Source organism: Commensalibacter sp. M0133 (genome assembly GCF_016101485.1).
Classification (GTDB): domain Bacteria; phylum Pseudomonadota; class Alphaproteobacteria; order Acetobacterales; family Acetobacteraceae; genus Commensalibacter; species Commensalibacter melissae.
Genome location: NZ_JACFQI010000001.1, coordinates 173015 through 288357, shown reverse-complemented (window position 1 = coordinate 288357; position 115343 = coordinate 173015). Strand labels below are relative to the sequence as shown.

The following is a 115343-nucleotide window of genomic DNA, read 5'->3' as shown; positions in this document are numbered from 1 at the left end:
TTGCAATTCCTGCTGAATCATATCCCCGATATTCCAGACGACGCAAAGCTTCCATAATCAGAGGAGTAACAGATTGGTTCCCTAGTATTCCAACAATCCCACACATAAACTTCCCTTTAATATCAGTTTTTTAATGTAACCTTGCTATTTTTATTTATCTGCCTGGCCCTACCAAATGCTTTGGCATTATCAGGAACATCATCCGTTATCACGCTTCCTGCCGCAATTAAACTTTTATTACCAATTTCTACAGGAGCAACAAGAATGGCATCAGAACCGACAAATACCTCATCTCCAATGACCGTCTTATGTTTTCTCGACCCATCATAATTACAGGTTATCGTTCCTGCACCAATATTTGTCTTTTTACCAACAATGCTGTCACCAAGATAGGAAAGATGATTTGCTTTCGCCCCGTCACCTAAAGCTGTAGCTTTCAATTCCACAAAATTACCGACATGCGCATCCTGACCCACCACCGTATCAGGTCTGATACGAGCATATGGGCCAATTATGGCATTTTGTTTAATTTCGCACCCTTCAAGATGACTAAATGATTTGATTTCAACCCCTGAACGAATAATCACATTTTTGCCAAAAACAATATTGGGATGAAGAATTACATCATTTTCAATCTTGGTATCATAAGACATAAAAACAGTTTCCGGTGAAATCATTGTCACCCCGTTATCCATCGCCTGTTTTCTCAATCTTTTTTGGATTATGGATTCAGCAAAAGCCAATTCAGATTGCGAATTGATCCCTGTAAGTTCCGTTTCTGAAGCCCTTAGGGCCTTTACCACATTATGTTCCCTAACTGCTAAAGAAACAATATCTATAATATAATATTCTTTTTTTGCATTATGATTTTCAATTTCTTTCAGCCATTTGGAAAAATACAGTGCGTCCGCACATATTACCCCAGAATTGCACAATTTTATTTTTTTTTCCGCGTCAGAGGCATCAAGTGTTTCCACAATCTTTATTACATGACCATTATTTTCAATCACACGTCCATAGGCCTTGGGATCATTACATTCCATTGCTAATAAAACCAAATCAGTTTTTGGTTTTTTTTTCTCATCAATAAGTCGCTGTAATGTATTTTCCCGTATCAGGGGATTGTCAGCATTTAGAACAGTGACAATACCCTTTCCAAAATAGGCCTCTGCCTGCAATGCAGCATGGGCGGTTCCCAATCTGTGCTTCTGGATTACAACCTGATGCGGTTTTACCAGATCGGCAAGAGTCTCCATATGCGGACCGAGAACCACAATAATTCGATCAAAAACCTTTTCGACCTGATTTAATAATAAACGTATCATTGGAAGCCCTGCAATGGGGTGCATTGCCTTTGGTTTTGAAGATTTCATACGGGTTCCCATTCCTGCAGCCAGAATAACTGCAACGGTTTCCGTGGTGGAATTTGATAATTTATGCATTGTCTGTCATGATATTTGTAAAAAATTTATGTCATACTATCAAAATATTTACACTTTTTATATCTCAAATGAGGCTTAAAACAAAAATTATGAATATAAAACCTTATCCCTTGATCGTATTTGATATGGATGGAACCTTAATTGACAGTCTTCCAGATATAGATCGCAGTTGTCAGACTTTGCTGAAATCCTATGGATTGCCTCCTATCAGTATACAATCAGTGCGTTCTACATTGGGTGACGGAATTAAGGTGACAGTTGAAAAAATTCTAGATAATGCAGGAAAAGAGGCAAGTTTTATTGACAGAAATGAGGCTATTGAAAGATTTGTCAAGGATTATGTCCCACATGCGGCCGATCTTTCCAAACCCTTTGAAGGGGCGGAAGAAGTTCTAATAAAATTTAAAAAAAATGGTTGGAAAATAGCTTTATGTTCCAATAAAATTACGCAAGCAGCCAAGAATATTTTGGAAAAACTCAATCTGCAATCATATTTTGATTTTATCGCTGGAGGTGATTGTTTTGCAGATAAAAAACCTTATCCAGTTCATCTTTTAGGAATAATCAACTATCTTCAAGTTTCACCAACTAAAACTGTAATGGTAGGTGATCACCTAAACGATATTCTTGTCGCCAGGAACGCACACATTACGGGAAGCATATTTGCTGAATGGGGCTATGGTGATTTGTGTATTGGAAAAGAAGCAACCATGCGTGCCCGCTCCATAAAGGATGTACCGATAATTGCTGAGAAAATGATTGATAAAAAACCTTGATCATTTTGTAGCCTGTCTCAGAATTACTATTACATTTCCCATTTTTGGATTGTTAAATTCAAAACGGACAGGTAACATTCCTATATTGTCAATCTCTTTAAACCATAAATATCCAGGTTGGGGTTGTGCTGATAGAGCGCGGTGACGTGAACGTTTGAGACCAGCCGTTTGTTGAGCCACCGCCTTACAAAATAATGCTTCTCCTTTATAGGGGCTTGTCCACGAAGATGGTATAGGCATTGTACCAGCCGCCTTACTTTGAAACGTGAATATACGAGAGCCATCAAAAATCTTGAATTGGTCGTTACAGTTTTTATTCGCTCTGACCCGCTGAACCAATTGCAACATTGCACTTAAGATATCTATACTGTTATTCCTTTGACTTTCAGTCACAACATCACGATTATCTTCAATTGCAGGATCAAGTTTTTCTATCTTTACATTTTGTTTATGGTTAAAATCTATATTAGCAACGAATTTCTTACCTTTGGATTTTCCAGATGATTGGTATTCATTTGGTAACAAATTACTATTATTGATTTCCCCTTGAACTGATGACATCATATCCAGATTTATGAAAAGACTTATAACACCTGCAGAATTAAAATGAGCTTTTGCAAAATAATTGTCCGATGTTAATACGTACGATGCCTTTATAACAATAACATGTAAATTCTTGTTATACACATCGAATATCAAGTTAACCGGTTTAGGAAAATTTAAATTATTTTGTGCTTTTACAAGCGAATTATCAAAAAATATCCATGACAAAATACACAATATTAACATTTTATAATATTTTACCATGACTACTCTCTTTCAAAAGGTGTCTTCTATAGACAGAGTATAGAATATTCTAAAAAAAGTATATAAATATCATGGTAAAACATTTAATTGATTAAATGCTAAAAGCTCCTGTTCCAAAAGCCTCAACATGAATTTTTTCAGGTGGAATACCTTTTTCCTTCAATTTTTTACCCTCATCTTTCATGAATTCAACAGGTCCACAAAGATAATAATCAGCATCTTTATCAAAAATTGACTGATCTATCCTATTGATATCCATACGCCCTTGATAGTCATAATCTATTCCCTGTCTATCTTCACCATCAGGTTTTGAATAAAAAATAAAGCGATTAAAAGTTGGACTTTTTTCAACAATTTCATTTACTTTTTCACGTAAGGCATGTTGTTTACCATTATGTGTTCCGTGAATGAAATGGACAGAACGATTACTTTGTTTTTCATGCAGAAAAGACAGCATGGAATACATGGGAGTAATTCCAACCCCGGCACTCATAAGAATAATCGGATTTTTCCCTTGCTGATTTAGATAGAATTCTCCTGCTGGTGCAGACAGATCTATGATATCCCCAACATCATAACTCTTATGAAGTAGATTGGAAACCTTACCTGCCGGAGTTTTCCCCTTACCATCTTCACGTTTAACCGTAATACGCAACGTATCTTTTCCAGGAGAATCAGATAATGTATATTGACGCGGCTGAATTAAATTCCATTCCGGGACATAAATTCGAACTGAAACATATTGTCCAGGATAAAATTCCGGAAGCTTGCCACCATCAACCGGTTGTAGATAAAACGACGTGATTTGTTCGCTTTCAGGAATTTTCTTGACTATTTTAAATCCTCTCCAACCTGTCCATGCATGTTCCCTGATCTGTTCTTTGTATATGCCCAATTCAATATCAATTAACAGTTGAGCCAATTGTTGATAGGCAGCTCCCCAAGCTTCGATCAAATCATCTGTAGCGGCTTCACCCAATACCTCACTAATAGATGCCAGAAGATGTTCCCCAACAATAGGATAATGTTCCGCCCGAATATTCAGGCTTACATGTTTATTGGCAATATGAATGAAAGCATTTTCTAGTATGGTTGGATTATCGATATTTTCTGCATATGCCAGGACAGCCGTAGCAAGTGCATGTTGTTGCTTTCCGGCTTCTTGATGTCCACGGTTAAAAATCTGTTTAAGTTCAGCATTATTATTCAACATCCGTTTATAGAAATAGGAAGTTAGTTCAATGCCATGCTCTCTTAAAACTGGCACTGTATTTTTAACAAGCGTTTTTTGAGCTTCGGTTAGCATTTATAGTGACCCTTAATTTTAATTAAATAATATATTTAAAATACATCTTTAATAAAAATCTTAACAAACCCTGTTACAACTAAGATAAATCATTAAAGATGTATTAAATATACTCTTTTTAAGAAAAAATAAAAGTAAATTATTAATAAAATTTTATAATTTTAATTTTAACTTTGCTTGATTAATGATCTCATCTGTATCATCAATTGAAGTGACACGCCATGTTTCAAGTTTCCCCTCAAACATCCTGATTCGTTTTTCATTAATCATTGAATTGATGAAGGAAGAAATTCTTTTTGATTTACCGGGCAATGGCAAGATCATTACTGGTACAGAAGTGGCAATAGCCTCAGAAACCATTGAAACACTATCAATTGTAACCAATATATAATCAGCACATGCCAGTAATCCTAAATAGGGATTTTCTCCCTCACCATTCCAAATATATACACTAAATGGTGATAATATTTCTTTCAATCTTTTTAAAGCTGAAGGATTCGTTCTTCTTGAAGGAGTCACCGCAAGTGAAATATTGTTTTTAGTAATAACCCTTTTTAATTGATAAGCAATCTGTTCAGCTTCTTTTAAACCAAATTTGAATCTGCCATTATTTCCGCCCAGCAAAACACTTACCAATGGTTTTACCGGATCATGAAGAATGGAATTCCAATAATGCAAATTTTCAGACAGCAATGAGGGAGTTATATGATGCAATGCATTACGCGATACAAGAACATTATCCGCTTTAATATTATCATGAGGATTGGCAATGATAAGATCGAATTTATTTAATGCGATACGCGGATTCTGTATATGTATGGCTATATGATTTTTCTTGCGTAAGTCGGCATTTACAACACCCCCCACACTTCCTACGCTTACAATTACAGAATTATCTTTTGGTTGAAAAGGAAATACCGCTTTCAAAGGATTGGGCCAAAAGGGTGCTGAAATAAATTTCCAGGGAAATCTAGGTTTTAACTGATGAAAACTGTAATCAAATTGTGCCCTTTTAACAAAACCTAGGGCTTGCGTTTTCATTCCAGCAAAATTTTCTGTCAAAATTGAAACTTCTGTCATCAAGTATCTAACTTTAAATGAAAATTGAATTTCTCGTTTATTTGCGAAATTAAATCCTTTGCCATTTTTTTCCATTCATGTGACGTATCCATATGTTCTCTTTTTAACGGAAAAGGCAACTCCAGAATTTTCTCAATATTTTTGGCTATATCTTCAGGATTGGGATTGCATAAAAAAACAAGGTCTTTATGATTGCATTGCTCCATTAATCCTCCTACCCTTGTTATTAAAACGGGTTTTGAAAATGCCAGGGCAATGGCCAAAACACCACTTTGACTGGCCTCCTCATACGGCAAGATTATAGCATCCGCCCATTCAAAAATGGATGCAATTTCATTTTCCGGAACCCATCTATTTTCGACATATACATTTTTTCTACGATTTAACAGTTTTAAAACCTTGCTTTTTGGACCCTGCCCTACTATACGAACTATATAAGACCTATCCGATTTGACTAGTTTTAAAGCGTCATTTAACAGATCAAACCCTTTATAAGGCAAAAGACGACCAAAATTCAAAAGATGTATTTCATTTTTGTTTTTTGAAACAGAAATATTTTCATAATCATATTTTAAAGGGGGATGCCATACCCTTATAAATTTTGATTTTGATAAAAAATTCCTTTTATTTAATTGATTGTAGACGTATTGAGTAAAAGTTACGATCAAATCTGAATTTTTAATCAACTGTCTTTGCAAAAAATGTTGAAAAAGATATCCATCCCCCGGATGAGGATAAGCATCGTGAATAATTACAACACATGGGATTTTCAATATTTTCAAGGCCGAAATCATAATCATATCTAATAATCCCGGCATTGTGCATATGGCCAAGTCTACCTTATTTTTTTTAAGATGATATATCAAATACAATATCCAATAAGGAGACTCTATCCATCGTATTAAATATCCCAATATTGATGAATATGTTTTAAACTTTATACCAATTTGACATTCCGGATTATAATCAATAATTTCAGCCCGATCGGATAAGGATAGTAGAATGTTTAAATTTTTAATAGATCTTAAAGCATTTGACAATTCAACAGCAATTTTTGGTCCCGCTCCCTTTCTACCCCATTGCCATACTAAAATATTAAATGATTTATCCATTATTTCTTACCAAATAATTATTAAATCTTTTTTTTAAAAATTTTGAATTAAATATCGTTTTAATTTTATTTTTAGATAAAACACCTAAATTATTACGATAGTTTTCATTGTAAAACAATTCATTAATTTTTTTAGCGGCGAATTCAATATCAGGTTCAGCCCACAAGGCATTCGACAATTCATATACTTTTCGTGGGTCTTTTACAGGTATCAGTTTGTAATTAACAGGAACACCACAGTTTTCATCAATATACTCACTAGTTGCAGACCAATTAGTGGAAATAACAGCTTTTCCGTATTGCATAGCTTCTGCTGGCACCAACCCAAAACCTTCACTGCGATGAAGTGACAAAATAATATCAGAATGAAATATAAGCGCCCTATTTTCCTCTGTTGTCAATAAATTAGTATAAAGAATGATATTTTTTTGTCCATCTATTGCTTTCTTTAATTCATTAAAATCCTGACGGAAATCATTAATATAGGAAACCTTGAGAATAAGGCTAATTTTATCATGAGCTATTGTTTCACACGCTTTTCTAAAAGCCCTGATTGCGGCTATAGGATTTTTTCTAACAAAAGATGAAGAAAGATTAAAAGATGTTAATATATTTAAAGTTGTTTGGGGTAAACCAAGACTTTCACGAGTTAGACCTGACGCAATTGCTACAGGATATGCTGCAATAGGATGAGGAACAACCGTAATCTTTTTTTGATATTTATTAGCCCAATGTTTAACGGCTTTTGCGACAAAACGAGAGGGTACCCATATTTCATGAACAAATCTGAAACCCACCTCCCATTCTTTTGGCAAAATTTCAAGCTCCCATGCCCAATAACCTATTATTTTTCTGTTTTTCAATAAAAAACGAGGTAAATTCAATAATGCAAATGCCAATTGTGGGGCATTGATATGAAAAATCAATGATGCGTATGGATAAACTGATAAAATTCTACGCGCTTCCTTATATTTTGTATAAGAAAAACCATAGGGGTCGATATCGATTTTCTGAACGGTAACATTTTCGTTTTTAAGTACATTATACATTATACGCGCACCTTCACCCAAACCAGAAGCTTTTGAAAACTCACCAATTATAATTACGCTTTGGTCACAAAAGGGTTCTGATGATATAGAAGGTGCTAATATCCCCCCCACTTTGCTTAGATAAAATCTTCGCTGATATGGGGGCAATAAACGCCATAATTTATGAAATGGCTGAATCTGCAATACCCTTGAAATAATTACTGTTTATATATGGGAAAGCGTTTACATAAAGCCATGACTTTATCGCGAACAGCTTTTTCCGCAAAACTGTTATCATTATCTTTGGCATTTGCCAATGGGGTTAGAACTTCATTTATCAAGAGACCAATTTCACGAAATTCTGCTTCACCAAACCCTCTAGTTGTCCCTGCTGGACTACCTAGACGAATACCGGAAGTAATGGCCGGTTTTTCCGGATCAAAAGGAACCGCATTTTTATTTGCGGTTATTCCCGCTCTTTCCAAACTTTCTTCCGCCTGTTTTCCCGTTACTTTCTTGGGACGTAAATCAACAAGTAACAAATGGCTGTCCGTACCATTTGTAACAATATCAAATCCACATTCAATCAAGGTGTCTGCCAATACACGAGCATTGTTTGCCACCGCTTTTTGATAGGTCTTGAATTCCGGACGCATTGCTTCAGCAAAGGCCACCGCTTTTGCAGCAATGACATGCATCAATGGACCACCCTGTAATCCGGGAAATACTGCTGAATTGATTTTTTTAGCCAAATCGGGACTGTTTGTTAAAACAATTCCTCCACGAGGTCCACGTAAAGTTTTATGCGTTGTACTGGTGACAATATCAGCGTAATCCATTGGGTTTGGGAAAAGGCCTGCTGCAACCAATCCTGCAAAATGAGCCATGTCAACCATCAGAAAAGCACCAACTTCATCGGCAATTTTTCTGAAACGGGCGAAATCAATAATTCTGGGATATGCAGATCCACCTGCAATAATCAAACGTGGTTTTTCATTTCTTGCAGTCGCCTCGAGCTCGTCATAATCAATCAAGCCATCATCTTTTCGAATTCCATAGTGCAATGCATGGAACCATTTTCCAGAAAAATTAGGTGCCGCACCATGGGTTAAATGTCCACCCGCTGCCAAATTCATTCCCAATACTTTTTCACCAGGTTTGACAGTAGCCATAAATGCAGCCAGATTGGCATTCGCACCAGAATGTGGTTGAACATTGGCAAATTGCGCGTTGAAAATTTTCTTAACACGTTCAATTGCCAGAACTTCTACCTTATCAACTTCACCACATCCGCCATAATAACGACGTCCGGGATATCCTTCAGCATATTTATTCGTCAATACGCTACCCTGAGCCTCTAAAACTGCCTTGGAAACAATATTTTCACTTGCTATTAACTCAATACCGTCCTGTTGACGGGTAAGTTCGCTTTGTAAAGCTGCGTAAACCTCAGGATCTGTTTGAGAAACATCAGATTGAAAAAATTGATGATATAAATTATTTTCGGACATTCATGGATTCCTAGAAAACTACATATTTAAGAGACTCTCTATTAAATATTCAATTTTGTGATTTTCTGCAATTAAATATGTAAGATAATACGCTATTACTGAAAAAATAAATTCCAAAAAAATATGATTTATTTTAAGAACTTTACACGATATTGTGATAAATTTTAAAAAAGGGCTATTCTATGGATCTATCCAAGAGAAAATCACTATTTAGAAAAAAATCCATAGAAAATAACCAGCATGAAAACGGTTTGGCGCGCGTAATCGGCATGCCTAGTCTGATTTTTTTTGGCGTTGGTGGAATTGTTGGAACCGGACTCTTTACAGTTACAGGTATTGCTGCATCAGAACATGCTGGTCCCGCCGTACTTCTTTCTTTCCTAATAGGAGCATTGGCATGTTCATTCATAGGATTATGTTACAGTGAACTTGCTGGAATGATTACAGAATCGGGCAGTTCTTACAGTTATATCTATATCGCTATGGGAGAATTTATAGCCTGGATTGTTGGATGGAATTTGGTGCTTGAATATTCTGTCGGAGCAGCAGCGGTAGCGGTAAGTTGGTCACAATATTTAAAGTCAATTCTGATAAGTTTTCACTTACACCTACCCTATCAATTTTTCGCTTCACCACTAGAGAAAATAAATATAAACGGCCAGAATATTTCTGGGATATTGAACCTTCCATCCACATTTGTCATCATATTTCTGTCTCTTTATCTGATACAAGGGATTAAACAATCCTTTCGAATGAACAATATGATTGTTTTGATCAAGTTGTTTGTTGTATTTGCTGTTATCGCTTTTGGATTTTCCTATGTTGATTTTGACAATTTCAAGCCTTTTATCCCAGAAAATACAGGTCAATTTGGTCATTTTGGCATTTCAGGAATCTTTCAAGCTGCCGGCATGATCTTTTTTGCCTATATAGGTTTTGATAGCGTAGCTTCTACTGCACAGGAAGTTAAAAATCCATCAAGGGATATCCCGAAAGCTATTTTAATAATCATTACAATTACAGCACTCATTTATGTCACGTTTGCCTTTGTTATTGTTGGGCTTGTCAATTTTCATCAATTGCTTGGCAATGGCGCACCTGTGGCAACAGCCATTGATCAGACCCCTTATAAATGGTTACAGCCCGTAATCAAATTCAGTATCATCATTGGTTATTTTCCTGTTCTTGTATTACTTCTTGTAGGTCAAACACGTATCTTTTTTACCCTTTCTAAAGACGGTTTGATTCCCAAATTCTTTTCTGTTATTCATCCCAACCATAAAACTCCTCATCTATCACACATGTTTTTTATGATTTTTATCTGTATTCTATCTGCCTTTATTCCTATTTCAATTTTAAGTGAAATGTGCTCTATAGGTGCATTATCCGCCTTTTTTTTCGTATGTATATCAGTAATGATTTTACGTCGAACCCATAAAGATTTCCCCCGGCGTTTTAAGGTGCCAGGTGGCGATATCATACCGATACTTGGCACTTTGGTTTGTTGTGTGCTGATGTATTCCCTAAGCAATATAACATGGTTAACCATTGGGGGATGGATGTTCATAGGTATAATTATTTATTGGCTTTATGGTCATAAACACAGTAAATTACAACAGAAATTTCATAATTAATTAAGGATTGATACCATGATTGGAAGCTTTCCTCTGACTCGTATGCGACGCAATCGAATTGATTCTGCAACGCGTCGTCTGGTAGCTGAAAATAAATTGAGTAAAGATGATTTGATTTGGCCAATTTTTATTATTGAGGGCAACAATATTGAAACAGAAGTTTCTTCAATGCCTGGAATTAAACGGGTTACTGTTGATCGTCTGGCTGCATATATAGAACCTGCTGCAAATCTGGATATCCCCGCGCTTGCATTATTTCCTGTGACCACCAACGATAAACGTGATCCAGAGGGAAAGGAAGCCTATAATCCCGATAATCTAATTTGCCGTGCATCAAGAGAACTTAAAAAAAGATTTCCAGAAATATTATTAATCGGGGATGTAGCTCTTGATCCTTATACCAGCCATGGCCATGACGGAATAATAAAAAATGGTTATGTTGCCAATGATGAAACCATAGAGATACTAGTCAGACAATCGATTAATCAAGCCCGAGCAGGTATGGATTTTATCGCGCCTTCTGACATGATGGATGGTAGGGTCGCGGCAATCCGAAAGGCATTGGACAATGATAATTTTGTTAATACACGAATCATGTCATATGCCGCAAAATATGCCAGTGTTTATTATGGACCTTTCAGAGATGCGCTGGAATCAGGAAAACTTTTAAAAGGCGATAAAAAAACTTATCAGATGGATCCTGCCAATAGTCGAGAGGCTCTTTCTGAAGTCGAACTGGATATTCAAGAAGGTGCTGATTCAGTTATCATCAAACCGGGATTGCCCTATCTAGACATAATCCGAATGGTAAGAGATAGATTCAATATTCCAATTGTCAGTTACCAGGTTTCTGGTGAATATGCCATGTTGAAAAACGCGATTAACCATGATTATCTTGATAATAATCAGGCTATTCTTGAAACGCTTCTCTGTTTCAAGAGAGCTGGAGCAAATGCGATTATGACTTATTTTGCTCCAGAAGCGGCAAAATTATTAAAACAGTTATAATTTTCATCTATAAAGGGGTATTTTAAATATTAATTAATTAATTAATTAATTAATTATTTTATAAATATCCTTTGGACTAAAATAAGACTAAATTCTCAACCAATTAGGAGATTTATGTCCAACAGATGCACGATTACCTATATAATTTTCCAATATTTCAAAATTTCTGACTTTTGTTTGACCAGGCATTGTAAAACCAATCTCAGAATCAAAAACTATAACCAGTTTCAGTTTTCCTTTACCCAATTTCTGTAATAGAACACCACTACCCTTTTTTAATTCAGGAATTTGTTCTAGTGGAAATATCAGAAATTTACTGGATGAATTCGCAATGGCAATATAATTTCCATTACCTTCAAGACAAGCGAATGTTTTTTCATTATTTTTTAAAGTTAGAACTTGTTTACCCGTTTTCCGTTCAGTAACTAGATTTTCCCCAGAAATGACAAATCCCTTTGCTGAGGTTGAAACAAGAACATATTTCTTTTTTTCATCTAAAATAAAAAATTCAATAACCTTAGCATCATTTGCTATGTCAGCAAGAAGACGTATGGGTTGACCATCACCTCGGCCTCTTGGTAAATCTAATGCCTTTATATTGAATGATTTACCTTCACTACCGATAATGCAAATTCGATCATTACTATGACATTCCAATATTTTAAATAAATGATCCCCTTCTTTGAATTTCAGCTTATCACTGTCAAGATTATGTCCTTTCAAAGCACGTATCCAACCTTTGGAGGATAAAATAATTGTCAGAGGTTCACGTTCCACCTCTTCCAGAATATCGATAACATCTATTGTTTTAGGCGCTTCAGAAATTTCCGTTTTTCTCAAACCATCATCGGACTGACCGAACGTTTTCAAACCCTCTTTCAATTCTTTGTTGATTTCTTTCCAGCAAAGAGATTCACTTGCCAGCAACGTTTTTAAATTAGATTTTTCATTGGTGAGTTGTGCATATTCATTTTTTATTGCATTTTCTTCCAATCTTCTCAAACTTCTCAAACGGATATTGAGAATGGCTTCAGCCTGAACATCCGACAGATTGAAAGTTTGCATCAAAAAAGTTTTAACTTCATCTTCATCTCGAATTATACGAATAACTTCATCGAGATTTAGATATACCGCTAATAAACCCTCCAGAATTTCCAATCGCTGTTCAATAACATTTAACCGATATTGACTTCGACGTTTGAGAACTTCATAACGATGATCCAACCATGATTTCAAAATGGCTTTCAATCCCATCAATTTAGGAACGGCATTGCGATCAAGCACATTCATGTTGTAAGCAAACCGGTTTTCCAAAGCAGTCAGTTTAAACATGGATTCCATTAAAATTTCAGGCTGCACCGTTTTAACTTTAGGCTCTAATATAAGCCGTATTTCATCAGTACTTTCATCTCTTATATCTGCCAATAATGGAAGTTTCTTCTGTTCCATCAAAGTGGCTATCTGTTCAATCAATTTGGATTTCTGCACTTGGTAGGGTATTTCCTTAACAACGATAACCCAAGTTCCAAATCGACCATGTTCAATTTCCCATTTTGCCCTGAGCCTTAATGAGCCTCGACCAGTTTCGTAAGTTTGTTGAATAACATTTTGATTTTCAACAACTTTCCCTCCTGTTGGAAAATCTGGACCTTTTACAAAATGCAACAAATCCTGTGTAGAGGCATCAGGATTTTTAATAAGGGTCATAGCGGCCTGATAAATTTCACCCACATTATGTGGGGGAATATTTGTTGCCATTCCAACAGCAATTCCGCTTGCACCGTTTGCCAAAAGATTTGGGAATGCACCTGGTAAAACAACGGGTTCTTTTTCCTCTCCATCATAAGTATCACGAAAATCAACACAATCTTCATCGATACCTTGCAATAAAGACTGGGCAATTCTTGTCATACGGGATTCTGTATAACGCATAGCCGCAGCATTATCACCATCAATGGATCCAAAATTCCCCTGTCCCTCAATCAAGGGATACCGTACAGCAAAATCCTGTGCGAGACGAACGAGCGCTTCATAGACAGCGGCATCCCCATGGGGATGAAATTTACCAATAACATCCCCAACAATACGGGCGCATTTCTTGAATCCTGATTTTGGATCAAGTTTCAATTGACGCATGGCATATATCAAACGACGATGAACAGGTTTCAATCCATCCCTTACATCTGGTAATGAACGCGACATTATTGTTGACAGGGCATAGGCCAGATAGCGTTCACTTAATGCCCTTGCAAAGGGAGCGTCCTTAATTAAACCGTCAGATGCAGCAGTCATATTATACTCTTGTATGTTTTAATTTATTATTTGTATGATTACGAAGAATAGAGAATTAGTCCATCATAGGCAACTTCGATGTCCGGCGGCAAATTTGCCTTTAGCCAATTCCAATCCATATCAGGTCCCATATGCGTTAAAATCGTTCTTTTTGGCTTGATAATTTTTTTCCATTCCAGAACCTTGCCAATCCATGCATGGGCAGGATGTTCATTCCGTTGAAAACATCCCACAATAAACAGATCAAGATTGGATAAAATTTTCAACCCTTGTTCCGGAATCCGAACCACATCGGTACAATATGCCACATCACCACATCGTATGCCCATGGATTTACAAAAACCATGTATCTGTTCACATGTTTGAATAGATTGATTTTCAATCATGAAATTATCATAATAATCAATCTGATGAACATCCAAAACTGGACGAAAAAAATATGGTTGGGTTTTCCATGGCTTAAATGCGTAGGCAAATCTTGATTTCAATTCAGATAATGTATCTTTCGTTGCATATATTGGTAAGGCTTTACCCAAAACTCTGTTGATTGAACGCAATTCATCCAGACCAGCAATATGATCTGCATGTGCATGAGAATAAATGACAGCGTCAACCCTGCCAATTTTTTCTCTCAATAACTGAGTTCGTATATCAGGACCTGAATCAATTAGAATTCTTTTGCCATTATTCAACTCAATAACGATAGAGGATCGAGTTCGTTGATTCTTTTGTTCCAGGGGATCACATATTCCCCAATTCCCCTGACCATCATCACCTCCTACCAATGGGACACCACCCGAACCTCCGCATCCCAGAATAGTAATTTTCATTAAACAATTTACCTTTTAAAAGACGCCTTTTTAAAAAGACGATGAAAATTATCTGTTGTTTGTTTTTTAAACGTTTCAAAATCGACCGCCAACAATTTGGCCATAAATTCTGCTGTTTGATAAACATATGCAGGTTCATTTCGTTTGCCCCGAAATGGTACGGGAGCCAGATAAGGAGAATCAGTTTCAACAAGAATTTTATCTTGAGGTAAATGGAGAACGATATCGCGTAAATCCTGGGCTTTTTTAAAAGTGATTATACCTGAAATACTAATATATCCACCCAAATCTAGAACTGTTTCGGCCAGTTTCATACTAGATGTAAAACAATGAATTAAAAATGGAAATCCTCCCCCTTTTTCTGTCTCTCTCTTTAAGATTTTGGCAATATCATCATCTGCATCCCGGGCATGAATACATACAGGCAATCCAGTTTGTTGTGAGGCACGGATATGATTTTCAAAAGATTCTTTCTGTCGTTCAAAAGCCTCTTGTTTACCGTAAAAATAATCAAGTCCGGTTTCACCTATACCTATAACTTTGGGATGATTGGTTAATTCAACAATTCTGTCAACAGAACAAAAAAGTTCATCCATCACATATTCAGGATGAGTTCCAATCGTGCACCATACACTCAAATGATCAGTTGTATAATCGGTTATTCCTATTTGCTGCCGCGCATTTGATAAACGCGTTCCTATTGTTACAACTTCACCCAAACCTGCATGTGTTGCACGATCAATAATGGCTTTTTTTTCATCATCATCAAAAAAATCAAGATGGCAGTGTGAATCAACCAGATGCATCAGATTTGTTCAGCTTCCGTATAACGAGGAAAAATAGGAGAAGGTAAAGGTAATTTTATTCCTGTATGAATTTCTTTTTCAAGATCTGAAAAATTACGTTCATTTTTACCAACCCCAAGCTGGGTCAATAATTTATCCATACTATTAGGCATGAATGGCTGTAAACAAGTGGCAATTTCGCGCAACACATCAACCAAGGTTCTTAAAACAGTCTTCATACGCTCGAAATCAGTTTTTTTCAATTTCCATGGCGCCTGATGATCGATATATGCATTTGAAGCGCGTATAACCTTCCAAATATCCTCTAAAGATTCATTAAAAGCCTGACGGTCCATTTGTTCCCTTAATAAAATCGGCAACAGTTTAGCTTTTGCTATCAACTGTATATCCACATCCAATCTTTTTCCAGTATCTGGTAAAATACCGTCACAATTTCTGGTAATTTGAGTCAAAGTTCTCTGTGCAAGATTACCCAGATCATTGGCCAATTCATTATTCATGCGATTGATCAGGGATTGTCTGCTATAGTCTCCGTCTCCACCGAAAGGAACTTCACGCAAAAGAAAAAATCGGACAGGATCCAGTCCGAAATCATTGATCAATTCAATAGGCTCAACAACATTTCCTACTGATTTACTCATTTTTTCACCTTCAACAGTCCACCAGCCATGCGAAAATATTCGTCTGGGAACTTCCAAACCCGCCGCCATTAAAAAAGCTGGCCAATACAACGCATGGAAACGTGCAATTTCCTTCCCCACCAAATGCAAATCTGCTGGCCAAAAACACCACCGATCTGATAATTCCGTATCAGGATAGCCCAATGCGGAAATATAATTTGTCAACGCATCGAACCATACATACATGACATGATCCTTATCGCCTGGAACTGGAATACCCCACTTGAAACTCGTACGACTGATGGATAAATCACGCAAACCAGATTTTACAAAACTTAACAGTTCATTCTTACGACTTTCTGGGCCGATAAATTCTGGATGCAATTCATAAAATTCCAACAACTTGTCTTGCCAGGCAGACAATCTAAAAAAATAGGATGGTTCTTTTAACCATTTGACCTGTGCCCCTGTGGGCGCAATCTTTTGTCCATCTGCTGTAGTAGTTAGTTCATCTTCACTATAATAACACTCATCCCTGAGTGAATACCACCCTTCATAAGCGCCAAGATAAATGTGACCAGCATCAGCGATTTTTTTCCATAAAGTCTGGCAGCTTCTTTTATGACGTTCCTCGGTCGTTCGTATAAAATCATTATATGATATGTTTAACTGATCAGCCATATTTCTGAATTTTGCAGAAATTTCATTTACAAATACTTCCGATGTCTGTTCATTATTGTGAGCAGCCTGCTCAACCTTTTGTCCATGCTCGTCAGTACCCGTCAAAAAGAATACATCATATCCATCCAATCGTTTGAATCGGGCCAAAACATCCGCAGCGATTGAGGTATAGGCATGACCAATATGGGGGAACCCGTTTACATAATAAATCGGGGTGGTTATCATATAATGGTTTTTCATAATTCACTTACTAGTTCGAAATCGGAAATTAGGGTTTGTCTTTTATCCAAATTAAAAGATTCTGTATCTTTATGCCATTTTAAAATTTTCTGCCAAATGTCAATCCATTCCATTACTGTTCGAGATGGATTGCCAAATCGTTCCTGCCTTGATTTTATAGCCTCACCGATCAGCATATTGAATTTATCTGTCAATAAGCTAAAAAAAACAGAAAATCCATCTTCTTTTTGTAAAATATACTTAACTTTTTCATTCAGCTCACTTCCTTTGAAAGGCTTCTCGAAAAAGGCATCAACAATATTTTGCAAATTTGAGGCGTCAGAATTCAATAATGATAATGCTTTACCGATCGATCCCTGAGACAGGGTAATTATTTTTTGATATTCTGCCTCAGAATATTCGGGGGCTAATTTAATCAAGGCTTCTAATAAAACAGTATTTGATAAAGGGTGAAGCATTAATTTACGACAACGACTTGAAATCGTTGGCAACAAACGGTTTGGATGTGCAGTGATCAAAAAAATTAAAGCAGCATCTGGAGGCTCTTCCAAAATTTTTAATAAACTATTGGCCGCATTCTGATTCATCAAATCCGCCTCTTCGATAATGACAATGCGCCACCCGTCATTTGCAGATGTCAATCGTAAAAACGTTCCAACCGCTTTTATATCATCCATCAAAATTTCCGAACGAAGACGGTTTTTCTTTTCATCTATTCTTCGACTAACCGTTAATAAATCAGGATGACTACCCGCCTTTATCTTAGCCAACACTTTTTCAGAGCTACCAAGAATCAAACGAATGACATGATTGACAAAAGTTTTTTTGCCTACCCCGACCTCACCACATATCAACCATGCATGATGAAGCTTATTCTTGAAAATGGCTTGTTTGAAACAATCATATTCCTTTTCATGTCCCCATAAAGAGTCATCTAGTTTTGCTGTCATTGTTTTTAATATATCTTGATTCAGATAGTTTATGCGTGACGAGATTGTAAACTTCCCGAGTTACCTCATGCAATAATTTATGAGCTTTGATAACTTTACATCGATTTTTATTATTTTTAGCTATCAGTTGAAAACCATTCAGAACACGATAATGAAAATCATACCCGAGTTGTTCATAAGCATCAATTTTTGTTTGACGTTTTAGACAACGCTCAATAAGCGTTTCATAAGGAGCATCAAATATCAATGTTAAATTGGGAATTAAATCTATCAAATTGGATAATTTTTGAATAAAATTCAAAATATCCGGATTTTCCTTACCTAATCCATATCCTTGATATGCCAAGGTTGAATCAATAAAACGATCACACAGCACTATTTTACCCTGTTGCAGCGCTGGTTTTATGACCTGATCTACATGATCGCACCTTGCGGTAAAATGAGCCAGGATTTCAGCTTTAAGCGAAAAATCGCAATTCCCAAATAATAATAATTTCCTAATGGCCTCGGCACCCGTTGTTCCACCTGGCTCACGGGTTAAGAGCACATCAATATTATCTTTTTGCAGCTTTTCTTTCAATAATTGAGCTTGTGTAGATTTTCCAGCACCTTCACCGCCCTCAAAAGTAATAAAATATCCTGACATAAATAATAAAATAATGTTGATTAATTTTTATTCGTTAAACGATAGCTTACATTTTTCATCATACGTGAAATAATATTAGCTTTTTCAACTGTCTCACCAGCTATTATGGGAACTTGTACAGTAATTCCACCATTTTTTACAGACAGAGAGGCCTCAACATTTTGTCCTTTCATAACAGGTGCGGACAAAGGGGCGTTATAATCAAGGGTTACCTTCAATTTATCACGCATCCCGACAGGCAAGGTTAAAACAAGATTTTCACCTGCAACCAGTGGAATTGTTTCTTGTGCTCCCATCCAAACTGGTGCCTGTTCAACAATATCCCCTTTATTGAATAACTTAACATTTTCAAATTGATTGAAAGACCATTCTATCAAACGTTCACTCTCATGGGCCCGCATATTCATCGAGGTTAATCCGTTGACCACCATTATGACCCGACGACCATTCCGTTCAGAACTGGCACATAATCCATAACCGCCAGCATCTGTATGTCCTGTTTTCAAACCGTCCGCAAGCCCTTTGTCTACCAAAACATTTCGATTGCCCTGGGTGATTTTATTGAAAGTGAATTCTTTTTCGGAAAAAAAATGATAGTATTCGGGATAATCATGAATAAGATGATAGGCTATCAGAGCAATATCACGGGCAGACATCAGATGATTGCTATCCGGCCATCCGGTACAGTTCATAAAATGAGAATTCCGCAATCCCATCTTGGGCGCCATTTCATTCATCATGGATACAAACTGCTGTTCAGATCCGGCAATTCCTTCGGCAAGTACAATACAGGCATCATTCCCGGATTGTATAACAACACCCTGGATCAAATCCTGGACAGAAACTTGTCCATTCAGGGGAACAAACATTTTTGATCCCTGCATTTTCCAGGCTTTCTCACTTACGGGAAGCAACTGATCAAGCTTTAAACGCCCGGTTCGCAGCATGGCAAAAACAATATAACAGGTCATGATTTTTGTCAAAGACGACGGATGCATAGGTTGGTCTGCCAATTTATCCATCAAAACGGTACCTGTATTATAGTCCATGATAAAGGCGTATTGTGCCAACGTGTCAAAAGGACCTATTGGTGTTACGGCTGGTGGACCATTCGAAACCGCCTCTTGAGTTGCTGACGAGAATTTCCTGCTTGCCGCTTTACGAATGGCTCTTCGGGCATTTGCTGAATTTGAATCTATCAGAGCCAGAGATGCAGCTACGCCACTAATTCCAGTCAATATTGATCTACGAGTATGCACGCTTGTTCCTATTCAACTATAATTTTGGCACCCTTAATGCCAGATTTTAACAAATAATCAAGATTTTGATCTGCACTTTCGACTGATTGATAGGGACCAGAACGAACATGCAATATTCTGCGCCCTCCTTCAAAACTATAGGTCACTCTCCCACCAATACGTGCCGCCAATTTATTAGCGTAAACTCGCAAGGTGAAAGAGCCACAATCAATCCATATTTGCCCCCCTGTAATTTGACCCTGCGTAAAAGTGATGGGCATATCTTTTAATATTAATGAAGAATTTAATGCTTTTTGGAAAATGGGATCTGATTTTTTTTTCGCATTATTTTCGCTTGATTTGACATTCAGATTTTCAACCATGATTGTATCCAAAGGCGCAGTGTTAACTTTCATTTCCGTTTGCGGACCATTGGGCATTTCAAAAGCAAGATTTTGGCTTTGATCTTCTTCCTCAACAATTTCGATTTTCGCTGTTTGACCGTTTGAAATTCCCAATAATTCACCAGCTTTTGGCGTCAATTCCAACAATCTGGAAGGATAAGATGATGGACGATCATTCAAACGAATTGAAATTTCCCTACCATTGTCAACATTGCGAACTTTTATAATACTTGGTAATTGCAATGTGGGATGTGCACCCGTCATACGTTGCGGATCATAATATTCCCCATCAGCAGTCAGTTTATCTTTCTGAATTTTGGATATAACTGCCAAACCTGTTGCATGATAGGCAAAATTTTCCTCTGGATAATACCATTGTTCGCCAACCTGATAAGGTTGACCAACCACGTAGTGAATCTGAGCTGGTTGCAATGGTTTTTCTTCCTTGGTACAACAGGCTATACTTATCAACAATAGAGAAAATAAATATTTTTTCACGATATAATTCAAATTCACGAAATTAATATTTTGTTATTTTATATTTATATTACAAAAAAACAATCATTTTATGCAACTATCGCATCTCCCAGCAATCCGACTGCAAGTGCATAATAATCCGAAGGGTTGTAGCGGCGTATTACATTAAAATTATGATAAATCATAAAACCATTATTATTTTTCTCATCCGGTTTCAAAATACTGCCATAAATATCCAGACGGGAAAAATCCGAACCATCTGATCGCTTAACGCCCATTGATTTCCACTCATCAAGTGTTTTTGAAACATGATGTCCGATATATGAACCATTGAAATCAATTGGCAATAAAATTTTTTGTCCCCAGGGTTCAGATCCATGCCAACCATTTTTCTTCAGGTAATTGGCAATTGAAGCCAGTACATCTTTTTCATTTGTCCAAATATTTGGATGACCGTTTCCTGAAAAATCAACCGCATACCGTAAATATGCACTGGGCATAAATTGGGGCTGTCCCATTGCACCAGCATAACTGCCCATCATATTTTCAGGATTGATATTTCTATGATTAAGAATTCTTAATGCATTCATGAGCTCAATTTTGAAAAATTTAGCTCTTCTACCTTCATAAGCCAAAGTTGCCAAAGCATCAATAACATTAAATTTTCCGAGAAATTTGCCATAAAAGGATTCTATTCCCCATATTCCAACAAGTATAGAAGGATCAACTTCATAACTCCGCCAAAGAGCGGTCAAAAACGTTTGAAGTTCCTGAAATTTATTGCGACCTTGTTCTTTTTTTTCTACTGTTATGACTTTTTTATAATATTGTTGCCATGTCATGACAAATTCTGGCTGTTTATGATCAAGTTCAATCACTTTTTTATTCGGTAAAGAATAATTCAAAGCATGCCTCATAATAGAGGCATTCAATCCTAGCTGAACAGCCTGTTGATATATATTGAAAAGAAAGGATTTATATTCGGATGATGATCTCGCAAAAGCGGGTATATTCGAAAAAACAAATTTTCCACTTCCAACTGCCATAACTGCTGTGCCAATAGAATTTGCCAAAAATTGTCTTCGCCTCATCGCTATTACCCTTTTATGTCGATTAAAATATATTGGCTTACCAAATAATTTTAATTAAAATCATGTAATTATTTCACTTTTACTATAGCAATTTCATTTTCCTGCAAAAAGAGTGATATTTGATCCCCAGATTTCAGTTTACCTACACCCTTTGGCGTACCAGTGAAAATCACATCTGATTTTTTTAATGGAACAAACTGGCTAATATAGGATATAATCTTGCTGAAATTAAAAATCATGTTATTGCTATTTTCTCTCTGACGCTCTTCTCCATTTAATTTCATTGAAAAGCAAATAGGAAGAGATAACAGTTCCTTTTTTACAAAAGAGGAAAGGTAACAGGAATCTTTAAAACCCTTTGCTAAAAACCAGGGCAATTTTTTCTCTTTCAATGCTGTTTGCAGGTCTCTAGCCGTCAAATCAAGGCCTAGAGCGATTTCATCATAATAATTCTCGGCTTTGTTCTCCGAAATTTTAAAACCATCCTGGGAAATCTTTAATACCATTTCTGTTTCATAATGAATATCGTGTGAAAAATCAGGTAGGATAATTGTATCTCCCTCAACCAAGGAGGTGTTGGGTTTACTAAAAATTACGGGGACAGATTCGATTTGATTTCCCAATTCTTTTACATGTTCAGCAAAATTTCTGCCAACACAATAAATATTATTAATCATCATTTCATCCAATACACAAACAGGGAATTTTAAATATTTTTTTTATTATACAGGTAAATTATGATGATTATATGTACAAACGAAAGACAATATTTTTTGAATTATGATTAGTTTTTTCACGGTTAGGATAAGATGGTGGGCGCAACAGGGATTGAACCTGTGACCCCTACCATGTCAAGGTAGTGCTCTCCCGCTGAGCTATGCGCCCATCTTAACGTTTGATAAACTGCTTGATACACATCTTAGTTTAAAAGCGCAAGTGGTCAAATGCAAAAAAATAAAATATTTTATATAAAATCATTCTTTTTTTTCCGTTAGCAAGGTTATTTTGTGCCAACTTATAAAACAAAAATATATCATTTACAGAAACCTGATAATAATGTTTTACCGTTTTTAGTCAGCTCGCCTCATTCTGGACAATTCTATCCACAAAATTTGATTGAACTAACAAGATTACCCTTGGATGAATTACGCAAGAGTGAAGACAGTTTTGTCCATGAACTTTTTCATCATGTACCTAATTATGGTGGCAGTTTGTTAAATGCAGAATTATCCCGTATTTTCTGTGATCTCAATCGATGGGCATGGGAACTTGATCCAAAAATGTTCAGGGAAACACTTCCCTCATGGTGTGATACAGAATCCGCTCGGGTAAAAAACGGAATTGGAACAGTTCATAAAATCAGTAATTCAGGAAAAGTTATTTTCAAATATTATCTTTCATTTACTCATATTGAAAAACTAATTCAAAATTATTGGTTTTCCTATCATCAACAAATTCAAAATTTCATTCATAACTGTAAAAATCATTTTAATGGAGGCATCATCCTCGATGTACATTCAATGCCATCCCCACGCATCCAAACCACTGCCCTTGCAGATATAATATTAGGAGACAATTTTTCAAAAAGCTGTTGCCCGCTGTTAATAAACCAGACTGCTAGATATTTTCAATCAAAAGGCTTAACAGTGAAAAAAAATATACCTTATGCAGGAGGGTATATTACCAGTCATTATGGAAATCCTTTTAAAAATATTCATGTTTTACAAATTGAAATAAATAAAAAATTATATTTGAATGAAGAATGTTTCCAACTCAATGAAAATTTTTTTAGAATTCAAAAAATTATGACTGAATTTCTGATTATGATTACCAGTCAGTGGAAAGAAATTTTAAAAATTTAATTGTTACCAAAAAAAATTATTAATTGTCTTCGTTAATTTCCAGTTTATTTTGTTATATAATTAATTCAAATTTAATTTTAACCCATAAATATGATAAAGGCTTACAAGTGAAAATGAGTGATGCAACATCTACGCATGCTGAAGAACAACACAATTTTAGTGCAGAAGTTGAACGCCTTATGGATCTGGTTGTTCATGCACTTTATTCAGAGAGAGAAATTTTTTTAAGAGAATTAATTGCCAACTCTGCAGATGCATTGGATAGAAGACGTTTTGAATCGCTTACCAATCAAACAGTTGCCTTGCCCGATAAACCCCAAATATTTTTAACCGTTGATAAAAAGGGAAATTTATTAACGATCAGTGATGATGGTCTCGGTATGAGTAAGGATGAGATGATCCAAAATCTCGGAACCATTGCAAAATCAGGAACAAGAGCGTTTGAAAAACAGCTTAAGGATGCCAAACCCGAAGATCGTGTTAATCTCATCGGTCAATTTGGTGTTGGATTTTATTCAGCCTTCATGGTGGCGGATAAAGTTGAGGTGGTTTCACGACGTGCCGGATCGGATGAAGCCTGGGCATGGAACTCTGAAGGTAAAGGCAAGTATAGTATCGCTTCCTCAACAAGAAATACACCTGGTACAGATGTTATTCTTCATATTAAAAAAGATGCTGAAGAATATTTGGAAAGCATGCGACTGGAGAATATTATCCGTAAATGGGCAGATCATATTGCCTGGCCCATTACGATTAAACAGGATGACAAAGAAACATCCGCCAATGAAGGTCAAGCAATCTGGACAAAACCACGTGGCGATATATCCGATGAACAACTAGATGAATTCTATCGTCATGTAACCCATTTATTTGACAAACCATTGGCTACGCTTTTTTGGCATGCTGAAGGCGTGATTGAATTTACTTCTTTGTTATTTATTCCCGGAATGGTTTCTCCATTCGCACCAGTCGATCAAGAAAGAAAAAGCAAGGTACGATTGCATGTACGCCGTATGTTTATTACGGATGAAGCGGACATGCTTCCACCTTGGTTACGTTTCATTCAGGGGATTGTGGATACTGAAGATCTTCCCCTAAATGTATCCAGGGAAATGCTACAAAACACACCCGTTCTTGCACGTATTCGTAAGAACCTTGTTAACCGTGTGATAAGTGAATTAAAAAAACTTTCGGAAGATAAAGAAAAATATACAAAGTTTTGGGAACTTTTCGGGGCAGTTCTTAAAGAAGGACTTTGGGAACCCAATGAAAATAATGATACAATAGCCAAAATCTCAAGATTCTATTCATCTACCGTTGATGGTTTGACAAGTCTTTCCGACTATGTGGAACGTATGAAAGAAAATCAGGAGGCCATCTATTTCTTGGCTGGAGATTCCCTTGAAGTCTTAAAAACCTCACCTCATCTTGAAGGTTTCAAAGCACAAGGAATCGAGGTCCTATTATTCACTGATCCCGTGGATGCTTTCTGGCCTGATCGTTTTGGAAAATTTGAGGAAAAACCTTTACGCAGCATTACCCGTGCCAAGGAAGATCTCGATAAACTTATGGGAAAGGAGGAAAGATCCAACAGCGAGGAAGAAGAAAAACTTTTAAAAACTTTGATGGAAAGTTTGAAAGACAAAATTACGGATGCTCGCATGACGACACGCCTTGTTGACAGTCCTGTAATTTTGGCTGCAAAAGAGGACGGACCCGATTTACAAATGCAACGTTTAATGCGTCGTAACGATCGCTCAATTCCTTCAGCCCCACCTGTTCTGGAAATTAATCCAAATCATAATTTAATCAAATCTTTAATCAAGAAAGTAAATTCAGGCGAGAATATAGATGAAGCTGCATTTATACTGCTTGATATTGCAAAAATACAGGATGGGGAAATGCCATCTGATCCAACATTATTTGCAAAACGTATTGCAGCCGCATTAGCATAATCCTAGATATATTAAAAATGGCGATGCATCAATGAATGCTCGCCTTTTTCAAAACCTTAAACAAGAAATATTTGGTCTATTTTTCAAAACAGAATTCAGCGCTTGGAAACGTTCTGGATCTGACTTCCATGGCATATGATTTGACTGCCTCTTCCATTGTTTGACCAATTTGGGCATACCGTTTAACAAATTTTGGTTTAAATCCTTGAAAAACACCAAAAATATCATCACATACCAAGACTTGACCATCACAGGCTGGAGAAGCACCTATTCCAATTGTAGGAATTGATAATTGTTCAGTAATTGTTTTTGCCACTGATTCAACCACTCCCTCCAAAACAATTGCAAAAGCACCCGCTTTGGCAATAGCATTACTATCCCGCATGACTTTTTCAATTTGTTTGGTGTTTCTTCCTGCAATTTTAAACCCACCCATGGTTTGAACAGCTTGCGGCATCAATCCAACATGTCCACAAACAGGTATACCTCTTTTGACAAGAAATTCAACGGTTTCAGCCATTTCCTCCCCACCTTCGAGTTTCACTGCTGCTGCACCCGTTTCCTGCAATATGCGTGCTGCGTTCCTAAAGGCCTGCTGCGGATTTTCCTGATAGGAGGCGAAAGGTAAATCAACCATCACACACGCATTTTTTGATCCACGCATAACAGCCTTGCCATGTTCGATCATCATTTCAACTGTCACAGCCAAAGTCGTGTCAAATCCGTAAATGACCATCCCGAGTGAATCACCCACAAGTATCAAATCAACATGAGGATCCACAATTTGTGCAACTGAAGCAGTATAGGCGGTCAAGGAAACAATTGGTTCCTTATTTTTTTTCGCCGATATCTGGGGAACAGTAATTCTTTTGATCTTATTCTCTATCATTCAAATCTCTATGATTTATAACCGATTAAATTTATTGTAAAATATTAATAACTATTTATTATTCATGATATTTAATCAGCTCGGTTAATAAATTATTTCAAAAAACTTTATTATAATTTTTTATTTTTTAAAATTGATCTACTTTTTCAACGCCATTGATCACTTTGATATGCTGTGCGAGAACGGGTGATACATTATAGTATCCTGGTAATAAAATTTCCACTTCTTGTTGCTGAACAAGATTGGGAATTAAAATGATTTTACCATTGCCTTTCTGCGTATTTTCCAACAATTTTGAAATTGTTTCTACAGCTTGGACGTCATCAATCCATATTTTGAGTTCCTTGACCAAACCGGATATCGATGTTTCAAGATCTTCCACGTGATTTGCCGTTATACGCAAATTTTCTGCATCCAACCTTAAATCAACCGTTACGATAACCATTTTACCAGCTACAAGCAAATCACGATAACGGGTCAAACTTTCAGAAAAAAAAGTTATCTCACAGGCTCCAGTTTTATCCGATAATCCAACCCAAGCCATTTTGGTACCTTTACGGGTAGGACGTTCCTTACAATTTAATATACAGCCAGCAAGTTTAATTCTTCCCTCACCGGAACGAGCAATTGTTTCGAGATTATTTATCGGTTGTATTCCCAATTTGATCAGTAAAGCCCTAAACGAATCTAGTGGGTGGGCTGTCATATGATAGCCTATTGCCTCAGCTTCCAAAGTTAACCGTTCAATTTCGGGCCATTCAGCCACACTGTTAATTTTTAACGGTTCTGCCATTTGTGCCGTGGCATTTTGAAATAATCCAATTTGGCCACTTGCTTTTTCCTCTTTTCGTGCATGGGCTCTCCGTAAAATCACTTCGGCTGATGCAAAAACCTTATGTCTGTTATTTTCGATTGAATCAAAAACACCCGCCTTGGCAAGATTTTCAAGTTGGCCCTTATTTAAATTCTGATAATCAATGCGTTCGGCAAAATCTGCAAGATTTTTGAAATCTCGACCATCCCGATCATGAACCAAGGCTTCCATGGCGCTAAAACCCGCTCTTTTAACCGCAGCTAATGCATAGCGTATAGCCAAACTGCCATCAGGTTGTTTCTCAATTTCAAAATCAGCACCGGATTTGTTGATATCAGGAGGCAAGACAGAAATACCAATTCTTTTCGCCTCTTGTCGAAGAATGGCTAATTTATCCGTCTTTTCTCGTGCCAGTGACATACACGCGGCAAAAAAAGCCACTGGATAATTCGCTTTCATCCATGCTGTCTGATAAGAAACCAGAGCATAAGCAGCAGCGTGGGATTTATTGAACCCATAATCAGCAAACCGCGACATCAAATCAAATATCTCTATCGCTTTTTGCCGATCAATACCATTTTTAGTTGCACCTTCAGTAAAAATCTCACGCTGCTTATCCATTTCGGAACGAATTTTCTTACCCATTGCTCGACGTAAGAGATCCGCCCCCCCAAGACTATAATTAGCCAATCTCTGGGCAATTTGCATGACCTGTTCTTGATAGACCATGATGCCATAAGTCTCTTCAAGAATATCCCTTATTTTTTCATGCGGTGATTGCCATTCTTCTCCATGCTTACGTCGACAATAATCGGGAATATTGGCCATCGGGCCTGGTCGGTACAAAGCGACAGCGGCAATCAGATCCTCTATACGACTGGGCTGCATTTGACGCAAAACATCACGCATCCCGGCGCCTTCAAATTGAAAAACGCCTCCGGATTCACCTCGACTCAACATTTCATAAGTCAGGGTATCATCAAGCGGAATTTTCGAAAGATCAATATGTTGTCCCAACTTTTCCAGCATTTTAACGGCTCGCTGCAAAATCGTCAGGGTGGTTAATCCTAAAAAGTCAAATTTAACCAACCCAACCTGTTCGACAAATTTCATATTATATTGCGTAACAAGCATATCACTTTTCGGATCACGATAAAGCGGCACAAGTTCAACCAGCGGACGGTCCCCTATGACCACACCCGCTGCATGCGTACCTGCATGTCGGTATAATCCCTCCAACTGCAAAGCCACTTGTAAAAGACGATGTATATTTTCATCTGTTGCCTGCATTTCCTGCAATCTAGGTTCAGTTTCAATGGCCTGTTTCAAGGTAACTGGATGGGCGGGATTGTTTGGTATGAGTTCAGCAACCTTATTGACCATTCCGAAAGGAAATCCAAGAACACGACCAACATCACGAACAGCAGCACGCGCAGCCAATTTTCCAAAAGTTATAATCTGTGCCACCTGGTTGGTTCCATAGGCTTGTCTTACATATTCAATGACTTCATCTCGCCGGTCTTGACAAAAATCGATATCAAAATCCGGCATTGAAACACGTTCAGGATTCAAAAAGCGCTCAAACAGCAAATTAAAGCGCAAAGGATCCAAATCAGTAATCGTCAATGCCCAGGCCACCAAGGATCCTGCCCCAGATCCCCTTCCCGGTCCGACAGGAATATCATGTTCCTTGGCCCATTGAATAAAATCAGCAACTATAAGAAAATAACCTGAAAAGCCCATATTCTTGATAATATTTATTTCGTAATCAAGACGATCTACATATTTCTGGCGATGATCTTGTGTAAGATCGCAAATAGATATCAAACGTTTTTCCAGACCTGATTTTGCCATTTGTTCAAGCGTATCCTCGGCCGTTATCCCCGCCTTTATTTTTCTACTATGTGGCAGCATAGGTTTTCTGGTTTCAATTTTAACTGCACACCGTTTTGCGATTTCAATCGTGTTACTGCATGCTTCAGGAAGATCCGAAAACAGATTACACATCATTTCCGGAGGCTTGAACCAGTGTTCAGGTGTAACTCTCCAACGATCCTGTATATCAACAGTACATCCCTGCGCAATACAAATTAGCGCATCGTGCGCCTCGTACAATTCAGGAGTCGGAAAAAAACATTCATTTGTTGCTACAAGGGGTAAGCCATACCGGTCTGCCAGATCGATTAAACCTGGCTCAACCGATTTTTCCTCAGCCAGATTATGACGTTGCAATTCAACAGCCAAACGCCCTGGAAAAGCTTTTGCAAACTGTTCAAGCAACATAGATGCATGCTTTTCCTGACCCTCAGATAATAATTGAAATATAGGCCCCCGTGTTCCACCAGTCAAAAGAATCAAACCCTCTGAATGTTCACATATTGTATCTACATTGACAAAGGGATCCGATGGATCTCCATTTAGAAAACCTTCTGATGAAAGAAATTGTAAATTCAACAATCCAATATCATTTTGAGCCAACAAAACAATTGGCCAATTTGTAATATGACGCGGTTGCTCACCTAAAACGGGAATACCGATCTGAGATCCAATAATCGGCTGTATGCCTGCTTCAACACTGGTTTTTGAAAATTCTAATGCCCCAAACAAATTTCCTGTATCCGTAATTGCGATAGCTGGCATGTTCATTGTCTTGGCCAGCTTAACCATTTGAGGTATGCGAATAGCCCCCTGACTTAGTGAATATGCAGAATGGCTACGAAGATGGATAAAAGAGGCAAGAGACATCTATTTTTATACCTTATTATAAATGACAAGGAATTATTTTGCCCTCATGCAAGGTAACAACCCGATCCATTTTGGTGGCTAGGCAATGATTATGAGTAACGATCAAAGCTGTCAAACCTTCACTACGTACAACCTGTAACAGCAAATTAAAAACATGCTCGGAATTCTTTTCATCTAAATTTCCCGTTGGTTCATCCGCCAATAGAATTTTTGGTGAATTTACCAAAGCCCGTGCAATTGCAACTCGCTGTTTCTCTCCACCAGACAACTTTCCTGGGTAATGATCGACACGATGACCAAGACCAAATTTCTTTAACCAGTCCCTACCTATATTTACCGCTTTCGTTTTAGATCCCTTTGCTATCAATTGTGGTATCAAAACATTTTCCAAGGCAGTAAATTCAGCAAGCAAATGATGAAACTGATAAACAAATCCTATTGAATTTAATCTTAATTGCGTTCTTTCCCGATCATTCAATCTGGAAGATTTTCGACCTTGAATAATAATTTCGCCCTTTTGGGGTTTTTCAAGCAATCCAGCAATATGCAACAAGGTTGATTTACCCGTACCAGAAGGAGCAATCAGGGCAACAATTTCACCATGGTTGAGCGTAAAATCAGCATTGTGCAAAATTTGAAGGTTCTCATCACCATTTTTATAGGCATGTGAAATTTTATCTAACTGGAGGACAACTTGATTATTCATTTCTCAATGCCTCAACTGGATCCGTTTTTGCTGCTTTCCAAGATGGGTATAATGTCGCCAGTAAAGAAAGAAACAGAGCCATTGACACAACCTGTATCACATCTGACCAATCTAACTTAGCCGGCAAATGTTCAAGATAATAAACCTCAGGATTAAATAGATTTGTTCCCGTGATTTTTTGCAAACCCTGACGTATATGTTCTATATTTTTACAAAATAAAATTCCCAATACAGTTCCTATCAGTGTTCCTGTTACCCCAACAGATGCCCCGCACATCAGGAATATCCGCATTATCGCACCACGTGATGCCCCCATGGTTCTAAGTATGGCAATATCACGTGTTTTATCCTTAACCATCATAATCAAAGAGGATATGACATTAAAAGCAGCAACCAAGATAATTAACGCCAGAATAAGAAACATCACATTCTGTTCAACTTGCACTGCTCCAAAAAAAGCATTGTTGCTCTGAGTCCAATCGACAAATTTCAGATTATCATTTCTAAACGAATTCTCAAGTTGATGCGTAACAGCTTGAATATGGGTTGAATCATTCGAGAATATCTGGATCCCTGTTACCTCATCATCAAGCTGAAAATATTTCTGTGCTGCCCGCATCGGTAAAAAAACATAACTGGAATTATATTCATGCATACCAGAATCAAAAATACCAATAATTCTATAGGATTTGATTCTGGGAATATTACCCATTACTGTTGCGGACCCTTTAGGTGAAATTAAAGTTAACCTTGAACCAACTCCCAGATTTGCTTGCTCAGCAAGAGTTTCACCAATAATGATGACATCATCGCCTTGAAATTGTTTCAAAACTGTTGGATCGAGAGTTTTACTAATGACCTTGAGTTTTTCCAAACCAGAAGCTGTCATTCCCCTAACCATTCCACCAGAGTTGAAATTTCCAGCACTTATCAACACTTGTCCTTCAATAAAGGGAATGGCAGATGTAATATGAGGCATTTGTTCAATTCTGTTGGATAAATTATTATATCCCCTTAAAGAGGTTGGCCCATCATAAGATTGACTGTATACACTCAAATCTCCATTCAAGCCTAGTATACGTCCCAATAAATCAGCCTTGAAACCATTCATGACAGCCATGACGACTATTAATGTTCCAACACCCAAGGCTATTCCTATTAATGAAAAAATAGCTATTATTGAAACAAAACGCTCGCCTTTTCTAGCACGAAGATATCGTTTTGCAACCATTCTTTCAAAAGAGCCAAACATAAATACATTACCTTTGATAAGAGGAAATATAATTCATCACCTGTTCTATAGATACTTCCGTTCTTTCGCCGGTTTCACGACGTTTAATTTCGACAACATTATTACCTATCCCTCTTGGACCGATAATAATTTGCCAAGGGTGCCCCATCAAATCAGCATCTGCAAATTTCACTCCAGCCCGTTCATCACGATCATCATATAAAAACTGTTCTTGATCCATTTTATACAATGCTTCACAAGCATCCTTACAAGCTTGATTCTTCAATCCCAAATTAATAATCACGGCTTTGAAAGGAGCAATAGCATCTGGCCATATTATCCCCTGATCATCATGTGATGATTCAATTATTGCCCCGACAAGACGGGAAACCCCAATACCGTAAGAACCCATATGAGGATTTATTTTGTAACTATCAGGTCCTATCACAGAAACATTCATTGCTTCTGTATATTTTGTACCAAAATAGAAGATTTGACCTACCTCAATTCCACGCCCTTCACAGCGTCTGGATTCTGGAACTTTTTGCCATTCATTCTGATCATGTTTTTCATCAGTGGCGGCATAAAATCGTGTCATACGTTGGAAGAAAGCGGCCAAGGATTCCTTATCATTTATATCAACCGGCATTTCAAGCCAGTTCTGTTCCGTGAAATCAGAATCAAAATAGATCCCGCTTTCACCCGTAGGTGCCAGAATAATAAATTCATGGCTTAAGTCCCCGCCTATCGGACCTGTATCAGCCAACATTGGAATTGCTTTTACACCAATTCTTTGAAATGTTCTGAGATAAGAAAGCATCATTTTATGATAGGTTACAACAGCATCTTCATAATTAAGATCAAAACTGTATCCATCTTTCATATAGAATTCCCGCCCGCGCATCACGCCGAAACGTGGACGAATTTCATCCCTGAATTTCCACTGAATTTGGTATAAAAGCTGTGGAAGCTCTTTATATGACTTTATAAATTGTCCAAATATATCGGTTATCATTTCTTCATTCGTGGGACCATATAAAAGATCACGTTTGTGACGATCAACAATACGAAGCATTTCCGGTCCATAAGCATCATAACGCCCAGAACGTTTCCATAAATCCGCCGATTGCAAAGTTGGCATCAAAACTTCCTGTGCATTGATAGCATTTTGTTCTTCCCTCACAATTCTCGATATATTGTCAAGAACTCTCAAGCCCAAGGGCAGCCATGCATAAATGCCAGAAGACATTTGCCGAACCATCCCTGTTCTTAACATGAGACGATGAGAGATAATTTGAGCTTCAGCTGGATCTTCTTTTAAAGTTGGAAGAAAACTGGACGATAGACGCATATTTATCCTATTAAAACCATATTTTTATGAAACATTACAATCGATCAATATTACTCAATATCAATAGAATATCACAACCGTATGACGTGAACCTCGATAAGCGGTTTTTTACCAAGCTTACGCCCCAGAATACGTCTTAGTATTGTTTTCGATTTGTCAATTAATTCTTCGTCATTCAACCGAACTGTTCTTGGTAACTGTTCAATTTCATCGGCAAAATTATCAATAATCAGATCACAATCATCATACTGATCCAGTAAACCGGGCGCGCTTATATTTGGATCACTCAACAACATACCCTCATCATCCACTGCAAAACTTGCAACAATAACACCGTTATAAAGCATGCGTCGACGTGCCGCCAATACGTTCCCATCTATGGATAAAAGCCTGTTGCCATCAACCGTCAAGCGACCATAAGGTACACTATTTACAATTTTGGTTGGTCCTGGTGCCAATTGAATGATATCTCCATCCTCCAGCAGGATAGGTTCAGAGTTACAAGATTTTGCAATTTCCGCCTGTGCATTCAAATGAACCCACTCACCATGAACAGGAATGCCGTATTTTGGTTTTACCAGTTTATATAATTCTGTAACTTCATCATGACTGGCATGTCCTGAAACATGAACCAAATGATCTACGGATGTTATTACCCTGACCCCGCGGCGCACCAGATTATCCTGTACACGCATGATTGCCAATTCATTACCGGGAATTGTACGACTGCTGTAAATAACAGTATCTCCAACACCAAAAGATATATGTTGATGTGTATCATAGGAAATACGGGTTAAGGCTGATCTTTCCTCCCCTTGACTTCCCGTAATAATGAATACAACATTTTCCTGATCAATTTCATTCATATTATGTTCCGTATAAAACGGAGGAATATCCCGAAAATATCCATTTTCACGTGCTGCAATTTCAATATTCTGCAAAGAGCGGCCAATAATTACCACAGGGCGATTGGCCTGTTTTGCTGCATAAGCAATTGTCTCGATCCTTGAGACATTACTTGCGAAACAAGTTACTGCAACTCTTCCCCTGATATTGGCAATAAGATCAACCATGCTTTTTCTGACGGCACCCTCTGATTCAGGCGCACGTTTAACAATCGCATTCGTACTATCACAAATCATTGCCAAAACACCTTCATCACCTATCTCGGCAAATTTTGAAAGATTTGTTGGATGACCTATCACAGGATCAGGATCGAATTTCCAGTCACCTGTATGTAATACTGTTCCATAAGGAGTGCGAATTACAACACTTTGCGCTTCAGGTATAGAATGCGTTACAGGTATAAATTCCAGATCAAATTCCCCAATTCTGATACGGGCTCCAATATCAATCAGATGAATTGTGACATCATTCAGTAAGTTAGCCTCTCTCAATTTTCTTCTAATAATTGAAGCGGCAAACGACGTTGCATAGATTGGACACTCCAATGCTTCCCAAAGATATGTTATCGCACCGATATGATCTTCATGTGCGTGAGTGATAACCAATCCTAACAAACTATCTTTATATCGAATGATGAACTCAGGATCAGGCACCAAAATATCGGCTTCCGGCATGTCGTTACCACTAAAACCAATGCCACAATCAAATGCAAGCCATGACCCATTAAGACGATATAAATTAAAATTCATACCAATTTCACCTGTTCCTCCTAAGGGAAGAAAGGCAAAATCGTTTGCAGTTTCATTCATGTTTATCCTTTTTATTATTTTTACTATGATGTTTTATTACGATTTGCAAGCAATCTTAAACCTTCTAAAGTTAATTCCAGACTAATTTTTTCAAAAATATCGGTACCTTCTGCCAATAAGGATGCCAATCCGCCTGTTCCTATAACGCGATAGGAACAATTAGCTTCGGCTCCAATCCTTTTTATGATACCCTCAATAAGACCTATATATCCCCAATATATACCTGATCGCATTGCGTTAACTGTTTCTTTACCTATCACGGAAATAGGTTTCGTTATACCGATCTTTGGTAGTCGAGCTGCGGCTTTATGTAGAGATTCCAAAGATAAAGTAAGACCGGGAGAAATAATTCCTCCGCAATAATTTCCTTTTTCATCAATAACATCAAATGTTGTGGCTGTCCCTAGATCCACAACAATTAAAGGACCCCCAAATAGAGTATGAGCTGCTAGGCCATTTAGCAAACGATCAACACCCACTTCATGAGGGTTATCAATTAAAATTTTGAATCCCCAATCCAGATCAGATGAAGCGATAAGAGGTTCGACGCCAAACCATTGTCGACACAATAATCTCAATTGATATAAAATCGGGGGAACAACAGTACCAATGATAATGTTGTCAATCTGATCAGTTTTTATCCCACATGCTTGCAGTAAAATAAATAATGTCGCGGCGTATTCATCTGATGTATGGTTGGGAATTGTACTCATTCGCCATGAACCCACCCATTTTTCACCATTATGTATAGCAAATACAACATTAGTATTGCCCGCATCAATGACCATTAACACGCTTTAACAATCCTGAGAATTATCTAACCAAAAAACTTCACCCGTAGAGAAACTTCGCATTTCCTTTACAGTTTGTAATAATAGTAACCCATGTTCATCAATACCACAATAAATTCCTTCCCAACTATTTTGCTGTAAATTTACAGTTAATTTTGAATTTAAAGGTATTGATTTCTTTATCCATGCCTCACGTATAATTTTTTCTTGGTCATTTGTTAAAAAATTTATCCAGTAATCAAAATAATATATAATTTTCTTTGATAACTCTTTTGCTAAGGGTGGTTTAGTTACAAAATCTTTTAAACAACCCAATTTTCTATTCAAATCAGGATAACTATTGATATTGACACCAAAACCCATAACCAACCATTCTAATTGACTGGTCTTGGAAATATTGCTTTCAATTAGAATTCCACCAATTTTCCTGTTTTTATACAATAGATCATTAGGCCATTTAATAAATAATTCATGATCGACTTTGCTGTAAAATCTTACAGCATCATAAAGAGATAATGCTGCAACAAACGGAATCCAATTCAATTTTATATTTGATGATCTTGGCCAATATAATAAAGAAAAGGCTAAATTACCCTGATGTTCGATCCATTTGCGCCCACGGCTTCCCCGTGGTGATGACTGAGAGTCAGCCAAAACAGCCAGATTTGTTTTATGTCCTGATCTGGCCATCTCAATGCAGTGATCATTGGTAGACGATAACGTGGAATAATGTTCAAATTTCCAGAACCTTCTTTTTTCCACGTTTAGACACTTGAATGATTAATTAAACAAAGATTTAGCTGCAATGCGTCCAACATGCATCATTGGACCCATAAATATGATAAAAATTACCGTTAACGCGCTCATACCAAAGGACATAAAAGAAATTGATAATGAACGATGATCAAGTTGTCCATGAGATTTATCCATGAAGATGATCTTGACAATCCTAAGATAGAAAAAAGCGCTTAAAACGCTGGCAACAATTCCAACTATTGCAAGTACATATAAATGTACCTGAATAGCTGCCCAAAAAACCATAAATTTACCAAAGAATCCTGCAAGTGGCGGAACACCTGCCATACTAAACATGAAAATTGCCATAGCAACCGCTATGCCCGGATCACTTTTACCAAGTCCGGCCAAATCATTAATGTTTTCTACAACCTTACCTTTTCGCGTCATAGATGTAATCACGGCAAAAGTTCCGACATTCATGAAAAGATAAGTTGTCAAGTAAATGATAGTTCCCAAAACACCATTTGAATTTCCTGCGGCTAATCCAACCATTGCATATCCCATATGTGCAACTGAAGAATAAGCCATCATTCTTTTAATATTTAATTGAGATATAGCACCAATACTTCCAATAATTATGGATAACAATGATATAACTTCAATCAAAAACTGCCATTGATAGGATAGGGTTCCAAAAGGCCCCGACATCAACCGTAAAAATAATGCAAAAGCTGCAAATTTTGGCGACGTCGAAAGAAAGGTTGTAACAGGCGTTGGAGCACCTTGGTAAACATCCGGTGTCCACATATGAAAAGGCACTGCAGAAATTTTAAAGCATATTCCGATTAAAACAAAAACCAGTCCCACGACAAAACCCATATTATTATAATTTACCGCTGCGATGGCTTTATGAACATTGTTATATTCCATACTTCCAGCTGCGCCATAAAGCATTGAAATACCATAAAGTAAAATTGCAGACGCGACTGATCCCAAAATGAAATATTTTATCCCAGATTCAGCTGATAACGGATTGTTACGATCAATTGCACATAAAATATATAAAGATAACGAAGATAACTCCAGTCCAAGATACAAGCTCATAAGATTATTGGAGGAGACCATAACCATTGCACCGACCGTGGAAAAAATGATCAACGCTATAAATTCAAAATATGTTGTTTTATTTTTTTTATTAAAATCCAAGGACAAAATAATTGTTAATAAACCTGCAATAAGAACCAGCAATTTCATGTAACGGGAAAATTCATCATTTACAAATAACCCGTAATATGCCAACCCATTTGCATTGGTTAACGTTAAAAATCCCGCGGCAATAAATATTGCCGTGGAAAAAATGGCAGAGGGAAAAAAGGAATTTTCCTTTTTTTGCAGCGCCCCGAATAACAATATAATAAGACCACCAATTGTTAATACAATTTCTGGAATAGCAAGCGTCCAATTCATCGGATTTATCCTGACTTAACTTAATATCATTGATAGATCAGGAAAGTGGCGACGATAACCACCAACCCAATTGCCATGGTAAAAGCATATAAAGCAAAAGAACCATTTTGAATCCAGGATATCCCTTTGGCAGAACGATTTGTAAATTGCGCCAGTATGACAGGAAATTCCTGGATAATATCTTTTTCACCAATTTTCCATAATGCCTTAGACAAAGCTGCATAAGGACGGATAATTATTACATCGTAAAGTTTATCAAAATACCATGCATTTAATAGAAAACGGTAAAACCCCTTCATTGACTGAGCTAATGATATAGGGATATTCGGATTAACAATATAACATAAATAAGCGATTAAAATACCCAGTATACCAAGTATAAGTGGCATTGATGCAATAATTGCAGGTGTATGTTGTTCAATAATCATATGCAAATTATCTGAAACATTAACAATTGACCCATCCCAAAATATAACTTGTTGAGAACCTATATAATAAGGATATAGGATAATGCCTCCAATAATTGATGAAACACCAAGTATGATCATGGGTAAAGTCATAGAGAAAGGAGATTCTTTTGCATGATCATAATTTTCCTTATGTTTTGGTTTTCCATGGAACACAAGAAACAACATCCGCCAGCTATATAGGCTTGTAAGAAACGCAGTCAATAACAATACAACCCAAGCCGCATATCCCAAGGAAGATTGGGTTGCCCAAACAGCTTCCAGAATGGCATCTTTTGACCAGTAACCTGCAAATGGATATATTCCACCCAATGCTAGACAGCCTATCCACATCAATATGCAAGTTAAAGGTAATTTTTTATACAATCCACCCATCTTGAACATATCCTGTTCATCATGAAGCGCGATAATCACTGATCCCGCACCAAGAAACAACAATGCCTTGAAAAAAGCGTGTGTCGTTAAATGGAATACTGCAATTTGATAGGCTCCCACACCAACTGCGACAAACATATATCCAAGCTGAGAACAAGTTGAATAAGCAATGGATTTCTTAATATCTGATTGTACTAAAGCAACAGAACCGGCAAATAATGCTGTTAATGATCCTATAACAATAATGAATATCTTAACATGTGGAGCCAATTCAACCAGGGGTGACATTCTTGCCATCAAGAATACACCTGCTGTCACCATAGTTGCGGCATGAATAAGTGCGGAAACTGGCGTTGGTCCTTCCATTGCATCCGGTAACCATACATGAAAAAACAATTGGGCAGACTTTCCCATGGCCCCGACAAATAGCAGGAATGCAATAAATTCATATATCTGGAAATCAAAACCCAATAAATGATAATGCAGTTGAACTAAATCAGGTAATTTTTGAAATATTTCATTATAAAAAACCGAACCGGTCGTGATAAAAAGCAAACTAATGCCTACGAGAAAAAATAGATCCGCAACACGATTTACAACAAAAGCCTTGATTGCGGCTGATATAGCTGCTGGACGCATATACCAGTATCCAATAAGTAAATAGCTGCATAAACCTACCCCTTCCCAGCCAAAAAACAATTGAACCAGATTGTTAGAGGTAATCAAGGCAATCATACTGAATGTAAATAAAGATAAATATGCAAAAAAACGATAAGTTGGCATCGTGTCATGCGACATATATCCCATACTATAGATATGGATTAACAAGGATATGCTTGATACCATCGTCAACATGGCAACAGACAAACTGTCCAGTTTCAAATACCAGTTAATATGAAAATTACCGGCATTGATCCACTCCATAAAATGAACAACTTGACTATCCATATGATTGGCAAAAAATTGCCAAGTTACAAGCCATGCACATGTAACCGATATGGACATTCCAAGAATAGAAATAAACTTCGCAAATGAATCACCGATTATCCGCCCCATTAACCCTGCGCATAAAAAACCAGCCAAGGGTGAGATAACAGCTGTAATAAATAATGATGATGTCATTTCTTTACCCCTTCATCATCATCGTATCTTGCACTTCCACCGACCGACGATTACGATAAAATACCATAATAATGGCAAGTCCGATGGCAGATTCTGCAGCGGCGACTGTAAGGCTAAACATAACCATAATCTGCCCTGTTAAATTGCTATATAAAGAAGAGAATGCAATTAAATTAAGATTTGCAGATAAAAGCATCAATTCAATAGACATCAATATAACAATTAAATTCTTCCGATTAGCAAAAATACCAAACAGACCAATTGAAAATAAAATACCACTGACAATCATATAGGGAGCAAGCCCCACAGAATTTAAAATATTCATTTCATTTGCTCCCTTTGTTGTCTTTTTTCAGTAATATCGGTTTTATCACCAGGTTTTGGACCGAAGGAATCCTCTTGTGCAACACCATAATAAGTCTCTTTGGGACGAAGGAAACCGCCAATATCCTGAATGCTTTTATTCAAGGGCACATCACGAATTTCCAGAGTTTGGCTTGGTTCGCGCATATGTTGGCGCATAATGTTCTGTCTACGGTTTTTAAGATTTTTATGCAGGGTCAAGACAATTGCACCGATCATTGCAACAAGCAGGATTAATCCACAAATCTGGAATAACAAAACATAATGCGTATATAAAATATCCCCCAATGCTTTGGTATTCGAAATATCATGCAACGCAGAATTTTGACCCCTGCTTATCAATTCAGGATCAACATGCCAATGGATGGCAATCATAATAAATTCAACGACAAGAATAAAAACAATGATACAACCCACAGGCATGTAACGTTGCATTCCTTCCTTTAACTGGACCAGCTCTATTTGCATTGTCATTACAATAAACATAAACAGAACCATGACTGCACCAGCATATATGGCTATCAAAAGTATAGCCAAAAATTCGGCACCGGCCAGCATAAACAATCCAGCGGCATTACAGAATGCAAGAATTAGAAATAGGGCTGCATGAACTGAATTTCGAACAAAAACAACCATCGATGCTGATAGTAGCAAAATTATTGCGAAAATATAGAAAAGAATAATCGGTGTCATTATCCTAATTCCTGATCAAAGATCTTTATAAGACCCGATATATAAATTAATTTATTCATTTTAAATGTTTCCTGCCTCACCGATATGGAGCATCCTGCTCCAGTCTTAATGCCAAGGCACTTTCCCATTGATCCCCATTAGACAATAATTTGCTTTTGTCGTACATCAACTCTTCCCGAGTTTCAGTGGCGAATTCGTAATTGGGTCCCTGAACAATCGCGTCAACAGGACATGCTTCCTGACATAACCCGCAATAGATGCATTTTGTCATATCTATATCATACCGGGTAGTTCTTCTCGAACCATCATTCCGCTCTTCAGCCTCAATGGTAATTGCTTCAGCCGGACACGTTGCCTCACACAATTTGCACGCAATGCAACGCTCTTCTCCATTGGCATAACGACGCAAGGCATGCTCCCCTCTAAACCGTGGTGAGAGAGGACTTTTTTCATAAGGATAATTGATTGTTGCCTTCGGTTTGAAGAAATAACGTAGTGTTATTCCCAGTCCAGTCAACAATTCTGATAATAAAAAAGACCGTGCGGTTCTATCAATAAAACCCATTAACCAGCTCCTCCATATATCCCTACGCCGGTTACCATTACAAACGCAGCGGTAAGCACAACCCATATTAATGAAAAGGGTAAGAATATTTTCCAGCCTAATCGCATTAACTGATCATAACGGTATCTTGGAAACGCGCTTCTTACCCATATAAAACAGAATAGACAAAATAAAACTTTAATTATCATCCAGAAAGGTGCAGGTATCCAGGTAAACGGCACACAATCAAAGGGTGGCAACCATCCACCTAAAAATATGATGCTGGTAATTGCAGACATCAAAATCATATTACCATATTCAGCCAGAAAAAATAATCCGAAGGCCATTGAGGAATATTCCACAAAAAAACCTGCCACCAGTTCACTTTCACCAACTGAAAAATCAAAAGGTGGACGATTGGTTTCAGCTAAACATGAAATAAAGAAAATAATGAACATGGGAAACATTGGCAGGAAAAACCAGACATGTTTTTGTGCCAGGACAATATCGTTCATATTTGCACTACCAACAAGCAACAGTACGGAAACGATAACAAGTCCAATTGAGACTTCATATGATATCATCTGTGCCGTGGCACGCATGGCCCCCAATAAAGAGTATTTCGAATTCGAAGCCCAGCCGGCCAACAAAGTTCCGTAAACACCCAAGGAGGAAATCGCCAATAGGTAAAGGATACCAATATTAAGATTTGCAACAGCCCAACCATCATTCACGGGAATTACCGCCCATGCGAATAGGGACAATGTAAAGACTAGAATTGGCGCGACAAAAAACAAGACCCTATTTGCCTTGGCAGGAATGATCGTTTCCTTAAAAATCATTTTAACCGCATCGGCAAAGGGTTGCAGCAAACCGAAAGGACCAACAACATTCGGACCTTTACGAAGCATAATTGCAGCCAAAACTTTACGTTCCAACCAAGTCAGATAAGCGACACCGACAAGCATTGGAACCAATAGTGCCAGTGTTTTTAATATAATCAGGATAACTGATCCGAGTAATGTATGAATAAAGAAATGTTCCATGACATCACTCCGCAGCTTTTGCCGATGAATTGGCACCACGTGTTTTTGAACATTCATGCATTGTGAGGCTGGCTCTACTGATTGAATTCGTTAAGAAATAATCTGAAATAATCGCCCTAAAAGATTGTTTTTCAATGTTTTTTTCTGAAATATTTATGGAAGAACACATCTGGTTTCTAACTACTCCCTTTTCCTTAAATACAGGATAGGACTGTGCCAGGCAAGTTCTTAACTCATATAAATTGGAATAAGGAAGATCAATATTCATTGATTGGGCAATTTCTGAAATAATTTTCCAATCTTCCTTGGCATTTCCAGGAGGTAAAATCGCCCTGTTACCCTGCTGAATTCTGCCTTCCGTATTAACATAAGTACCTGATTTTTCTGTATAAGCGGCTCCAGGTAAAATAATATCAGCACGTTTGGCAGACTGATCTCCATGATGTCCCTGATAAATCACAAAGCAATCGGCAGCCAATTTTGAAAGATCAATTTCATCTGCATCAAGCAACCACAAAAGATCTGTGCCACCCGTAACCATCGAGCGTGCATCTTGTGAATCCGATTTAGGATAAAATTCCATATCCAGACCCGCAACACGAGCGGCTGCATGATGAAGGACATTGAATCCATTCCAATTTTCTGTTACCACACCAATTTTATGAGCCAAAGCCAAGGTTTTTTCAAATATTAATTTTGCATCTTCACGAACCAATGCCCCATGTCCAATAATAATCATTGGGCGTTTCGCATTATTCAGAGTTTTGTTAAAGGCAAGCTCATTTCGTAACAATGAATCAATTAAAGTTGGATCCTCTCCTAAATTCTCAATTTTATACGTAGGATCATCAATAAGTTCACCTATAAATGCAATTGGGAATTGTTCGGTAAGAGACAACCATCTTTTACGAATACGGGCATTCAACACAGGTGCCTCTTGACGTGGAAAAGCACCTATCATCAATAAAGCATCAGCCTGCTCAATTCCTGCAATCGTACTATTGAAAACATAATGCCCACGATAAGAGGTATCGTAATATGCCCCATCTTGACGACAATCTAAATTGCTGACTCCAAGATCGTTCATCAAATTTTTTAATGCGAACATGCTTTCTGCATCACATAAATCCCCTGCAATGACGCCTATACGCTCTTTTTTCGTAGATTTTAATTTTTGGGAAACAACCTGGACTACCTCATTCCATGAAGTTTCGACAAGTTTGCCTTCTTTCCTTATCCATGGTCGATCCAGACGCCGCCGTTTCAAACCATCCAGAGAGAAACGACCCTTATCAGCAAGCCAACTTTCATTAACATCATCATTTTGACGGGGGAGAATTCTCAAAACCTCACTTCCTCGCACTTGTAAAGTTATATTCGTTCCCACAGAATCCATCACATCTATTGAATCAGTATTTTTCAGTTCCCACGAACGGTAACGGAACGCGGTTGGTTTGGCCGTTAAAGCCCCAACAGGGCAAACATCAATAAGATTTCCGGAAAGTTCTGTATTGATACCCTCTTCAAGAAAGGGGGTGATTTCTAGATTGGTACCCCGGTTGATTCCGCCAAGTTCTGCCGTACCAGCGATTTCATTCATAAAACGAATACAACGTGTACATTGAATGCAACGTGTCATGACAGTGCGAACCAACGGTCCGAGATACTTATCAGTAACTGCCCTTTTTTCATCCCTGAATCGCGAACATTCACGTCCATAACCCACTGCCTGGTCCTGTAAATCACATTCACCACCTTGGTCGCAAATAGGACAATCCAAGGGATGATTGATTAATAACAGTTCCATCGTACTGCGACGCGCTGCCCTGACCATTTCTGTGTCAGTCAAAACCTGCATTCCATTCATTACTGGCTGTGAGCATGATGAAACCAGAGGTTTACGAGAACCGGTTATCTCAACCATACACATTCTGCAGTTTCCAGCCACAGAAAGTTTTTCATGATAACAAAAACGAGGGATTTCCTTTCCTGCTGCCTCACAGGCCTGTAATACTGAAGAACCATTGGGAACATCCACAGGAATACCATCAACGATAACTTTTACCATAATTCCTTCCTATCCCAATACCGGCGTTCCAACAGGCACCTGGACCTGAACAGCACCACCATGGGTTTTCTTATAATCCATAATTCTTTGTTCCATCATTGGACGGAAATTACGAATTAATGCTTGCACAGGCCAGGCAACAGACATACCCATTGCACAGATTGTTGTGTTTTCAATCTGTTTCGTTACATCCATCAACATATCAATTTCTTCTATTTCTGCACGTCCCTCTGTCATTCTCTTCATGACCTTCAGCACCCAATTGGATCCTTCCCGACATGGAGTGCACTGACCACAGCTTTCATGTTTATAGAACTGAGAAATACGTGTAATCGCCCTAATAAGATCCGTTGATTTATCCATCACAACTATGCCAGCCGTTCCCAACCCGGATCCAACTTCACGCATACCGTCAAAATCCATTATAACGGTATCACACACTTCCTTGTTCAGCATGGGCATTGACGTACCACCCGGAATAACAGCTAAAAGGTTATCCCATCCACCACGTACACCCCCGCCATGACGTTCAATAATTTCCTTCAAGGGCAATCCCAATGCCTCTTCAAATACACAGGGGGTTTGAATATGACCCGAAATCGCCATTAGTTTTGGACCAGTATTGTTTTTACGCCCTATACTTGAAAACCAAGCGGCTCCTCTACGCATTATTGTAGGGGTTACCGAAATGCTTTCAACATTATTGATCGTGGTCGGACAACCATATAATCCCTTACCCGCTGGGAAAGGTGGCTTCAGACGCGGCTGCCCCTTTTTGCCTTCAAGACTTTCAAGCTGGGCTGTTTCCTCACCACAAATATATGCGCCTGCACCGCGATGAATATAAAAATCAAAATCCCAACCACTACCACAGGCATTTTTACCGATCAATCCCGCTTCATATGCCTCGTCAATGGCAACTTGCAGTCTGTTGGCTTCATTGTAATATTCACCACGAATATATATGTAGGCAACATGCGCGCCTATCGCAAAAGAGGCAAGCAATGCACCTTCAACAATTTTATGAGGCTCATGACGTAAAACTTCCCTGTCCTTGCAAGTGCCAGGCTCTGATTCATCCCCATTAATTACCAGATAATGAGGTAAGGGACCATCCCCTTTGGGCATAAACGACCATTTTAGACCTGTAGAGAAACCTGCGCCACCACGTCCCCTTAACCCTGAATCAATTACCTCTTTGACGATTTTTTCACGTCCCAAAGATAAAATAGCCTTTGTATTATCCCAATCTCCCCGTTTACGAGCACCTGCCAATTTCCAGTCATCCTGACCATGCAAATTGACATAAATACGGTCTTTAGATTCTAGCATCGTTTTTTGGCCTTTGAATTATCTGATAAGGAATGATCTTGACGCAAAGGAGCCGAATTCAAACGATTTAATGCAGATCCTGGAGGCGGTTTTTCCCCTCTTCTCAATGCATTAATTAACTCAATGGTTTTTGGACCATTCATGTCTTCGTAATAATCATGATCAACCTGTAGAATAGGCGCATTTGCACAGGCACCCAAACATTCAACCTCGGAAAGCGTGAACAATCCATCTTCACTGGTTTGACCAAATTCCCTGATGCCTGTCGCTTTTTTACAGGCTTCAACCACTTCATCCGATCCCCTCAACCAGCATGGTGTTGTTCCACAAACTTGCAAATGATATTGCCCTATGGGTTCGAGGTTAAACATTGTATAAAATGTGGCAATTTCAAATACCCTCACAGGAGAAATTTCCAGACGTTTTGCAACAGCAGCCATGGCCGCCTTTGGCACCCAAGCACTTTTGGTCAAACGTTTCATCTGATCTTGAACGATATATAATAAAGGTATAACAGCACTTGCTTTTCTCCCTGTCGGATATTTTGCAAGCACCTTCTCTATCTGCATTTCACTTTCTTTATCAAAAGTGAAGTCAGATGGCTCAATATTCATTTTACTTTCTGACATTACACCCTATCTATCCACTTCACCAAAAACCAAATCCAACGAACCAATAATTGCAACCATGTCAGCCAACATATATCGATGGGATAATTCATCTAATGCTTGAAGATGCGAAAAACCTGTCGGACGTATTTTACAACGATAAGGTTTGCTTCCGCCATCCGCCACAAGATATACCCCAAATTCACCTTTTGGACTTTCAACAGCAGTATAGGTTGTGCCTGCAGGAACATGAAATCCTTCACTATAAAGTTTGAAATGATGAATCAATGCCTCCATTGAATGTTTCATATCTTTGCGTTTTGGAGGTGAGATTTTATTATCTTCAGTCTTAATTGGACCAGGTTTTATCTTGCTTAGGCATTGCTCAATTATTTTGGCGCTCTCGCGCATTTCAGCAACACGAATCAAATACCGATCATAACAATCCCCTTGCCGAGCAACAGGAATTTTAAAATCAACTTTATCATAATTATCATAGGGTTGGGATCGCCGCAAATCCCATGCAACTCCCGATGCTCGCAAACATGGACCAGAAAATCCCCATGACAATGCATCTTCAGTTGTACAGATTCCAATTCCAACAGTTCGCTGTTTCCAGATACGGTTTTCTGTTAACAATCCTTCAATATCATCAATTAATTTTGGAAAATCTCTAACCCATTTTCCAATTTTCTCTTCCATACCTGCGGGCATATCCTTAGCCACACCCCCATGCCTAAAATAATTCGCATGAAAGCGGGCGCCAGATACACCTTCATAAAATTCCATTAATTTTTCGCGCTCTTCATAAGCCCACAATGCAGGTGTCATCGCCCCACAATCGAGACCCATGGCAGTCACGTTCAGTAAATGATTTAATATACGGGTTATTTCGGCAAACAGAACTCTTATCCATTTTGCACGATCGGGAACATCAATCCCCAGCAATTTTTCTGTAGCAAGAACATAGGCATGTTCTTCGCTCATTGGAGAGGCATAATCCAAACGGTCAAAATAAGGCAGTCCCTTATGATAAGCCTTGTGCTCCAGTAATTTTTCTGTTCCACGATGTAATAAACCAATATGCGGAGTTGCCCTTTTAACAACTTCACCCTCTAACTCCATTACAACACGCAACACACCATGAGCAGAAGGATGTTGTGGTCCAAAATTAATCGTGTGCGTATCACCTGATAAAACATGAGATATATTCTGAGAAATTTCAGATTTCACCTGTGATGTTTTATCGGTTACCCCTTCTTGTATAATTTCACTCATCAAATATCCTTTTACCGTTTAATCCTATATAGAATACGGTTTAATATTTTGACGCTTCTCATGAATCTTTTCGTCACCAGGAAGTGTTACAATACCTTCCCAGGGTGAGTCAAAATCAAAGTCCCGCATCTCCTGTGTCAAATGGACCGGTTCATAAATTACTTTATTTTGATCAGCATCATATCTAACTTCTACATATCCTGTAACAGGGAAATCCTTTCGCAAAGGATGTCCATCAAATCCGTAATCCGTCAAAATGCGCCTCAAATCAGGCTGTCCGGAAAATAATACACCGAACATGTCATAACATTCACGTTCCCACCACGTTGCATTTTTCCATAAATGATGAACGGAGGGAACCGGTTCTTTTTCATCTGTATGAACAATGATACGAATACGCTGATTCAATGTTACAGATAAAAGATTATAGACAACATCAAATCTTTTTTGACGGTAGGGATAATCAACACCGCACAAATCCATCAATTGTTCGAATTTGCAAATGGTATGATTTTTAAGCAGAATTAACACATCAAGCAAACAGTTGAGTTTAACCAATATGATTAGTTCATCGTGATCAAACTCAGCCTTGGCAACGCCATTTGACGAAGACATGAGCATCATGCCAATCGCCTGCAAATTTGCTTTTTGACTTAAAGTTCTTTTTTTTGAATTTTCTGTAAAATTAACCACGAAGAATTGTCCCTGTACGCTTGATTTTCTTTTTCAACAACATAATACCATAAATCAATGCCTCAGCGGTTGGCGGACACCCGGGTACATAAACATCTACAGGGACAATACGATCACATCCCCTTACGACTGAATAGGAATAATGATAATATCCCCCACCATTTGCGCAGGATCCCATTGAAAGAACCCATCTTGGTTCTGACATCTGGTCATATAATCGACGTAAAGCAGGTGCCATTTTATTCGTTACCGTACCAGCCACAAGCATGACATCTGCCTGTCTGGGCGATCCCATTGGTACAACCCCCATACGATCCAAGTCATAACGTGGCATATAGGCATGAATCATTTCAACAGCACAACAAGCCAATCCAAAAGTCATTGGCCAAAGACTGCCAGTTCTTCCCCAATTGATTAATTGGTCAAGCTTGGCAACAACAAAACCTTTATTTGAAATTGCCCCCGTTATTCCTTTAATAACTGCATCCTGTTCAGATCCAGGAGGTAACGTTTCTTGATTCCAGTAAATCTGATCAGGATCAGATTTATTTGTTATTTTTATATTCATTATCTACTCGTTTTAACCGACAATGGACTTATTTTTACTTAATCCCATTCCAGTGCACCTTTGCACCATTCATACGCGAAACCTATGGTCAGGACTAAAAGAAATACAACCATAGAGAAAAAACCGAACATGCCAGTTTTAGACAGGGTCAAAGCCCATGGAAACAGAAACACCATTTCCAGATCAAATATCGTGAATAATATTCCCACCAAATAATAGCGCACGTCAAACATATGACGTGCATTTTCAAATGCCGGAAATCCGCACTCATAAGGCGTTATCTTTTCAGCATATGGTTTTTGTTTTGCACAAAATAATGCCGCACCCAACATTGCAACCGCAATTATTAAAGAAATAATCCCAAATATTAACACGGGTAAATAACTGTTTAAAATTGCCTGCATGGCTAATACTCTTTAATTTTTTATAGAAAATTAAATCATTTATCAAAAATGAACTCAATTCTTTATATCAAAGAAAAAAAAGAATTACACTGTTAATATTAAATATATTGATTTTTATTGATTATTTTAATAAATTTGATGGAACAAATTATTTTGATGAAAATTTTAGTGATTTTCTATTATTGTGCCATTATACTATAAATTAAATGGCGCGAGTGACGGGGCTCGAACCCGCGACCTCCGGCGTGACAGGCCGGCGCTCTAACCAAACTGAGCTACACCCGCGCATTATATGAAGCTTTTCTAAAAGCTCTTTAATATTTTGTCAATATTAATATTTAATAAAACATTAATTTATGGTGGGCGATGACAGGCTCGAACTGCCGACCCTCTCGGTGTAAACGAGATGCTCTACCAACTGAGCTAATCGCCCGCTCCGTTTACCGGAACAACGACTTCTTAACACTGAAGCCGTTGTGTTGTCCAGTCATTTTTTCAAAAAAAATGAACTTTTTTTTAAAATTATTTACTAACAGCTTCTTTTAACAATTTACCAGGTTTAAAACGTACTGAAGTAGATGCTGGAATCTTGATTTCTTCACCTGTACGTGGGTTACGCCCTTTGGCTGCTTTACGATGAGCAGTGACGAAACTGCCAAAACCTACAAGGCGAACCTCTTGTTTTTTTGCAAGTGTTTCTTCAATAGTACTCAATACTGCATCGATAACCTCACCTGATTTGGCTTTTGACAATTCTGTTTTTTCAGCAACAGCGGCAACAAGTTCTTGTTTATTTAGAGGTTTTTCCATTCTTTTTTCTTTCTATAATAATCACAGACTAAATTTAACTGCTAATGGATATTACATCCATATCTTAAACTATTGAAGCACTTTTCAAGAACGTCAACCGTTCAAGGACTTCAATAGTTATTTTAATACATTTATTCTATTTTTGGTTGCAATATCACCACATTATTTAATGTGCCAGCTGTTTTTTTGATGAAACATTACTTTTTTTCGCAATTACTGGTGTAGAGGTTTCCTCTAACTCAATAGATTCGTAGGGTTTAATCAATGCTTGATGAATAACATCATCTACCATTTTAACCGGAACAATTGTCAGATTTGATTTGACATTATCGGGTATTTCCACCAAATCCCTTTCATTTTCTTGAGGAATGAAAACTTTCTTAACTCCTGCACGCAATGCAGCAAGTAATTTTTCCTTAAGACCGCCTATAGGTAAAACCCTGCCCCGCAAAGTGATTTCCCCTGTCATGGCTATATCCTTACGAACAGGAATACCTGTCATAATGCTGACAATACTGGTTGCCATCGCAACACCAGCAGATGGTCCATCCTTTGGGGTTGCACCCTCAGGAACATGAACATGTATATCATGCTTTTCAAACAAGTCAGGATGTATTCCAAATTGTAAAGCTCGACTTTTTACATAAGATAAGGCTGCAGATACGCTTTCCTGCATTACCTCGCCAAGCTTCCCGGTTATCTTTATATGCCCCTTGCCTGGAACCATGACACTTTCTATATGAAGAATGTCACCACCTACTTCTGTCCACGCAAGTCCAGTTACGACACCTATAATATCACGTTCTTCACTTTCACCATAAAAATACCGTTTAACCCCGACATAATCCTCCAGATTATCCAACGTGATCTTTACATGGTCACATTCTCCAGAAACGATCTTCTTGACAATTTTACGAGCAATTTTCGCTATCTCTCGTTCAAGATTACGTACACCTGCCTCACGGGTATATGTGCGGACAAGTTCACGCAATACCTCATCATCAATCGACCATTCTGTTGGTTTAAGACTGTGAGATTCCCCCTCTTTCTTGATCAAATGCTGACGGGCGATCTGAACCTTCTCATCTTCTGTGTAACCGGCAATACGGATAATTTCCATACGATCCAATAAAGGTTGTGGCATATTGAAACTATTTGCCGTTGTAATGAACATTACATCAGAAAGATCATAATCGACTTCTAGATAATGATCTACAAACGTGGAATTCTGTTCAGGATCAAGAACTTCCAAAAGAGCGGAAGCTGGATCTCCGCGCCAGTCTGCTCCAAGTTTATCAATTTCATCCAGTAAAAATAAAGGATTAGAAGTCCCAGCCTTTTTCATTCCCTGAATAATTTTACCGGGCATTGCACCAATATATGTTCGACGATGCCCACGAATCTCGGCTTCATCACGTACACCCCCCAAGGACATGCGAACATATTCACGTCCCGTTGCCTTGGCTATAGAACGGGCAAGGGATGTTTTACCAACACCTGGCGGTCCAACAAGGCATAAAATTGGACCTTTAAGTTTGGAAGAGCGGATTTGAACAGCAAGATATTCAAGAATTCTTTCCTTTACCTTTTCCAGTCCATAATGATCGTGGTTTAAAATTTCCTCCGCTTTTTTTAGATTCTTGGAAATTTTGGAACGTTTTTTCCAAGGCAGACCTACAATCCAGTCTAAATAATTACGCACAACGGTTGCCTCTGCAGACATCGGACTCATCCCGCGTAATTTTTTAAGATCAGATAATGCCTTGTCACGAGCTTCCTTGGTTAAGCGAAGTTTTTTTATCTTGTCTTCTAGTTCTGTCAACTCATCTTTACCGTCTTCACCCTCGCCCAATTCTTTTTGAATAGCCTTTAACTGCTCATTCAAATAATATTCGCGCTGTGTCTTCTCCATCTGTTTTTTAACACGGTTTCGTATACGCTTTTCAACTTGCAATACTCCAACTTCTGTTTCCAAATGTTCAAGAAGTTTTTCCAAGCGTTTTTTCAAATTAACCGTTTCAAGTATTTCCTGTTTTTCAGAAACTTTAAGATTGAGATGGCTTGTAATTGTATCTATAGCCTTGGAAGAATTTTCAATTTGATTGACAGCTACCAGAACTTCAGGCGCGATTGACTTGTTCAGTTTAACATATTGCTCAAATTGATTAGTCATTGTTCTTTTTAAGACATTAATCTCCTTGTCATCATTCTCCGTTTCTTCAATAAGCTCAACCTCTGCCTCAAAAAAAGCTTCATGATCAATAAATTTCTTGACCTTGGCACGTTGAATACCCTCTACCAATACCTTGACTGTTCCATCAGGTAATTTTAACAACTGTAAAATAGTTGCAATTGTTCCAAATGAATAAACATCCTTTTCCGTAGGATCTTCAACTGAAGCATCTTTTTGGGAAACAAGCAATATTTTTGAATGATTTTTCGTAACTTCCTCTAAAGCGCAGACCGATTTTTCTCGCCCTACAAATAAAGGTACAATCATATATGGAAATACAACAATATCCCTTAACGGTAGAACAGCCATAATATTGGGCTGTCTTATTTCTTGGTCTTTATTGGCATCCTTCTCTTTTTCTTCAGAGATTTCGGATTCAATTTTCTTTTCTGTCATAAATTTATGACCTCCTTATATGGACGATCCTGTAAGAATGCCCAGGATGGCACATTCTATAAGATTACAATCTTAATATTATATATGCAGTGTATTAATTTTTTTTAAAGTAATAAACAGAATTAATTATCCTGAACCTTTATGAGTAAAAAATAATCCTAAATATCAAGATTTATTACAGATAATAAATTAATATAAAAAAAAATTACATCAAAAATAAGGTATTTCTCAACCTTTTTTGATAATAATAAAAAAGACCCTTTTAAAAGAGTCTTTTCCATAAAACAATAAGTGTTTATGCTGTTTGTTCTTTATGAGGAGATATCTCCTCATAAACGTAAACCGGTTCCTCTTTATGGTTAATCACCTCTTTATTAATGACAACTTTGCTTACCCCTTTAAGATCTGGCAATTCATACATTGTTGATAAAAGAATATCTTCCAGAATTGAACGCAACCCACGCGCACCTGTCTGTCGTTCAATGGCCTTATTAGCAATTTCCTGAATAGCTTCTTCTGTAAATTGCAATTGCACGTTCTCCATTTCAAACAGTTTTTGATATTGTTTTACTAGAGCATTTTTTGGCTCAGTCAGTATCTTCATCAAGGCTTTTTGATCAAGATCATCAAGTGTAGCGATTACGGGCAATCTTCCAATAAATTCAGGAATTAAACCGAATTTCATCAAATCTTCAGGTTCCATCTGTCGAAACAATTTCCCAACTTCTTTATGATCTTGGGAATTTACTTCTGCACCAAATCCAATCGTGTACCCTACACTCCTATCACTAATGATTTTATCCAAACCTGCAAATGCACCACCACAAATAAAGAGAATATTCGTAGTATCCACTTGCAGAAATTCCTGTTGCGGATGTTTCCGTCCTCCTTGAGGAGGAACAGATGCAACAGTACCTTCCATAATCTTAAGAAGAGCTTGCTGAACTCCTTCACCACTCACATCCCTTGTAATTGAAGGATTATCGGATTTACGTGAAATTTTATCAATTTCATCAATGTAAACGATACCCCGCTGCACCCGTTCCACGTTATAATCTGCAGCCTGTAACAATTTCAATAATATGTTTTCGACATCTTCACCAACATATCCTGCCTCGGTCAGGGTTGTTGCATCTGCCATTGTAAAAGGAACATCCAGAATTCTTGCAAGGGTTTGGGCCAACAAGGTTTTACCGGTTCCAGTTGGTCCAATAAGCAGGATATTGGATTTAGCTATCTCCACATCACCAGCTTTATCAATCTGGTTTAACCGTTTATAATGATTATGAACAGCAACGGACAAAACCTTTTTTGCGTCTGTCTGTCCTATAACATAATCATCCAAAATTTTACAAATTTCTTTAGGAGTGGGTAGATTGCCTTGTTTTTTTGCTATTTGCGTTTTATTCTCTTCACGCACAATATCCATACATAATTCGACACATTCATCGCAAATAAATACGGTTGGACCTGCGATTAATTTACGCACCTCATGCTGTGATTTCCCGCAAAAGGAGCAATATAATGCATTTTTTGAATCTTTTTTATTATCAGTCATTTTAACCTTCACCCCCAATTAAAGTCAGGGTCAGAAATACCAACCAGTAAATATCATTATATAAATTATTTAGTTAAATAAGATAATTTTTAAAGAAATCTTATAATAATATTATGACTATTTGTCACTTTCTTTTAACAAATCTGCATTACGATTTTGAACTACCTTATCAATTATACCAAAATCCCTAGCCTCTTCAGGTGACATATAACTGTCTCTTTCAAGACGTTGTTCAATTTCCTCTAGTGTTCTTCCGGTATGCAATTTATAAATCTCGTTAAGCTTTTTACGTATTTCCAATATTTCTTTGGCCTGAATTTCTATATCGCTTGCCTGACCTTGCGCACCACCAGAAGGCTGATGAACCATGATTCTCGCATTGGGCAAGGCAAATCGATTATTGGGTTCACCTCCACATAAAAGTAATGACCCCATTGAGGCTGCCTGACCAATGCAGACAGTACTCACAGGACAACGTATATATTGCATCGTATCATAAATTGCCAAACCAGCCGATACTACACCACCAGGACTGTTGATATAGAAAGAAATTTCTTTTTTTGGATTTACACTTTCTAAATATAATAACTGAGCAGAAATCAAAGATGCAACTTGATCATATACAGGACCCGTGAGAAAAATGATTCTTTCCTTAAGCAGACGAGAATAAATATCAAAAGCACGTTCCCCTCTGGACGTTTGTTCAACAACCATTGGAACAAGTGTATTATCATATATTTCCAGAGACTTGAAATCTCTCATTAATTTTCTTCCCAAATTTATGTTTGATTAAATAATAGTATATTTATTCAATTTAAGAAAATAAATACAACAAAAATAAGATAGAATTCAATTTTCCAAAAAAAGAATGTCTGGAAAAATTTCCAGACATTCCCAATACCAAAATCTATGAAATTCCTAAATTTTAACAGTGGGCATCTTAGAGAGCTCTTCCGGACTCACCTCTTTATCCTCTACCGTGGCAAGCTCTGTAATGTAATCAAGAACTTTATTCTCGTAAAGTGGACCGCGAATAGATTCGACAGCCTGCGGATTTTTCTGGAAAAATTCCATAACTTCTTTTTCTTGCCCCGGATAACGCATCGCCTCGGCCCGCATCGCCTGAACAAGTTCATCTTCATTAATTGTTATCGAATTGACTCTTCCAATTTCAACAACCAGCAATCCAAGGCGAACACGTCTTTCTGCAATTTTGCGATAATCTGCCTTTAAAGTTTCCTCGTCTTTGTTCTTGTCTTCTTCATCAAGAAGATCATTTTTACGGTCATTTTCAATACGCTGCCAAATTTGCTTAAATTCTGTATCAACCAGTCCTTCAGGCAATTCAAAATTAACTTTCTCAGCCAACACATCCAAAATATCACGTTTCAATCTCAAACGGGACATCTGATCATATTCAGCAACAATTTGCTTTTCAACAGCTTCTTTTAGTTTATCTAAATTTTCAAATCCGAGTTTGGTTGCAAATTCATCGTTCACTTCAGGAACAATAGCCTCTTTTAAGGTTTTTGCCTTGATATCGAATGTTGCCTCCTTGCCAGCCAAATTGGCAGCCTGATAGTTTTCAGGGAAAGTAACCGTTATTACTTTTTCCTCTCCTGGTGTCATTCCTTCAATCTGTTCTGCAAATCCCGGAATAAACCCCTTACCACCAATTTCAACATCAACATTCTCTGCGGTGCCACCCTCAAAAGCTACGCCTTCAACCTTACCCACAAAATCAACAGACAGAACATCACCGGATTTAGCAGGCCGCTTTTCATCAATAGCCTTAAATTCACGTTGCCGTTGGGCAATTGTGTCAAAAGCAGATTTAAGCGATTTTTCATCTGGCTTGGCTTTTAAGCGAGTTAAATGAATATCTTTAAGATCTGGAATTTCAAAGTCTGGAATCAATTCAACTTCAAAAGTGAATTCCAGATCATCCCCCTTTTTATAACCCTCTTTGAGATTGACCGATGGTTGACGGGCAGGTCGCAGACCTCTTTCACTCAATGTATCTCTGACTGCATTTAAAATCGCCTCATTGACAACCTCATTCTGAACAGATTCTCCATAACGTTGCTCAACAATCGTTAATGGCACTTTTCCCGGCCTGAAACCAGGGATATTCATCTCGTGTCCAAGTTTTGTTAATCGTTGATTTCTCGTTTCAGCGAGTTGTTTTTCTTCAATAATGATTTTGAAGCCGCGTTTTAAGCTTTCAGAAAGCGTTTCAGTAACCTGCATCAGCCAGGCCATCCTCTCGGTCTAAATTAAATTTTACCCTAATATTATAGAGCGTTTCAGAATTAACATTAATTTATATCACTTTAACAGCCAGATCACAAAAATCATATGGAATTAACATCATACGTTTTTGGTGCGGATGGAGGGACTTGAACCCCCACGACTTGCGCCACTAGATTCTAAGTCTAGCGTGTCTACCAATTTCACCACATCCGCACGTCTGTGCATTGAAGTTTTTCTATTTAACGCACTATCTATCGCAGGGCAACAATTTTTTTAACAAAACTCAATTTTTCTTATTTTCATTTTTCCACGTGATATCGACCATTATCTCTCGCCTTGCCAAGATTGTGAATTAAGTCCATTGCATTAGGCCAAGAATTGTTATGTAAAAAAGCTGCCTCTCCATGAATCCAGACCGCGGCACAAGACGCTTCCCATACCTCCATACCACATGCAAGCAAAGTCGCGATGACTCCCGTTAGTACATCCCCAGATCCTGCTGTCGCCAATCGTGCATTTGCATGACAATTGACCGCTACCCTGCCATCGGGAGAAGCTATTAATGTATCCGGACCTTTGAGAATGACCACTGTATTCAGAATACTAGCTGCCTTTTTAACCGCTTCAATCCGGCAATCTTTAAAATCTCCAAATATCCGTTTAAATTCACCTATGTGAGGCGTAATAACGGCACATTGTTTCAACAAATCAAAATTTTCTTTTGTCAAAGCGCTTGCATCGGCAACAATCGTTTTATTTGTCTTGATTAAATTTGTTAGGGATATTTTAACCTCATCTTCTGTCAGACCAGGCCCGCATACCCAGACTTTTCTTCGTTTATCCTGTAAGGTATCAGTGAAGTCACCCTCATCAACCATAAAACAGGGTGAAGTTAACAAATATAAATCACGGCTACCAAAGGCAAAGATATGCACCAATCCAGCCCCGCAGGAAGAAGCTGCTAATGCTGATAAACGAGCGGCTCCTGTTACCGTTTTCCCTCCCACAACATTTACAATGCCACGATGATATTTATAATCTTCAACGTCTGCAATTGGAAGTTCCCATAATCCCGGTTCGTTCAACCAGGTATTTATTGATAGCTCTGACAATATATTTTCTGGTATACCTATATTTGCAATAACAAGTTTACCTATATATTCTCGTCCAGGTAAAAGATAATGTCCCGCTTTGGCTCTACAAAACGTTACGGTCAATTCAGCGTGGGGAGCATAACCTCTGATTATGCCTGTCTTGCCATCAACACCAGAGGGCATGTCTATGGCAACAAGATGATCTGCAGTTTTTAACACCGAACTTATATGATCATCAATGTCACGAGATAATCCCGCACCAAAAACAGCATCCACAACTAAATCTGCATCCTTAACAGATTGAATATTAAAATCAGTTTTATCCCCACTCCATTGAACAAAAGCCTTGTAAGCATCAGTTCCCTTTTCTGGAGGTTTCAAAGAGGCAACCTTAACTGGCCATCCCTCATTGGCAAGTATGTGTGCCACGACATATCCATCACCTCCATTATTTCCAGGACCGCATAAAACAAGTATTTTACAAGGTTTATAAAATTGCATAATTGCCCGTGCAACGGCTAATCCAGCATTTTCCATCAAAGTTAAAACAGGCAAATATTGCGTTGCGATCTTGTCAACCTGATTCATTTCTTCTGGATTTATCAGAAGCAAATTAGTTTTTTCATTTTTTAATTGCATAATGATATATCTTTCAATGTGATGAATTAAGTATATCACTTATAATTATAACTACGAATGATTATAATATGACAAACTATAAAGAAAAATTGCTTTTTTTGCCTTTATTTGACATGAATGATTTTAACAATCATCACGCCAATGATAAGACGGATTTAATCTATCGAAACCACAATATCTAGGGAATTAGTATGGCTCATATGAATTTTTACTGGGGAATTATCACTTCAATTAACTCTATTGCTCTTTCCTTATGGATCGGAAGTCTGTTTTTTTATTGTCTGAGTGTTCGATCATCAGTTGGATTACTTGATAAAACACTCAAATCTTCCGTATTATTGCAAAACCTGAAAAGAATTTATCAACTTAATGGTTTTAACGCTTTTGCCATCCTGATTTGTCAATTGATTCTTTTTATTCACCACTATTTTGACAAAACTGTAAACTGGTCTGGTTATGCAGCCATAATTACCACTATTCTAATGATAATTTTCCATCTATACAGTTTTACGTCAGCCTATCAAAAAGCAAACCGATCTATACGACCAAAGACTGATCTTTATAATAAAATTTGTAATATTTTCAAATTAATTATATTTTTGGGAATAATAGACATTTTATTATTAAATTTTTAATGAAATTATTATTAGTTATTCTATTTCACAACAAAATAAGTATATTGATTAATTACAATATTCTTATTATATAAATGAATAAGCTATTTTTATTATTTTAAGTGTTAATGGTAAGTTTTATTTTGCCTTCTCATATACAAAAAAACAAATTAATTGACAACAATACATCTACAAATCTTGAGATTGAAAAAATTGAGACTTTTGAACAACTCAAATTGTCTCCCTCAATTTTGTTAGCCATTGATAAAATAGGATTTAACAAGCCTACGGAAATTCAGGCAGCTGTCATTCCCATGGCTTTGCAAAAAAAAGATATCGTTGGGATAGCCAGAACTGGTACCGGTAAAACCGTCTCTTTCACATTACCAATTCTCGAAATGCTTTCCCAGTCCAAGGGACGGGCAAGAATGCCACGCGCTTTAATTCTAGAACCCACTCGTGAATTGGCACTTCAGGTTGCAGATAATCTGAAACTATATAATAAATATGTAAAATTTTCCCATAGTTTACTCGTTGGTGGCGAAAGTCAGTCTGAACAGAAAGAAAATCTTCGACGTGGAACCGATATTATTATTGCAACACCGGGTCGATTGATTGATTTGTTTAGTCAGGGAGCAATTTTACTCAATCAGATTCAGATACTCGTCATTGATGAGGCAGATCGTATGCTCGATATGGGTTTCGTCCCAGACATTGAAAAAATTGTTTCCTATTTACCCCAACAAAAACAAACCCTGCTTTTATCAGCTACGATGCCCCCAGAAATCAAAAGATTGACAAATTCTTTCCTTGTAGATCCAATTGAAATATCTATTTCACCACCTTCATCAGTAGCCTCAACTATTGAATCGAAAGTTATCATCGTTCCTAATAACAAAAAAAGAAAAATTTTACGCACTCTTTTACAGCAGGAAAATGTAAAAAATGCGATAATATTCTGCAATAGAAAAAAAGATGTTGACATTTTAACTCGTTCCCTGAAGAAACATGATTTCAAAAGCGCCTCTCTTCATGGTGATATCGCACAACATCATCGTACCCAAACGATGGAAGATTTTAAAAATGGAAAAATTCGGTTCCTCGTTTGTTCTGATATTGCCGCACGAGGGATAGATGTTGAAAATCTAACGCACGTTTTCAACTTTGATATACCTCTTCAACCCGAAGATTACGTGCATCGCATTGGAAGAACAGGAAGAGCGGAAAAAACGGGTTATGCTTATAGCCTTGCAACACTTGAGGAAAAAGAGTTAATTGTAAATATCGAAAAACTTATAAATGAAACCATTCCCGTTCTTGATATTAACGATTTTATGAATACCTCTAAAGATACAGATAAAAAATTGGTTAAAAATAAAAATTCTCGTCAACAAAAAACCAAATCTAGAAAGGCGGATAATAAGAATTTGATTGAAGTTGCTCCACGTATTCCCCTAACACATGCATTAATTGATAACGATACACCTGTTATTGGATTTGGACAATTTGTACCTGCCTTTATGCTATCGCCGTTTCGTAAGCTTTAAAAAAAGAAACTGAAGATAAATAACATTATTATTTATCTTCAGTTAAAATTTAAACCGATATGAATTTCAGAACATATTCAGGGTTAGTCGAGCTTCATCGCTCATTCTTGAAGGATCCCAGGGAGGGTCCCAGACAATTTCCACCTTTACTTCGGTCACCCCTTTAACTTTTTCAATAGCTTGCTGAACCATGACGGGTAATTCTTGCGCACTTGGGCAATTAGGCGCTGTTAAAGTCATTTCAACTTGCACCTTTCCATCATCATGTAAATCGATAGCGTAAATTAATCCCAAGTCATATACATTAACTGGAATTTCTGGATCATAAATTGTTGAAACAGCATCAATAATTGCATTTTCATCAATTTCTTCCTTAGGATTGTTAATCTGTGGGTTTGAATTATCCTCAGGTTTCCAAGCCTCGATATTTTCTTGATTAACATCAGATTCAGATGTAGATACTGCTTTTCCAATATTATCTGACCTTTTTTGATCAACATTATCCATAAAAAACTCTGCCATTCATATAATTATGGGTAAAAAATCTTTATCAATGATTAGATCTTTGAAAAAAATCAATAATCATATTCAATCCATCCACAAATTTATCGATCTCATCAAAAGTTGTATAAACTGCAAAACTAGCCCGCGATACGCTTGTATAACCAAATTTTTTCACTAACGGTTCAGCACAATGCTGACCTGCACGAATGGCGATACCATTTTGATCCAACAGGGTTGCAATATCATAAGCATGAATATCCTTTATCGAAAAAGAGATTACTCCTCCCCTTACAGATGGTGATCCCAATATAGATAAACCAGGAATATTCCTCATTTTAATCAGCGCATATTCAACCAGATTTTTATCATGCTGCATTAAAATATCATATCCGATAGATAAAACATAATCTATTGCAGCCCCCAAACCGATCACCTCAAGTATGGGTTGTGTACCGGCTTCAAATTTAGTAGGAATTTTTGCCCAGGTTGACCGTTCAAAAGTCACATTCTCAATCATGTCCCCTCCTCCCATAAAGGGAGGCATTTGATCCAGACATTCTTTTTTTCCCCATAAAATGCCAATACCCGTAGGACCGTAAAGTTTGTGTCCTGTAAAAGTGTAAAAATCTATATCAAGATCCTGAACATTAACCGATTGATGAACAATTCCTTGACTGCCATCAACAAGAATTTTGGCACCATTCTTGTGTGCCATCTCAGCCAGCATTTTGATTGGATTAATCGTTCCCAACACATTGGACATATGGGTTACAGCAACCAATGCAATATCATTTTCAATTAAAATTTGTTCAAATGCCAATATATCGATATCACCATTTTCCAATATCGGTGCAATGTATAAATGGATCCCTAATCTATCACGCAACATTTGCCAGGGAACAAGATTGGCATGATGCTCCATTTCAGTTATTAAAACACCCTGCCCCTTTTTTATCAGACCTCCATAGGAAAAAGCTACAAGATTGATCGCTTCAGTACTATTTTTAGTAAAAATCACTTCATCGGACGTAAATGCATTTAAAAAACCGGCAATTTTTTTTCGGACTGATTCATATTGATCTGTAATAGCCTCACTCATGGCATAAATGCCTCGATGCACATTTGCATATTGCGTATATGCGGCGTTTTGCATCGCTTCAATAACCTGTATTGGTTTTTGGGCTGATGCGCCACTATCCAAAAATACAAAATCTTTACCGTGAATTTTTTGTTTTAAAATTGGAAAATCATTTCTAATTTGCTCAATATTAAAAGAATAGACAGGGTTAGACATCGCAATCACTTTTCAAGTTGAGGCGGTTACGTAATAATATAATAAATTCTGCAATAGGGTATCTTCGATCTTTTCAATAGACTCGTTAACAAATGCATTAATCAACATTTCTCTGGCCAATTCATAAGAAATTCCACGAGACATTAAAAAAAACAATTGTTCTTGGTCCAATGCCCCTATTGCTGCACCATGAGAACATTTAACATCATCTGCATAGATTTCAAGCTCAGGTTTAGTATCTATTTCCGCTTTATCTGACAATAATAGGGCCTGGTTTTGCTGCTGTGCATCCGTTTTCTGGGCTAAACGATTGACTAGCACCTTGCCCTGATAAACCCCATGACTATTATCAGACAGGATATTTTTAACATTCTGATTGGATTGACAATGTGGAACACTATGAACCACTTTTGATGCAATATCGGCATGCTGTTGACCTGACAAAATCTGGACAGCATCAAAATCTGCCTTACTCCATTCCCCGGCCAAATCAATATTCAGTTCATAACGTGAAAATCTGGAACCTTTATTCAACAAAAATTGCTGATAACATGCATGATCAGACAATTTAACATAATTACTAGAACAATCATAGCTTTCTGGTAATGTATGGTTGATAATGGTATAATTTAGTTTAGACTTTCTTCCCAGTTCTATTTCATGAACGGAATTTGCAAAATAAACACCTTTTCCATAATTTATTTCAATTACAGAACATTTATTTTCTTTCTCAATATAAAATGAATACTTTGGTGAAAAAAACAGTTTTTCAGTTGTTTCAGCTTTCCCTAGATTAATACATAAAATTGTCTGATCATTGAAATTTTTATTACAATTAAATTGTAAAACGGGATTTTCAACAACTTTGTTCAATGCCGTCAAAAAATCATCGTTCAGAATTGACCAACCACTTTTGAAATTCTTATTTAAAGAAAATTCGTTTGAATGAAGACTAATTGTTGAAAAAGTCTCTAGATATTGACCATTATAGGTGATTATTCTAGGTAAATTTAGCAAATCTACGGTTAATATTTCTTCTAAGGCCCTATGAACAAACGCTTCATCAATAACAAAATCACGCGAAAAATCTGTTTTTTGCAACCATTTCAAATCGCTGTATTTCCAAGCTTCAGTTTTACGTGTCGGGAATTGAAGAGTCAGCAATTTATCAACAATATTTCTCTTGTCTTGTAAATATTCAGATAAAGACAACCTATTTAATATTTCCAACCAATTTTCACGCTTGTTCATCGCGGTGACATTATTCATCAATTTCATCCAAAAACCGTCCGTAACCTTCTTTTTCAAGCTGAAGTGATAAATCAGCTCCTCCAGTATGGATAATGCGACCCCTTGCTAAAATATGGATATAATCAGGCTTGATATAATCCAATAAACGCTGATGATGAGTGATAATTAAAGAGGAAAATTCTGGAGATTGAAGAGTATTAACTCCTTCTGCGACAATACGCAGCGCGTCAATATCTAACCCACTGTCAGTTTCATCCAATATTGCAAAAGATGGTTGCAATAAGGACATTTGCAGAACCTCATTTCGTTTTTTCTCACCTCCAGAAAAACCGACATTTACATTGCGTTTAAACAAGTCTGTTGGAAATGAAAGCTTTTTTGCCAACTGACGGGCCAGTTTAAGAAATGACACCGCGTCAAGTTCTTCCTGTCCTCGCGCCTTACGAACGGAATTGGTTGCTGTACGTAAAAAATTGGCATTATTGACCCCAGGCAGCTCCACGGGAGACTGAAAGGCAAGAAACAATCCCGCCACGGCTCTGTCATCAGGAGACATTTCCAGAAGATTCTCCCCTTTAAACCATACCTGACCAGATGTCACTTTATAACTGGGATGACCAGACAAGACATAGGAAAGCGTTGACTTACCAGAACCGTTAGGTCCCATAATAACATGAGTTTCACCAGCGGGAATTGATAAATTGACACCTTTTAAAATTTGCTTTGATCCATTTTCAACAGTGTCATCAATAACGGATGCATGTAAATTTTTTATTTCTAATAACATATTCATAGTTTAAACTAACCCACACTTCCTTCAAGACTTATCTGTAAAAGCTGTTGCGCTTCTACAGCGAATTCCATTGGAAGCTCTTTTAAAACATCTTTACAAAACCCGTTCACAATTAATCCGATTGCCGCTTCCTTGGTTAATCCACGCTGTTGACAGTAAAATAACTGTTCTTCGGAAATCTTCGAAGTTGTTGCTTCATGTTCAATTTTGGCGGAACTATTTTTACTTTCAATATAGGGAACTGTATGTGCACCGCAATTATTTCCGATCAGTAAACTGTCACATTCAGTAAAATTGCGACTGTTTCGGGCTTTTGGCATCATTCTAACCAATCCACGATATGTACTGTCAGATTTTCCTGCACTAATGGTTTTTGCCAAAATGGTGGAACGTGAATTGGCTCCTATATGAATCATTTTTGTACCGGTATCAGCCTGCTGATATCCATTTGTTACCGCTACAGAATAAAATTCCCCGATTGATCCTTCCCCTTGTAAAATGCAGGAAGGATATTTCCAGGTAATTGCCGATCCAGTTTCAACCTGTGTCCATGAGATACGTGATCGTACACCACGGCAAGCACCACGCTTGGTTACAAAATTGTAAATTCCCCCCTTACCATTTTTATCACCCGGATACCAGTTTTGGACTGTGGAATATTTTATAAAAGCCTCACTCATGGCCACAAGTTCTACAACAGCAGCATGCAATTGATTTTCATCCCGTTGAGGAGCTGTGCATCCCTCCAAATATGATACGGTAGAAGCATCATCAGCAATAATGAGCGTACGTTCAAATTGTCCGGTATTTTTTGCATTTATACGAAAATAGGTTGAAAGTTCCATAGGGCATTTCACACCTTTCGGAACATATACAAATGAACCATCCGTAAAAACAGCGGAATTCAAGGCTGAATAAAAATTATCTCCCTGTGGCACCACACTACCAAGGTATTTTTTAACCAAATCTGGATAAGATTGTATAGCTTCTGAAATTGGACAAAAAATCACTCCCGCCTTTGCAAGAGTTTCTTTAAACGTCGTTGCAACAGAGACACTATCAAAAACTGCATCAATGGCAACAGATACAATTTTTCCATTTTCCGGTTTTTCAACCCCTGCCAAAATTTCCTGTTCTTTTAAGGGTATACCCAATTTAGCATATGTTTTTAATAATTCGGGATCGACCTCATCCAAAGATTTTGGTCCTTTTTTCTTTTTTGGCGCTGCATAATAATGCAAGTCCTGGAAATCAATTTCAGGATGTTTGAACTTACCCCATGTTGGAGCCTCCATGGTCATCCACATCCGATAGGCTTTCAAACGCCATTCCAGCATCCAATCAGGCTCATTCTTGCGAGCAGAAATTGAACGGATAACATTTTCATCAAGTCCCTTGGGTAGGATATCCATTTCAATATCTGTTTCGAACCCCCACTTGTAAGTATCTGTCTTAAGCTGCTTCAACAAGGCCTCATCTTGGACATGTTTATTCATAATATGCTCTGTTTCTAAATGTTTGTTTCTTGAATTTGTTAATTCTTATTTAAGTCAAATCTGGCAGAACTCTTTTTTAAATCTGCCAAAGTTAAAGTTTCAAAAACATTTTTTATTTGATAATTCAATATTTCCCATTTTCCATATAAAATACACTCTTCATTCTCAATACGACAATCATCCTTTTTACAATCAACCAACTTAATGGGTCCCTCAATAATTCTAACAACCGTAGCAAGAGAAATTTCACTAAGCTCATTCAATAGATAATATCCACTTCCCGGTCCTCGCGAAGATTTTGTCAAGGAAGCCCTGGTCAGCATTTTCAGTATCTTGGCCACAGTAGGTTCAGGAATATGTGTTCTCGCAGCAAGTGTGGATGAAGAGACAACAGTTTTATATTGATCAAGGCTTATGATAATAATCGTTGCATAATCAATAAGTTTGGATAGTTTCAACATAATTTATCAATTCGATCAAATAAAACATATTATATAGGACTATATAAGTCCATTTTTATCGATTTAAAAGTTTTTTTTATTTTTTATAATACAACAGTTTAAGGATTAAAAAACAGTTTAACAAATAAAAAAAAGATTATTCCGATTGAAAAACCTACAATAGAACCATTTATCCGTATATATTGCAAATCCTTGCCTATTCGACATTCAAGTCGATCAACCAACGCTTGACTGTCCCATTGTGAAACAGCAGTTTCAGTAAAACGGATCAACCCTTCCTTAAAATTTGGTAATGATCTTGAAATAAGTTTCAATATCGCCTTGTTTATTTTTTTTCTGATTTTGGGATCTTTTTGTAGCAGTTCAGAAAAATAATGAATTGAATCAATAATCACGTTCCTAAACCATCCATCTTCATTCCTGGCATCATCGTGAATAAATTTTCTAATTTTTTTCCAAAGATTTTCACGCCATTCCTGTATACTTTCATGATTTACAATTTGTCTAAAAGCTTCAGATATATTTTTGATACGTTCAGGGTCATTCTCAATTTTATCAATTTCATCCTTTATCCACTGGCCGATTTTTTCTCTTACAGCATCATTATGTGGATCTATCCGATCCATTTCCTTATTTACAGCGACCAAAACTTTTGTCGCAATTGAATCACCGATCATCCATCCCAGAAAACGACCACCCTGTTCTTCCACTCGACTATGAATCATTTCCCTGAGGCTTGATTCCTTTTCTTTAAGCGTTTTCTTAAGAATTTCCAAAATGAATGAAATTATGTCTTGATGCTGATCGATATCAAGCATTGTTCTTATGATTCTACCGATAAAAGGTGAGATTGATTCTCCACTCAAAAGACGATTTATAATTTTTGTTATTAAGTTGCTGATCCGACCATCTTCAATCCGATCAAGAAAATCAGGAAGAGATTTCAACAAAATACTGCTCAGATATTCAATATTCTCTGTTTTATCCAAATATTTTCCCAAAAAACTTGGAAGATCCATTTTTTTCAAAATCAGAGTGATGTCTTTCTCAGTAAAAATATACTGAGCTATAAACCATCCCAACCCGTATCCTAGACGTTTTTTTTGTTTTGGTAGAATTGCGGTATGAGGAATGGGCAAACCCATGGGATGTCGAAATAATGCTGTCACCGCAAACCAATCAGCACATCCACCGATAAATCCAGCCTGGCTACCAGCCAAAATCAGATCAACCCAGAAATTATGTTTGATTCCTGTATAAGTCGTCAGATAATAGCCTAATAAAGTTATACATCCCATGATTAACAGCAAAAAAGTTGCCAATCGATGATAGCGTAGGAAAATTATTTTTACGTGGTCATCCGAACTTGAAACTTTATTCATCGCCTTCAACATTTTTTCGTGTAATTATTGTTATCGTGAATTTATACCTTTTATTTCTCTTTATAATAATTAATCATATTAAAACAGATTTAATTATATGAAACTAGTAATGGATAATTTTGGATCATGACGGAATCAACGAACTCCTCTTCCCAGATACTTGATGAGCTGCTACAGTTAACCAATCAATTGAGATCAAAAAAAGATCACCAACCAACAGAAAATCCTGTCCTGACCTTAGCACAGAAAATTAACCAAAAATTAGAGTCAAATGATCTTACTACAGAAAATCTCAAAGAAATAATCCAGAAATTGAGAGATTCCGCTTTTTTGTCACATGCCAAACATCTGCAAAAATACCTTTACAATCCCACTAAAGACAATATTCGGCAACGTATCGAAACCGTCATAAAAAAATTGATCCAGCAATCCGATTACGCAAACGAAAAAAATAAGGAAGCAAGTTTTAAAAATTTCAAGAAATTAGTTGAAACTAGCAAATTCGCCGCAATATTTACGGCACATCCAACCTTTTCCCTTGCCAATCCGGTTTACACAGCCTTGGCAGACATGGCCAGTCATCCTATAGATGATGACACAGATATTCCCTTTTTTACGACTCACAGACGATCTGCCCCCCCTGATTTGAAAGAGGAACTTCAACTTGCAAATAATGCTATTGTTAGGGGACGAAACGCTTTGGATCTGTTCAATTATACCCTTTTTGAGACAGCGAAGGAATATTGGCCTGACCATTGGACCAATCTGAATCCCAGTCCAATTTTACTGAGCAGTTGGGTAGGATATGATACGGATGGCCGAAGCGACATAGGCTGGTGGGATAGTTTACTCATACGCCTACAGATGAAGAAACTACAATTGGAACGTCTGTATCAGCAATTAGACAACATTCCAAATGGTGTCGACCAATTAAAAAATACTGTTGCAATTGCCCTAAACCATGTCAAGGATCAAATCCATAACTGTCCTTTGAAGCCTGACCCTGATCAATTTTCAAATTTTTCCCGATTATTGATTGAAAACCGTCATGAATCAATTCTTTCGACTGATCAGCTTCTTCCTCTTTTTGATCAAGCCATGAACGATGTTGATGATAATTTCATTATTGATTTATTGATCGCGAAGGCGGGTTTTGTCACTCATGGTTTAAGTCTTTCACATTCCCATGTTAGACTTAATTCCACCCAAATTCACAATATGGCCCGTCAACGATTGGGAATAACCAGTAATCCTGAAAATCCTTCTCATACAAGAACGCTTTTTAATACGATAAATACAGCCTTGGATAAAATTGACCCTGTTCCTGTGGATTTCGGTGCCTTGCTAACAGAAAAAGCCTCGGCAAGCATATTAATGATGCTGTTAACCCAGATATTCAAACATATTGATAGCAAAACCCCTATTCGCTTTTTAATTGCCGAAACAGAAAGCGGTTTTACATTACTTATGGCCCTTTGGCTTGCAAGATTATTTGGGATTGAGAAAAATATCGAGATTTCGCCATTATTTGAAACAGATTATGCCCTCAATCATGGCGACAAGATTATTGAACAAGCCCTGAGATCACCGCATTGGCGTAATTACTTGAAAAAAACGGGCAAGTTATGCCTGCAATTTGGGTATTCTGATTCCGGCAGATTTATTGGTCAAATTGCAGCCACATATCAGATTGAAAAATTACGCAAAAAAATTGCTAAACTTTTGGCTAAATATCAATTATCAAATATTCAACTTATTCTATTCGATACACATGGCGAAAGTATCGGTCGTGGTGGTCATCCATTCAGCATGCAAGATCGTCTGGAATATCTATCCCCAAAAATTACTGAGCAATATTTTCATAAACTTGGTATACGAAGCAGACAAGAAACGGCTTTTCAAGGTGGAGACGGATATTTACTTTTTGGCACACAACTGCTGGCCAATGCCACAATCAGTATCATAGCAGAGCATATCTACGATTTTGATAAGGTTGACCATGATCCCATCTATGATGAAAAAGATTTTAATGCAGATTTTTTTTCAACGATCAATGCATCCATGAATGAATTGATTAATGACAAGGGATATGGAACCTTGTTAAGCACATTTGGTCCCTCCCTCATTGATCAAACGGGGTCAAGACCGGCAGTTCGCCAAAATGATACAGCAGCGGGAAGAAGTTACATAAAACATCCAAGGGAATTGCGTGCTATTCCTAACAATGCAATTCTACAACAATTGGGTTGGTGTGCTAATGTACTTCAAGGTTTGGGGACCGCAATGTCGGCCAACCCCGATACATTTGAAGAAATGTTGACAAACAGCAAACGGTTCAGGCAATCCCTCGATTTTGCCTTTCATGCCCTTAAGCACTCCGATGCATCTGTCTTGAGAGCTGGAATCTATATGCTTGATCCCGGCATCTGGCTAGATCGGGCTGCAACTGAAGAAAATCCTGTGATACAGGAATCCTATATGGCGCTGGCAAACGGATTGCAACGGCTGGATTGCTGGTCGAGTACCCAGGCAACTTTTCATCGCATACAGAAAGATCATATTATTCTTCTGTCAATTTGGAAAAATACGCCAATCATGGATGATAAGGAAATCTTGTTACATGCTATCCGATTGGCATTAATTGAAAAAATCTGGATGTTATCAACCAAGATTCCATATTTCTCTCCATTTAACGGTTATAACAGAGAACATTTGGATATTAAAATCTTGTGTTTGGAAATACCCTCGGTTTTGCATATGCTCGTCAATCATATCTTTCCACAAGCATCTGAACATGTATCCGATCTATATTTTTATGAACCAAAAGGTCCAAGAAATGAAGGTGCATATGCAATGGATGACCGTCAAATATTTAAACCCATGCAATATAATTTCGATTTGGTCAGGGAAATTTCAATCGCTCTCATCCATCGATTACATGCATTCGGATAAATAAAAGAAAATAATAAATCTATTGTTTTAGTAAAAAATCGTTTACACTATACAACAAGATAGTTTTGTTCAAGGGAGTAACTTATGTTTTCTTTAATTGGCGCTATTATTGTTGGGTTTATTATTGGTGGTATTGCAAAATTACTTATGCCTGGAAAACAGCCGGGCGGATTTATTATCACCGTTCTTTTAGGAATTGCCGGTTCCGCTTTGGCAACTTGGTTAGGTGAGCTTCTTCACTTCTATCGTGATGGAGAAAAAGCTGGAATATTATTTTCAATTGTAGGAGCTGTTATCATTCTTTTTATTTATAAAAAAATTATGGAACATAAAGGGAATACCAGTTATTAAAAATATTATTTGACATGAGGCAATATTTAACTCTCATATCAATATTGCCTCTCACTTAGTTTTTATCTGATTTAAAATACTTCTAATATGTGAATATTCATTAATATAACTTATTTAATAAAGCGGATATATGTACTTTGACGTTTGTCCATTCACTTGAAATTATGGTGTAAATAATGGTATCGCGCAAAGTACCATCCTGTCTAAGAATATGACCACGTAGAATTCCATCTTTTTTTGCACCAAGTCGTTCAATTGCTCTTTGGCTTTTGAAATTAAAAATATCAGTTCATAAAACGACGGTATTGGCTTGCAATTTTTCAAAAGCATATTCTAGCAATAAATATTTACAATTTGTGTTTACATGAGTTCCTTGAAAAGATTTTGCATACCATGTATAGCCAATTTCCAAACGTCGCACATCAGGGACAATTTCAAAAAAGCTAGTTGTACCCAAAACTTTCCCTGTATTTTCATCAATAACGGCAAAAGGGTAACGTTCTTGACGTTCCTTTGCCTCCAAAGCTTCATTAATATAATTTTTAACTTTAGAAGGATGAGGAATAACAGTAACACGAAGTTTCCATAAATCACCTTCTTGACTTGCCGCCTGCAATCCTTTTGTATGAAAATAAGTCAACGGTTCTAATCGAATCCCATTTTGACCAATTTTGATATCTTGATTTGAAAAAAGAGAAAGAAAATTCACTTTTAATAAATTCCCATGAAATTTCAAAAATTATTTGATAGAAATCAATCATGATATAATTTTTAAAATTATACAAATAAAAAACCGAAGATATTTATTTCATTACATACATTTCATAAAAAAAACAGCCTTTTATATAAAAGGCTGTTTTGAATCGTATCAAATTGTTATTTAAAATCAGGCAGATTGACTAATAATTTCATCCGCAACATTACGGGGAACTGGATCATAATGGTGGAATTGCATTGTAAAGGATGCACGACCTTTGGTCATTGAACGAAGATCAGAAATATACCCAAACATTTCTTTCAATGGAACGAAAGCGCGGACCATGACAGTGCTTCCAGAAGTTTCTTGACTTTGAATCATTCCGCGACGACGGTTCAAGTCACCAACTACATCACCAACATGATCATTGGGTGTGGTGATTTCGACATCCATGATAGGTTCAAGAATGACTGGACCAGCTTTTTTCATTCCTTCACGGAAACAGGCTTTACCGGCAATCTCGAACGCCAATGCAGAAGAGTCAACGTCATGATATTTACCATCAACAAGCGTAAATTTAAAGTCTACAGTTGGAAATCCCGCTAATACACCGGTAGATGCCTGATTTCTGATACCCTTGTCAACAGCTGGGATATATTCCTTGGGAACCGCACCGCCAACAATTTTATTTTCGAATATAATTCCCTCATTTCGTTCAGTAGGTTCAAAAATAATTTTGACTTCAGCAAACTGACCCGCACCACCAGACTGTTTTTTATGGGTGTAGGTTTCTGTATGAGACTGAGTAATGGTTTCACGATATGCAACCTGTGGTGCGCCAATATTCGCATCAACACCATATTCACGACGTAAACGGTCAATGATGATATCAAGATGCAACTCACCCATACCTGAAAGAATTGTTTGCCCCGTTTCCTGATCTGTCTTTAACTGTAGAGATGGATCTTCTGCCGCCAATTTCTGAAGCGCAAGGGTCATTTTTTCAACCGCTTCCTTGGTTTTTGGTTCGACAGAAATATCGATAACAGGTACTGGAAATTGCATGCGTTCCAAAACAACCGGATCTGCCGGATCTGCCAAAGTATCCCCTGTTTTCGTATCCTTCAATCCAACAAAAGCGGCAATATCACCAGCATGCACTTCCTTGATTTCTATACGTTTATCAGCGTGCATTTGGAAAATACGTCCAATACGCTCTTTATGACCATGGGTTGTGTTCAAAACCGTGTCACCAGAATGTAAGATACCACGATAAACACGTACGAAAGTTAGAGAACCATATTTATCATTGATGATTTTGAAAGCCAAACCGGCAAATTTGCCATTTGGATCAACGGGAATGATTGGTAATTTATTTTCATCAACCTCTTCATCTTCAGGAGGTGCAATACGAATTCCTTCCACATCGTCAGGAGCAGGAAGGTAATCAACAATTGCATCCAACAAAGGCTGAACACCTTTGTTCTTGAAAGAAGAACCGCAAAGAACCGGACGAAATTCACCAGAAATGGTACCTTTTTTAATACATTTCTTTAAAACCTCGACAGAAACATCACCTTTGTCAAAATATTCTTCCATAGCCGCATCATCAACAGCCAAAACGGTGTCCAGAAGATTTTGACGTGCCTCTTCTGCCTTTTCCTTTAATTCAGCAGGGATTTCAACAATATTGTATTTGGCACCAAGATCATCACCTTCCCATATAATGGCATTCATATTGACAAGGTCGATAACACCCTTTAAATTTTCTTCCGCACCAATCGGAAGCTGTAAAGGGATAGCGACAATATCCAGCTTATCTTTTAAAGTGCTGAAAGCATATTCAAAATTTGCACCTGTACGATCCAACTTGTTAATGAAAATAATGCGAGGGACATTGTAACGGTCAGCCAAACGCCAATTCGTTTCAGACTGAGGTTGGACACCAGCAACACCCTCGATAATGAAAACCGCACCATCAAGTACGCGCAATGAACGGTTAACTTCAATGTTAAAGTCAATATGGCCCGGAGTATCAATAATATTGATACGATGCTTGTTCCATTCACAGGTGACGGCAGCGGAAGTAATGGTAATCCCTCTTTCACGTTCCTGTGCCATATAGTCAGTGGTGGTGTTCCCTTCGTGGACCTCACCAATCTTATGGGAGACACCTGTATAATATAGAATACGTTCAGTTGTCGTTGTTTTACCCGCATCGATATGCGCGGTAATACCTATATTACGGATTTTAGAAAGATCAGAATGGTCGGACAAAAGTAAAACCTCCACAAACGATAGAAAAATATTCAGAAAATATATTCATCAAATCATAAGATTAAAAGAATAATTTCCTTTTTTAACTCAAAATAACTCCCTTAAGATTAAATCAAGGAAGTTATTTAATTACTAGATAATCAATTTTTTAAAAATTTAAGCAGCTACTGCTGATTTTTTTTCCTGAGCCTGAAGAATACGGCGTTTAATCACTAAAGCCTCTTCTGTAAGCTTACGATTCGGTGTATTTAGCAGAAAATTGTCTAAACCGCCATTATGTTCAATGGTACGGAGACCATGCGTTGTGACGCGTAAATGTATTTGTTGACCCAAAATATCGGACCTTAAGGAATAATCCTGCAGATTAGGCAGGAAACGGCGACGGTTTTTGTTATTGGCGTGACTGACATTATTTCCTGTCAACACACCTTTGCCTGTGATTTGGCAACGGCGAGACATTTGTTTTCATCCTCGGATTGTGAAAGCCAAGACTTAATGTTTGGCAAATAAAAAATACTTAGTTTAGCCCTATGACTAAAATTCACAAAATAGTCAAGTAAAAATCCAAATTTTAAACCTCAAAATTAAAAATTTTCACTATTTCTAACCTATTTATCAGAATGTTGACTCTGTATAGACCACATATTGGCATAAAAACCATTTTTTGCAAGCAAGAATTCATGAGTTCCCTGTTCGCATATTTTCCCATCCATCATAACCAGAATCATGTCCGAATGAATAATTGTTGATAAACGATGAGCTATTGTAATCACGGTTCTACCCTGAGAAACCTGGAAAAGAGCCTGCTGTATTTCTTTTTCTGTCTGACTATCCAACGCGCTTGTTGCCTCATCCAGGATTAAAATCCTTGGATTTTTCAATATCGTTCTTGCAATAGCTATCCTTTGTTTTTCGCCACCGGAAAGTTTTAACCCTCTTTCTCCCACCTGAGTATTATATCCCTCGGGCAAACCAACAATAAAATCATGGATTTGAGCCAGCCTTGCTGCTTTTTCAATTTCTGCTTGTAAGCTTCCCAATTTACCATAAGCAATATTGTAACCGATTGAATCATTAAACAAAACCGTATCTTGAGGTACAACTCCAATGGCCTTTCTCAAATCATCCTGTTTATAAGACCGTATATCCTCATTATCGATTAATACAGCACCGGATGTAACATCATAAAAACGGAACAGTAAACGGCTAATTGTTGATTTCCCGGCCCCTGTTGGACCAACAATGGCAATCTGCTGGGCTGGTTCCGCCAGGAAGCTTACATGATGCAAAATTTCCCGAGAGGGATCATAACCAAAAAAAACATCCTTAAATTCAATTTTGGCAGGCCCCGCATTCACCAATTCAGTTGGAAGTGATTTGGCACATTCTTGATTATTGATATCCATTGGCTGTGCCAAAAGAGAAAACATATTTTCCAAATCAACAATTGATTTTCGCAAATTAGAATAGATACTGCCAAGAAAATTCAAGGGCTGATAAAGCTGCATCAAATAGGTGTTAATCAAGACAAATTTTCCGACAGTAAAATGATAACTGACAATGTCACGGGCTGCCATAAACATAATAAATGTCAATGCAATGGCTATAATGAAAGATTGACCAAAATTCAGGATATTGAGCGTTATTTGTGTTTTAATGGAAGCTTTTTCATAATGTGCCAATGCTTCATCATATCGTCTTATTTCATGGGCTTCATTACAAAAATATTTAACAGTTTCATAATTCAGCAAACTGTCCAAGGCACGATTATTGGCCTCATTATTAATTTCATTCATTTTTCGACGAATCTTGATACGCCGAGATGTAAACCAAATCGTAAAGAAAAAATAGGCTAATATTGCAAGACAGACAACAAGTGTATAATATCCGTTATACAAATGAGCAATCACACCGAGAACCATCAAGGTTTCAATAACTGTTGGAACGATACTGAATATACCCACTCTCAAAATTGTTTCAATTCCCTCACCACCTCGCTCAATAGCCCGTGTAATTGCTCCGGTTCGTCGATTTAAATGAAATTTTAGTGAAAGTCTTTGAACATGCTCGAAGCATTGTAAAGTTATTATACGCATCACCCGAAATCGTAATGGCGCAAAAACCGTGTCTTTCAATTCCGAACATAAGCTGGAAAAAATCCTAACCAATCCATATCCAACAATAAGATAAATCGGTACATAAATTATTTCATGATTATTCTGGGAAAAATAATCCACAATCTTGCTATAAAGATAAGGAACTCCCAAGGCTATGATTTTGGCAACAATCATCAAAAACATCGCAAAGATAAAGCGAATTTTCAACGTCATATGCTGACGAGGCCACAAATAGGTCAAGAGCTCTAGTAAAGTTGACCATCCAGAACGAGTGCTTTCTTTGTCGACATAGGAAAATTTGGAATATCGTGACATGTTATTTTCAAAAGATTGTAATTGTTTTATCAATATACATGAAGTGTTTACCCCAAAAATGAAAAAATACAAAAATAGATAACTTTGAAATAAAAAAACTATTAAAGCAATATAAGAGATTTTTAATGCAACCTGTTGAATTTAAAAATTTATTTCGTCATATAAAAAAATGTAACACCGCCAAGTTACAAAAAGATTTTTTACCTTTCAAGGCGCATAATCAGATCATAGGATGGGTTCGACCTTCATTTATGGATACTCTCCAAAAACATCATGTTGTTAAGGAAGAAAATAATATTTGTACTTTACCAGCACCATATTCAATCGAGATGCTGGGTAATCAACTAATTGAAAATAATGTGGTTCACTCCATGAATGAACTTTTTGATGTCTATCCCTCACCATATGCTAAACCGGTTGGAAAAATTGATCGTGCCATTATTCCTGATCTTGGACTGATTGGAACTGGAGTTCATCTCAATGGTTTGGTTAAGAAAAGAAATCAAATTTATTTGTGGATCGCGAAACGGGCAAAGTATAAACGGCTTGATCCTGAAAAACTGGATCATATCGTCGCGGGAGGTATACCAGCAGGATTTACCCATAACAACACTCTAGAAAAAGAAGCACGTGAAGAAGCAAGCATTCCGAACGCCCTCATGATAAATGCGGAATATAAATCACTGATTACTTATAGCATGATCAGACCTGAAGGGTTAAGACGAGATGTGTTATATTGCTATGATCTATGGTTGCCGGAAGATTTTCAACCGGTTCCCAATGATGGAGAGGTTGAATCTTTCCAATTAAAAAAATTAGAAGATGTTTACCATCAAGTGTGCGAAACAGATGATTTCAAATTTAATGTCAATCTTGTATTAATCGATCTTTTTATTCGCATGGGCATCATCGCAAAGAATTCTCAGTATGCCCATCGCATAAAAACTGGATTGAGAGGGAAATTATTTCCCTGATCAATCCGAAAATACAACGGTTTTGTGACCATTTAAAAGAACACGGTCTTCAATATGGTAACGCACGGCTTTTGCCAGAACTCGTCTTTCAATATCCCTTCCTTTACGGATAAGGTCATGAGGGGTGTCATTGTGACTGACCCGTTCAACGTCCTGTTCTATAATTGGACCTTCATCAAGATCCTCGGTTACATAATGTGCTGTTGCACCAATCAATTTAACCCCTCGTTCATAAGCCTGATGATAGGCTTTTGCACCCTTAAAGCCGGGTAAAAAGGAATGATGTATATTTATACATTGACCCGCCAATTTTTTTACCATTTCAGGAGACAGAATTTGCATATAGCGCGCAAGAACAACAAGCTCTGTCCGGGTTTCCTTAATAATATCCCACAATTTCGTTTCTTGTTCCCTTTTGGTATCCTTAAGAATAGGAAGATAATAAAATGGTACATCTTGCATATCAATATGACCATAATCTTCATATGGATAATTTGCAACAATTGCACTGGGTTCGATTGCCAGTTCCCCTATTCTCCATCGATATAAAAGATCAACCAGACAATGATCAAATCTTGATACCATCAACAACACACGTTTTTTACGTTCCCGATCATGCAAGAACCATGTCATTTTAAATTGGGCAGCAATAGCCTCCAATCTGGAATATAACCATTGATAATTTTTTTTATTGCTCTCTAGGGTGAACACAACACGCATAAAAAAATAACCCGAAAGAGCATCATGCTGCTGCGACTCAACAATATTGGCTTGAGCTTCAAATAATCCTGTAGAAATTGCGGAAACAATACCTGGTTTATCAGGACAAGAAAGTGTTAAAACATATTGATTTTGTTTTGATTTTATTGAATCACTCATCGATTTTAAAACTATATAGTTAATGTATGTCTTCATAAGAACCTATATAGAGCACTTTAAAAAATCAAACAAAAGCTGTTACGAATTCTTCAAAATTTTTTAAATTCTAAAAAATTATGAATCTAGACAATTTTACGTAAATTTTATAAATAACGAAAGATATCGTAAATTACGAATTATTATAAAAAAATTTGATAAACTATTGCCGTTGACTATAAATATTTTTGATTAGAATAATTTATAATCGCTAAAATTAAAGCAAGTCGATTTAACATTGAAATAGCGATTATTTTTTAGATAGATTTAGGCAATATGAATATGAATTACTTCATACTGACTGTAAATACTGGCATTTTTTCATTATTTTCAATGGATTTCAAAAATAATCTTGCTGTTTTCATTGCTTCTGCAATGGTTACATCCATATCAAGATAACGATAGGTTCCCAGTCGTCCAACAAATGTAATATCAGGTTCCTTTTCGGCCAATTCTATATATTGATCCAACTGATTCATTTCACCTACAAGACGTATTGGATAGTAAGGCAAATCTTTTTCTGTACATAAACGGCTATACTCTCTATAACAAACCGAGCCTTCATGACTTTCCCAAGGAGCAAAATATTTATGCTCTGTTATACGGGTATATGGAACGCTTTCCTCTCCATAATTCATTACAGCAGTTCCCTGGAAATCACCCTGATATGTGAATCTTTCGAAATCTAGGGTGCGGTATGCTAAACGACCATATTGATGATGAAAATAACCATCCAATGGACCACTATAAAATACATGTTTATAATTTTTTGCTTTTTCCTTATCAAAAACTGTATTCAAAGAAATTTTAATTCCAGGATGATCAAGAATATTATCTACCAAATCTGTATAGCCCCTTTTTGGCATTCCCTGAAATTTGTGACTGAAATAATTATCGTCATAATTGAAACGAACAGGTAAACGCTTTAAGATAGATGCTGGCAATTCAGAGGGATGCAGTCCCCATTGCTTAAGGGTATAACCCTTGAAAAAAGCTTCATATAATTCCTTACCAACAAATTTCAAAGCCTGTTCTTCAAATGTCTCAGGCTCTTTAATTGACTTATCACCTTTTTCGGCAATAAGTTCTTTTGCTTGATCAGGAGATAATGCTTTCTGGAAAAATTGGTTAATCGTGTGCAGATTAATCGGTAATGAAAAAACCTGTCCCTTAACTGTGGTCTTCACACGATTGACATAGGGCATCATTTCTGAATATTTATTTACAAAATTCCATACGTCTTCATTATCTGTATGAAATATATGGGGACCGTAAATATGTACCATGACTCCTGTATCTTTGTCCCGTTTAGAGTATGAGTTTCCAGCAGTATGGGATCGTTCATCAATAATATGCACATTCCAGTCATTTTCTGCAAGAATACGGCCAATCACAGCACCGGAAAAACCGGCACCAACAATTAAAACTCTTTTTTCAGACATTCATACCACCTTCAAAACTATTTATCAAAATATACAGAATTTACATTATCAATCTGAAATTATCAATTTTCTAATAATTAATTATTTCATTAATCCAGATAAAATATGATAATCTTATCTCTTATGCAAATTATTTAAAAATGGGGAAATGTTCTAGCTTATGTCATCAATTCTTCCGCCAAAAGCACTTAAAAAAGAGAAAATCATAAAACAACTGGGATTTACAAGAACTGATCCTTATGCCTGGTTAAAAGATGATAATTGGCAGGAAGTCTTGTCCAATCCTTCAAAACTAAAAAAAGAGATAAAACAATATCTTGAACAGGAAAATAATTATGCTAATAAAATAATGCAGCAGACTAAACCGTTACAAAACAAGCTTTTTCTTTCCTTGAAATCAAAATTGGCTGATAAAGAAAGCAGCCCTGAACTTCCTGACGGTAGCTGGATATATTATTCACGATTTGAAGAGGGAAAAGAGCATAAGTGTTTTTATCGAAAATCAATTCATGATTTTGAAGAACAATTGCTTATTGATCCAAATATTCAGGCAAGTACTATTGATTATTATAAAATAGGCTCGGTTTCACACAGCCCTAACCATAAATACTTTGCCTATATTGAAGATACCCAAGGCTCAGAAATTTGGTATTTAAAAATTAAAAATCTGGAGACAGGAGATTTATTACCACAATCCATTTCACCCTGTTCTGGATCTTACTGTTTTTCACCATGCAGTCAGTATATATTTTGGGTCTATCGCGATGATCAAGGCAGACCTACCGCAATTTACAGACATCATATAGCCACTTCCCAAGATACTCTAGTTTATAAAGAAAAAGATTCAGGCTTTTTTATTAATATTGAGCGTAGTCTTTCCAACCAATGGATTTATATAACAGCCAATAATCATGATACCAGCGAGGTCTGGATCATATCGGGACAACACCCCACACATGCAGCAATATGTTTTAAAAAAAGACGAACAGGTGTTTTTTACAAAATAACAGATTGGAACAATCATTTTATTATTTATACAAATGAAGATAATGCATACAATTTTAAACTCATGCGATTGCCCATACCGAATAATTTGATACAGGATAAAATAGAAAGAAAAAATTGGCAAAATTGGATTAATCATAATCCTGATGTTTACCTAATGGAATTCAAGGCGTTTAAAAATTATTTTATAAGATTGGAACGTCATGAGGTTAATACAAAAATAATCATAACCAATACAAACGATGAAAATGAAATTATCTCAGGTGATGAAGATGCATACCTTCTTTCCCTGGATGAAACGCTTGAATATGATACAGAATGGTTACGATACAGTTATCAGTCCCCTACAACTCCACGTTGCTGGAATCGTTTTCATATTCCAACTGGTAAAAAAGAAATCATTAAACAGCAGAAAATTCCTTGCGGTTATAATTCAAGCCTTTACGTATCAAAAAGGATATGGGCTATTGCAAACGACGGTGAAAAAATTCCCATGACCTTGACCTATCGTAAAGATATTGAATTAAACGGTAAAAACCCAACCCTTCTTTATGGTTACGGATCATACGGATATGCAATTGACCCTGTTTTTTCCATAACAGCACTGAATTATATCGACCAAGGGTGGATTTATGCCATAGCCCATATTCGTGGTGGATCAGAAAAAGGTTGGAATTGGTTTATGGAGGGGCGTCGCTTCAAAAAAATAAACACTTTTACCGATTTTATTTGCTGTGCCGATTATCTTGTTGAACAAAATTATACGCAGCCAAAAAAAATCGTTGCTGACGGAAGATCAGCAGGCGGTATGGTAATGGGATATATAGCCAATGAACGCCCTGATCTTTTTGCGGCAATCATTGCTGTCGTTCCTTTTGTAGACATATTAAACACAATGTCAGACATTACTTTACCTCTCACACCTCCAGAATGGCCAGAATGGGGCAATCCTCTCAAAGATTCAAAAGCTTATCAATATATAGCCAGTTATTCACCTTATGATAATATAAAAAAACAAGACTATCCTGCCATACTTGCAATGGGAGGCCTGACAGATCCCCGTGTTACCTATTGGGAACCATCAAAATGGATTGCAAAACTAAGAGATCACAATATATCGTCTAATCCCTTGCTTTTGAAAATAAATATGGATTCAGGGCACGGGGGGGCTGCAGGTCGATATACAGTCTTAAAAGAGGCCGCCTTCATTCAGGCCTTCGCCATTTCCATTGTCAAGCAAGAATTATAACGGATATGTTGGGGAATAATAAAAATGTCCCATAATGATCATATAATCAATAGAAAAATTTCACGCCAATTGTCACTGGCAGAGCAAATCCATAATCAAACTATAGCCCACAGTTGTTTAAGTATCGTATTGATACTATTTGGTCTATATACCATTAAAGCCTTTTTGTTTTCCCTTATTTGGGGAATTATCTTTGCCATAGCATGCTGGCCATTTTACAAAACTGTCAAGCAAAAATGGCCCTATGAACGATTTAATTTTATACTACCATTTATTTTTTCCTGTTTTATTACCCTGGTTTTTCTTCTTCCCCTGGGTTTTATAGCACTTGAAGCAACAAAAGATTTGCAAACAGGCATAAGTTGGGTCATTAAAATTAGTCGTGAGGGTTTACCACCACCCGAGTGGCTTAATAAAATTCCAGTTATAAACAATAATATCATTCACTGGTGGAAAGAAAACCTTGAAGATCCATCTTCTGCCTCGACACTAATTTCCAATTTGCATCTAAGTCATGGAGTATATGTTACACAAAAAATAGGATCACAAATCCTTCATAGAGGTTTACTGTTTTTCTTTTCAATTTTAACCTTATTTTTTATTTTTAAAGATGGAGAATCAATTATTCATCAATGCAAATCAGGTTCGAGACGATTGTTTGGCAAACAAGGGGAAACAATTGCTCAACAAATGATCTCATCAGTTCATGGAACAGTTTCGGGACTAGTTCTGGTCGGGCTAGGACAGGGTATCATTCTCGGAACCCTATACTATTTTCTGCATATACCGCATGCGGCATTGTTGGGCATATTGACAGCCTTGGCTGCAATGATCCCCTTTTGCCCCCTAATTGCCATTGGTATAGTTGCGTTTATCGCTTTTTTTCAAGTTTCCTATTTGATCGCTTTAACTATACTGATTGTTGGCTGCATCATTATTTTTATTGCAGATCATTTTATCAGACCAGCTTTGATTGGTGGCTCAACAAAATTACCATTTATATGGGTATTAATCGGTATTTTGGGAGGGTTGGAATCTTGGGGGATGATTGGTTTATTTATCGGTCCAGCGATAATGGCCGCCATAATTATGTTATGGAACAATTGGACAGCTGAAAAAAGAAAATATTAACGAATATCGGGCAGGCGGGATTCGAACCCACGACCCCCAGTCCCCCAGACTGATGCGCTACCAGACTGCGCTACTGCCCGTCAAATCTATACAGCCATATAGCAGTCAATTTTATTTGGATCAATATAAAATTAAGCCTCAGTTATTATTTTTCTCAATTCTTGCAACTCAACTAAAACATTTTTTAATGAATCAATCAGCATTGTTTTTTCATTTTTCAATTTTTCCAATTCCTTACATAAATCTTGCTGATTATTTTCATCTGTATTTGTCAGATCATCATTTGAGGATTGAGATTCATTTGTTATCGATATATCAGATTCCGATTTAAAATTTAATTGTTCATTATCCGAAACTTTATTATTCAACAATTCTTCTTGTAAAAGACGCTGAACACCTTTTATCGTATATCCTTGGATATATAAAAGTTCAGATATATACTTTAGAAGCGTTACATCTTCAACACGGTAATAACGACGACCACCACTTCGTTTTATTGGTTGTACCTGAGGAAAACGCGTTTCCCAAAAACGTAGAACATGTTGGGGTACATGAATTTCATCAGCCACTTCACTAATAGTACGGAAAGCCCCAGGTTCCTTTTTGGTAACTCCATTATCTTCTGAATCAGGATCTACTTTTTCATTCGATTGACTAATAATCTGAGCAGAGTTACCTTGGGTCATTATTTATCCTTTCAAGAAGATTTTTTAATCATACCCTCATTAACATTTTTTTTCAATTTCTGACTGGAGCGAAAACTCAAAACATATCTAGGTTCAATTTCAACCTCGACACCTGTTTTAGGATTACGCCCAATTCTGTTTCCTTTTCTTCGGACAGAAAAAGTACCAAATCCACTGATTTTAACCGAATCACCCTTTTCCAAGGTTGTAACGATTTTTTCCAAAACCGTTTCTAGCAATTGAGCTGATTCACTACGGGACAAGCCAATATGACTATAAAGTTTTTCAATTAATCCTGCACGAGTTAAAGTTTGCATAGTCTAAAATAATTACAATCCGTTACTGAAATGACAAGTCTAACACCATTCATTCAATAGTGTTACCAAATAAATTCTGTATTATTTTTAAATTAATTTTTTAAAAATATATTTACAATCTTACCAATGCAGACCCCCAACTTAAACCGCCTCCTATTGCTTCAATTACGATTAAATCACCTTTTTTCATACGATTATCTCTCACGGCTTCATTCAAGGCCAACGGTATGGATGCCGCAGACGTATTGGCATGCCGATCAACAGTTGCAATCACCCTTTCAGGGGGTAATTTGATTTTTGCACCCATACGTGAAATAATTCGTAAATTTGCTTGATGTGGAACCAACCAATCAATATCACGATACATTAGATTGTGATCATTTAGCGCTTCTTCAATAACCTCGGATAGTTTTGTTATTGCATGACGAAAAACTTCCTGTCCTTTCATGCGTAAAAAGCATTGATCTTGAAATTTTGCAGGTGTGCCTTCCACATATAATAAATCCGCATATTGACCATCCGTATGCAAATAGCATCCAAGAATTCCTCTCTCGGTCTCCGTGTTAACAGCACTTAAAACAACAGCACCCGCACCATCACCAAACAAAACGCAGGTCCTTCTATCCTTCCAATCAAGAATTCGAGAATACACCTCACTACCTATCAGCAATACATTTTTTGCCTGTCCACAACGAATAAAATTATCTGCAACTGATAATCCAAATACAAATCCAGCACAGGCAGATGAAACATCAAATCCAAAAGCCTTTTTTATTCCAAGCGCTTTTTGAATTTCAACCGCAGTACTTGGAAATATTTTGTCAGGTGTACAAGTCGCGACAACAATTGCATCAATATCCTGCACACTCATCCCTGCATATTCAATTGCCTGCCTTGCGGCCTCAACAGCCATGGAAACACATGTCTCACCTTCCGAGACAATATGACGTTCGCGAATACCTGTACGTTCACGAATCCACTCATCAGATGTATCTACCATCAATGTCAAATCATCATTTGTTAAGATACGCTTAGGTAAATATCCACCAAATCCAACAAGTTGTGAACGATAAATCATCCCTATAGAAACCCTTTAATTTAATATAACCGCTATTACTGTGGATTTACCTGTGATAAACCCGTAAGGATTTCTTCATAAAATCCGTGCTTGATCATATCCATCGCAACATCCACGGCATATGCAAAACCTTCTTCATCCGTACCTCCATGAGATTTCACAACAACCCCGTTTAGACCTACGAAAATTGCCCCATTATAACGTTTGGGATCCAGCCATTCACGCATACGTTCCAATCCGGGTCGAACAAACAGATAACCCAACTTTCCTCGCAAGCCAGAACTGTAAACTTGTTTTAAAAGGTGAAAAACGAGTTTGAGGGCACCCTCACCTGTTTTTAATGCAATATTTCCAGTGAATCCATCTGTAACAACAACATCTGTTGTACCTGCCGTTATATCGTGTCCCTCTACAAATCCATAAAATTGTCCGGACAAAGGGCTATTCCGCAACACTTCGGCTGCATTTCTAAGACGATCATCACCCTTCAATTCTTCTGAACCAACATTTAAAAGTCCAATTGTGGGTTTAGGCAAACCAAGCACAGCTTTTGCAAAAGCGTTACCCATTATGGCAAAATCAACCAAGTTTCGACTGTCACAGGAAACATTCGCCCCCAGATCTAACATTACAATATCACCTTTAGCTGTTGGAGTAATCGCAGCCATTGCCGGGCGTGCAATACCAGGCATCGTTTTAACGATAACCTGTGCCAGTGCTAACATTGCACCACTGTTTCCGGCAGAAACAACCCCTTTGGCTTGTTGCGATGCAACACTTTGCATGGCAAGACGCATAGATGAATTTCGTAATTTCAAAGCGGAAGTAGGTTTCATTTCCATTGGAACAGCCACGTCTGTATGCTGAACATCGCATATTTTGGCTGCCTTGGAATATGTTTTCAGTAACGGAGACAATTTTTCTTTATCTCCGATTAACAGTATTTTTGCTTCTGGATGTCTAACGGCTGTAATCTCAAGACCCTTGATAACAATTTCAGGGGCATGATCCCCCCCCATTGCATCAATCGCAAGATCATATTGAGGCTTCGTTTGAATATCTGATTCTGCAGTCATAAATACAGTTACAATTTATAAAAACCATTAAACTTAACATCAAAATGTTGTTATCGGTATTTATAATACGCTTTCCAGTCTTATTGATGTACTGCGGTCTTCAAAGCATCTCCGGCAGCGACGACTTCACGACCATCATAATAGCCACAGTGGCTACATACATGATGTGGACGTTTCAGTTCACCACAATTTGCACATTCACCATAAGCCTCAGTGCGTAAAGCATGATGACTACGACGCATTCCACGACGTGATGGTGACGTTTTCTTCTTTGGAACAGCCATGGGATCCCTCCTATCCTAATTTATCTAATAATTTAACCAGTATAACCAATTTCATTCGACATGATTGAACTTTCAAATTGAAGCAACCTGTCTAACAGAATATCGGCTTTTAAGCAAGCTTGAAAAAGCGTATCAAGGTTTCCCTAACACTTTTGAAAAACAATATACTTTAATTGATTAAAATAACAAGAATATTAATATACAAATATATTATAAAAAAATAATTTTTAATCCTTTTTCAATTTTTCCAAAATTTTAAATGGACTGTCTTTTTTACATTTAGTCCCTTGTATTTCCAAATCTTTCTCTTTGATTATCAGTTTTTTTTCAACATTTGGCTTATGAGGATAAGGATCCAGTAATAATGCTAGTTGCTGTGCGGTTACTTCTCCAATGTCAATATAGTCATTATCATAAGGAATGATATCTGGATCATCCAGCTCCTCCAGTTCACTTGAAACTTGAGACAAAGGTATAAAAATCAACTCAAATCCATCTTCGATATCAACCGGAAAATCCTCTAGGGAAACAACACAATTTTGTATTATGCTGCTTTTCAGTATTCCCTGCGCCCTTATATGCCCACCATGAAAATAAGCCAATTTATAAAAACATGACAAAAAAAGAATTTCAGGAATTGAAAACCGCTCAGCCAAAGCCTTTCTTTCTGATTTATTTGCTTCAATGGTAACCCTGAATTCTTTTTTTTGTATTTGATTGATAAATATTTTTTTTGAAAACTCGCAACAGTTATTCATTTTTTTCTTTCTAATGTTTTTTTTTGTTGCAGTTTAATTTAAACTACAATACCTCTTTAATTATAAGATTAATTTTTCGTTTAACTTGAGGATCATGTATTCATTATGCCTTCCAGCTTCAACAAAAAACCTCTTGTATACCTTCTTAATAGTAAATCCTGTCCTCAATTTAAGCAAAAAACAAGCAAGAATATTATTTTAGGTTCCTTAATCTCTTGCAGTCTATTATTTTCCGCCTGCTCAGTTCTCTCTCCCCCTCCAATGCCAAGAGGAACAATAATTGAAAAAAATGACCTTTCTGCATTAAAAGTTGGTAGTACCAGTAAATCAGATGTTATCGACATTTTGGGATCTCCTACAACCTACGCGACATTTAATAATAATAACTGGATTTACATATCGATGATGACTCATCTTGTCCCGCTTTCCTATCCAGGAATAAAAAAACAAAAAGTGCTTTCCTTATATTTTAATGAAAGTGGGACATTAACAAAAATACAAGAATTGGGTAAAAGAGACGCTAAAAATGTCAGCATGGTATCAGAGGTAACTCCAACTCCTGGAACAAAAACTAATTTTTTCCAGCAATTATTAGGAAATATTGGCAAATACTCTCCACTAAGTGCAATGGGACTTGGAAGTACCTTCGGACCGAACAGTAACGGTGGTCCTTTCTCAAGCAATCCACTTACAACGGGTGGACCTGGCAGCTCAGGAAATACATTGCCATAAACCTATCTGGGTATAAATATCATTACTCTCAGCCCTCCCAATGGGCTGGTTTCTAATTTTATATCACCACCATGTCCCTGAATTATATTTTTCGCAATAGACAGTCCCAATCCAGTGCCTTTTTGTCTATTACCTGTCTCAAATGGCGTGAATACACTTTCTCTTCTTTCGATTTCTATTCCAGGACCGTCATCATCGATGATGAACTGTATTCCTTTTCCTTTCATATGAACCCTTAGTTTTACATCCCCCCCATATCTTTTAGCATTATCTAAAATATTGGAAAAAACTCGACGTATGCTATGAGGTCTAATAATCAAATCTGGCAGGTCATGATCAATTTCAACTGACAAAAATCGCGTATCAGCCCGAGATGCTGCTGCAACACAATCTTTAATTAACTGAGAAACATCTGTTAAAACCGGTTCTTCCGTTCCTTCACCCCTTGCAAAGGAAAGGTAAGCAGAAATCATTTGTTCCATTTCCTCAATGTCGGTAATCATTTCCAAGATATCTTGAACCTGTTCCTCAGCATTAAACATTCCTTTTTGAGGGAGCATGGCTAAACTCAACCTTAATCGGGTCAAAGGCGTTCTCAAATCATGAGAAACGCTTGCCAATATAACAGTACGCTGTTTGACATATCTTAAAATTCTTTCACGCATGACATTAAAGGCAATTGCTGCATTCCTTAGTTCTCTTGAACCATCAGGATGTAAATTACCTGGATCAATCCCTTTACCAAATTTTTCAACAGATCTGGATAATCTTCGAATGGCCCTGAACTGTATCCACGCAAAAACAGAAGTCATTATAAACAAAACCAAGGCACTTCCCACAATCCAGAAAATAAAAAGCCAAACACTACCAGCCGTTAATTTTTTTTTGGGTATTAGAATGTCCACTACACTTTGTTTTAATTCTATGGATATCTTGACCTGATCTTTTATACTGAACCAGTCAACAACAAACCGTTCATCAAGTCGATCCGCCAGGGTTTGATTGAGAAGCTCATCAACAGGTCCGATAATATTCGATTTTTTTCTTGAGTTTCCAAGGAATATTTGACCTTTGCGCCAGGTAATCGAGTATTGAAAATATTTTTGTGCATCTTCAATAATCTGATTGTATTTTATTCTCGAATTAGTTTGGTTAAACTGATTGACGATGAACTCAACCTCACTGCCAACAGTATCTGTCAAACGACGAGAAACAGTACTAAGATAATTACCATAAAACAATTCCAGTGAAATTGTTTGCGTAACAATCAATGGAATTAAAATCATCAAAAGTGAACGACTAAATAAAGAGCGCGGCAAAATTCGTCGTACAGTGCGTTCAACAATAAATTTACGATTTATAAAATAATTTGGAATTTTTAAATTCGTATATGAATTTTTCACAATTATATTTTCTGTTATTAATTAATTTTTTAATATCCAGGTTTTAAAACATACCCTTTACCCCTTACGGTATGTAAAAATTGCGGTTGTCGAGGGTCCGTCTCAATACGTCTTCGTAACCTTGTTACTTGAACATCAACAGCACGCTCACCAATTTCCTCCATTCCAATTTTTTGAACGATTTCCTCACGGGATAAAATCTCATTAGGTTGCGCCGCCAATACCCTTAACAAGGCTATCTCCCCCCCTGTTAAATGAATAATGCCATTTTTATCGCATAACAAATTTCGAACAGGGTCAAACTCCATATTTCCAAGACGAATTAAACGTATATTTTCCGCTGCAATGGGTTGCGTCAATCGACGAAACTGAATTTTCAGCCGAAGCAACAACTCTTTGGGTTCGAAAGGTTTTCCTAAATAATCATCTGCACCAGCTTCCAATCCAGCTATGCGATCTTCCGGTTCTCCCCTGGCTGTCAAAAGGATGATCGGCATATCCTTGCCTTCCTCCCGAAGGGAATGTGTCAATTGCAAACCATCCTCACCTGGCATTGTAACATCCAGTACCAATGCATCAGGTTGCAAAAACTTTAACATTTGACGTGCCTCATATGCCGATTCTGCTCCACTGATCCGGAAACCATTTTCACTTAAATAACGCTGTAACAACCGGCGTAAACGCGGATCATCATCGATAACTAAAATATGTAAAATATCTTTTTCGTTTGGTGATTTGTTATTTTCCGACATTATTTTTATCTTTGATTTTACTAATGGTAAGATTTTCTAGCATTTTTTTGGATTTTTTACTGATCATACCATATAATATACGCTGGAATCCTTCTATATATGTATTATTGGAAACCTCTCTAAAAGCGCGAACAAATTGTTTGCGTTGAAGACTAAAAAGTTCCTCCTCTAGTTTTTTCCCTTTTTTTGTCAAGAATAACACTTTTTTCCTGCGATCTGTTGGAGTTTGCTGAAAATAGACAAAATCTTGTTCAAGCGTCTCTCTTAATACGCGATTCAAACTTTGTTTTGTAATTCCAAGCATTGAACATAGCTCACCTACCGAAATCCCAGGATAATGACAGATAAATTGCATCAATCGAAAATGAGCCAACCCAATTCTATATTCATCTAATATTGGTTCAACGATAGACATGGCTTCATGATGGATAAAAAAAAATATATCCTGCATAAATCGAATTTTATCTTCATGCAGAAATAATAACTCTTCACCAGCTTTGTATAAAGGTAAATCAAAATTTATAGAACGAGACAAATAAAAAACTTTATATAAGTTGAAAACCGTGAGACAATAATAATCTATTTTCTTTTTAAATAAAATAGAGTATGTTTGCGGTAAACTTATAACAATTATAAACATTGATATACACTATATACCTTACTACTTAACTTTTAACTTTAACAGGAGATGATGACCAAGTGCAGGTTTTGGTTAGAGACAATAATGTTGATCAAGCTTTGAAAGCTTTAAAAAAGAAAATGCAACGCGAGGGAATTTTCCGTGAAATGAAACTTCGTCGCCATTATGAAAAACCCTCTGAGCGACGTGCCCGTGAGGCTGCAGAAGCTGTAAGACGTGCACGTAAAATGGAACGTAAACGTTTGGAACGTGAAGGTTTTTAATCCACAAAAGTTTTATTCTTATAAAAGAAATTAAATGATATTTCTTTTATAAGATATATTCTAAAGTAAATTTACATTTTACAATGTCAGTTCTTATCACCAAAAATCCATTAATCTAAATTGAGCAAATAATATTAGATACGAATTAAATTTGCCCAAAATATTATATTGATAATGTTGATTACCAGCATTTCCTATGCTGAACATAACCTTACATATCGTTGTAATTGATCTTATTCATCCAATGAATAATAATTTTTCAAAAGTTATGTTAAAAACTTTATATTCAATATTTTTAATTTTTTCCATTTAAATGATCAAGAATAAGTTTTCCCATCTCTTGCGTGTTTACCTCTTTTTTTCCCATACTCATAATATCCGGTGTACGATAATTTTGGTTTAATACCAATTTACATGCATTTACGATTTTCCGTGAATTTTGTTGTTCATTAAATGAATATTTCAACATCATCGCCAAAGAAAGAATTTGTGCCAAGGGGTTGGCTTTTCCTTGTCCAGCTATGTCTGGAGCACTGCCATGAATTGGTTCATACAATGCTGGAATAACCCCATTTGACTGTTTCTCCCCTAGTGTAGCTGAAGGCAACATACCCAAACTTCCCGTCAGCATTGCAGCCAAATCTGACAGAATATCCCCAAAAAGATTGCTGGTCAGAATAACATCAAATTGTGAGGGTTGACGGACCAATTGCATTGCACAATTATCTGCTAACATATGAGATAAATTGACATCTGGATACTCTTTTTGGTGAATCTCTGTCACCACTTCCTTCCATAAAAGACCGCTTTCCATCACATTACATTTATCAACAGAACAAACATGATTTTGGCGTTGACGAGCCAACTCAAAAGCTACACGGGCAATTCTTTCGATTTCTTTACTTGTATAAACTTCTGTATTGATTCCCTTACGAGTTCCGTCAGGTAATGTTTCAATTCCTCTGGGAGAACCAAAATAAACGCCTCCTGTGCTTTCGCGAACAATCATTAAATCCAAACCCTTAATGATCTCAGGTTTAACTGAACTGGCCTCAATCAGAGAATCAAAAACAATCGCTGAACGTAAATTGGCAAATAAGCCAAGTTCTTTACGTAAACCAATAATCCCTAATTCAGGTCGATTATTAAAATCAATATTATTCCACTTCGGTCCACCCACAGCTCCAAAAAGAACCGCATCAGCTTTTTTTGCTTTTTCAATAACCTTTTGAGTTAATGGTATTCCATTTTGATCTATGGATGCACCTCCAACCACTTCATATTCAAGCTTGAAAGATAACGTCGAGTTTTTATCTGCCCACTCAAGTACTTTTACAGCCTGTTCCATGATTTCTGGACCAATCCCGTCCCCTGGCAAAACCAAAATTTTTTTTTCTTTTGTCATAAAAATTCTCGCAATAATAAAAATAATTAAAAATATTGTTTTTTTTAACTTTATTAGTTTTAACAAAGAAAATGTAATTATCTATTACATAACCTAATTAAAAAAGCTTTAATTTTGAAAAAATAATTTTTGACCTGATTTATACATTGGTTTTTATTGTTAAGAATGAGTTTGCAAAAAAATTGTATAATTAATTTTAGACAAATATATTTTCTTATAAAATAATTCAATTTAAAGACTAATGCCTAGTTTTGTGATTAATTAAATATAAAAAATGGCTCAGTTAAATAAATGAACCATTTATGAATAGAATTAATTATATATTATGTTCATCAATTATTATCTCAGGAAACCAGGGTTGCTTTTCCTTTCTGTTTTTTTCAAAATTTTTAATTGATTCAACATGTTGCATGGTTTGACCAATATCATCCAAACCTTCCAAAAGCAATTGACGGCGTAATGGGTCAATTTCAAATTTAATTTTTTCACCATCAGGTCGTATAATTTCTTGATGTACTAAATCAACCGTTATACGAGCATTTGCTCCCATTTTGGTATCCTCAACCAATTGTTCACAAATTTCCCTGGACACCTTTATCGGCAATATTCCGTTTTTAAATGCATTATTAAAAAAAATATCCGCAAAGGAAGGTGCAATTACACATCGTATTCCAAAATCAAGCAAAGCCCAAGGCGCATGTTCCCTGGACGAACCACAACCAAAATTTTCATAACTGATTAAAATTTTCGCCTGACGATACGGGTCACGATTAAGTATAAAATCATTTCGTTCATTTCCATTATCATCATAACGCCAAGAATAGAAAGCGAATTTACCCAAACCACTTCTTTTGGTCGTTTTGAGAAAACGAGCCGGTATTATTTTATCAGTATCAATATTTTCTTCGGGTAATGGAGCTGCAATTGCTGTCAAACTGTCAAATTTTTCCATCACATCATATCCCTTACATCCGTTAATTCACCTTTGATTGCAGCAGCGGCAGCCATGGCTGGAGATACTAAATGTGTTCTACTGCCAGGACCTTGACGACCTTCAAAATTACGATTGGAAGTGGAGGCACACCTTTGTCCTGGTTCCAAACGATCTGGATTCATTGCCAAACACATGGAACAACCAGCTTCACGCCATTCAAAACCTGCCTCTTTGAATATTTTATCCAATCCTTCGGATTCAGCTTGTTTCTTAATTAATCCAGACCCGGGTACAGCCAGTCCCCAGACATGATCTGCAATTTTATGCCCTTTAAGAATATATGCCGCAGCCCGAAAATCTTCTATACGACTATTTGTACAAGAGCCTATAAAAACAGCGTCAATTTTTGTACCGGCAATCGGTTGACCAACTTTCAGATCCATATAGTTCAACATACGTTTTTTTCTTTTACGTTGAGATTCATCCTTCAATTTTTCTGGATCTGGCACTTTATCTTTAATAGATATCACATCTTCTGGACTTGTCCCCCATGTTACCATAGGATCAAGATTGTTGACGTCTATATCTACAACTTTATCATAATGCGCCCCATCATCAGAAACCAAACTTTTCCAGTAAGCTACAGCGTCATCAAAATTTTTCCCTTTTGGTGCAAATGGACGCCCCTTAATATATTCAAAAGTAACTTCATCAGGTGCTATGATCCCGGCTCTGGCACCAGCTTCAATAGCCATGTTGCACAAGGTCATCCGCCCCGCCATATCAAGATTTCTTACCGCTGAACCAGTAAATTCTATTACATGTTCTGTTCCACCAGCTGTACCAATTCTTCCTATAACAGCAAGAATAATATCTTTCGCACTTACACCTGGTTTTAATTTACCTTCAATATTAATCTTAAAATTTTTGGCTGGTTTCTGTAGCAAGGTTTGGGTTGCCATCACATGTTCAACTTCTGAAGTTCCGATACCAAAAGCAAGCGAACCAAATGCACCATGGGTAGAAGTATGACTGTCACCACAAACAATAGTCATACCTGGTAATGTTATCCCTTCCTCGGGTCCAACAACATGGACGATCCCCTGACGGGCAGATTTTAATGGAATGAATGGGACACCAAATTCCCTAACATTTTTCTCTAAAACTTCTATCTGATGACGACTTTCTCCTTCCTCCATCGGTTTATCCCGATCTGTTGTGGGAACATTGTGATCAATAACTGCCATCATCGCTTCCGGACTGTGAATTTTACGTCCAGCCAACCGTAACCCTTCAAATGCCTGCGGGCTAGTAACCTCATGAATTAAGTGACGGTCAATATAAAGGAGTGCCGTACCATTTGGAAGTTGTTTTACCACGTGACTATCCCACAACTTATCAAACAAAGTACGAGCTTTCATTTTTTTATCCTTTTAAAATTTTATATTCAATAAGTTTATATATCCAAAATAACAAGAAACTAAAATAATTTATTCTGATAATTTTTATAAATTATCAGAATATAAAATAAAAAATCAGTTCAACCTGTTAAACAGATTCTGTTTTTTTATTAACATCGCGATTACGTTCTGCAATACGGGCTGACTTACCGCTACGACCACGCAAATAATATAGTTTTGCGCGACGAACATGACCATGACGGACAACCGTAATCGCAGAAATTGTTGGAGAATAAAGAGGAAATACACGTTCCACTCCTTCACCATTTGAAATTTTACGAACGGTAAAATTACTATTTAGTCCCTTATTTGAACGTGCAATTACGACACCCTCATAAGCCTGAACACGTTTACGTTCCCCTTCAACAACACGAACATCAACTCGTACTGTATCCCCAGGGAAAAATTCAGGAATGGCACGATCTGCTGTTAAACGAGCAATTTCGTCAACCTCATATTTTTGAATAATATCCATCATCTTTTCCTTTAACAATATATAAATTCAGTCATTATTTTTAAGGTTACTGTTACGCTGGTAACTGTCCCACAAATCTGGTCTGCGCATTCTGGTCACCATTTCAGCCTGTTCTTGACGCCATGCAGCAATTGCCCCATGATGTCCTGAAAGTAAAATCTCGGGCACGTCATATCCCTGCCACTTGGCAGGTTTCGTATAATGCGGATATTCCAAAAGACCTTCAGAAAAACTTTCTTCTTCCCCACTGGTATCAGATCCCATAACACCAGGTAACAGACGTATGCAGGCATCCATTAAAACAAGTGCGGCAGGCTCACCACCAGAAAGAATGTAGTCTCCAATAGAAATCTCCTCTATTGAATATTTTTGAAATATCCGATCATCAATCCCCTCATAGCGACCACAAATACAATATAAACCACTCCCTGATACAAACCGCAGAATATCTTTTTGTTGCAATACACGTCCTCGCGGCGAAAAATAAACAACTGGACGATCATCCTGCGGTAAAGTAGCCTGTAAGGCAGCATCAAGTATATCCACTCGAATAACCATTCCTGCCCCACCACCAAACGGCGTATCATCAACAGCCTTATGTTTGCCATGACCAAACTGACGCAAATCATGCGTTTTCAAAGTCCATTTTTCCTCTTTTAATGCTTTGCCCGCCAGGGAAAATTCCAAAAAGCCGGGAAACATCTCAGGAAATAAAGTCAACAATTCAATCTGCCAACACATTTCCCTTATTACTTTCATTAGGTGAAACCTCAATAAAATGAGGTAAACAGATTTTTACCCATCCCGCTTCAAGATCAATTACCGGTACACATTGCTTTGTAAAAGGAACAATAATGATTTCTTTGGAATCCAGTTTGATTTCAAGACTGGTACCCGCACCATAATCATGGACATGATCAATGATACCAAACGCTTCCTTTTGCTGATTGATTTTCTGAACACGAGCCTGCAAACCAATTAAATCTACCAAATAGAATTCCTCTTCTTCCAAATCTGAAAAAGAATCTCTTGTTACGTATAACTTACGGTTTGTCAGATGTTCGGCATTTGTTCTGGAATCAACAGGATTTTTATTTCCATCATAAAGGATGGCAATTGGTTCATTTTTCCAGATTAAAGACCAGCGCTCCCCATGATTATCAATCAGTTCCTTGTAATTTTGTAGATCTGTTGCCTTTTCCAGATACGAATAAACCCTTACCAGCCCGTTAACGCCATGGGGTTTCCCGATCGTTGCAACATGAACCAACTGTTTTTTCATCAAAGGGGCAACCTTATTCAATAATCAACAATTAAGCCTCAGCTTCAGCTTCTTCTTTTTTCTTAGCTGCGGCTTCAGCACGTTCCTGGGCCTTTTTCTTCGGCGCAGACTTCTGAGGCTGTTCGTTATAGACAAATTTTTCCGCCAAACCAGCATTTGCCAAAAAACGTGCAACACGATCGGTTGCCTGTGCCCCTTTTGTCAACCAATAACTAATCCGTTCATTAAACAAACGAACTCTTTCAGCATGATCGGAAGGAAGCATGGGGTTATAAGAACCCACTTTTTCAATAAAACGTCCATCCCGAGGTGAACGGCTATCAGCAATAACTATGTGATAGTATGGACGTTTTTTTGACCCTGAACGGGATAAACGGATTTTAAGGCTCATTGATTCTTTTTCTCCAGATTCTAGCCATTAATGAAAGAAACTAACGCATCATCCCACCACCAGGTGGAGGCGTCATTCCTTTAGGTAAAAGAGCAGATAACCCCTGTCGCATTAAACCTTTAACGCCCAGCTTGTTAAACCGCTTCATCATGGAAGCCATCTGATCATATTGTTTTAACAACCGATTGACTTCCTGAACTGTTGTCCCCGATCCTGCCGCAATCCTTTTTTTACGAGATGCCTTAATAATATCAGGCTTTTTGCGTTCGGCCTTAGTCATTGATGAAATAATGGCCTGATGACGTTTAAGAATCGAGGTGTCTATCTCTTTATTGCCAAGTTTTTCTTTAACTTTTCCCATACCTGGGATCATGTCCATAATGTTGGAAATTGATCCCATTTTATTTATCTGTGAAATTTGAGTCGAATAATCATTCAAATCAAATTTTCCCTTGAGCATCTTCTTGGCAAGACGTTCATTTTCCTCTGTATCGAGAGTTTCAGAAGCTTTTTCAACCAGCCCCGCTATATCTCCCAATCCCAGAATACGGCTGGCGACACGTTCGGGATAGAATTCCTGTAATGCATCAACCTTTTCACCCATACCAACCAGCTTGATTGGGGCGCCAGTAATTGCCCGCATTGATAATGCGGCACCACCTCGTGCATCCCCATCCATACGGGTCATAACAACACCCGTAATCCCAACTTTCTCATTGAAATGCTTGGCTGTGTTAACCGCATCTTGCCCTGTCATAGCATCAACAACAAGAAGGGTTTCAACAGGCTGAACCGCATCTCTGATATTTTGAACCTCCTGCATCAAAACATCATCAATCGCCAAACGTCCAGCTGTATCCAGGATAACAATATCATATCCCTCTAAACGACCGATCTCCATGGCCCGCTTGGCAATTTGCAATGGATTTTGTCCCTCGATAATTGGTAATGCAGTTATGCGTATCTGATTGGCCAATTGCTGCAATTGCAATTGGGCGGCAGGACGATAGGTATCCAAACTGGCAAGCAATATTTTCTTGCGTTCACGACGATTTAGGAAATATGCAATCTTTGCCGAAGTCGTGGTTTTACCAGATCCTTGCAAACCCACCATCAAATAAGGAACAGGTGGCGCAGCATTCAATGCAAGAGGTACAGCACCTGATCCACCCAATGCATCAATCAATGCATCATTTACAATTTTGGCAATTGCCTGACCAGGTGAAATATTGTGCAAGACTTCCTGACCAACAGATTTTTCCTGAACCTTTTTAACAAATTCCTTGACGACAGGCAAAGCAACGTCTGCATCAAGCATTGCCAAACGGATCTCACGCATAGCCTCATTAACGTCTTCCTGAGACAATGCCCCCCGTTTCGAAAGTCCGTCAAATACACCAGAAAGTTTACCAGATAAACGGTTAAACACGTTTTTTTCCTACATTTACACAATAAATAACGCGTTACTGCACGAGCCTTCGTGAGGTAACGTTTCTTAATCTAGAAAATAAAATTAACCTGATTTTTAATTGGTTGTCAATTGAATAATTGTTTAATAAGAAGCATGTTGTTCAATTCTATCTGTCACCATGCTTCTTATAAAAAGCTTCAGCTAATTATTGATTATTATTGAGCTTGGTTAGGCGCAACCATTGGTGCTGCGGTTCCATTTGTTGCTGTTTGACGCATCTGTCCACGCAATAACTGCATTTGACCATGAATGTCCTTCATCTTGATGATACGCGCTTTTAACTGAACCAACTGGTCTGGTGTCAAAATGTTACGAAGGGCAAGTAATGTCTTGGTATGATTTTCAGCAGTTTCTCTGTGAAGTTTTTCCAATTTATCCACAAATGGATCAAGATTTCCTTTTGTTACTTTACCAGGTGCCAATAAAGCATTTGCCATATCTCTATGTACAGCCTCAACTTGCTGACGAGTGGTTTCTTCCTTTAATCGAGCACTATCGACGATTACCTTGGCTTTTGCCTGTTGTTCGGCGCTAAGATTAAGATTTTCGAACATGTATCCCAATGGACCAACCGCAGGCCCAAATATGCCACCGGGAGGTGGAGGTGGAGGTGCCATTCCAACAGGTTGGGCCATTGCGGATACCATACTGCCAAGGCTTAGACCGCCGGCAACAACCAAAGAGGTTAACATTTTCTTATTAAACATAAAAAGCCATCCTTTCTTTATTGAAAAGCAATAAAAGGTTTGGACTCTTTTATCACTTAGTTCAATTTTATCAAAGTTTTAGGCAAAAGTATGAAGATTTTTTATATTTATTACAAAATAATTTTAAAAATGTGTTTTTTGAGTTTCATTGTTTTTCATGAATATATGGATTCTTGCTATCTCTGAATTGCAAACGGATTGGCGTTCCAGGCATATCAAAAATTTCACGCAAACCGTTCATCAAATATCTCTGATAATCCAGGGGAAGTTTTGAAGTTCTAGTTCCAAATAATATGAAGGTTGGTGGTCGGGCCTTGGCTTGCGTGATGTAACGTAATTTTAATCTGCGTCCATCAATCATGGGAGGGGCATGCCTCAAAATAGCCTCTTCAAACCAACGGTTCAATTCCCCTGTCGGAATACGTTTGTTCCAAACATCATAGGCTTTTCGAACCGCGGGTATTAATTTATGAACCCCTCGACCTGTAAGAGCTGAAAAAGCAATGATAGGAATGCCATGCATTTGTGAAAGCGACATCTCAATTCTATCTCTTATAGTCTGGCGGGTGGCCACCCTATCCTTTAAAATATCCCACTTATTAAGCGCAATAACGCAACAGCGTCCTTCTCTTTCAATTAGACGGGCAATTTGTAAATCCTGTTCATGAATGCCCAATTCAGCATCAATAACCAAGACAACCAATTCGGCCATTTTAAGGGCTTCAATACTGGCAGAGACAGACATTTTTTCAAGTGTCTCATCAATTCTGGCTTTTCTCCTCAATCCGGCGGTATCAACCAATTCAATTTCCCCTTTTTCATCGTGAAAGGATACTGAAATTGAATCCCGTGTTAATCCAGCTTCCGGCCCGGTGATTAAACGCTGCTCCCCTATCAATTGATTGATCAAAGTTGATTTGCCGGCATTGGGACGTCCCACAATTGCCAATCTCAATGGTTTATCTTCAGAGTTTTCCAATGATATATTTAATGCCGAATTATCCTGGAACTGTTCAATTGGAAGCACCGCCTCAATCCGGTCCACAAGATCCATGATACCTTCACCATGCTCTGCAGAAACAGGAATGGGTTCCCCCAAACCAAATTTATACATTTCCAAGGCGGCTACATTTCCGGAATGACCTTCGGCCTTATTCACAACCAAAAGAATTTTACGCCCCTGTTTTCTCAACCATTGCGCAAAATGTTCATCAACAGGTGTTACACCCATTCTGGCATCAACACAAAAAAGAATCACATCTGCCATATCAACCGCCCGTTCGGAGGATATACGCATACGACCATGAACAGTTTCGGGATCATCCTCTTCCCATCCAGCCGTATCAATTAAGGTAACGGGGCGATCGTTTAGAAGAATGTCAACTGATTTCCGATCTCGTGTCACCCCCGGCTGATCGCTTACAATTGCAAAGCGTCTTCCCGCCAGCCGATTGAATAATGTCGATTTACCGACATTAGGACGACCCGCGATCACAATAACAGGCAATTTGTGTTTAGCCAATGTCACGTATTTTATTTCCTAACCAAAAGCAGTTAATTTACCATCTTGCCCCAGGATCAGCAAACGCTCATTTACAACCACCGGAGCTAGAGCGGGAGTTATACCTGTTTTAACAATATTGGTTATTTTACCTGATGCCGGACTGAAGGTTACCAGTCCAATATCGTTAAAATCACTGATACAGATAAGTTGTCCGCCTGCCAATACAGGACCATACCAAGCAATGGGATCTTTATATTTTTCCATATTCTTGAAACGTCTCAGTTGAGTGACCCAACGAACCCGACCCGTTACACGGTCGAGACAAGCCAGTTGCTGATCAAGGGAAAGAACAAATAACCAATCGCCAATAACAACCATTGAATTTTGACCTGAAACTTCACGTTCCCAAATACGTCGACCAGACCTTAAATCCAGTGCCACCAAGATTGAACCGATACTTATAGCATATACCGTACCATCAGCAATTACAGGAAGCGCACTGATTGCCGCAAAATCCACAAAAGCATTACGACCATTTCGACCCAGCGTATCAGTCCAAATCTGCTCCCCGGTATTTGCCCGCAACGCAATCAAATCTCCTGATCCAAAGCCTGCGACAAGAATGCCTTCTGAATAGGCTGGTGCTGGCTGACCAAATAATTTTGTTTGAACACTGCCTGTACTATAGGACCATAACTGATTTCCCGTTTTTGTATCCAAACAAAATAACCGTCCATCAATGGTGCCAAAAAACAATAACTGGTTTACGATTGTTGGTGCGGAACGACCAGGTGTACCAACATCCACACGCCATACAACCTTTCCCGTTTCCCGATCCACCCTCAAAGTTTCGGCCACGCCATCCACAATATATAAAGCATCCTCGGTTAATCCAATACCACCTCCCAAATTACTTGATCTTGACTTTTTCTTTTTGGGATTTAGCCGCCATAGCAACTTACGTGATTGCCAATCAAACGCAGTTACCTTACCCACAGCATCCATTGTGAAAAAATGATTGCCATCTATAACCGGAGTTGTATTGATGATGCCCTGGCCTTTTGATCCCAGCGCAATATAGGATAAAGGGCTTGGTTCGGAATTTCCTGATCCGATACTGCAACTCCACATTCTACGCACGCCACCCATCGCACTGTGAATTGAGGCATGATCAGCCGTTCTTCCCTCAAGCATCCATTTCTCGTCGATAACTGGTGATGGAATAGTGATTGGAGTTTTGTCACTATGATCGACCATCAGTCCGGCACCAGTACTAAAAACGTCTATTCGTTTACCAATAATAACAGGTTTATTATCCTTATGCCCGCAAGCTGCCAAGGCCATTCCAGTTGCGGTTGTCGCAAGAATCGATCGACGTGAAAATTTCTTTTTTATAGGTAGAATATCTTGCATCGTTAAACCCTTTTATTCGCTGCAATAACCTGCAACATCACATTTGCCCTTTTCCGTAGTTCTGGACTGGCATTCATATCCGTAGATAAACGTCCAAAAACCTGTTTCGCCTCTATAACTTTACCAGTTTTGAGATCCAAAATCGCCTCACACTCTCGTGCCAAAGCATACCAGGGAGTCTTGTGATCCAACAATTCTCTGATACGATTATGTAATTCACCTGGATCTACATTATCAAGATGGTTTTCAATCCACAATAAATTAGCCAGATTACGAAAATCAGGCGATGCAGTTTTATCAAATCTCAAAGCTTCCCAAATTGCGGATGCCTCTTTAAGCTTTCCCTGATCCAGTAGTAATGATGCTTGTTTTAATTGTGCCAATGCCCGTATAGATTGGGGAGAATGATTGGATATATGATTAAATTCACCAATGATCTGGTCAACCATCTTATCATCTTTGGATTGAGGAGATAACTGTACTGTTTTTTGCATGACCTGCATATAAGAATTTGATGCATTTACAATTTTCTTATGCTTTTGCCAATGATTAAACTGTAAAAGACCAAATACGGCCAGACCAGCAATAATAACAACTATTGCCAATTTAGCATAACGTCTCATGAAATAATGCAGTTTTTCTGTCCGTAATTCTTCATCTATTTCTTTAAACAGGTCTTCTGACACTTACAGTTTCTCCTTTGTGCGTTTATTATGACTTGAATTTGGCAGTTTTTTTATTTTCCACCTGTTGCATTTTTTAATTTTTTACTTCCATCGACAATCGTGGCACGCATTTTAGTAAGGTTGGCAGTAATTCTAGCATTCATTTCAGCGCTAACTTTTTGGATCGATTCCATTTCATTTTTAGCTTTTTGGCTAATGGCAACCTGTTTTGCATGCGCCTGTTTTGAAATACATCCATAATACACATGCACAGCCTTGTTATAATTATTAAACTGCTCAACACTGGCATTGTATTTGGTAACATTGCTTACGTTTATCACTGGTGACTTGGGTTCATTGCCACAGGATGCAGTCCAATCCTGTGCAAAAGCAGCCACGCCGGGTATTGGAGAAAATCCAATCATAGCGGTCAAAATGAATTTTTTCATCGGATATTTCCTTTCGATGATAAAGTTAGATATGATGCAGACTCATGGTAGAAAATCTACCAAATCTCCGTCAGGTTTCCCACAAATTTCATTATCCTGCATCACGATTTTACCTTTTACGATTGTTGCAACAGGCCATCCTTTCACTTCCATTTGATCATAAGGTGTCCAACCTGCCGGTGAAACAATCCAGTCATTGGTGATACGACGATTAGTTTTCATATCAACCAGGGTGAAATCCGCATCATATCCGACCTGAATTCGTCCTTTTGTAGGCATGCCATATATTCTTGCCGGATTAGATGCCATTAAATCGACCAAACGACCAAGCGATAATCGTCCCTCATTTACATGATTCAACATGAGTGGCACGAGAGTCTGTACACCCAGCATTCCTGATGGACAGCATAGCCATGGTTTTGCCTTGGCTTCTGGATCATGGGGCGCATGATCCGAGGAAACGATATCAACCACACCATTCTCAATCGCTCTCCAGCACGCATCATAGTGTCTTTTATCACGGATAGGAGGATTCATTACCGCCAAACCTCCTAACCGTTCATAACATTCCGGTGCGATTTGGGTTAGATGATTTCCTAGCACTTCAACGGTTGCGATATCTTTATAATCAACCAACCATTCAAGTTCTTCCTGGGTCGTTGTATGCAAGATATGCGCGGGTCGACCTGTTTTACGGGCTAATTTTATGATACGTCGTGTTCCAAGAAATGCACATTCCTCATCACGCCACAAACGATGATTTTCATAAGGCATACCCTCACAGAATAACTTTTTCCTAGTCTGTAAACGATATTCATCCTCGGCATGATAACATACTCGACGATGACCATACCGCATGATATTTTCAAGACTTTCATCATCTTCCACCATTAAGGAACCGGTTGAAGAGCCGGCGTAAACCTTGATACCACACACTCCTCTCATCGTTTCGAGCTTGGATAGGTTTTGCGTATTTTCCCTTGTGGCACCAACGTAAAATCCAAAATTAACCCAGCTTGTCTCCCTTGCCCTTTCTTGTTTCCATATGATCATTTCCTTATCCGCTGTGGGAGGATTTGTATTGGGCATATCAAAAACAGTGGTCAATCCACCCATCGCTGCCGCTTTTGTCCCGGTTTCAATTGTTTCAACCATATCATTTCCCGGTTCGCGAAAATGCACATGACAATCCATCAAACCTGGAAGAACATAAAGACCCTTCGCATCAATAATCTTTTCGGCAGCATCACTTGATTGAACAGACAGGGATTGAATACGCCCTTTGATTACACCAATACCGGTTTCATATTGTCCCCATGGTAAAACACAATTACCATTTTTAATTATCAGATCGTAATGCACAAGCAAAATCCTTTATCAATCCATTAAAACTTCTAAAACATTTCCCAGCGGATTTTTCCCAACAATATGCACCTGATGCCATATTGCATAAAATAGAATATTCCAAGCCATAAATCGTTCCTTGCGTCCAGATGCCTTTTCAAATAAAGATCTCACATTTGATAAGGAAATTTTGTTACCAATATCTGTCTGACAAAAAACCGCCTGGGCCAATTTATTGGCGTGCTGTTCGATCCACAAACCAATTGGAACACTAAATCCAGATTTTTTGGCAAAAGGTTGTGCTAGAGGAAACTGCCATTCAAGCCATTTGCGTAATATCCATTTCCCTTGGCCATTTCTTATTTTCAAATGATCTTCAAGATTGAAGGCGAATGCTGCAATTTTTTTATCCAGAAATGGGACTCTTCCCTCAATAGAATGAGCCATGAGACAACGATCAAGCTTGATTAGAAGATCATTGGGTAACCAATCATTCATATCAATTTTTTGAGCATTTTTCAGGCGTGAATCATTTTTATCCTGCAATTTATATTGTAATCTGAAATAATTTTTCCATTCGCTGGAAACGGAATGAAGGAAAAAATTGTCTCGTTCAAAAATACCCTTGCGATAGAGTCTTTTACCGCCTAGCCAAACAGATTTTGCTGCTTTACGATATCGTCCATAACCTGCAAATAATTCATCACCACCCTCACCAGATAAAATAACCTTAACTATGGATCTGGCCTCATTTGCAAGAAACCATGTTGGGATAATTGCATAATCGGCAACAGGATCATCCATACATGCAATAATTTTAGGTAAATGTCTGAAAACATCTTGCTGATTTATGGTGACGCAATGATGTTGAATACCTATTTCCTTTGCCAATAATGCCGCCTGCAATGCTTCATCCTTAACATAGCCAGAATCATTATTTATCTCAAAACGGGTTGTCCAGGCATGAAGACGATTAATTCGTCCCAGACGCTGTATCATTTTCAATATAATTGAGCTATCGATACCACTTGATAGAAAAAGTCCGAATGGCACATCAGAACGTTCATGAATACGAATCGAATCTTCCAAAAGACTATCAAGCTGATTTAAAGCTTTTTTCTCATCTGTAATCATAGACCTTGTTTTTGGAAAACAAGACTGTGTTTGCCGATGAATAATTTCACCATTTTGGATTATCAGGGTTTCACCAGGTAAAATCCGATAAATATTATTATAGATTGTTTTATAGCCCGGTATGAATTGCAATTGTAACAATGTATCGACTGCAGACTGATTTATATCATCATGCCTAACAAAACCTGCCTTGATAATTGCTTGCGCTTCAGAAGCAAATACAACACCCTGTTCTACACTAGCATAGTATAAAGGTTTTATACCAAAGGGATCACGGCTTAAAACAAGCGTTTTTTCATCTATGTCAACCATGGCAACTCCATACATGCCACGTAGGGAATTCACATAATCGGCATGAAATTTCTGCCATAAGGGAAGGATTACCTCACAATCGCTTCCCGTTTTAAAAATATAATTCTTAAAAAGATGGCGTAATTCGGGACTGTTATATATTTCACCATTTGCAATCAAAACTTGTTGATTGTCATTGGATAGAGGTTGTTTTCCCCCTTCTATATCAATAATGGAAAGACGCGAATGCAACAAAACAATATGACTATTTTCCCATGATCCGTTTCCATCAGGACCCCGGTGATACAAAGCCTCCAATAAGATCTTTTTTTGATGTTCAGAAATGCTGTGGCCATCCTTCAAGGCAATTCCTGCTATTCCGCACATCAGATTTTCTCAATTCTCGTTAAAAATTCATACCATTTTTGTAAAACAGTCGCCTGACTAAATTCCCTTTCGAATTTTTGACGTCCTGCAATTGCAATTCTTTGAGATAATGTCGCATCATTTGTCAAGGACGCGATAGCCTTTGATAAGGCTGTTTCATCTTCCAGAGGGGTTAGGAGACCATTTTTCCCGTTGTCTATCAATTCCACAGGTCCTTGCGCAGCCAATGCGACCACCGGTTTAGTCGCGGAAAAACCTTCTAGAACTATATTACCCAAAGGTTCATGACGAGAGGAGCAAACCAGAATATCGCAAGCCTGGATAATACCTGATATATCCCCAATCCAACCCGGCATATGGACACGATCTTGAACCTTTAAGAATCTTGCCAAATTTTCAAGCTTCTGACGCTCTTCGCCTTCACCAGCTATAAGCAAATGGGTATTTGCAAGATTAGGCATCGCCTTTATAAGGATATCAAATCCTTTATTAACGTGCAGTCTACCCAACGCCAGTAAAAACGGTGCGTTATTGGGAATATAAGAGGGACGCCTTGCACATGCATCGGGAAATGTTCTTGCAAAATTGGGAACATGATGAACACGATTTTCCGGCCATCCTTGGTTTTTGATCCATTCTACAATTCCTTTGGTATTACCAACCAGATGATCACATTGCCTGTAATATTTTAAATCATAAAACCCGCCTAAACGTCCCACGTTTATCCAATCACCCCTTGGCATAAAAGAGGCCGCCCTATTCATCCAAGCCACCGCTACTCTTGGTGAAAAATCCTTTAGAATTCTTTTTAGTTCATACTTCGTTGAAAGATCCAACAACCCACCGAATCGTAATTCATGGGAGAATAAACCAACTTCGGTAAATTTCCGTTTACGATCGGAATTTTTCCGTATAATAGGTAATACAGACAATTTTTGAAGATGCTGGGCAATACATAATCGCTCGAAAAACAATTCTGCCCCACCATTAACCGCTCCCGCCATAATGTGTGCAATACGGAAATTTGATGGATTGCTCATATTTACAAAACTTATTCCTAAATTACATTTTAATCATTTTGTCTATCTTGTTTATTATAGGTTTCCAAAAGATTCTGAAAAGCATTATAAACTTCATCAACCGTTAAGTTTTCCATATTTGCCATTCCATTTCCACCTGACGCTGACAATCCTTGGGCATAGTTCCCGGCTGGCTCATATTCTGACAATTTACTTGGTCCAAACAAACCAAGTACTGGAATTTGACAAGCGGCGGCCAAATGCATCAAACCTGAATCATTACCTATAAAACCTTTACAACGTGACAATAAAGCGGCAACTTCTGTTAAAGTATTTTGACCACCACTATCTATAACTGGCAAACTGCTCCTTTTCAATGGATCCACAAGATTAAACTCTTGACTTCCTGGCCCATAAAAAAGAACGAATTCATAATTTTTATTAAAAACCAAAAGTTTTTTTGCCACTTGAATAAACCGTTCGATTGGCCAAATCTTGCCAATCCAATTTGCAGTTGGTGCCAAGGCAATATAATGGTTGGCAGGCAATTTTTCTGCAGCCATTTTTTTATTTTTTTCATCAATCCATACTACTGGTAAAGGTGTATAGGGCAATGATAATGACCTGGCCAAATAACGCACACGATGTTCCTTAATCCTTCCACCATGTACAATGCATTTTTTTCTTGTTCTTAAAAAATAGCCTATTCCTGAACCACGAAGGTCAATTACCAAATCCCAGGATTGCATCACACATTGTGACCATAATAATAACCAATGAAAATCAAAACGGTATTTATTCATTACCAATGTCTTGTCACGCCTTGGCATTGCATCGAAAAGACCAGCAGCCACTGGTCCGCAAGCAATTGTAAACTTTGCTTGTGGATAGGTTTGTAACAAATAATCAAGTATTCCGGTTGAAATTACGGCGTCTCCCAATCGGGTAGAGGTGATAAACAGAATTTTCCTGATTGAAGATACCATCATGCAAACCCTTATTCTTTCAATCCAAATTAAATAATATATGTTGGCAATTTAAAAAAGTTTAGTTCTAAGCTATTTATCATTGAATTAATTAAATGATAATTAAGATGGATATTCTCAATGAACAAACTGTATTCTAACAATATGGTTTTAACAACGAAAAAAAATTATAATGCACAGTTCCAATTTCAATGAATTATTGGCCAAGATAAAATTCAATCAGGATGGTTTGGTTCCAGCTATTGCCCAACAATATGATAGTAAAGAAGTTTTAATGATGGCATGGATGAATCAGGAAGCAATTATTGAAACTATTTCCACTGGTCAGGTCTGTTATTATTCTCGCAGCCGTAAAAAACTATGGCATAAAGGTGAGACTTCAGGTCAGACACAAAAATTGGTGAATTTCCTTTTTGATTGCGATGGCGACACACTGCTGCTTTTTGTCGATCAGAAAGGCGTGGCATGCCATACCGGGCGTAAAAGTTGCTTCTATAATGCATGGCAAAACGGATCGATCAAGGAAATAAGCCGCCCCTTGATTAATCCTGAAAAATTATATCAAAATAAACATAAATAATGAACAAATCAGAAAATCCACCAATAATATGGATCTTGGCTGGTGAAACCAGTGGTGATGAATTGGGAGCAAAACTAATTAAAGCTTTGCGTCATTTTAACCCCGTTCTGCAGTTTTTAGGTGTTGGGGGGCCAAGAATGCAAGAACAGGGAATGAAAATCCTTTTTCCCATGCAGGATCTTGCCGTGATGGGATTGGTTGAAGTCCTTCCGAAAATATGGACCTTGTCAAAACGCCTTAACCAAGCTGTCAAACATATTGAAACAATTCATCCTGATATCATTGTAACAATTGATAGTCCCGGTTTTTCTTTACGATTATTAAAAAAAGTTCAATCTTTATCAATTCCCAGAGTTCATTATGTTGCGCCCCAGGTTTGGGCATGGCATGAAAATAGAGTAAAAAAATTTCCTGGACTATGGGAAAAACTTCTTTGCCTCTTTCCTTTCGAAGAAAATTTTTTTTTAAAACATGGAATAAAAGCCCAATTTGTTGGCAACCCCATTATCGAGACAGAAATTCATCATGCAAATGCCGATGATTTTCGCTCTGAACATCATATAGATCCACTTCAACCGATTTTACTTTTAATGCCTGGCAGTCGTCAGTCCGAATTGCCGAAGCTTATGCCTGTATTCAAAAAAACTTTAATTTTATTAAAACAAACAAAACCAGAACTTATTGCCGTGCTACCCACCTCTCCGCTCGCCAGACATTATGTTGAAAGAATCATTGAAGACTGGCCTGTAAAACCACTGGTTATTCATGAAAAAAAGGATAAATATAATGCCTATGCAGCAGCACAAATCGCCCTGACAAAATCCGGAACTACAACCTTGGAACTTGCATTGGCCCATATACCCATGATCGTAACCTATAGGGTTCATCCCATCACGGCAATGATTGCCAGACACATGATTCAGGTGCCTTTTGTAGCAATGGTTAATCTTCTAGCCCAAAAAGAGGTTGTACCTGAACTCTTGCAAGAAAACTGTAATCCCGTAAAATTGACTGAGAAGGTTATCGAATTTTTAGATGATAAAAATATGGTTCAAAAACAAAAAGAAGCTTTTATTCAAATTCTAAACGCTTTAAAAGCACCACATCATCAACCACCCTCTTATGAAGCAGCTAAAGAGATATTAGAATTAATGAATAAAAATAAATAATATTTTAGTTTACACTATTTATTCTTTATTTAACAGTGCCCTTTCTTTTCTAACCTGTTCAGCGGTTACATGCCCATTTCTTCCCCCGAAACGGGAAATAACATAATTGGCAATATCTGCAATATCCTGATCATTGAAAACATCCTTGAAAGAAGGCATCATATAATTACTCAGCTTAGGATCTTTAAGGGTGGATCCTTCTAAAATAACCTTAACAAGATTATTTCCACCCGTTATCGTTGCTGTTCTCGAACCCCAAAGGCTTTCATATTCCCCTTGTCTTCCTTGACCATTTTCCAGATGGCAATTTGAACAAACAGAAGAATAAAGATGGCTTCCATGACTATGACTTTGTTCAGTAACCTCCAATTCTTCAACAGATATCTTGGCTGCCCCTTGTTGCTTTTCCACGGGACGTAAAGAACGTAGATAAATTACAATTGCATGAATGTCTTGGGGTGTTAAATAAGATAGTTGCGTATTTATAACATCTGCCATGGGACCGGATGCAGCTCCATGACCTGAAACATATCCCCGGGATAAATATTTTTCCAAATCAGTGTCACTCCATGAACCAATTCCCGTATCCTCATCAGCGGTAATATTATATGCTGTCCATCCCTTATGACCGCCCCCTGCATAATCTTTTACAACAAAACGACCATTGGACCAATTTTCAGGAGTATGACAATATGAACAATGACCTGGTCCTTCAGTCAAAAATTTTCCCCGGTTCCATGATTGTGATTTCTGATTGTTATACTCGAAATGCTTGCCCGTATAATTTATGATCTGCCAAAAACGAATGGCCCACCGCATATTGTAGGGAAAAGCCATTTCTTTATCAGGAACTTTATTTTCAATGGCAGGTTGTTTTTCAAGATAACGTCTGATTGCCAATATTTCATCACGACTCATGGCACGATAGGCAGTATAGGGCATTATGGGATACAAATATTTTCCTTTATGACCAATTCCTTTTTGTAATGCACTTATAAATTCATCATCTGTATAACGCTGAATTCCTGTTTTCACATCTGAGGTAATATTTGAAGAATAAACAGTTCCCTGTTTGGATATATAAAAAGGTTTTCCCCCTGCCAGTCTTGGTCCATGATCAGCTGTATGACAACTTTCACAACCTGATGCGTGAAAAAGATACTCTCCTTTATCCATTTGATCCTTCTTCACATCAGCTGCCTGACCGATCAATATGCCAAATGATGAGCTGGAAAAATTGATACATAAAATTATGAATAAACGATAATTTTTCTTAAAAAAAATTAAGGAATTGATGAATTTAATCATGAAAATTCTTATTTATGCTGAAATACCTGCTTCGCCAAAGGCAATGAATGAAAAAATTTACCCTGAATCAATCCCAAGGCATGGCCCAGTGCTGGTGCTGCCACTATTGTTCCCAATTCACCTACCCCTGACGGCGATTCATTACTGTTAACCATATGAACCTTGACATTAGGCATATCATTCATTCTCAATACTCGATATTGATTATAATTCCGCTGTTTAATTTGTCCGTTTTCTATTTGCACTTCACCATACAAGGCGTCACTTAATCCAAAAACAACTGAACCCTCAATTTGCGCACAAACTTGTTCTGGATTTACAATCAAACCACAATCAACCGCCACATCAGCACGATGTATAAGAATGACTGAACTGGTTGTAATTTCAGCTTCTATAATTAGAGCGATATAACTGCCAAATACATGTGCCATGGCGAAACCTTGCCGAATATCTCCAGATTGAGATTTATTCCATTCGACATTTTGCAATAACAAATCAACAACTGCTTTTGCACGATCATCAAGACCCAAAGTTTTACGGTATTCGATCGGATCCATACGTGTATATAATGCCAGATTGTTAATCATGTTTTCCAATACAAAAACATTACGAGTTGCCTCTCTACCCTGTCCAGATCCGAAATTCAATTTCGGAGCATCACATACAGAATATTCAAACTTATAGTCATGAATATGATAAGGCATTGTATCCAACCCCAAAAGGTAATTCGGACTGGATGGATTCCTCTTGTCTGTATCGTCAATAAAAGTCATCATTTTATGATGAACAGAGGTAATCGCCAATTTGTTATTTACGCCTATCTTTAACTGGTCATAATATGGAGGACGTAACGCATCATTTTGAAAGTCGGCTTCCCTTGACCATATAAAATTTACCGGATATGAAACCTGTCGTGCGAATTCAGCTGCATCAAGAATGTATTTTTGGTCCAATCTACGACCAAAGCTACCGCCAATTTCATTATAATGAAGAATTACATTTTCTTTACAAAGATGAAATTTTTCAGCAATATGCTCCTTTAACACTGATGGAGCTTGGGAACCTATCCATAACTCACATTGATTGTCGTGAAAATATATTGTGCAATTTATAGGTTCCAATGCCGCATGCAAAAGCATAGGCTGAAAAAAATCCCATTGAAACAGTTTTTTTTCATTTTCCATTTCAACTGATACTGAAGCATTTTTATTATGAAAAAGCATAGTGGCAGGTTTTGATATACCCTTTTTTAAATTCTCATAAATCATTGATGTATTCAGTTGAATATTTTCATCACCCTGCCATTTTACCACGAGACATTCAGCCGCTTTCAGGGCATGCCAAAAATTATCAGCAATAATACATATTGATTTTTCATTTTTTAAAATATCCTGGATTCCAGGAACATTTTTGGCCTGTCTATCATCAATTTGATGGATTTGATCCCCTTCGATCGGGGAGCTGATAATATAACCCGTTTTCATCCCGGAAAGTTTAATATCCATACCATAAACAGACTGACCTTTAATTTTTTTATCCGTATCAATCCTTGGTTGTGGTTTGCCAATAATTTTATAATCTAATCTATTTTTAAATTGAATAGATTCTGGAATATCAAGTGTCATAATTTTTGAAATTAACATTCCGTACGAGAATGTTTGATTATCAGGACAAATAACATATCCATTTTCAGTATGACATCGTCCTTTATCTATATTCAATTCCGCAGCTGCTGTTTGTAAAAGCATCATTCGTAATTCAGCCGCACCCTGTCTGAGAGGGAACCAATCTTTTGCAACAGAACCTGAACCATAGGTCAGATTTAAATCCTCATTTGGTTTCATATTTTTTATTTGTTCATTTTCAATCATTTTGGTTTCAACTGAAACCGATTTTAAATCAACATCCAATTCCTCGGCCAAAATCATTGAGGCAGCCGTTAAAATCCCTTGACCTATTTCAATATCGGGTATGAAAAAAGTGATTTCATTATTTGCTTTTATTTTTATGAAAGCATTTAAATATTGTTTTTTTTTGTTTTTTCGCTCGGAAAAATCTGAATCTTTCACTAACTGATCATTTTGCGCATTGCCCCCTACAGGTAACATGAACCCAAAAAGCAAAGCACCCGTTTTTCCCAAAAAAACACGACGGGAAATTTTTTTATGCTTCATCCATTATACCTGCAGCAATTTGAATAGCTTTATAAATACGTTGATATGTTCCACATCGACAGATATGACCTGTCATAGCTTCTATAATCTCGTTTTTATCAGGTTTATCATTTTCTTTTAACAAGGCTAAAGCCGTCATGATCTGACCAGGTTGACAATAACCACACTGCGTTGGTTCCGTCTCTTTCCAGGCCGCCAATAATTTTTGAAATATTGAGTCTTCCCCAACCCCCTCGATAGTAACTATCTCCCTATTCCCGATATCACCAACAGGAATGGAGCAAGATCTTACAGCCTTACCATCTAGATGAACGGTGCATGATCCGCATAAACCAATACCACATCCATATTTCGTACCCGTTAATCCAACAATATCCCGCAAAACCCAAAGTAATGGCATATCTAATGGAACATCCAGTTCTATTTTCTTTTTATTAACTGTGATGGAAATCATATCTGGTTCTGATTGCTGTTCTATTTTTAATTCAAAAAGAATAAATTATCAGTTTTTATTTTGTTTATCATTATTTTCAATGTTACCCTCATTTTTTAAATTATTGATTTCCTTGGACTCATACCCCAACATCAACTGTTTTTCCTTATTGGCTATACGTCGTGTATATCCCAACATCATGAAATCGTCATCCTGGGAATTGGGGCGATCTTTTGCCTCGTCAATTTTTGAAAGATTATAGGCCACAATCGGATAATCTTGAATTAACCGTTTAAATACATCGGCTGGCATCACCAATAAATATCCAAACCTCAATGCACGATAATTTGCATAAATTCTTTTACCCGCAATAAGTTCTGATGCACCAAGAATATCACCAATCCCATATGTTAGACTTTTACTTGCAGAATGGGTTTCAAATAATCCGCTACTGACAAAATAAACATTTTTAACCTTCTGTTTACGATGAAGGATTTTTTCACTCGGAAATACAAAATAGACCGACATAGACATACTTATATCATATAAAACAGCCTGTGGCACACCGCGTAAACATGGCAATTCCTTCACGCGCTCTTCCAATCCACTTTTGAGATTGAATTTTAGGCGACGATTATAACGTTCAAAACGCTTTTCAACATTTTTTTCCAGTTCGGAATAAAGCTCATCACTAACCAGGGATTCAGCCCAAAGACTGTTATATTCATCACTTTCCAATCTAAGAGTGACCAATTTCAAAAACCTTGATTCAAGAGCTTCAATATATCCCTGGTAATGAATGCGCATAATTTCCAGCGCA

104 protein-coding genes and 5 tRNA genes (2 of these 109 running past the window's edge) are annotated in these 115343 nt (G+C 37.5%); 16 read left to right on the top strand and 93 right to left on the bottom strand.

Features of this window, described 5'->3' with window-relative positions; genetic code table 11:
• Positions 1-106, bottom strand: partial view of a glutamine--fructose-6-phosphate transaminase (isomerizing) gene (gene glmS / locus H3T46_RS01315; protein ID WP_198197188.1) — the start only. It extends 1718 nt beyond the left edge of the window; the window shows 106 of its 1824 coding nt (coding positions 1-106); its start codon is at positions 104-106; its stop codon lies beyond the left edge, outside the window.
• A 16-nt stretch (positions 107-122) separates the two neighbouring features.
• Positions 123-1442, bottom strand: coding sequence for a bifunctional UDP-N-acetylglucosamine diphosphorylase/glucosamine-1-phosphate N-acetyltransferase GlmU (gene glmU / locus H3T46_RS01310; RefSeq protein ID WP_198197187.1), 1320 nt, complete (start codon positions 1440-1442; stop codon positions 123-125).
• 89 nt (positions 1443-1531) lie between these two features.
• On the opposite strand from glmU, the gene H3T46_RS01305 reads away from it, so the two are divergent.
• Complete coding sequence (locus H3T46_RS01305) at positions 1532-2218, top strand: HAD family hydrolase (protein WP_198197186.1); 687 nt, start codon at positions 1532-1534, stop codon at positions 2216-2218.
• Here H3T46_RS01305 and H3T46_RS01300 read toward each other — a convergent pair whose 3' ends face one another.
• The 6 genes from H3T46_RS01300 to glyA form a co-directional block, all read right to left on the bottom strand.
• Positions 2219-3007 carry a DUF3108 domain-containing protein gene (locus H3T46_RS01300; protein WP_230882753.1) on the bottom strand — a complete coding sequence of 263 codons (789 nt, stop codon included), beginning with the start codon at positions 3005-3007 and terminating at the stop codon, positions 2219-2221. It lies immediately after the preceding gene.
• Positions 3008-3116: 109 nt separating this feature from the next.
• On the bottom strand, positions 3117-4331 hold the full coding sequence (gene hmpA / locus H3T46_RS01295) for an NO-inducible flavohemoprotein (protein ID WP_155568056.1): 1215 nt from the start codon (positions 4329-4331) through the stop codon (positions 3117-3119).
• A gap of 153 nt (positions 4332-4484) precedes the next feature.
• Entirely contained in the window at positions 4485-5411 is a 927-nt protein-coding gene (locus tag H3T46_RS01290; RefSeq protein WP_155580363.1) for a mitochondrial fission ELM1 family protein, read from the bottom strand.
• Entirely contained in the window at positions 5411-6523 is a 1113-nt protein-coding gene (locus H3T46_RS01285; protein ID WP_155568055.1) for a glycosyltransferase family 4 protein, read from the bottom strand. The genes H3T46_RS01290 and H3T46_RS01285 overlap by 1 nt, the downstream gene beginning before the upstream one ends.
• Entirely contained in the window at positions 6516-7754 is a 1239-nt protein-coding gene (locus H3T46_RS01280) for a glycosyltransferase family 4 protein (protein ID WP_198197185.1), read from the bottom strand. Before H3T46_RS01280 ends, H3T46_RS01285 begins: the two co-directional genes overlap by 8 nt.
• Before the next feature lie 14 nt (positions 7755-7768).
• A complete protein-coding gene (gene glyA, locus H3T46_RS01275) occupies positions 7769-9061 on the bottom strand; it encodes a serine hydroxymethyltransferase (RefSeq protein WP_198197184.1) in 1293 nt (430 codons plus the stop codon).
• Between the two features lie 182 nt (positions 9062-9243).
• Between glyA and H3T46_RS01270 the strand changes: the two genes are divergently transcribed.
• On the top strand, positions 9244-10695 hold the full coding sequence (locus H3T46_RS01270; RefSeq protein WP_198197183.1) for an APC family permease: 1452 nt from the start codon (positions 9244-9246) through the stop codon (positions 10693-10695).
• Between the two features lie 15 nt (positions 10696-10710).
• On the top strand, positions 10711-11703 hold the full coding sequence (gene hemB, locus H3T46_RS01265) for a porphobilinogen synthase (protein ID WP_122123524.1): 993 nt from the start codon (positions 10711-10713) through the stop codon (positions 11701-11703).
• An 87-nt stretch (positions 11704-11790) separates the two neighbouring features.
• Here hemB and parC read toward each other — a convergent pair whose 3' ends face one another.
• From parC to H3T46_RS01210, 11 genes are all read right to left on the bottom strand, one after another.
• Complete coding sequence (gene parC / locus H3T46_RS01260) at positions 11791-13995, bottom strand: DNA topoisomerase IV subunit A (protein ID WP_198197182.1); 2205 nt, start codon at positions 13993-13995, stop codon at positions 11791-11793.
• A gap of 38 nt (positions 13996-14033) precedes the next feature.
• The gene (locus H3T46_RS01255) at positions 14034-14825 is read right to left on the bottom strand and encodes an MBL fold metallo-hydrolase (RefSeq protein ID WP_110438969.1); all 792 of its coding nucleotides are present in this window, start codon (positions 14823-14825) and stop codon (positions 14034-14036) included.
• A gap of 8 nt (positions 14826-14833) precedes the next feature.
• The gene (locus H3T46_RS01250; protein WP_155571878.1) at positions 14834-15631 is read right to left on the bottom strand and encodes a TatD family hydrolase; all 798 of its coding nucleotides are present in this window, start codon (positions 15629-15631) and stop codon (positions 14834-14836) included.
• Positions 15631-17172: a methionine--tRNA ligase gene (gene metG, locus H3T46_RS01245; protein ID WP_198197181.1), complete on the bottom strand. Its 1542-nt coding sequence runs from the start codon at positions 17170-17172 to the stop codon at positions 15631-15633. The genes H3T46_RS01250 and metG overlap by 1 nt, the downstream gene beginning before the upstream one ends.
• Complete coding sequence (locus tag H3T46_RS01240) at positions 17169-18122, bottom strand: AAA family ATPase (protein ID WP_198197180.1); 954 nt, start codon at positions 18120-18122, stop codon at positions 17169-17171. The genes metG and H3T46_RS01240 overlap by 4 nt, the downstream gene beginning before the upstream one ends.
• On the bottom strand, positions 18103-18768 hold the full coding sequence (tmk, locus tag H3T46_RS01235; protein ID WP_198197179.1) for a dTMP kinase: 666 nt from the start codon (positions 18766-18768) through the stop codon (positions 18103-18105). Before tmk ends, H3T46_RS01240 begins: the two co-directional genes overlap by 20 nt.
• Before the next feature lie 20 nt (positions 18769-18788).
• Positions 18789-20027, bottom strand: coding sequence for a D-alanyl-D-alanine carboxypeptidase family protein (locus tag H3T46_RS01230; protein ID WP_198197178.1), 1239 nt, complete (start codon positions 20025-20027; stop codon positions 18789-18791).
• Between the two features lie 8 nt (positions 20028-20035).
• Entirely contained in the window at positions 20036-20908 is an 873-nt protein-coding gene (locus H3T46_RS01225; RefSeq protein ID WP_198197177.1) for an SPOR domain-containing protein, read from the bottom strand.
• 68 nt (positions 20909-20976) lie between these two features.
• Positions 20977-21978, bottom strand: coding sequence for a lytic transglycosylase domain-containing protein (locus H3T46_RS01220; RefSeq protein ID WP_198197176.1), 1002 nt, complete (start codon positions 21976-21978; stop codon positions 20977-20979).
• 68 nt (positions 21979-22046) lie between these two features.
• Positions 22047-22658 carry a fumarylacetoacetate hydrolase family protein gene (locus tag H3T46_RS01215; RefSeq protein WP_198197175.1) on the bottom strand — a complete coding sequence of 204 codons (612 nt, stop codon included), beginning with the start codon at positions 22656-22658 and terminating at the stop codon, positions 22047-22049.
• A 130-nt stretch (positions 22659-22788) separates the two neighbouring features.
• Positions 22789-22863 (bottom strand) — tRNA-Val (locus H3T46_RS01210).
• 122 nt (positions 22864-22985) lie between these two features.
• On the opposite strand from H3T46_RS01210, the gene H3T46_RS01205 reads away from it, so the two are divergent.
• Both H3T46_RS01205 and htpG read left to right on the top strand, forming a co-directional pair.
• Entirely contained in the window at positions 22986-23840 is an 855-nt protein-coding gene (locus tag H3T46_RS01205) for an N-formylglutamate amidohydrolase (protein ID WP_198197174.1), read from the top strand.
• Between the two features lie 113 nt (positions 23841-23953).
• Positions 23954-25795 carry a molecular chaperone HtpG gene (gene htpG, locus H3T46_RS01200; RefSeq protein ID WP_198197173.1) on the top strand — a complete coding sequence of 614 codons (1842 nt, stop codon included), beginning with the start codon at positions 23954-23956 and terminating at the stop codon, positions 25793-25795.
• Positions 25796-25871: 76 nt separating this feature from the next.
• On the opposite strand, the gene panB is transcribed toward htpG, so the two are convergent.
• The 30 genes from panB to H3T46_RS01050 form a co-directional block, all read right to left on the bottom strand.
• Positions 25872-26684: a 3-methyl-2-oxobutanoate hydroxymethyltransferase gene (gene panB, locus H3T46_RS01195; protein WP_198196199.1), complete on the bottom strand. Its 813-nt coding sequence runs from the start codon at positions 26682-26684 to the stop codon at positions 25872-25874.
• Between the two features lie 127 nt (positions 26685-26811).
• On the bottom strand, positions 26812-30243 hold the full coding sequence (gene dnaE / locus H3T46_RS01190; RefSeq protein ID WP_198197172.1) for a DNA polymerase III subunit alpha: 3432 nt from the start codon (positions 30241-30243) through the stop codon (positions 26812-26814).
• A gap of 16 nt (positions 30244-30259) precedes the next feature.
• Complete coding sequence (locus tag H3T46_RS01185; protein WP_198197171.1) at positions 30260-30949, bottom strand: ABC transporter ATP-binding protein; 690 nt, start codon at positions 30947-30949, stop codon at positions 30260-30262.
• Positions 30942-32201 (bottom strand): lipoprotein-releasing ABC transporter permease subunit, encoded by a 1260-nt coding sequence (locus tag H3T46_RS01180; protein ID WP_198197170.1) that lies wholly within the window; start codon positions 32199-32201, stop codon positions 30942-30944. Before H3T46_RS01180 ends, H3T46_RS01185 begins: the two co-directional genes overlap by 8 nt.
• 7 nt (positions 32202-32208) lie before the next feature.
• Positions 32209-33531 (bottom strand): proline--tRNA ligase, encoded by a 1323-nt coding sequence (gene proS / locus H3T46_RS01175; protein ID WP_155565370.1) that lies wholly within the window; start codon positions 33529-33531, stop codon positions 32209-32211.
• A 71-nt stretch (positions 33532-33602) separates the two neighbouring features.
• On the bottom strand, positions 33603-35246 hold the full coding sequence (locus tag H3T46_RS01170; protein WP_198197169.1) for a ribonuclease J: 1644 nt from the start codon (positions 35244-35246) through the stop codon (positions 33603-33605).
• Between the two features lie 23 nt (positions 35247-35269).
• Positions 35270-36040: a type III pantothenate kinase gene (locus tag H3T46_RS01165; protein ID WP_198197168.1), complete on the bottom strand. Its 771-nt coding sequence runs from the start codon at positions 36038-36040 to the stop codon at positions 35270-35272.
• A 3-nt stretch (positions 36041-36043) separates the two neighbouring features.
• Positions 36044-36799 (bottom strand): biotin--[acetyl-CoA-carboxylase] ligase, encoded by a 756-nt coding sequence (locus H3T46_RS01160; protein ID WP_198197167.1) that lies wholly within the window; start codon positions 36797-36799, stop codon positions 36044-36046.
• An 18-nt stretch (positions 36800-36817) separates the two neighbouring features.
• Positions 36818-38242, bottom strand: a complete 1425-nt coding sequence (gene nuoN, locus H3T46_RS01155; protein ID WP_198197166.1) for an NADH-quinone oxidoreductase subunit NuoN — start codon at positions 38240-38242, stop codon at positions 36818-36820.
• 26 nt (positions 38243-38268) lie between these two features.
• Entirely contained in the window at positions 38269-40206 is a 1938-nt protein-coding gene (gene nuoL, locus H3T46_RS01150) for an NADH-quinone oxidoreductase subunit L (protein ID WP_198197165.1), read from the bottom strand.
• A 4-nt stretch (positions 40207-40210) separates the two neighbouring features.
• On the bottom strand, positions 40211-40531 hold the full coding sequence (gene nuoK / locus H3T46_RS01145) for an NADH-quinone oxidoreductase subunit NuoK (RefSeq protein ID WP_110438948.1): 321 nt from the start codon (positions 40529-40531) through the stop codon (positions 40211-40213).
• Positions 40528-41262, bottom strand: a complete 735-nt coding sequence (locus tag H3T46_RS01140; protein WP_198197164.1) for an NADH-quinone oxidoreductase subunit J — start codon at positions 41260-41262, stop codon at positions 40528-40530. Before H3T46_RS01140 ends, nuoK begins: the two co-directional genes overlap by 4 nt.
• Positions 41263-41338: 76 nt before the next feature.
• Positions 41339-41827, bottom strand: a complete 489-nt coding sequence (nuoI, locus tag H3T46_RS01135) for an NADH-quinone oxidoreductase subunit NuoI (protein ID WP_110438946.1) — start codon at positions 41825-41827, stop codon at positions 41339-41341.
• On the bottom strand, positions 41827-42852 hold the full coding sequence (gene nuoH / locus H3T46_RS01130) for an NADH-quinone oxidoreductase subunit NuoH (protein ID WP_198197643.1): 1026 nt from the start codon (positions 42850-42852) through the stop codon (positions 41827-41829). Before nuoH ends, nuoI begins: the two co-directional genes overlap by 1 nt.
• A 4-nt stretch (positions 42853-42856) precedes the next feature.
• Entirely contained in the window at positions 42857-44920 is a 2064-nt protein-coding gene (gene nuoG / locus H3T46_RS01125) for an NADH-quinone oxidoreductase subunit NuoG (protein ID WP_198197163.1), read from the bottom strand.
• A 9-nt stretch (positions 44921-44929) separates the two neighbouring features.
• Positions 44930-46252, bottom strand: coding sequence for an NADH-quinone oxidoreductase subunit NuoF (gene nuoF / locus H3T46_RS01120; protein WP_155568028.1), 1323 nt, complete (start codon positions 46250-46252; stop codon positions 44930-44932).
• Positions 46246-46881: an NAD(P)H-dependent oxidoreductase subunit E gene (locus H3T46_RS01115; protein ID WP_155580337.1), complete on the bottom strand. Its 636-nt coding sequence runs from the start codon at positions 46879-46881 to the stop codon at positions 46246-46248. Before H3T46_RS01115 ends, nuoF begins: the two co-directional genes overlap by 7 nt.
• Before the next feature lie 6 nt (positions 46882-46887).
• Positions 46888-48138 carry an NADH-quinone oxidoreductase subunit D gene (locus H3T46_RS01110; RefSeq protein WP_198197162.1) on the bottom strand — a complete coding sequence of 417 codons (1251 nt, stop codon included), beginning with the start codon at positions 48136-48138 and terminating at the stop codon, positions 46888-46890.
• A 24-nt stretch (positions 48139-48162) separates the two neighbouring features.
• Entirely contained in the window at positions 48163-48831 is a 669-nt protein-coding gene (locus tag H3T46_RS01105) for an NADH-quinone oxidoreductase subunit C (RefSeq protein ID WP_347401003.1), read from the bottom strand.
• The gene (locus H3T46_RS01100) at positions 48824-49399 is read right to left on the bottom strand and encodes an NADH-quinone oxidoreductase subunit B family protein (RefSeq protein ID WP_155565358.1); all 576 of its coding nucleotides are present in this window, start codon (positions 49397-49399) and stop codon (positions 48824-48826) included. Before H3T46_RS01100 ends, H3T46_RS01105 begins: the two co-directional genes overlap by 8 nt.
• Before the next feature lie 38 nt (positions 49400-49437).
• Entirely contained in the window at positions 49438-49803 is a 366-nt protein-coding gene (gene ndhC / locus H3T46_RS01095) for an NADH-quinone oxidoreductase subunit A (RefSeq protein ID WP_122123496.1), read from the bottom strand.
• A gap of 207 nt (positions 49804-50010) precedes the next feature.
• Positions 50011-50088: transfer RNA gene (locus tag H3T46_RS01090), tRNA-Asp, on the bottom strand.
• Positions 50089-50160: 72 nt separating this feature from the next.
• A tRNA-Val gene (locus H3T46_RS01085) sits at positions 50161-50236 on the bottom strand.
• An 89-nt stretch (positions 50237-50325) separates the two neighbouring features.
• Positions 50326-50613 (bottom strand): HU family DNA-binding protein, encoded by a 288-nt coding sequence (locus tag H3T46_RS01080; RefSeq protein ID WP_110438938.1) that lies wholly within the window; start codon positions 50611-50613, stop codon positions 50326-50328.
• Between the two features lie 166 nt (positions 50614-50779).
• Positions 50780-53155 carry an endopeptidase La gene (lon, locus tag H3T46_RS01075; RefSeq protein ID WP_232349996.1) on the bottom strand — a complete coding sequence of 792 codons (2376 nt, stop codon included), beginning with the start codon at positions 53153-53155 and terminating at the stop codon, positions 50780-50782.
• Between the two features lie 382 nt (positions 53156-53537).
• Entirely contained in the window at positions 53538-54800 is a 1263-nt protein-coding gene (gene clpX, locus H3T46_RS01070) for an ATP-dependent Clp protease ATP-binding subunit ClpX (RefSeq protein WP_198193244.1), read from the bottom strand.
• Positions 54801-54917: 117 nt separating this feature from the next.
• Positions 54918-55562: an ATP-dependent Clp protease proteolytic subunit gene (locus H3T46_RS01065; RefSeq protein WP_110438935.1), complete on the bottom strand. Its 645-nt coding sequence runs from the start codon at positions 55560-55562 to the stop codon at positions 54918-54920.
• 156 nt (positions 55563-55718) lie between these two features.
• Positions 55719-57050 (bottom strand): trigger factor, encoded by a 1332-nt coding sequence (gene tig, locus H3T46_RS01060; protein WP_198197639.1) that lies wholly within the window; start codon positions 57048-57050, stop codon positions 55719-55721.
• A 131-nt stretch (positions 57051-57181) separates the two neighbouring features.
• A tRNA-Leu gene (locus tag H3T46_RS01055) sits at positions 57182-57266 on the bottom strand.
• 86 nt (positions 57267-57352) lie between these two features.
• Positions 57353-58786: an NAD(P)H-hydrate dehydratase gene (locus tag H3T46_RS01050; protein WP_198197160.1), complete on the bottom strand. Its 1434-nt coding sequence runs from the start codon at positions 58784-58786 to the stop codon at positions 57353-57355.
• A 191-nt stretch (positions 58787-58977) separates the two neighbouring features.
• On the opposite strand from H3T46_RS01050, the gene H3T46_RS01045 reads away from it, so the two are divergent.
• On the top strand, positions 58978-59421 hold the full coding sequence (locus H3T46_RS01045; RefSeq protein WP_198197159.1) for a hypothetical protein: 444 nt from the start codon (positions 58978-58980) through the stop codon (positions 59419-59421).
• 122 nt (positions 59422-59543) lie between these two features.
• Positions 59544-60947, top strand: a complete 1404-nt coding sequence (locus tag H3T46_RS01040) for a DEAD/DEAH box helicase (RefSeq protein ID WP_347401004.1) — start codon at positions 59544-59546, stop codon at positions 60945-60947.
• Positions 60948-61013: 66 nt separating this feature from the next.
• Here the strand turns inward: H3T46_RS01040 and H3T46_RS01035 are convergent, their stop codons facing one another.
• The 7 genes from H3T46_RS01035 to H3T46_RS01005 form a co-directional block, all read right to left on the bottom strand.
• Positions 61014-61454: an SUF system Fe-S cluster assembly protein gene (locus H3T46_RS01035; RefSeq protein WP_155565353.1), complete on the bottom strand. Its 441-nt coding sequence runs from the start codon at positions 61452-61454 to the stop codon at positions 61014-61016.
• Between the two features lie 43 nt (positions 61455-61497).
• A complete protein-coding gene (locus H3T46_RS01030; RefSeq protein ID WP_198197157.1) occupies positions 61498-62745 on the bottom strand; it encodes an aminotransferase class V-fold PLP-dependent enzyme in 1248 nt (415 codons plus the stop codon).
• 12 nt (positions 62746-62757) lie between these two features.
• The gene (sufD, locus tag H3T46_RS01025; protein ID WP_198197156.1) at positions 62758-64014 is read right to left on the bottom strand and encodes a Fe-S cluster assembly protein SufD; all 1257 of its coding nucleotides are present in this window, start codon (positions 64012-64014) and stop codon (positions 62758-62760) included.
• A complete protein-coding gene (gene sufC, locus H3T46_RS01020; protein WP_198197155.1) occupies positions 64007-64789 on the bottom strand; it encodes a Fe-S cluster assembly ATPase SufC in 783 nt (260 codons plus the stop codon). Before sufC ends, sufD begins: the two co-directional genes overlap by 8 nt.
• Positions 64790-64797: 8 nt before the next feature.
• A complete protein-coding gene (gene sufB / locus H3T46_RS01015) occupies positions 64798-66285 on the bottom strand; it encodes a Fe-S cluster assembly protein SufB (protein ID WP_198197154.1) in 1488 nt (495 codons plus the stop codon).
• A 38-nt stretch (positions 66286-66323) separates the two neighbouring features.
• Positions 66324-66746, bottom strand: coding sequence for an Rrf2 family transcriptional regulator (locus tag H3T46_RS01010; RefSeq protein WP_110438929.1), 423 nt, complete (start codon positions 66744-66746; stop codon positions 66324-66326).
• A 98-nt stretch (positions 66747-66844) separates the two neighbouring features.
• Positions 66845-68128, bottom strand: coding sequence for a DUF445 domain-containing protein (locus H3T46_RS01005; RefSeq protein WP_198197153.1), 1284 nt, complete (start codon positions 68126-68128; stop codon positions 66845-66847).
• A gap of 126 nt (positions 68129-68254) precedes the next feature.
• Between H3T46_RS01005 and H3T46_RS01000 the strand changes: the two genes are divergently transcribed.
• Both H3T46_RS01000 and H3T46_RS00995 read left to right on the top strand, forming a co-directional pair.
• Positions 68255-71080 carry a phosphoenolpyruvate carboxylase gene (locus H3T46_RS01000; protein ID WP_198197152.1) on the top strand — a complete coding sequence of 942 codons (2826 nt, stop codon included), beginning with the start codon at positions 68255-68257 and terminating at the stop codon, positions 71078-71080.
• An 84-nt stretch (positions 71081-71164) separates the two neighbouring features.
• Entirely contained in the window at positions 71165-71431 is a 267-nt protein-coding gene (locus H3T46_RS00995; RefSeq protein WP_110438926.1) for a GlsB/YeaQ/YmgE family stress response membrane protein, read from the top strand.
• 289 nt (positions 71432-71720) lie between these two features.
• Here H3T46_RS00995 and H3T46_RS00990 read toward each other — a convergent pair whose 3' ends face one another.
• From H3T46_RS00990 to H3T46_RS00975, 4 genes are all read right to left on the bottom strand, one after another.
• Positions 71721-72140, bottom strand: a complete 420-nt coding sequence (locus H3T46_RS00990; RefSeq protein WP_198197151.1) for a GNAT family N-acetyltransferase — start codon at positions 72138-72140, stop codon at positions 71721-71723.
• A 177-nt stretch (positions 72141-72317) separates the two neighbouring features.
• Positions 72318-74405 carry an elongation factor G gene (gene fusA / locus H3T46_RS00985; RefSeq protein ID WP_198197150.1) on the bottom strand — a complete coding sequence of 696 codons (2088 nt, stop codon included), beginning with the start codon at positions 74403-74405 and terminating at the stop codon, positions 72318-72320.
• Positions 74406-74561: 156 nt separating this feature from the next.
• On the bottom strand, positions 74562-74864 hold the full coding sequence (gene rpmB, locus H3T46_RS00980) for a 50S ribosomal protein L28 (RefSeq protein WP_110438924.1): 303 nt from the start codon (positions 74862-74864) through the stop codon (positions 74562-74564).
• A 149-nt stretch (positions 74865-75013) separates the two neighbouring features.
• The gene (locus H3T46_RS00975; protein WP_198197149.1) at positions 75014-76837 is read right to left on the bottom strand and encodes an ABC transporter ATP-binding protein/permease; all 1824 of its coding nucleotides are present in this window, start codon (positions 76835-76837) and stop codon (positions 75014-75016) included.
• 125 nt (positions 76838-76962) lie between these two features.
• Between H3T46_RS00975 and H3T46_RS00970 the strand changes: the two genes are divergently transcribed.
• On the top strand, positions 76963-77811 hold the full coding sequence (locus H3T46_RS00970; RefSeq protein WP_198197148.1) for an NUDIX hydrolase family protein: 849 nt from the start codon (positions 76963-76965) through the stop codon (positions 77809-77811).
• Here the strand turns inward: H3T46_RS00970 and purU are convergent, their stop codons facing one another.
• Positions 77812-78690, bottom strand: coding sequence for a formyltetrahydrofolate deformylase (gene purU / locus H3T46_RS00965; RefSeq protein ID WP_122123480.1), 879 nt, complete (start codon positions 78688-78690; stop codon positions 77812-77814).
• Positions 78691-79013: 323 nt separating this feature from the next.
• Positions 79014-80168, bottom strand: coding sequence for a UDP-galactopyranose mutase (gene glf, locus H3T46_RS00960; RefSeq protein WP_155565343.1), 1155 nt, complete (start codon positions 80166-80168; stop codon positions 79014-79016).
• A gap of 160 nt (positions 80169-80328) precedes the next feature.
• Here glf and H3T46_RS00955 point away from each other — a divergent pair, with 160 nt between their 5' ends.
• Both H3T46_RS00955 and H3T46_RS00950 read left to right on the top strand, forming a co-directional pair.
• Positions 80329-82422: a S9 family peptidase gene (locus H3T46_RS00955; protein ID WP_198197147.1), complete on the top strand. Its 2094-nt coding sequence runs from the start codon at positions 80329-80331 to the stop codon at positions 82420-82422.
• 24 nt (positions 82423-82446) lie between these two features.
• A complete protein-coding gene (locus tag H3T46_RS00950; protein WP_198197146.1) occupies positions 82447-83553 on the top strand; it encodes an AI-2E family transporter in 1107 nt (368 codons plus the stop codon).
• A 6-nt stretch (positions 83554-83559) separates the two neighbouring features.
• Here the strand turns inward: H3T46_RS00950 and H3T46_RS00945 are convergent.
• From H3T46_RS00945 to H3T46_RS00915, 7 genes are all read right to left on the bottom strand, one after another.
• Positions 83560-83633, bottom strand: a tRNA-Pro gene (locus H3T46_RS00945).
• Positions 83634-83684: 51 nt separating this feature from the next.
• Positions 83685-84239, bottom strand: a complete 555-nt coding sequence (locus tag H3T46_RS00940; protein ID WP_198197145.1) for a MerR family transcriptional regulator — start codon at positions 84237-84239, stop codon at positions 83685-83687.
• A gap of 11 nt (positions 84240-84250) precedes the next feature.
• Positions 84251-84556 (bottom strand): integration host factor subunit alpha, encoded by a 306-nt coding sequence (locus H3T46_RS00935; protein ID WP_155565340.1) that lies wholly within the window; start codon positions 84554-84556, stop codon positions 84251-84253.
• Positions 84557-84668: 112 nt separating this feature from the next.
• Entirely contained in the window at positions 84669-85634 is a 966-nt protein-coding gene (locus H3T46_RS00930) for a beta-ketoacyl-ACP synthase III (protein WP_155580317.1), read from the bottom strand.
• Positions 85635-85669: 35 nt separating this feature from the next.
• On the bottom strand, positions 85670-86710 hold the full coding sequence (gene plsX / locus H3T46_RS00925) for a phosphate acyltransferase PlsX (protein WP_155565338.1): 1041 nt from the start codon (positions 86708-86710) through the stop codon (positions 85670-85672).
• Between the two features lie 80 nt (positions 86711-86790).
• The gene (rpmF, locus tag H3T46_RS00920) at positions 86791-86994 is read right to left on the bottom strand and encodes a 50S ribosomal protein L32 (protein ID WP_155565337.1); all 204 of its coding nucleotides are present in this window, start codon (positions 86992-86994) and stop codon (positions 86791-86793) included.
• Positions 86995-87221: 227 nt separating this feature from the next.
• Positions 87222-87752, bottom strand: a complete 531-nt coding sequence (locus H3T46_RS00915; protein ID WP_155580316.1) for a DUF177 domain-containing protein — start codon at positions 87750-87752, stop codon at positions 87222-87224.
• A gap of 105 nt (positions 87753-87857) precedes the next feature.
• Here H3T46_RS00915 and H3T46_RS00910 point away from each other — a divergent pair, with 105 nt between their 5' ends.
• The gene (locus tag H3T46_RS00910; protein WP_155580315.1) at positions 87858-88484 is read left to right on the top strand and encodes an outer membrane protein assembly factor BamE; all 627 of its coding nucleotides are present in this window, start codon (positions 87858-87860) and stop codon (positions 88482-88484) included.
• A gap of 2 nt (positions 88485-88486) precedes the next feature.
• Here the strand turns inward: H3T46_RS00910 and H3T46_RS09010 are convergent, their stop codons facing one another.
• The 3 genes from H3T46_RS09010 to H3T46_RS00895 are packed head-to-tail and all read right to left on the bottom strand — an operon-like array spanning position 88487 to position 91174.
• Positions 88487-89887 (bottom strand): ATP-binding protein, encoded by a 1401-nt coding sequence (locus H3T46_RS09010; protein WP_198197144.1) that lies wholly within the window; start codon positions 89885-89887, stop codon positions 88487-88489.
• Positions 89888-89916: 29 nt separating this feature from the next.
• A complete protein-coding gene (locus H3T46_RS00900) occupies positions 89917-90639 on the bottom strand; it encodes a response regulator transcription factor (protein WP_110438910.1) in 723 nt (240 codons plus the stop codon).
• Entirely contained in the window at positions 90626-91174 is a 549-nt protein-coding gene (locus H3T46_RS00895; RefSeq protein WP_196424118.1) for a MarR family winged helix-turn-helix transcriptional regulator, read from the bottom strand. The genes H3T46_RS00900 and H3T46_RS00895 overlap by 14 nt, the downstream gene beginning before the upstream one ends.
• A 164-nt stretch (positions 91175-91338) precedes the next feature.
• Here H3T46_RS00895 and rpsU point away from each other — a divergent pair, with 164 nt between their 5' ends.
• Positions 91339-91542: a 30S ribosomal protein S21 gene (gene rpsU, locus H3T46_RS00890; RefSeq protein ID WP_084440514.1), complete on the top strand. Its 204-nt coding sequence runs from the start codon at positions 91339-91341 to the stop codon at positions 91540-91542.
• Between the two features lie 295 nt (positions 91543-91837).
• On the opposite strand, the gene leuB is transcribed toward rpsU, so the two are convergent.
• From leuB to H3T46_RS00805, 17 genes are all read right to left on the bottom strand, one after another.
• Complete coding sequence (gene leuB / locus H3T46_RS00885) at positions 91838-92947, bottom strand: 3-isopropylmalate dehydrogenase (protein ID WP_155580312.1); 1110 nt, start codon at positions 92945-92947, stop codon at positions 91838-91840.
• Between the two features lie 316 nt (positions 92948-93263).
• A complete protein-coding gene (gene leuD, locus H3T46_RS00880) occupies positions 93264-93899 on the bottom strand; it encodes a 3-isopropylmalate dehydratase small subunit (RefSeq protein WP_155569147.1) in 636 nt (211 codons plus the stop codon).
• Positions 93899-95302, bottom strand: a complete 1404-nt coding sequence (gene leuC / locus H3T46_RS00875; protein ID WP_198193262.1) for a 3-isopropylmalate dehydratase large subunit — start codon at positions 95300-95302, stop codon at positions 93899-93901. Before leuC ends, leuD begins: the two co-directional genes overlap by 1 nt.
• A gap of 127 nt (positions 95303-95429) precedes the next feature.
• The gene (gene rplS / locus H3T46_RS00870; protein ID WP_110438906.1) at positions 95430-95816 is read right to left on the bottom strand and encodes a 50S ribosomal protein L19; all 387 of its coding nucleotides are present in this window, start codon (positions 95814-95816) and stop codon (positions 95430-95432) included.
• Positions 95817-95843: 27 nt separating this feature from the next.
• Positions 95844-96557 carry a tRNA (guanosine(37)-N1)-methyltransferase TrmD gene (gene trmD, locus H3T46_RS00865; RefSeq protein WP_110438905.1) on the bottom strand — a complete coding sequence of 238 codons (714 nt, stop codon included), beginning with the start codon at positions 96555-96557 and terminating at the stop codon, positions 95844-95846.
• Positions 96541-97098: a ribosome maturation factor RimM gene (gene rimM, locus H3T46_RS00860; protein ID WP_198197143.1), complete on the bottom strand. Its 558-nt coding sequence runs from the start codon at positions 97096-97098 to the stop codon at positions 96541-96543. Before rimM ends, trmD begins: the two co-directional genes overlap by 17 nt.
• A 31-nt stretch (positions 97099-97129) precedes the next feature.
• Entirely contained in the window at positions 97130-97489 is a 360-nt protein-coding gene (gene rpsP / locus H3T46_RS00855; RefSeq protein ID WP_110438903.1) for a 30S ribosomal protein S16, read from the bottom strand.
• A 40-nt stretch (positions 97490-97529) separates the two neighbouring features.
• Positions 97530-98918, bottom strand: a complete 1389-nt coding sequence (gene ffh / locus H3T46_RS00850) for a signal recognition particle protein (RefSeq protein ID WP_198197142.1) — start codon at positions 98916-98918, stop codon at positions 97530-97532.
• 197 nt (positions 98919-99115) lie between these two features.
• A complete protein-coding gene (locus tag H3T46_RS00845) occupies positions 99116-99667 on the bottom strand; it encodes a Spy/CpxP family protein refolding chaperone (protein ID WP_110438901.1) in 552 nt (183 codons plus the stop codon).
• Positions 99668-99812: 145 nt separating this feature from the next.
• On the bottom strand, positions 99813-101189 hold the full coding sequence (der, locus tag H3T46_RS00840; protein WP_232349999.1) for a ribosome biogenesis GTPase Der: 1377 nt from the start codon (positions 101187-101189) through the stop codon (positions 99813-99815).
• A gap of 18 nt (positions 101190-101207) precedes the next feature.
• Complete coding sequence (locus tag H3T46_RS00835; protein ID WP_198197140.1) at positions 101208-102584, bottom strand: PQQ-binding-like beta-propeller repeat protein; 1377 nt, start codon at positions 102582-102584, stop codon at positions 101208-101210.
• A 2-nt stretch (positions 102585-102586) separates the two neighbouring features.
• On the bottom strand, positions 102587-103270 hold the full coding sequence (locus tag H3T46_RS00830; protein WP_155565325.1) for a tetratricopeptide repeat protein: 684 nt from the start codon (positions 103268-103270) through the stop codon (positions 102587-102589).
• Between the two features lie 50 nt (positions 103271-103320).
• Complete coding sequence (locus H3T46_RS00825) at positions 103321-103698, bottom strand: hypothetical protein (RefSeq protein WP_198193267.1); 378 nt, start codon at positions 103696-103698, stop codon at positions 103321-103323.
• A gap of 42 nt (positions 103699-103740) precedes the next feature.
• Positions 103741-105060 carry a dihydroorotase gene (locus H3T46_RS00820; protein WP_198197139.1) on the bottom strand — a complete coding sequence of 440 codons (1320 nt, stop codon included), beginning with the start codon at positions 105058-105060 and terminating at the stop codon, positions 103741-103743.
• A gap of 15 nt (positions 105061-105075) precedes the next feature.
• On the bottom strand, positions 105076-106854 hold the full coding sequence (asnB, locus tag H3T46_RS00815; protein WP_198197138.1) for an asparagine synthase (glutamine-hydrolyzing): 1779 nt from the start codon (positions 106852-106854) through the stop codon (positions 105076-105078).
• On the bottom strand, positions 106854-107894 hold the full coding sequence (locus tag H3T46_RS00810) for a glycosyltransferase (RefSeq protein WP_198197137.1): 1041 nt from the start codon (positions 107892-107894) through the stop codon (positions 106854-106856). The genes asnB and H3T46_RS00810 overlap by 1 nt, the downstream gene beginning before the upstream one ends.
• Positions 107895-107923: 29 nt before the next feature.
• Positions 107924-108862, bottom strand: a complete 939-nt coding sequence (locus H3T46_RS00805; RefSeq protein ID WP_232349957.1) for a glycosyltransferase family 9 protein — start codon at positions 108860-108862, stop codon at positions 107924-107926.
• Between the two features lie 169 nt (positions 108863-109031).
• On the opposite strand from H3T46_RS00805, the gene hisI reads away from it, so the two are divergent.
• Both hisI and lpxB read left to right on the top strand, forming a co-directional pair.
• Positions 109032-109439, top strand: a complete 408-nt coding sequence (gene hisI / locus H3T46_RS00800) for a phosphoribosyl-AMP cyclohydrolase (protein WP_198197136.1) — start codon at positions 109032-109034, stop codon at positions 109437-109439.
• Positions 109439-110608, top strand: a complete 1170-nt coding sequence (lpxB, locus tag H3T46_RS00795) for a lipid-A-disaccharide synthase (protein WP_198197135.1) — start codon at positions 109439-109441, stop codon at positions 110606-110608. Before hisI ends, lpxB begins: the two co-directional genes overlap by 1 nt.
• 18 nt (positions 110609-110626) lie before the next feature.
• Here the strand turns inward: lpxB and H3T46_RS00790 are convergent, their stop codons facing one another.
• The 4 genes in view from H3T46_RS00790 to H3T46_RS00775 are tightly spaced (at most 48 nt apart) and all read right to left on the bottom strand, a layout consistent with a single transcriptional unit that may run on beyond the window.
• The gene (locus H3T46_RS00790) at positions 110627-111916 is read right to left on the bottom strand and encodes a cytochrome c (protein ID WP_198204685.1); all 1290 of its coding nucleotides are present in this window, start codon (positions 111914-111916) and stop codon (positions 110627-110629) included.
• A gap of 8 nt (positions 111917-111924) precedes the next feature.
• Positions 111925-114090, bottom strand: coding sequence for a xanthine dehydrogenase family protein molybdopterin-binding subunit (locus tag H3T46_RS00785; protein ID WP_198197133.1), 2166 nt, complete (start codon positions 114088-114090; stop codon positions 111925-111927).
• Positions 114080-114544 carry a (2Fe-2S)-binding protein gene (locus tag H3T46_RS00780; RefSeq protein ID WP_110438888.1) on the bottom strand — a complete coding sequence of 155 codons (465 nt, stop codon included), beginning with the start codon at positions 114542-114544 and terminating at the stop codon, positions 114080-114082. The genes H3T46_RS00785 and H3T46_RS00780 overlap by 11 nt, the downstream gene beginning before the upstream one ends.
• A gap of 48 nt (positions 114545-114592) precedes the next feature.
• On the bottom strand, positions 114593-115343 hold the end of the coding sequence (locus tag H3T46_RS00775) for a cation:proton antiporter (protein ID WP_155565315.1). Its footprint extends 1889 nt past the window's final position; the window shows 751 of its 2640 coding nt (coding positions 1890-2640); the start codon falls outside the window, past its right edge; the stop codon is at positions 114593-114595.

Coding starts and splice junctions, on each gene's coding strand:
- rpsP (WP_110438903.1), bottom strand. CDS start 97,489: ATGAGCCTTAAAATCCGTTTATCCCGTTCAGGGTCAAAAAAACGTCCA.
- leuC (WP_198193262.1), bottom strand. CDS start 95,302: ATGAAAGCTCGTACTTTGTTTGATAAGTTGTGGGATAGTCACGTGGTA.
- hmpA (WP_155568056.1), bottom strand. CDS start 4,331: ATGCTAACCGAAGCTCAAAAAACGCTTGTTAAAAATACAGTGCCAGTT.
- tmk (WP_198197179.1), bottom strand. CDS start 18,768: ATGTCAGGATATTTTATTACTTTTGAGGGCGGTGAAGGTGCTGGAAAA.
- clpX (WP_198193244.1), bottom strand. CDS start 54,800: ATGACTGATAATAAAAAAGATTCAAAAAATGCATTATATTGCTCCTTT.
- parC (WP_198197182.1), bottom strand. CDS start 13,995: ATGACTGCTGCATCTGACGGTTTAATTAAGGACGCTCCCTTTGCAAGG.
- H3T46_RS01080 (WP_110438938.1), bottom strand. CDS start 50,613: ATGGAAAAACCTCTAAATAAACAAGAACTTGTTGCCGCTGTTGCTGAA.
- H3T46_RS01285 (WP_155568055.1), bottom strand. CDS start 6,523: ATGGATAAATCATTTAATATTTTAGTATGGCAATGGGGTAGAAAGGGA.
- H3T46_RS00955 (WP_198197147.1), top strand. CDS start 80,329: ATGTCATCAATTCTTCCGCCAAAAGCACTTAAAAAAGAGAAAATCATA.
- panB (WP_198196199.1), bottom strand. CDS start 26,684: ATGATAGAGAATAAGATCAAAAGAATTACTGTTCCCCAGATATCGGCG.
- metG (WP_198197181.1), bottom strand. CDS start 17,172: ATGAAAAACCATTATATGATAACCACCCCGATTTATTATGTAAACGGG.
- H3T46_RS00835 (WP_198197140.1), bottom strand. CDS start 102,584: ATGCAAGATATTCTACCTATAAAAAAGAAATTTTCACGTCGATCGATT.
- H3T46_RS01180 (WP_198197170.1), bottom strand. CDS start 32,201: ATGTTTGGCTCTTTTGAAAGAATGGTTGCAAAACGATATCTTCGTGCT.
- H3T46_RS01035 (WP_155565353.1), bottom strand. CDS start 61,454: ATGGATAATGTTGATCAAAAAAGGTCAGATAATATTGGAAAAGCAGTA.
- purU (WP_122123480.1), bottom strand. CDS start 78,690: ATGAGTGATTCAATAAAATCAAAACAAAATCAATATGTTTTAACACTT.
- ndhC (WP_122123496.1), bottom strand. CDS start 49,803: ATGCAGGCAATTTTAAACAGTTATTTACCCGTGTTAATATTTGGGATT.
- H3T46_RS00805 (WP_232349957.1), bottom strand. CDS start 108,862: ATGATGGTATCTTCAATCAGGAAAATTCTGTTTATCACCTCTACCCGA.
- glf (WP_155565343.1), bottom strand. CDS start 80,168: ATGTCTGAAAAAAGAGTTTTAATTGTTGGTGCCGGTTTTTCCGGTGCT.
- H3T46_RS01290 (WP_155580363.1), bottom strand. CDS start 5,411: ATGACAGAAGTTTCAATTTTGACAGAAAATTTTGCTGGAATGAAAACG.
- nuoH (WP_198197643.1), bottom strand. CDS start 42,852: ATGGAACATTTCTTTATTCATACATTACTCGGATCAGTTATCCTGATT.
- H3T46_RS01030 (WP_198197157.1), bottom strand. CDS start 62,745: ATGTCTAACCCTGTCTATTCTTTTAATATTGAGCAAATTAGAAATGAT.
- H3T46_RS01220 (WP_198197176.1), bottom strand. CDS start 21,978: ATGAGGCGAAGACAATTTTTGGCAAATTCTATTGGCACAGCAGTTATG.
- H3T46_RS01300 (WP_230882753.1), bottom strand. CDS start 3,007: ATGTTAATATTGTGTATTTTGTCATGGATATTTTTTGATAATTCGCTT.
- tig (WP_198197639.1), bottom strand. CDS start 57,050: ATGCAGGTTACTGAAACGCTTTCTGAAAGCTTAAAACGCGGCTTCAAA.
- H3T46_RS00810 (WP_198197137.1), bottom strand. CDS start 107,894: ATGAGCAATCCATCAAATTTCCGTATTGCACACATTATGGCGGGAGCG.
- H3T46_RS01045 (WP_198197159.1), top strand. CDS start 58,978: ATGGCTCATATGAATTTTTACTGGGGAATTATCACTTCAATTAACTCT.
- H3T46_RS01240 (WP_198197180.1), bottom strand. CDS start 18,122: ATGACAGCAAAACTAGATGACTCTTTATGGGGACATGAAAAGGAATAT.
- plsX (WP_155565338.1), bottom strand. CDS start 86,710: ATGACTGCAGAATCAGATATTCAAACGAAGCCTCAATATGATCTTGCG.
- H3T46_RS01215 (WP_198197175.1), bottom strand. CDS start 22,658: ATGATGATTAATAATATTTATTGTGTTGGCAGAAATTTTGCTGAACAT.
- dnaE (WP_198197172.1), bottom strand. CDS start 30,243: ATGTCTCTTGCCTCTTTTATCCATCTTCGTAGCCATTCTGCATATTCA.
- H3T46_RS00975 (WP_198197149.1), bottom strand. CDS start 76,837: ATGTCACGATATTCCAAATTTTCCTATGTCGACAAAGAAAGCACTCGT.
- H3T46_RS01000 (WP_198197152.1), top strand. CDS start 68,255: ATGACGGAATCAACGAACTCCTCTTCCCAGATACTTGATGAGCTGCTA.
- nuoK (WP_110438948.1), bottom strand. CDS start 40,531: ATGAATATTTTAAATTCTGTGGGGCTTGCTCCCTATATGATTGTCAGT.
- nuoL (WP_198197165.1), bottom strand. CDS start 40,206: ATGACATCATCATTATTTATTACAGCTGTTATCTCACCCTTGGCTGGT.
- asnB (WP_198197138.1), bottom strand. CDS start 106,854: ATGTGCGGAATAGCAGGAATTGCCTTGAAGGATGGCCACAGCATTTCT.
- H3T46_RS01100 (WP_155565358.1), bottom strand. CDS start 49,399: ATGAATATAAAAATAACAAATAAATCTGATCCTGATCAGATTTACTGG.
- H3T46_RS01140 (WP_198197164.1), bottom strand. CDS start 41,262: ATGACACCGATTATTCTTTTCTATATTTTCGCAATAATTTTGCTACTA.
- H3T46_RS00915 (WP_155580316.1), bottom strand. CDS start 87,752: ATGAATAACTGTTGCGAGTTTTCAAAAAAAATATTTATCAATCAAATA.
- H3T46_RS01270 (WP_198197183.1), top strand. CDS start 9,244: ATGGATCTATCCAAGAGAAAATCACTATTTAGAAAAAAATCCATAGAA.
- H3T46_RS00930 (WP_155580317.1), bottom strand. CDS start 85,634: ATGATTTATCGTTCACAACTTGTTGGATTTGGTGGATATTTACCTAAG.
- H3T46_RS01255 (WP_110438969.1), bottom strand. CDS start 14,825: ATGAAAATTACTATTCTGGGATGCGGAGGTTCGGGTGGTGTCCCATTG.
- sufB (WP_198197154.1), bottom strand. CDS start 66,285: ATGAATAAACATGTCCAAGATGAGGCCTTGTTGAAGCAGCTTAAGACA.
- H3T46_RS01010 (WP_110438929.1), bottom strand. CDS start 66,746: ATGTTGAAACTATCCAAACTTATTGATTATGCAACGATTATTATCATA.
- H3T46_RS00970 (WP_198197148.1), top strand. CDS start 76,963: ATGCAACCTGTTGAATTTAAAAATTTATTTCGTCATATAAAAAAATGT.
- H3T46_RS01305 (WP_198197186.1), top strand. CDS start 1,532: ATGAATATAAAACCTTATCCCTTGATCGTATTTGATATGGATGGAACC.
- nuoN (WP_198197166.1), bottom strand. CDS start 38,242: ATGAATTGGACGCTTGCTATTCCAGAAATTGTATTAACAATTGGTGGT.
- H3T46_RS01170 (WP_198197169.1), bottom strand. CDS start 35,246: ATGAATGAAACTGCAAACGATTTTGCCTTTCTTCCCTTAGGAGGAACA.
- H3T46_RS00825 (WP_198193267.1), bottom strand. CDS start 103,698: ATGAAAAAATTCATTTTGACCGCTATGATTGGATTTTCTCCAATACCC.
- H3T46_RS00940 (WP_198197145.1), bottom strand. CDS start 84,239: ATGACCCAAGGTAACTCTGCTCAGATTATTAGTCAATCGAATGAAAAA.
- lon (WP_232349996.1), bottom strand. CDS start 53,155: ATGGCTGTTCTACCGTTAAGGGATATTGTTGTATTTCCATATATGATT.
- H3T46_RS01115 (WP_155580337.1), bottom strand. CDS start 46,881: ATGTCAGAAAGTAAAATGAATATTGAGCCATCTGACTTCACTTTTGAT.
- H3T46_RS00780 (WP_110438888.1), bottom strand. CDS start 114,544: ATGATTTCCATCACAGTTAATAAAAAGAAAATAGAACTGGATGTTCCA.
- H3T46_RS00950 (WP_198197146.1), top strand. CDS start 82,447: ATGTCCCATAATGATCATATAATCAATAGAAAAATTTCACGCCAATTG.
- leuB (WP_155580312.1), bottom strand. CDS start 92,947: ATGACAAAAGAAAAAAAAATTTTGGTTTTGCCAGGGGACGGGATTGGT.
- rpmB (WP_110438924.1), bottom strand. CDS start 74,864: ATGTCTCGCCGTTGCCAAATCACAGGCAAAGGTGTGTTGACAGGAAAT.
- leuD (WP_155569147.1), bottom strand. CDS start 93,899: ATGGAAAAATTTGACAGTTTGACAGCAATTGCAGCTCCATTACCCGAA.
- H3T46_RS00910 (WP_155580315.1), top strand. CDS start 87,858: ATGCCTTCCAGCTTCAACAAAAAACCTCTTGTATACCTTCTTAATAGT.
- sufD (WP_198197156.1), bottom strand. CDS start 64,014: ATGAATAATGTCACCGCGATGAACAAGCGTGAAAATTGGTTGGAAATA.
- lpxB (WP_198197135.1), top strand. CDS start 109,439: ATGAACAAATCAGAAAATCCACCAATAATATGGATCTTGGCTGGTGAA.
- H3T46_RS01065 (WP_110438935.1), bottom strand. CDS start 55,562: ATGAGAGATTTCAAGTCTCTGGAAATATATGATAATACACTTGTTCCA.
- proS (WP_155565370.1), bottom strand. CDS start 33,531: ATGCGTCTATCGTCCAGTTTTCTTCCAACTTTAAAAGAAGATCCAGCT.
- H3T46_RS00790 (WP_198204685.1), bottom strand. CDS start 111,916: ATGATTAAATTCATCAATTCCTTAATTTTTTTTAAGAAAAATTATCGT.
- H3T46_RS00900 (WP_110438910.1), bottom strand. CDS start 90,639: ATGTCGGAAAATAACAAATCACCAAACGAAAAAGATATTTTACATATT.
- nuoG (WP_198197163.1), bottom strand. CDS start 44,920: ATGGTAAAAGTTATCGTTGATGGTATTCCTGTGGATGTTCCCAATGGT.
- rimM (WP_198197143.1), bottom strand. CDS start 97,098: ATGAAAAAACAGTTGGTTCATGTTGCAACGATCGGGAAACCCCATGGC.
- hisI (WP_198197136.1), top strand. CDS start 109,032: ATGCACAGTTCCAATTTCAATGAATTATTGGCCAAGATAAAATTCAAT.
- glmU (WP_198197187.1), bottom strand. CDS start 1,442: ATGCATAAATTATCAAATTCCACCACGGAAACCGTTGCAGTTATTCTG.
- glyA (WP_198197184.1), bottom strand. CDS start 9,061: ATGTCCGAAAATAATTTATATCATCAATTTTTTCAATCTGATGTTTCT.
- sufC (WP_198197155.1), bottom strand. CDS start 64,789: ATGAATATGTTATTAGAAATAAAAAATTTACATGCATCCGTTATTGAT.
- H3T46_RS01110 (WP_198197162.1), bottom strand. CDS start 48,138: ATGAGTGAAATTATACAAGAAGGGGTAACCGATAAAACATCACAGGTG.
- htpG (WP_198197173.1), top strand. CDS start 23,954: ATGAGTGATGCAACATCTACGCATGCTGAAGAACAACACAATTTTAGT.
- H3T46_RS01185 (WP_198197171.1), bottom strand. CDS start 30,949: ATGAATAATCAAGTTGTCCTCCAGTTAGATAAAATTTCACATGCCTAT.
- H3T46_RS00935 (WP_155565340.1), bottom strand. CDS start 84,556: ATGCAAACTTTAACTCGTGCAGGATTAATTGAAAAACTTTATAGTCAT.
- nuoF (WP_155568028.1), bottom strand. CDS start 46,252: ATGCTAGAATCTAAAGACCGTATTTATGTCAATTTGCATGGTCAGGAT.
- H3T46_RS00995 (WP_110438926.1), top strand. CDS start 71,165: ATGTTTTCTTTAATTGGCGCTATTATTGTTGGGTTTATTATTGGTGGT.
- H3T46_RS00845 (WP_110438901.1), bottom strand. CDS start 99,667: ATGTTTAATAAGAAAATGTTAACCTCTTTGGTTGTTGCCGGCGGTCTA.
- trmD (WP_110438905.1), bottom strand. CDS start 96,557: ATGTGTTGGCAGATTGAATTGTTGACTTTATTTCCTGAGATGTTTCCC.
- H3T46_RS01250 (WP_155571878.1), bottom strand. CDS start 15,631: ATGCATCTGGTTGATTCACACTGCCATCTTGATTTTTTTGATGATGAT.
- H3T46_RS01005 (WP_198197153.1), bottom strand. CDS start 68,128: ATGAATAAAGTTTCAAGTTCGGATGACCACGTAAAAATAATTTTCCTA.
- H3T46_RS01050 (WP_198197160.1), bottom strand. CDS start 58,786: ATGCAATTAAAAAATGAAAAAACTAATTTGCTTCTGATAAATCCAGAA.
- H3T46_RS00785 (WP_198197133.1), bottom strand. CDS start 114,090: ATGAAGCATAAAAAAATTTCCCGTCGTGTTTTTTTGGGAAAAACGGGT.
- hemB (WP_122123524.1), top strand. CDS start 10,711: ATGATTGGAAGCTTTCCTCTGACTCGTATGCGACGCAATCGAATTGAT.
- rpmF (WP_155565337.1), bottom strand. CDS start 86,994: ATGGCTGTTCCAAAGAAGAAAACGTCACCATCACGTCGTGGAATGCGT.
- nuoI (WP_110438946.1), bottom strand. CDS start 41,827: ATGGGTTTTATTGATAGAACCGCACGGTCTTTTTTATTATCAGAATTG.
- rplS (WP_110438906.1), bottom strand. CDS start 95,816: ATGGATATTATTCAAAAATATGAGGTTGACGAAATTGCTCGTTTAACA.